This is a genomic window from Vreelandella venusta (genome assembly GCF_044809155.1).
GTDB classification, from domain to species: Bacteria; Pseudomonadota; Gammaproteobacteria; order Pseudomonadales; family Halomonadaceae; genus Vreelandella; species Vreelandella venusta_B.
This window is the reverse complement of the sequence record NZ_CP085241.1, coordinates 461,374-575,904: the sequence shown is the minus strand read 5'-3', so window position 1 is coordinate 575,904 and position 114,531 is coordinate 461,374. Positions and strand designations below refer to the sequence as shown.

Below are 114,531 nucleotides of genomic sequence, written 5' to 3'. Positions count from 1 at the left end.
GTTCCAGGCCGATGAAATCAGCGTTTTTCACGCCTTAAAAGCCGCATTTGATCCCCAGCGCTTGCTAAACCCAGGGAAGAATATTCCGACTCTGGCACGCTGCGCCGAGTTTGGCGCAATGCATGTGCATAACAATGAGTTACCGCACCCGGAGCTACCGCGCTTCTAAGGCGACGCCTAGTTATCACCATCACTAGGAAAATAATCATTAGGAATCACCATGACCGAACTAGCGATTAACGCTGCCGACCAGGACATTTCTGCCCAGCTGTGTGAACAAGTCCGCAGCGCCTATGCAGAGCGAGCGCCGCTGCGCATAGTGGCGGGCAACACCCGCGCCTTTTATGGCCGTCCGGTAGAGGGGCAAACGCTAAACATCGCCGAGCACAGCGGGATAGTGTCGTACGATCCCGTCGAACTAGTCGTGACTGCTCGCGCGGGCACACGCTTAAGCGCGCTTAACGCCGCGCTGGCTGAACACAATCAAATGCTGGCCTTTGAACCCCCTATCTACGGCGATGCCAGCACCATCGGCGGCGCCGTGGCCACCGGACTCTCTGGCCCACGCCGCCCCTGGGCAGGCGCAGCACGTGATTTTGTACTGGGCACTCGAGTCATCACCCAAGAAGGCAAGCTGCTGCGCTTTGGTGGCGAGGTAATGAAAAACGTGGCGGGCTACGACCTTTCGCGCTTAATGGTCGGCGCTCAAGGCACGCTTGGGGTACTCGCTGATATCTCCTTTAAGGTACTGCCCATTCCCACTGCAAGCCACAGCCTTCGCCTGACGATGGGGCTAGATGACGCACTGAAAAAGCTCTCAGAGCTTGGTCGCCAACCGCTACCCATCACCGCCGCCGCATGGCGCGCAGGCGAGCTGTTTATTCGCCTGGAAGGAGGAGCAAGCTCCGTTAACGCCACCCAGGAACGGTTGGGCGGGGAAGCGCTTTCCGCTGAGTTTTGGCAGCAACTGCGCGATCAGCAGCATGAATTTTTCACGCTTAGCGAAGGCCAGTCGCTGTGGCGGTTATCGCTACCGCCTCATACGCCTCGCTTGGCGCTGGATATTGCTGAAGACGATATCTTCTACGACTGGGGCGGTAGCCAGCGCTGGGTAAAAACTCACCTCGACGCCGATACCCTGCGCGCGGCTTGCCAAGCGGCAGGTGGACACGCCACCTGCTATACCCCTCACGCAGAAGGCGGCGCAGCGTCACCGTTTACGCCGCTCAACCCAGTGGTTGAAAAATATCATCGCAACCTGAAGGCGGAGCTAGATGCCCACGGCATTTTCAACCCCGGTCGTCTTTATGCGGCGTTTTAATTAGGAGAGCTGACATGCAGACGAACTTTACCGACGCTGACCTTCAAAAGCCGCACATTCAAGAAGCTGAGCGCATTTTACGCACCTGCGTACACTGCGGCTTTTGCAATGCCACTTGCCCCACTTACCAGCTGCTGGGCGATGAGCGCGACGGTCCCCGTGGCCGCATTTACTTGATGAAAGAGCTGCTTGAGAGTCGCGATGACGATGATCAAGTCACTGAAGAGACACGCCTACACTTAGACCGCTGCCTCACGTGCCGTAATTGTGAAACCACCTGCCCTTCAGGGGTGGAGTACCACAAACTGCTCGATATTGGCCGCGCTGAAATTGAGCGCCGCGTGCCACGCTCGGCCCCAGAGCGCGCCCAGCGTTATGCCCTGCGCAAAATGCTGGTGGAACCCAAGCGTTTCAAAGCGCTGCTCAAATTAGGGCAGACCTTTAAACCACTGGTCCCTGGCAAACTGCGCAGCAAAATGCCACCTGCCCCCGTGGATGCAGGCCAACGCCCCGATAGCCAGCGCCATGAGCGAAAAGTGCTGATATTAGAGGGCTGCGTTCAGCCCGGCCTTTCGCCCAACACCAACGCTGCTACGGCCCGCTTACTGGACCGTTTAGGCATCAGCGTTACTCCCGTCAATGAAGCGGGTTGCTGCGGCGCCATTGATTTTCACCTAAACGCTCAAGATGACGGCCGCGCCCGCATGCGTGCCAATATTGATGCCTGGTGGCCACAGATTGAGCAAGGCGCGGAAGCCATCGTGCAAACCGCGAGCGGCTGCGGCGCTTTCGTTAAAGAGTATGGCGACATGCTCAAAGATGACCCAGCGTATGCCGATAAAGCCCAAAAGGTCAGCGCGCTAGCGAAAGACTTAGTTGAAGTACTGCGCGATGAACCTCTAGAGAAACTACAGCTGAAAGCGCAACAGCGGTTGGCGTTTCACTGCCCCTGCACGCTGCAGCATGCACAAAAGCTTAATGGCGCGGTTGAAGGGGTGCTTAGCAAGCTCGGGTTTGCGCTTACGCCCGTTCAAGATAGCCACCTTTGCTGCGGCTCGGCAGGCACTTACTCGGTTACCCAACCGGTGCTTGCCACTCAATTGCGGGATAATAAGCTAAATGCATTAGAAGCAGGCAACCCAGAAGTCATCGTAACTGCTAATATTGGCTGCCAAACACATTTAGCAAGCGCCAACCGAACGCCGGTTCGTCATTGGGTAGAAGTGGTTGATGCCGCACTGGTATAACCACTAACGTATTCTGCCGTTGCAGCCCCGCTTGGCGGGCTGCACGGCATTTTTTTCTAAATAAAAGGAGCTTTTCATGCAAACCAAATCAATTCTCGGCCAAGCCGACGTCATTACCGTATTAGACGCCGCCCAAAAAGAAGCTGACAGCAATGGATGGCCTGTCACTATTGCGGTGACCGACGATGGCGGCCACCTGCTGGCCCTGCGCCGCCTAGATGGCGCTGCCCCTTTCAGCGCGGATGTAGCCACTCAAAAAGCACGCAGCGCGGCACTGGGCCGCAAAGAAACGCAAGTTTTCGAAGAGATGATTAACGGCGGACGTACTGCGTTTATTTCTGCTCCGCTACAGGGTTTGTTATCTGGCGGCGTGCCGATCACCGTAGATGGTCATGTGGTGGGCGCTGTTGGCATTTCTGGCGTTAAGCCTGATCAAGATGTTCAAATTGCCAAAGCAGGCGTGAGTGCTATCAGTTAATCTATCAGTTAATACAAGCGTGCAGCCTTGATGCTGCACGCCATAAAATAAAGAGCGCACAATAAAAAAGCCCAGATCGATGATCCGGGCTTTTTAGAATTCGTTCAGCTAATGCTGATAACTTACACATGTGCAACTTGAATGGCGGACCGGACGAGACTCGAACTCGCGACCTCCGGCGTGACAGGCCGGCATTCTAACCAACTGAACTACCGGTCCACATCAAGGCACTAAAACCATTTAATTACACAAGTGCTTTTAAATGGTGGGCGGTACTGGGTTCGAACCAGTGACCCCCAGCTTGTAAGGCTGGTGCTCTCCCAACTGAGCTAACCGCCCTAAATATTTAGGTAACAAGTACCCAATATTTTGATTTCTTACGTTATCGTGGCGGACCGGACGAGACTCGAACTCGCGACCTCCGGCGTGACAGGCCGGCATTCTAACCAACTGAACTACCGGTCCACATACGACAACTAAGCACAATAAAAACTGATGATGGCGGACCGGACGAGACTCGAACTCGCGACCTCCGGCGTGACAGGCCGGCATTCTAACCAACTGAACTACCGGTCCACTACTGCATCAATTCGTACTGTTTTACGCTTCCAGTCACCATTAAAATGGTGGGTGGTACTGGGTTCGAACCAGTGACCCCCAGCTTGTAAGGCTGGTGCTCTCCCAACTGAGCTAACCACCCGCTGGTCACGTGGCGCTGCATTCTACAGAAGCCTGACCGGATGTCAATACATCGTGTTTAAATCTTTTGATTTAAACCAATATCTTGCTCACCCTGCCGCTACCGTGTGGTGAGCGCGGACGAAGGATGCCGCATAAATAGCTGCGTCGTCAATCAAAACCGTATGTTTTAGCCCAGAAGACCGGCGCGGTTTAAAATCATGGTCGCCATCTTGCAGCCACTTTAATTGTGTAGTGGGCGGAAGCGCATAACCAGAAACCTCCTCGATATTCCCGAACGGGTCGCGTTCGCCCTGGAGAATCAACGCTGGACAACTCACAGACGCAAAATGCGCCACGCGAAGCTTATGGGGCTGCCTGGGTGGATGAAAAGGGTAGCCAGCAACAACAAGGCCGGGGCAACCTTTTTCATGACTAGTGGCCTCACTTGTTAACGCATTACTCGCAAACATAGAGGCGATACGCCCTCCCATTGACTTCCCTCCTACCCACAGGGGAGAGGCCCCGAATGGGCAAAGCAACTGATACCATCGGCCAAAGTGTGCCAAGGTATGACCAGCAGGTGGTGGAGGGCGCCGTTTTCCTAATTCATAGGCGTGCTGCATATAAGGAAAATCAATCGCCAATACTTGCAAACCACCACCTGCTAACGTCGCGACAAATTGACGCATAAAATCTGATAAGTGCCCGGCTCCGGCACCGTGCGCAAACAGTATCCGACCAAATCGTGGCTCACCGGATATAGTTAAAGGCCCGTAGCCATCGACTATAAACCGCCGTTTCGTGGCACTCTCCATCGCATTAGGCAGTTCATCTGGCGCAATGTTAACGAAACCCAACTCACTATAACGAGACACGATATACTCCTAGTCATTCCGTGTTATTCCAATTGGCTTGTTCAGCTTGAGGCCCCGCTGCGCTAGAATCGCGACTGGATCTTGACCTGCATCATCAAGCGGGTGGCCGCATCCGTGCAAAATGCCACGGGTTACCCCCTAACCGCGTTCGATGGGAACATGAAATGAGCACAGCACTGGAACACCCGACCTACAACTACAAGGTGGTTCGGCAGTTCGCGATTATGACCGTTGTGTGGGGCATTGTAGGTATGACCATTGGTGTCATCCTTGCCGCACAGTTGGTTTGGCCGGAACTGAACCTCGGATTACCTTGGACGAGCTTCGGACGCCTGCGTCCGTTACACACTAACGCCGTAATTTTCGCCTTTGGTGGCTCGGCGCTGTTTGCGACATCGTACTACGTCGTTCAGCGCACCTGTCAGACACGCCTTTTCTCTGACAAGCTCGCAGCCTTCACCTTTTGGGGTTGGCAGGCAGTCATTCTCTCTGCAGTGGTGTCATTGCCGCTAGGCTATACCACGACCAAAGAGTATGCAGAGCTTGAATGGCCAATCAATATCTTGATTGCCATCGTTTGGATTAGCTACGCGATTGTCTTCTTAATGACGATTAAGAAGCGAACCACGTCGCATATCTACGTGGCCAACTGGTTCTTTGCTGCGTTTATTATCACGGTTGCCGTACTGCACATCGTGAACAACGCAGCCATCCCAGTGACCCCCATGTATTCCACCTCGATCTACGCGGGTGCGGTGGATGCGATGGTGCAGTGGTGGTACGGACACAACGCAGTAGGCTTCTTCCTGACCGCAGGCTTCCTGGGCATGATGTACTACTTCGTGCCAAAACAGGCCGAGCGTCCGATTTACTCCTACCGCCTGTCTATTGTCCATTTCTGGGCATTGATCATGATCTACATGTGGGCTGGCCCTCACCACCTGCACTACACAGCGCTGCCCAACTGGGCACAGTCGCTGGGCATGATTATGTCGATCATCCTGTTGGCTCCTTCCTGGGGCGGCATGATCAACGGCATGATGACGCTGTCAGGTGCTTGGCATAAGCTGCGTACAGATCCGACACTCCGCTTCTTGGTAGTGGCGCTCTCGTTCTACGGCATGTCGACGTTTGAAGGACCGATGATGGCCATTAAGACCGTCAACGCGCTCTCTCACTATACCGACTGGACCATTGGCCACGTACACTCTGGTGCGCTTGGCTGGGTAGCCATGATCACCATTGGCTCTATGTATCACCTGATCCCTCGTCTATTTGGCCGCACTGAAATGCACTCCGTCAGCCTGATCGCCGTGCACTTCTGGCTAGCCACTATCGGTACCGTACTCTACATCGCGGCTATGTGGGTGAACGGCATCTTGCAAGGCCTGATGTGGCGCGCAATTAACGCTGATGGCACCTTGATGTACACCTTCGTTGAATCGGTTGAAGCCAGTGGACCCGGCTACTTTGTCCGCTTGATTGGCGGCCTCTTCTGGATCACAGGCATGCTGATTATGGCGTTTAATGTCTACATGACGGTAAAACGCCGCGAAGCTATCAGCCAACCAGCGCCGCAAGCCGCTTAAATCGGGGAAGTTGAGACCAATGAAACATGAGATTGTCGAAAAGAACGTTGGCCTGCTCGCCGTCTTGATTCTGGTTGCGATCAGCTTTGGCGGCTTGGCCGAGGTGGTTCCACTGTTCTTTCAAAAAGACACCACCGAACCCGTTGAGGGGCTGCGCCCCTTGACTGCACTGGAGCTAGAAGGGCGCGACATTTACCGCCGCGAAGGCTGCGTCGGCTGCCACTCGCAAATGGTGCGCCCCTTCCGTGCTGAGACCGAGCGTTATGGCCACTACAACGTTGCTGGTGAGCAAGTGTACGAACACAACTTCCTGTGGGGTTCGAAACGTACTGGGCCAGACTTGGCTCGTGTAGGCGGCCGCTACAGCGACGACTGGCACCGTGCGCACATGTATAACCCCCGCGATGTGGTGCCTGAATCTATTATGCCGGCTTACCCCTGGCTGTTTGAGCGTACCCTCGATGGTGATTCTACTCCGGCTAAAATGCGCACACTGCGTCAGTTAGGCGTGCCTTACACCGACGAAGATATCGCCACAGCCACTGCAGATGTTCAAGGCCAGCAGGAAATCACTGCGCTTGTTGCCTACCTGCAGCAACTAGGAACTGTGCTCGAGGGCACTCGTTAAGCTATGGATACGGGAACTTTCCGCGGTCTTATCACGCTGTTTTTGATTGTTGCTTTTATAGGCATTTTTGCCTGGTCCTATTCAAAGCGACGCAAACCAGACTTTGACGAGGCAGCTAACCTGCCCTTCGCCGACGACAGTGATGAGCAACCAGCCCGTGATAAGCATGTTTCGCCTGAGCGCGAAGCAGATTCCCGCCACGATAGGGGAGATAAAAACAGATGAATAATTTATGGGGTGACTCCCTATCCAGCTTCTGGAGCGCCTGGATCATTGTCATCACGCTGGGCACTATCGCTCTAAGCGTTTGGATACTACTTGCCAACCGCCGTACCGATAAAATCCCGGATGCTGATGGTAATGTTGAAACCACTGGTCACGCCGCCGACGGCATTGAAGAGTATGACAATCCACTGCCCAAGTGGTGGTTCCAGCTCTTCGTTCTCACGGTAGTGTTTGCCTTAGGCTATTTGGTGCTTTACCCAGGGTTAGGCAACTACGCAGGTGTTTTGGGCTGGTCTCAAGAGAGCCAGTGGGAAGAGGAGGTCGCCGATGCAGAGGAGCGCTTTACGCCAATCTTTGCTCAGTACCAGGAAGTCCCTATTCCTGAGCTCGCAAGAGATGCAGAAGCCATGCAGGTAGCTGAACGCGTCTACCTAAATAACTGCGCTGTATGTCACGGCTCCAATGCGCAGGGTGGCTATGGCTTCCCGAACTTGACCGATGACGACTGGTTGTATGGTGGCGAACCAGAAAACATTATGATGACGTTGAATAACGGCCGTAATGGACTGATGCCTGCCTGGCAACAGCTGGGTGAGAACAACATCGAAAATCTCACGCAGTACGTGCTCTCGCTCTCTAATCTTGAACATGATGAAGAGCGCGCGGCTAGCGGTGAAAGCACGTTCCTTGCCGCCTGCGCAGCGTGTCACACACCCAGCGGAACGGGCAACACGGCTCTCGGCGCGCCTAATCTGACCAACGACATTTGGCTCTACCAAGCACCAGGGCAAAGCGTTGCAGACTCCGTTCGTCAAACGCTGCGCAATGGCCGTAACGGGCACATGCCAGCACAAGCAGCTTACATTGGTGAAGAGCGTGTTCACCTAGTTGCCGCATATGTATATAGCTTGCGGTTTAATGATTAAACAGCGCTAAACTGTTTTAAAACGCTGCTTTAAAGGGGTGCGGTTACATACCGCACCCTTTCTTCATCCACAACCCGATACACTATTCATTATTAGATTTATCTGGTTGACAGCTATTCCCAGTGCTGCCGTCTATTCCTGCTATGTGAGCTGCGATCATTGCCATGGAAAAAATACCTAGCCACGATATTACGCCGCCGACTGTTGGGCATCACACCCCTGGTGAAAGCCACACCCAGGAAATGTACGCCAAGCGTCGACATATCTACGTGCGCGAAATTAAAGGGCTGTTCCAAAAGATTCGACGCAGCGCTAACTGGGCGCTCATGTTGGTATTTTTCTTACTCCCGTGGATCAACTTGGGAGACCGTCCAGCTATTTGGTTTGATTTACCCGGCCGTGAATTCCATATTTTTGCGGCTACGTTCTACCCACAAGAATTTGTACTGCTCTCGTGGCTGCTCATAATCTGCGCCTTTGGGCTATTTTTCATTACCGTCTTTGCAGGGCGTGTTTGGTGTGGCTATACCTGCCCGCAAAGCGTCTGGACGTTTCTGTTTATTTGGCTAGAGCACCGTATTGAAGGCTCCCGAAACCAGCGTATCAAGCTAGATAAACAGCCACTCACCGCCAATAAAGCCTGGCGTAAAGGCGCTAAGCATACCGCCTGGCTACTCATCGCGCTCGCGACAGGTATTACCTTTGTTGGCTACTTCACCCCTATTCGCACGCTGGTGACCGAGCTGCCTACGCTTGAAGCCCACGGCTGGTCTTACTTCTGGGTAGGCTTCTTTTTAGTATTTACCTACCTAAACGCCGGCTGGCTGCGCGAACAGGTATGCATTTATATGTGCCCCTATGCTCGCTTCCAGTCGGTGATGTTTGACCGCGATACGCTCATCGTTTCCTATGACAAAGAGCGTGGCGAACCTCGCGGCAGCCGCAAAAAATCGCTTACCCATACCCAAGCGAGAGAAGCTGGCCTAGGCGACTGTATCGATTGCGACCTGTGTGTTCAGGTATGTCCAACCGGCATCGATATTCGTGACGGCCTGCAGTATGAGTGCATTACCTGCGCGGCGTGCATTGACGCCTGCGACAGCGTAATGGATAAGATGGGTTATCCAAGGGGGCTTGTTCGCTACACCACTGAAAATGCACTAGAAGGTAAAAAGAGTCACATCTTACGCCCTCGCCTGCTTGGCTATTTCGCGGCACTCATGGTGATGGTAGCGGCATTCGCCTGGGCGGTGAATGACCGTATGCCCCTGGGGTTCGACGTTGAACGCGAGCGCACCCAGCTCTATCAAACGACTCGAGATGGACGCATTAGCAATGTGTATAGCTTGAACATTCGCAACTTAGATAACCAAGACCACACCTATCGCTTGAGCGTATCCGGATTGCCGAGTGTGACGTTAGATGATGTTGCTGTCAGCGTCCCAGCAGGTGAGGCTCGCCTACAGATCGTGACGGTACTTGTGGATGCTAGTGACCTCACTGAACCAAGCCACCCCATTATATTTACCTTGCAAGCCCAACAAGACGAGAGCCTCCGTATTGAGCGTGAGTCGCGTTTTCTGGGCGACATTAGGAGATAAAAAGGCGCCATGTCCTCCCCCAACGTTACCCCCTGGTACAAGCAATTTTGGCCATGGTTTTTAATTGGCTTGCTGTTTACATCCATTGTGTTCAGTACCACCTTTGCGGTCGTCTCGATCAAAACCGCAGACGGCATGGTGGTACAGGAAGATTACTACGAGCATGGCAAAGCCATTAACATGGTGTTTGCCAAGCAGGAGCGCGCCAATGAGCTAAACCTCTCAGCAGAGCTGCGCATCGACCCACTGACCAGTGATATCGTGCTTGACTTAGCAGGCGATGACCGTCCAGATAAACTTTATCTAATGCTGATATTCCCAACACAGGATGATCGGGACCAAGAGTTTGTCTTGGAACACGTACGAGACGGCCGCTATATCACCCAAGGGCCGGATAATCTTCGCTACCGCTGGTATATCCAGCTTCAACCAGAGCAGACCAACGCTGACTGGCGGTTGATCGGCGAGGCGCGCTTCCCTGATGAAAATAGCATTGCTCTACTGCCAGGAGGGCGTCCTGCAAGCGAATGAGCACCACCGTCACTTCTCCTAGCTGCTATCACTGCGGCAATCCGGTGCCTTCCGGGGCACCGTGGCAGATTAAACTAGACGAAACCTCCCATCCACTTTGCTGCCCAGGCTGCGAAGCAGTGGCTCATGCCATTGTGGATGGAGGGCTGGAAAGCTATTACCGCTACCGCACCGAGCTACCGGAACGCCCTGATGAGCGCCAGGCCGCTAAAGCGGAAACCTGGTCCGTTTTTGATGACCCAGGCCTGCAGGCGCAGTTTGTGCATGCCGATGGCGATGAGGGCTTTGTGAGAGCGACATTAGCCGTCGAGGGCATTACCTGCGCCGCGTGTGCCTGGTTAATTGAACACCGTTTAAACGCCCTTGAGGGCATACAATCGAGTGCGGTGAACTTAACCCATCACCGCCTGCGAGTGAGCTGGGACCCTAACGTCGTCAAACTATCGCAGCTATTCGCCGAGCTGGCAGCGATTGGTTACGACGCCCAACCCTACGAGCCTGACCAAGCCCAAGCGCGTTTGCAGCACGAAGAGCGTATGAACGTTCGCCGCCTGATTGTCGCCGCCGTTGGCATGATGCAGGTCATGATGTTCTCTATCCCAATCTACGTCGCGGGGCCAGGTGAAATCAGCGCGGATTTTTATGCACTTTTCCACTGGCTATCGTTCGCCCTAGCAACGCCGGTGGTGCTTTTCTCAGCCCAACCCTTTTTCCGTAATGCGCTGCGCGACCTTAAAACCGGCGTGCTGGGTATGGATGTACCGGTCTCGCTAGCCATCGGTGGCGCCTACTTAGCCAGCAGCTATGCGGTGCTGTTTGGAGTGGGCGAAGTGTATTACGACTCAGTGGCCATGTTTACGTTCTTTCTGTTGTTTGGCCGCTATGTAGAAGGCCGCGCCAGGCGACGCAGTGGCCACAGTGGCAACGCGTTAAGCGGGGTCTTGCCGGTTTCCGCCACCCGCCTTGAAGCCGATGGCAGCGAGCGCATTCTACCGGCTAGCGAGCTTGCAACAGGCGACCGCATACTGATCAAGCCGGGCCACGGCGTGCCCGCCGATGGCATTATTGAAGAGGGCGAATCCAGCCTCGATGAGTCCATGCTGACCGGGGAGTACCTGCCGGTTACACGGCGCGTTGGCGATAGCGTCACCGGCGGCAGCCAGAATATGGAGAATCCGCTAATCGTCTCCGTTACCCATGCAGGGGGCGAAGCACGCGTGGCGAGCATTGTGGATTTAACCGACCGCGCCTTTGCCAGCCGCCCAAGGCTTGCTCAAATGGCTGCGCGTATGGCGCATCTGTTTGTTTTGCGCCTGCTGGTGGTGACGGCTTGCGTTACCGTCGCCTGGTGGTTCATCGATCCATCGCGAGTGCTGTGGATTATGCTGTCGGTGCTGGTTGTCACTTGCCCCTGTGCGCTGGCCCTGGCTACCCCGACGGCACTAACCGCAGGGCATGGGCAGCTTCGCAAGCGCGGTGTACTGATTACCCGCGCCGATGCGATGGAGTCGCTCTCTAACGTGACGCGGGTTATTTTCGACAAAACAGGGACGCTAACCCGGGGCGAGATGCACCTCACACAAACGATTCCGCTCGCCAGCCCTTCCGCTGAGTCACCCGAATTAAGCACTGAACGAGCAAGGGCAATTGCGGCAGCGTTAGAAGCGCACTCAGAGCATCCCATTGCTCGGGCATTCCGCCCTTTCCGCGACGCCACGCTACAGGCTCGCCATGTACAGAGCTATACCGGCGCAGGGTTAGAGGGCACGCTCAACGGCGCCACTTGGCGTTTAGGCAAGCCCGACTTCGCCAGCAAAACAGCTATCGCACTGCCCAGTGTTGGTCAGTGGCTACTGCTAAGCGAAAATAGCGAGCCACGCGCATGGTTTAAGCTACATGACGGCATTCGTGAAGATGCCGCCCAAACGGTGGCCGCTCTGCAGGCCAGAGGCTTAGCGGTTGAGCTTCTCTCAGGGGATACCCAGGAAGCGGTTGAGAGCCTGGCTCAGCAGCTCAACATCACGACATGGCATGCAGGAAAGTCGCCTGAAGGTAAGCTTGAGCGATTACGCGAACTGCAGGCGCAGGGCGAGTGCGTGGTCATGATTGGCGACGGCATTAACGACGTACCGATCTTAGCCGGTGCGGACGTGGCAATTGCCATGAACGGCGCCACTGACTTAGCCCGCACGCGTGCCGATGCAGTGCTCCTCAGCCCACGCTTGATGCGGATATATGACGCTATCGAGATTTCCGGAGCCACCCGCAAGATCATGCGACAAAACATGCTATGGTCAGTTTGCTACAACTTTTCGGCACTGCCACTGGCAGCCATGGGGTTAGTGCCGCCTTGGCTTGCCGCTATCGGCATGTCGCTTAGCTCGCTAGTCGTGGTGGGTAATGCGCTGCGCTTGTCTCGCTGGCGCACCTCTCCTGCCCCGCTGACAGCCTCTACTCATCCGGTGAGCGCATGACCATTCTCTATCTGCTGATTCCCTTGTCACTCATCTTGTTGGGCCTTGCGGTCTGGGCATTTTTTTGGGCGGTGAAACATGATCAGTTTGACGATCTTGAAGGCCCCGCTCATCGCGTTTTATTCGATGACGACGAGAACGACCTAACCAAGGAGCAGCGCGCCGAGCGTAAAAAAGCGCCTCCCGCGCAAACCAAATCCGATAGCTCAGAGCCGCCGCCATGAACCCGACAGGGTTAGATTTACCGCCGGTGATGGCGGCATTTGTATTTGGTTTAATGGGGGGTGCCCACTGCATTGGCATGTGCGGCGGAATCATGAGCGCTCTCACCTTCGCCGTACCACCAAGCATGCGCCATCCCGCCCGTATGGGAGGGCTTCTGCTCAGCTATAATGCTGGCCGGATACTCAGCTACATGGTGGCAGGCGCTATCGTGGCCGCTTTAGGTACGTTTATTTCCCTTTCACCGACCGCTCGCATTGTGCTGCAGGGATTCGCCGCGCTAATGCTAATCTTAATGGCGCTGTACATCGCCAACTGGTGGAAAGGCCTGCTTAAAGTCGAAGCCATCGGACGACACCTGTGGCGCTACATAGAGCCGCTGGGGCGCCGTCTAATGCCTGTCGTCCATCTACCCCAAGCGTTTACCCTGGGCGCGCTATGGGGTTGGCTTCCCTGTGGCCTGGTCTATTCCATGCTTGCCTGGAGTCTCGCGATTGCCGACCCGCTTCAAGGTGCGCTGCTAATGGGCGCTTTTGGAGTAGGCACCCTGCCCGCCTTACTCGCAACGGGTTTAGCCGCCCAGCAGCTTAGCCAGCTAATACGCCATCCGGCCACACGTAGCATTGCTGCACTCACGATTATTGGTTTTGCAGTATGGCAATTATGGGCGCTGGCGGGGCATAGCGCCCATTAACACACCGGCACGCATTACTTGATGTAGCTCAACGCTTTCATGGTTTGCTTGTTCTAGCATTTAACAGCGTTTATGCCTGTTGGCCAGGCGTTTACACCTGTTATCCCCTATTGCTTTTGTAATCTTGCTATTCAAGCTTGGTGACACCTTGCTTTTAAACCCTGGAGCGCCTTCCATGCGTGCACAAGCCACTGCTGCCGTTTCACACCCTACACTTGCAGCGCCTTCGGCCACTGCCTGGGACGAGGCGCTGCTACGCCGTTATGACAAAAGCGGCCCACGTTACACCTCTTACCCTACGGCACTCGCTTTTCATGAGCAGTTCACCGCAGATGACTTTACCCAAGCACTAGAACGCAGCAATCAGAACCAGCGGCCACTCTCGCTTTATGTACACGTGCCTTTCTGTCGCAAAATTTGCTTCTACTGCGCCTGCAATAAGATTGCGACCAAAAACACGCAGCTGGCAGAGCCTTACTTATCTAGGCTCGACCGTGAAATGGTCTTAACTGCTCGCCATTTAGATACTCATCGGCCAGTGCAACAACTGCATTGGGGCGGCGGTACACCGACGTTTCTTTCGCTTTCCCAAATGAGCGATCTGATCGATCGCCTTGATGCGCGCTTTGGTTTATCCATGTCGCCTGATCGTGACTACGCCATTGAAATTGACCCACGGGAAGCCGATGTCTTTACCCTTCGCCACTTACAGTCGCTGGGCTTTAATCGGCTGAGCCTTGGCGTACAGGATTTAAACCCACAGGTACAAAAAGCGATCAATCGCGTGCAGCCACGGGTACTCACCGAGACCCTAATGGATGAAGCTCATCGTCTAGGCTTTCGTTCCCTCAATCTGGATTTGATCTATGGCCTCCCCTTCCAGACTGAACAGAGCTTTGCCGAAACGCTTCGCCAAGTCATAGAACTCAACCCTGCACGACTGTCGGTATTTAACTACGCCCACATGCCCACCCGCTTTGCGCCCCAGCGGCGTATTAACGAAGAAGACCTACCAAGCGCTGATGAAAAACTCGCTATTTTGCATACCGCTATTGAGATGCTGACCAATGCAGGCTATGTACATATTGGGATGGATCATTTTGCTCGGCCAGATGATAGCTTGGCGGTTGCACAGCGTAACGGCTCGCTGCAGCGCAATTTTCAAGGTTACTCCAGCCACGCCCAGTGCGACTTGATAGGACTCGGTGTTTCAGCCATTTCTCGCGTGGATGACGTCTATGCACAAAACCCAACTTCTCTTGCGCACTTTGAGACAGCGATAGATCAAGGTAGGCTAGCGACAGAAAAAGGTTTACGATTAAATCATGATGACCTAATACGTCGAGATGTCATTGAACGCTTAATGTGCGATATGCGAATTGATTTAGCTGCGATAGGCCAACGCTGGGGAGTTGATGCTGCTAACTATTTCTCTCCGGTTCTTGAGCAGCTTCACATAGCAGAACAGGACGGCTTGCTAATACGTGACGGTCTCTCTTTGAACGCCACACCCGCTGGCCGACTGCTTATTCGTCATATTGCTATGGCCTTCGATGCTTATTTACCGGGTCAATCATCTACACGTTACTCAAAGATTATGTGACCCTATTGAGGCGCTTTTGTCTGGCGCCTATCATGGCAAATGATAAATGGAGAATTACATGCCTCACCAAGCCAGCCCCCGACGTTCACTGCTGCAAGAAGCGCGCTGTCAAACCTGCAGTCTTAGTTCGTTGTGCCTGCCGCTGGCCCTGGAGCTTGAGGATATGGGGCAGTTCGATGCGATTATCCGCCGTCGCGCGCCGCTTAAAAAAGGCGAACCACTGTTTCGCCAGGAAGACCCGTTTACCAGTGTCTATGCCGTGCGCTCGGGTAGCCTTAAACAGGTTACCAGTGAAGGTAATGGCAATGATCAGCTCACCAATTTTTATCTGCCCAGCGAATTGGTAGGGTTAGACGGTATCGATGAAAACTATTACCCCGGCAGCGTTATTGCTCTGGAAACTACCACGGTTTGCGAAATTCCTTTCGACCGCTTAGACACACTCTCTGAAGAGCTGCCAGAACTACGGGGACAGCTCTACCGGAGCATGAGCAAAGAACTAAAGGATGATCGGCGCATGATGCGTTTGTTATCACGCAAAACCGCTGATCAGCGGCTCGCCAGCTTTTTAATTACCCTTTCAGACCGCTTTCGCCGCCGTGGGTACTCGCCCTTCAGCTTCCGGCTCTCTATGTCTCGGGCGGACCTGGGCAATTACCTAGGTTTAGCTGTGGAGACTGTTAGCCGGATTCTTAGCCGTTTCCAGCAACAGGCCGTGGTAGCCGTGTCAGGACGTGAAATTAACATCCTCGACATGCAACGGTTAATTATCTTGGCTGAAGAAGACGAACAGACGGCTATACCACGTTAAAGGCTTGGATACGCCCGGCCATCATTGCGGCTTGTTTGTCTTCCAGGCTTTCAAAATCAAACAGTTGGCGGTCGGCGAGCTGGGAAGGCGCCACATTTGTTACTGCTTTAAACATACTTTCCAGCCGCCCAGGATGCTTCTTATCCCACTCGGCCAGCATATCTTTAACCACCTGACGCTGAAGATTAGGCTGCGAACCACACAAATTACAGGGAATGATGGGAAACTCCATTAGCCGGGAGAACTCGGCAATATCCGCCTCTTTGCAGTACGCAAGCGGGCGAATGACAATGTTTTTACCATCATCAGATAGCAGCTTAGGCGGCATGGCTTTTAAAGTCCCGCCAAAGAACATATTCAAAAACAGCGTTTCTAAAATATCTTCACGGTGATGGCCCAACGCGATTTTGGTAGCCCCAATTTCTTCGGCAAAGCCATACAACGACCCTCTGCGCAAACGTGAGCAGAGCGCGCAGGTGGTTTTACCTTCGGGGGTTTTCTCCTTCACCACCGAGTAGGTGTCTCGCTCTAAAATGTGGTACTCCACCCCCTGCTTTTCTAAATACTGGGGAAGGATATGCTCTGGGAACCCCGGCTGCTTTTGATCCATATTCACCGCCACCAGCGAGAAGTTAACCGGTGCGTTACGCTGCAGGTTGCGCAATATCTCAAGCATGGTGTAGCTATCTTTACCACCTGACAGGCACACCATTACCCTGTCGCCTTCATTAATCATCTGATAATCAATGATGGCATTCCCCACCTCGCGGCGCAGGCGTTTTTGCAACTTATTGAATTCGCGCTTTTGTTTAGCGTCTTGGCTGTCGGCTAGCGTGGACTGGCTGGCCGAATCGGCAGCAACGGTGGTTGCCGGATCAAAATAATCAAGAGATTGCATGGTATAGGCACTGCCGCTAGTAGAAAAAGCAGCGGCCATTCTAACAATACTCGTATGCTCCACCCAACATAAACCCGACGGCTTTAAGCCACCTGGACAGTCTCACGCTGTAAGCGAATATACAGCAACGCACTCGCTGCAGCTTCGCTTAACACGCCGTGGCTATTCATAGCGGGCAGCTGCCATCGCTCAAGCGCTTCGCTTAAATCATTACCCTCATCTACGTAAGGGTGTAAACGTCGCAATTGCCGATGGTGAAGTTTAGCCACGTCCACCTGAGCGTTAGGCAGGCCAAAGCCAAGCCCTTTTTTGAACAACGCATTAAGCCGGTCAAGGGAGCGATCTATTTGCCATCCTATTAAAGGCCGGTTGCCAATAAATTCAGCAAGCGCCCCAAGGTTTTCCGCATTAGGAGACAGGGCAACTGCCGTCCCATAAACCCGATGTTGGCGCCTAAGCGTGGCGGCATCCGCACTGCGGGTGTTTGCTATTGTGGCGACCCATGCACGGCTGGTTTGAACGTGGCGCTGGTTAAGAACCACGGCTGCCACACTCACCGCTGGGTACTCACCCTTAGACGCATAGCATGTCAACGCCACCTGCTCCTCCCCCATATAGGGTTGGAACAGCCAGGCATAGGGAGAATCCACGCACCGGCGGCGGTCGCTTTCCCGCTGAAGAAGAGTACGCAATGAGCCGCTAAAAAGCGTCACATGCCGATCTAACCATCGCATGCCGCTCACGAATACTCCAAATGATAACGGTGTGAAAGGCGCTGTTTGAAATCTTTGACAATATGCATTGCTTCGCGCAGCAAATCGCGCTCAAGAGAAGAGAGTTCCTGTACGACCACGCGGTTAGTGCGCTTATCGGACACGCCCTCCAGTTCTTGCAGCTGCTGTTTGAGCCGCAGCTCTGTAAACAGCGCCAGCGCTTCACCCAAATCATCGGCGAAGCGACGATCCAAACGGCCATCTGTCGCTAACGCATCTAACCGATCTAGCGTTGAGGTTGCCTTGATCCGTCGCTCAAGCGCCATGGTACGTACGCCGTGCACAATCGGAAAAATCCCCCCTTTCTTTATATCAATGCCGTGCTGAGGTTTTTTCAGCGAGCCAAACAGTGTCAGCGGCGTCGAAAAACGCAGTGCCGTTCTGGCAAAGTAGGAGAGCAGCAGTTCATCACGGGAGCAGCGCTCAAAGAGTTCTTCCCGCACGCTCTCCAATAAAGCGGGGTTACCCCCGACCGCATGGGCATCAAGCAGAATCGCCAGCTTCATCAAGCTATCGCCATCCCGTGCGCTCGCCCATTTAACAATATTTTTTTTCCATTGCGACACTGTCCCGACCCATTCGGGGTTAGACACCATAATATTGCCGGGACAGGGCGGATAACCTAACTGAATCAGCGTATTGGTCAGCGTTTGCATTTGTTCAGCCACGTCAGGCCACTGGCTGTCATCCGCTAAAATAAGGCCATTATCCTGGTCTGTTTTAAGAATTTGCTCGCCTCGCCCCTCGCTCCCCATCACCATCATGCAGCTGTCGTTATGGTGAGCCTCATCAACGGTAAATGCCCAGGCTTTACTCATAATGCGCCCATTAAGCGCGGCCAACAGATCCATCGCAAAGCGTAACTTCACCCCCTGGGCCATCAAGGCGTTGACCAGTTCCGGGGTGCGACGACTTGCCGTGGCTAATGCATCTAAGTCATTGGCTTGTTCAATTTGCAGGCTAACCACATAGCTACGGCTGGAAAAGTAGCTCAACACGTCGGTTAGCTCTACAACCCCCTTAAGCATCTCTTTCTCCATCACCACCACACGGGCCACTTTATGGCGTGTCATCAGTACCAGAGCTTCAAACAGGTATTGATTTGGCGTTACGGTTACCAGAGAGAAGTGGGCTACCTCCTCAACAAAGGATGCTTTTGTGCACTTGCCAAGTACTAAACCATTCAGCAGGTCCGTTTTAGTGACCATCCCATGCTTGCCCTGGGTCTTAACCAGCAAGCTGTCGGCATGGCTCTCGTTTAACTGGGTAACAGCACTGGTAATATCGGCAGACGCCTCGATGAGTAGCGGTTCACGCATGCATTCGCTGACCTTAGCAAGCATAAAACCGGCCATGGTGACGCCACTTTCCGCCCGTTTTTCAGTCAGCAGGCGCGTTTTATGGGAGAGCGTCTGCTTAAAGAAGTTTTCAAAGTCGGGATAATGGCGGCAAAGCTGCATAAATAGCGCTTTGGGCATGATATAGCACAGGCTTTCTTGTTCCGCTTGAAAACGGTAGCGGCTTTTGCCATTTAAAATACTGATCGCGCCAAACAGATCGCCCGCAGTGTAGTGACCAATGCGCGCACTCGATGCAGGCAACGTAGGGTCAATCTCGGCAACTTCGCCCTTATGAATGAGAAACACCGACTCACCCGACTGTCCGGTTTCTAAAATAATCTCATCTCGGTCAAAGTAAGCTAAGTCTACTCCACGGCGAACATAATCACGCCCTTCTTCATCCAACAGCGTAAATGGCAGCTGGGACAGTTCAACGTCGACCATGCGTGACCTCACTCTACTAAAGGCAAAAGTACCTGATGACCCAGCAGCCTAATGCTCTAGCAACTGCTTCCTCTGGCAAGTGCTCCCTTTTTTACCAGCGCTTTTCTGCCAGCCCGCCTTCACTCTCACACCGTTATAAACAAGCCGCTTTTTCAGCGTCGCTATATTTCCTTGACTCACACAACTACTTATACCTTTAGCTATGCCGCTAACGTCGAATCGACGTTTTTCTAGCGACTAAAGTAGTGCCTTTTAAGAAGATCTTAAGCACTAGAAAAGGACTTCATTTAAGGTAGCAAACATTGCTTTTAAGCGAGCCATAGACCATCGTCCCATTACCTCTGAACGAATATCAAAAGATCATAAAAAAACTAGAAAAAATAAGCATTTCCGCGTATAAAAACCCATGAATGGTTGCTTATATAGCGGCCTGATACCAAAGTCTGGGATTTATTTTTTGCATTTATTGACCAGTATTACCTGTGAAACAGTCAGGGTAATCAAATTCACTAGCCGAATGTTTTACCAGATACCAATAAGCCTTCTTCGTTTTGCACAATTTGGTCACTCTTGGTTAGCATTTAAACAGGTGAACGCTGTAAAAAAATAATAGGGTAAGCAGCGCTCAAAAATGACGCACTGCCTTACACACAAAGCAGTTTCCATCGTGCGATTGCCTTGATGAATCACACGCTACTTTGAGTTCACTTTCCAACCCTAAAAATCACAAGTGGAGAGCAACACAATGGCAGACGACAAAACTAATGCTGCTGAGTACTGGAAAGCCAACGTCCGTTTAATATTTGGGTGCCTAGCGGTTTGGGCATTCGTTTCTTATGGATGCGCTATCCTCTTTCGCCCCCTACTAGCGGGGATACCGGTTGGCGGAACTGACCTGGGTTTCTGGTTTGCACAACAGGGCTCAATCTTGACTTTCATTGTTTTGATCTTCTTCTACGCCTGGAAGATGAACAAACTTGATGAAAAATTTGGCCTTGGGGAGTAAGCCAGCATGAGCCAGTTTGCAATTAACTTACTATTTGTTGGCGCCTCGTTTGCGCTCTATATCGGGATTGCGATATGGGCACGTGCCGGCTCCACTAAAGATTTCTATGTCGCCGGCGGCGGCGTTCACCCAATTACTAACGGCATGGCAACCGCCGCCGACTGGATGTCAGCAGCATCGTTTATCTCCATGGCGGGCTTGCTCGCCTCCGGGGGTTATGCCAACTCTACGTTCTTGATGGGCTGGACCGGTGGCTACGTTATTCTCGCGATGCTACTCGCCCCGTACCTGCGTAAGTTCGGCAAGTTTACCGTGCCCGACTTCATTGGTGACCGCTTCTACAGCAACACCGCCCGGTTTGTGGCGATTGTCTGCTTAATCGTGGCATCGGTAACGTACGTTATCGGTCAAATGACAGGTGCCGGCGTTGCGTTCTCTCGCTTCTTGGAAGTCAGCAACACGTGGGGTATTTGGATCGCCGCTCTCATTGTCTTCCTGTATGCCGTATTTGGCGGCATGAAAGGCATCACGTATACCCAAGTAGCGCAGTACGTTGTACTGATTATTGCCTATACCATCCCTGCTGTCTTTATCGCCATGCAGCTTACCGGCAACCCGATTCCCATGTTTGGTATGTTTAGTACGCACACGGAATCTGGCTTACCGCTATTAACTAAGTTAGACGAGGTGGTCAACGCGCTAGGCTTCCGCGACTACACTGCCGATGTGGATAACAAACTGAACATGGTGCTGTTTACCCTCTCGCTAATGGTGGGTACTGCAGGCTTACCCCACGTTATTATCCGCTTCTTCACAGTGCCGAAAGTCGCTGATGCACGCTGGTCTGCGGGCTGGGCACTGGTGTTTATCGCACTGCTGTACCTCACCGCTCCTGCGGTTGGGTCTATGGCGCGCCTAAACCTTGCCACCACCGTCTTTCCCGACATGGCGGGTCAAGTCGAAAACTACGACGAAGCAATTGATAACCCGATTCTTTACGAAGATCGCCCTGAGTGGTTCCGCACCTGGGAAGAAACAGGCCTCATCGTTCATAACGACCTAAACAACGATGGCCGTATCCAGATGTACAACAACGCTGCTGACTTCTCTGACCGTGGCTGGGCAGGTAACGAGCTTGAAGTTAACAACGACATCTTGGTACTTGCCAACCCTGAAATTGCTAACCTGCCAGGCTGGGTTATTGGTCTGATAGCCGCGGGGGGTATTGCAGCAGCACTCTCAACGGCTGCGGGTCTACTGCTTGCCATCTCGTCAGCGATTAGCCATGACTTGATCAAAACCATGATCAATCCGAAGATCTCCGAAAAAGGGGAAATGCTCGCGGCGCGTATTTCCATGGGTGGCGCGATTCTGCTAGCAACCTATCTGGGTCTGAACCCACCAGGGTTTGCGGCACAAACCGTGGCACTGGCCTTTGGTATCGCGGGTGCCTCGCTGTTCCCAGCGCTGATGATGGGTATCTTCTCTAAGCGTATGAACAGCAAAGGGGCGATTGCAGGCATGCTGGCAGGCCTGATCTGCACGCTGCTCTACATCTTCACCTACCTCGGCTGGCTGTTCATTCCAGGCACCAATATGCTGGCTAACACGCCGGACAATTGGATCCTGGGTGTCTCCCCGCTCTCCTTCGGTGCGATAGGTGCGATGATCAACTTTGCAGTTGCGTTTGCAGTCTCCAGCGCAACGGAAGAGCCTCCCCAGGAGATTCAAGACCTGGTGGAAAGCGTTCGCTATCCGAAAGGTGCTGGTGTAGCGGTTGATCACTAAGTCATAATCATTCCTTCTATCAGGCATACGGCCAATAGAGACGTGGAATGACAGCTTACCATCGGGCTTCCTCAGGGAAGCCCGATGGCTTTTAGAAAGGATATTGTATGATTTGGCACTTAGTAGCCGCCGTATTTGCGGGGCTTGCCGCCGCGGGTATTGGCTTGATCCTTAGAAACCTTAGCGGCAAGCGGCTTCCCAAGTGGATTGTGCCTGTGTGCGGCGGCTTAGGTATGCTGGGCTACCAAATTCAGGTGGAGTACTCCTGGTTTGAACATAAGCAGGCACAGCTGCCAGAAACGGCCGTAGTGATTTCCAGCGATACCTCAAGTGCGGTTTGGCGCCCATGGACCTTCGCCTTTCCAATGACTACCAAGTTTAGCGTGGTCGATAGCAGTAACGTGATTGGAACCAACACTGACGACGGGCTGGTGGCTGAATTTATTCTCTACCAGTTCGAACGACAGCACACCGACATCTTGACCACTCAACCCTACGTGCTGAACTGCGCAAACCGTGAGTTGGCGCCTATCCACCCCGATACCCAAGACGTGGAACTTAGCCAGTTGCGCAGGCTGCGTGAATCCTCACCGCTGCTGAAGAGTGTTTGCCAACTCGCTTCGGAACAGCAGACGTAACCTCTTCCTTCGCCTAGAATAGGGCACTTTGCACAGGTCAAACGCTAGGCGAAGCACTCAACATGGGGAGAGATTATGTTTCATGGCGGGCTGCTGATCGCGGTATCACTGCTCTATATTGCGATTTTATTTGGGATTGCCTGGCACGGTGATAGACGCGCCCGCACCCACGGCGCCAGCCGCCGTCGGCCAATCATCTACAGCTTAGCGCTAGCGATTTACTGCACTTCCTGGACGTTTTATGGCGCGGTAGGCCAAGCAGCTACCGCTGGCTGGTCATTTGCCAGCATTTTTGTCGGGCCTATCCTGACCTTTCTGCTGTTCTGGCCGGTTTTGGCCAAGATGATTCGCGTGGCAAAACACCAGAATGTCACCTCGATCGCTGACTTTATTGCCTCCCGCTACGGTAAAACCCAATCCCTTGCCGCCTTTGCCAGCCTCGTCGCGCTAATTGGTACCCTCCCCTATATTGCGCTTCAGCTTAAAGCCGTCTCCACTACCTTTGGCGTACTGACGGACGCCGCGGATATGACCCATACGCCGCTGTTTGGGGATACGGCTTTCTACGTTGCCATTGTGATGGCGATTTTTGCCATCCTCTTTGGCACTCGGCACACCGATGCTACCGAGCACCATGAAGGGCTTATTCACGCCGTTGCCTTTGAGTCGCTGATAAAACTCCTGGCCTTCATCATACTGGGGGTCTTTGTCACCTGGGGAATGTTCGACGGCCTAGGTGAACTGATGGGCCATGCGGAAAGCCAGCTTGAGCTTCAGCGCCAGCTCGCCAACCAGGATTTCGGCCAAAGCTTTTGGGCACAAACCCTGCTCGCCATGCTGGCGATTCTCTGCCTACCGCGCCAATTTCACGTCGCAGTCGTCGAAAACATTCACCCAGACGATGCCAATAAGGCCCGCTGGCTGTTCCCACTCTATTTGCTGGCTATTGCGTTTTTCGTAGTACCGCTAGCCGCCGCAGGTCTCCTGCTATTTTCTGAAAGCGGCGTAGAACCCGATACCTATGTTTTAGCGCTTTCTATGGCATCAGGGCACGAGTGGTTGATGCTGCTAACGTTTATCGGCGGCTTCTCCGCTGCCACCGGCATGGTTATTGTCGCGGCAGTGGCCGTTTCTATTATGATCTCAAACGAGATCGTGATCCCGGCGCTCTTCAGGTTGCGCTGGTTTGATACCAAAGCCCGTGATTATGGCCGCCTCGTACTGCGCGCACGCCGCTTAACCATTGTGGCAGTGCTGGCAATGGCATACGGCTTTTATCAGCTGATTGCTGAATTCACGTCGCTGGCGTCTATCGGCATGCTCTCCTTTGCCGCCGCCGCTCAATTTGCCCCCGCGCTGATTGGCGGGCTTTACTGGAAGCGCGGCAACCGCTTAGGCGTTATTGTCGGGATGAACGCAGGCTTTGGCATTTGGACCTATAGCCTTCTGATGCCCGCCATGATTAATGCGGGTGTACTGCCCTCGGAGTGGCTAGCAGGTGGCCCCTTAGGGCTTGCCTGGCTATCGCCCACGGCGCTGTTTGGCCTCAACCTAGGTGACACCTTCACTCATGGCGTCATGCTCTCACTAGGCCTTAATCTGTTCTGCTACATCTTTGTTTCACAGATTACCTCCCAGCGCGTGGTCGAGCGCATCCAGGCATCACTGTTTGTCGATAGCGTCGAAACCCGTCAAACCTCCGTTAACCGCCCTTGGACGGGCGCCACCACGGTGGGCGACTTAAAAGTACTCTGCGAACGCTTTCTAGGAGCGGGCCAAGTAGACCGCGCCTTTGAAGACTATGCACGTCGGGCAGGTAAACCACTGGACGACGGCACCCGAGCCTCCATTGACGTTATCCAGTTTACCGAGCGCTTTTTGGCCTCCGTCCTAGGCGCCTCCTCCGCGCGGATCGTCGTCAATTCAGCTCTTCAAGGGCGCGGCATTGGCATTTCAGATGTGATCTCCATCGTCGATGAAGCCTCCCAGGTACTGGAGTTTAACCGCGCCCTGCTCCAAGCCACGATTGAAAATATTAACCAAGGCATTAGCGTTGTTGACCAAAATCTCAGGCTCGTGGTTTGGAACCAGCGCTATTTGGAGCTATTTCGCTTCCCAGACCATTTAATTCGGGTGGGTGCGCCCATGGATCGCATCTTCCGCTATAACGCCCACAACGGCGAATACGGCCCCGGTGACCCCGAAGAGCACGTCCAACTCCTGCTGGATAACATTCGCGATGGTCAGCCCCATCGCTACGTGCGCTATCGTCAGGATGGCAGCGTACTGGAAGTTCAAGGCAACCCGATGCCCGGCGGCGGGTTTGTCTATACCTACCAAGACATCACCCAGCAAAAGCGCATCGAAGAGGCATTGATTCGCTCTGAAAACAATATCCGCATTTACACCGACAATGTGCCCGCGTTAATCGCTTACTTCGATAAAGAGTGTCGCTACCTATTTACCAACCGCGCTTATGAGCAAGCGTTTAACATCGATCGAAATGCTGTCATTGGGCGGCGCTACGAAGAAGTCCTGCCCGTCAAGCAGGCTGAAGAGCGCCTGCCCTGGGCCAAGCGTGCGCTAACAGGGGAGCGCGTCAGTTTTGAAGTCTCGATGCGCGTGAACGAAGCGATGCGCTATATGCTGGTAACCTATACGCCACACTTTGGCGATAGCCAGTCAATATTAGGCTTTTTTGCTCTTTATCAGGATATTACCGAGCGTCGCCAAGCTGAAATTGCGCTTAAAGAGACCAACGAAACCCTTGAAGAGCGTGTCCGTGAGCGCACTCAGGCGCTTTCTGAAGCCAATGCGGCGCTGCGTCAGGAAAACCGCGTGCGTGCTGAGGCCGAACAGGCGCTGCGCCAAGCCAAACAGCTCGCCGAAGATGCCAATGCCTCCAAAACGCGCTTTTTGGCTGCCGCCAGCCACGACCTGCTGCAACCGCTCAATGCTGCACGCTTGTTTACCTCTGCGTTAATGCAGAACGTCACGACGAGCGACACCCAGCGTATTGTCGGGCACATCGATAACTCCCTTCAGGCCGCTGAAGAGCTGCTCGGCACTCTGCTAGATATTTCCAAACTGGATGCCGGCGCACTCACTCCCCGGCGCAGCCACTTTGCCCTGGCGGATATTATCCGCCCGCTACGCGCTGAGTTTGAAGTCATGGCTGATGATCGCGGCCTGGATCTCAATGTCGTACCGACAAAGCAGTGGGTCGACTCTGACCCACAAATGTTGCGGCGTATTGTGCAAAACTTCCTTTCCAACGCAATCCGCTATACCCAGGAGGGGCGTGTACTGCTGGGCTGCCGTCGCTACGGAGACCGCCTCTCCATTGAAGTTTGGGACAGCGGCCCCGGCATTCCTGAATCGAAACTATCGGAAATCTTCCAAGAGTTTCGCCGTTTAGATCAGGTATCGCGCCATAAAGAGAGCGAAAAGGGATTAGGGCTAGGGCTCTCCATTGCCGACCGCATGAGTCGGGTGCTAGACCATCCCATTAAGGTACGCTCCTGGGAGGGCGTTGGCACCGTGTTTGCGGTCAGCGTACCTATCGTGGCAGCACGTGAAATGTTGCCCACCGACCAAGAGCCTCAAGGGCGCCGTGGTGGGAATAAGCTGTCGGGCACGCGAATAGTGTGTATCGACAACGAAACGCTGATTCTTGAAGGCATGACCGCCATGCTCAGCGGCTGGGGATGCGAGGTGTTTACGGCTACCAGTATTGGCGGGGCTAAATCGATCCTGCGCAATATGGATGGCGACCCGGACGCTATACTGGCCGATTACCACTTGGATAACGAAGTAACGGGCTTGATGGCCCTGGAAGCCCTCAGCGATCGGCTCACCAGCGCCGTACCCGGCATTGTGATTACGGCTGACCGTACCGAAGCCGTAGCCGAAGAGATTAAACGAGCGGGCTATCAACTGCTCTTGAAGCCGGTTAAGCCTGCAGCACTGCGTGCCTTGTTAACACGCACCCTTCAAGCCAGCCGCGCCGCTACTTAAATGCATAGCAAGCATTAAACAAGCAGCCAGCGATAGCTCTCTTTATAAACGACAGCGCCGCGCTTATGGCAACATAAGCGCGGCGCCAACCAACTATCTAAAGCGCGTTACGACTCGACTTTCGGCGGCTCTACTTCCAGTTTTTGCGCGGCAATAACTGCCTGTGTACGCGAGTGTACGCCCAGCTTGCGCAAAATCGCGGTCACGTGGGCTTTAATCGTTGCCTCAGAGACGCTCAGCTCATAAGCAATCTGCTTGTTTAACAGACCTTCGGTCAACATATTGAGCACGCGAAATTGCTGTGGCGTTAGCGAAGCAATAGCCTCTGCAAAACGCGACTCCTCTTCACTGGTCTCTTCCAATACGTTGGCTAACGCTTCAGGTAGCCATACCTCACCCTGCAGAATCTCTCCAACTGCTTCAGCGATTAACTGCAGGGAGGACGACTTAGGAATAAAACCAGATGCCCCATAGTCGATGGCGCGACGCACCACGTAGGGCTCATCGCTACCAGATACAACAGCGACCGGGATATCCGGCATCTGGCCGCGCAGCTGAATCAGGCCCGAGAAGCCGTGAGCACCGGGCATATGTAAATCCAGCAAAATCAAATCGGCATCGGGATGACGATTCACAACGTCATTAGTGGCGGCCATCGTGTCAGCTTCGACAATCTCAGCCTGAGGGGCCAACTGGCGTAACGCCTGGGTAAGCGCTGCACGAAACAGTGGATGGTCGTCAGCGACGATAAACTTATGGGCTACTGCCATGGATATTCCTCCGGTTCCTCGAGCAGCGGGGTTGCCTGCCGCCGCGACGCTAGGCTCTTACGGTTGAAGCATGGTACCCCATGGGCTTCGTCATGCCCAAGCATCACATGCACAATTTGTTATCTATAGGTTATCCGATCAAAAACAGCAGTGCCGGCTCAACGGCCGGCACTGCTACGAATTAGCGTAATGTGACAGATACAACATAGCAAACGCTTAACTCATTCGTTGAAAAGATGTGTGTTGAAAAGTAGCCCCTGCGGCCAGCCAACAGGGGCACTTAGCGCTACTGATTAGCGCGATGCTCAATCAGCTCATCCACCACCGATGGGTCTGCCAAGGTGCTGGTGTCTCCTAAGCCATCGCACTCATTCGCGGCAATCTTGCGCAGAATACGACGCATGATTTTACCAGAGCGCGTTTTGGGTAACCCAGGCGCCCACTGGATCACGTCCGGCGAGGCAATCGGCCCGATATCTTTACGCACCCACTGGGTCAGCTCTTTTTTCAGCTCGTCGCTGGGGTCGATGCCATCATTGAGAGTGACATAGATGTAGATGCCCTGACCTTTAATATCATGAGGGAAGCCAACGACCGCCGCTTCAGCTACTGCGGAGTGCGCCACTAGCGAAGACTCGATTTCTGCGGTGCCCATACGGTGGCCAGAAACGTTGAGAACGTCATCCACACGGCCGGTGATCCAGTAATAGCCATCCTCATCACGACGGCAGCCATCCCCCGTAAAGTACATGCCATCATAGGTAGAGAAATAGGTTTGTACGAAGCGCTCGTGATCACCCCAGATAGAGCGCGCTTGGCCAGGCCAGGAGTCTAGGATCACCAGGTTACCCTCAGCAGCCCCTTCCAACTGGTGGCCTTCGTTATCGACCAGCGCAGGTTTGACGCCGAAGAAAGGCACCGTGGCAGAGCCTGGCTTGAGGTCAATAGCGCCGGGCAGCGGCGCTATCATGAAACCACCGGTTTCTGTCTGCCACCAGGTGTCCACAATGGGACACTTCTCGTTACCAATGACGCGGTAGAACCACTCCCAAGCCTCAGGGTTAATTGGCTCGCCCACAGAACCCAACAGGCGCAGAGAGTCACGTTTACTGGAATCCATGACGTTATCGCCATGAGCCATTAGAGCGCGCACGGCGGTCGGGGCGGTGTAGAGAATATTGACGTTGTGCTTATCGACGATTTCACCCATGCGGCCGTGGGTTGGGTAGCTCGGCACCCCTTCAAACATCAACGTCGTCGCACCGTTAGCCAGCGGCCCGTAGACAATGTAGCTGTGGCCTGTCACCCAGCCCACATCAGCGGTACACCAGTAGATCTCACCGTCCTTGTAGTCGAAGACATATTGGTGGGTCATTGCCGCATACGTGAGGTAGCCACCGGTAGTATGCTTTAAGCCCTTCGGCGCGCCGGTAGAGCCTGAGGTATATAGAATAAAGAGAGGGTCTTCAGCCCCCATCGCTTCTGCAGGGCACTCGGTGGACTGTTTATCGACCAGCTCATCAAACCAGAGATCGCGACCATCCTGCCACTCAATATCGCCGCCGGTGCGCTTAACCACCAGGACGTTTTTACATACGTCCGTTCCTTCACGCTTAAGCGCTGAGTCAACGTTCTCTTTCAGCGGCACATGCTTGCCACCACGTACCGACTCATCAGCGGTAATCACCAACTTAGAGTCGGCGCCAATGACCCGTTGGGCAACCGCATCTGGCGAGAAACCGCCAAAGATGACCGAGTGAACGGCACCAATACGGGCGCAGGCAAGCATTGCCACCGCCGCTTCCGGTATCATGGGCATATACAGCGTAACGGTATCGCCTTTTTTGATACCCAGCGACTTCAGCCCATTGGCTAATTGGTTGGTGCGCTCATAAAGCTCGCGGTAGCTGATATGCTTTGAATCATTGGGGTTATCGCCTTCCCAGATGATGGCGGTTTGATCGCCACGCTTTTCTAAATGGCGATCTAGGCAGTTAGCACTAACATTCAGTTGACCATCTTCGAACCAGCGAATATCAACGTTATCACGTGCAAACGATGTATTTTTAATTTTGGTAGGCGCTTTGATCCAGTCGAGACGTTTAGCCTGCTCGGCCCAGAAACCATCCGGGTCATCCATCGACTGTTGATACATGGCTGCATATTTATCTTTATCTGCCCACGCACTGGCGGCGATGCTATCGCGTACCGGGTAGACGTTTTTATGTTCGCTCATGAAATTGCCTCTGTCCGTGAAAATGCACTCTCTGGAAAATGGTGTCGGCATTATTATTGGTCGCGCCGACCCGTTTAATATTTACCTAGCATAAACCTACCTGAGCCGGCTTCCTCTTAGACATTGGTATTAACATTTTTAATATAAAAAACAAAAGGTTAAAACTGTTTTAAGGTTTACCAATAGTGCAGTAGACCAAGGTCTGATCACATTCACGGCAGCGGTAACGACGCCCCTTTACCACTAAAGAGTGACGCCGCTTGGTAAAATAGTGTATTTGGCAGTCACACCGATATGCGTAAGGCCGTGACTGCGCCTGCTGAATATCAAATTGGTGAGTTACTTTGGGCGCTAAACCAAACAGGTCGCGCATCACCGACTGCCACTCGCGCCCATGAGGTTTTAAACGCGGCCCGTTTGCCAAGTGAAATACCAGCCAGTGGGCCATTTCATGGGGGATGACTTCATCAAAAAATGCGCTGCGATTACCCGCTAACAGCACTGGATTAAAGCGCAGCCCTCCTTTACCCAGGTGTGCTTGGCCTGCAGAGGCTCCTTTCAGGTCAAACCATACCCTGGGAGCGGGCAGTTCTGGATACACTTCTTGGCAGCGCGCTAACGCTTCATGTACCCGTAACCGGGCCGCTTTATGCAAAGCGTGAGTCGGTAACGCTGCTAATTGCTCAGGTGACCAAGGGGGCAGTGGTGAGGTCTTCATTAGTGATAAACTAGCCGTTAATAACGTTGCGAACGATTGTTACCGATCAGCATCCGTTTCACAAAGACGACTTTATAAAACGAGGCTCCCCATGGCAGAGCGCAATAACGTGCCAGCAGAAAATTCGTCCGAAAACGTCCCACCTCAACCGCTACTTGAAGATGAGCAGCTGGATAGGCTGGATGACTTTTTAGATTCCGAGCAGGTGGGGGAAGATGCACTCGACCTCATTTCTGCGCACGGCTTTTTAGTCGCGCTGGCAGTCGCGCCTAGCGAGCAGCCTACCGCACAGTGGCTCGAAGAGCTGTTTCAGGGCGAACCTAATTATCGCGACGAGGCCGAACGTAACGATATCGTCCACTTACTAACACTGCTGCGCAATAACGCCATGGCAGTGCTGGAACAAGGCGGTTTACCCGAGCTGCCCTTTGAGCTCACCTTGGATGGCCTACCCGCTGAAGAAACGCCGATTGGCGATTGGTGCGCGGGCTTTATGGAAGGCGTTTTCAGCGATGAGAGCACTTGGTTCCAAGATGACGAAGAGGCGGCGGCCACCCTGCTGCTACCCTTCATGCTGCTATCCGGGCTATTCGAAGACGAGCCGGACATGGCGGAAATGGCCCAGGATCAAGCTAACCAGGAGAGCTTGGTTGCTCAGCTGCCTGAGCTAGTGCTTGACCTCTACTTGCACTACCGCGTGCCACCGGAAACGGCCAAGCCTAAACCGCGCAAGAAGACGCCGGCGAAAGGCAAAAAACGCAGGTAAGCGTCTGAAAGTCAGCTATTTAAGACGGGTAACCATCGCGTTCATTAAACCATAAATCCATTCTCTAGCGCGCTGCCCCCAAGGGCGCGCGGCCCAGGCAGCGGCATCCACCTCCTGGCTGACGGCAAAGTTACGCTCGAACAGTGCGCAGACATCGTCGGCCACGGCTACGGCTTCCAACTCTTGGTTCGCCTCAAGATTCCAGTGCAAATTCCAGTGGTCAAAATTGCATGATCCGATGCTGACCCAGTTATCAATCAGCACGAATTTGGCATGGATAAACGTAGGTTGAAATTCAAAAATCCGCACCCCCGCCTTAAGAAGCGCCTGATAGTAACGCTGACCGGCGTAGCGCACACCTGGGTGGTCGTGCTCGCTGCCGGGTAACAGCAGCCGAACATCGATTCCCCGACGGGCGGCCTTGGCTAGCCTGCGGCGCAGCGAAAAGGTAGGCACAAAATAGGGGGTGCAGAGCCACAGGCGTTCATTAGCCTGACTGACACGCCCATACAGTGAGTGACGAATAGCCTGGTAACGATACCCTTTAGCGGATACCACCCGACCCAGCACACCATCGGGATAGCGTTCAGGCGGCCGCTGCGTAGCAAGCCCTGTTTGCGTTAAATTGCCTTTCTCCGCACGGGTTAACCTTGAGCGCCACAGCCGACGGAATAACGTTTCCCAATCCGCCACGACCGGGCCTTCCGTTCGTACCGCAATTTCGTACCACGCATCCAAGAACTCATCTACCGCTCCAAAGCCACCGGTAAAGGCAACCTTGCCATCGATGACAACAATTTTGCGATGATCACGGCTTAAATTACGGGCCAGCGAATGAAAGCCAATCGGATTGAAAAGGCGTAACTGGATGCCTGCCTGCTGCAGCCGGGTTCGCTCAGCGCGGCCCAGGCCCATCGCGCCATAGCCATCCAGCAATAGATAAACGTTTACCCCGCGCTGAGCAGCACCAATCAGTACATCGCACACCTGGTCTGCAAGTTTGCCCGACTCCATGAGATACAGCTCGACCAGCACGTAGTACCTGGCTTGGCTGACCGCCTCAAACATGGCTGGCAGAAAGCGCGACGCCTCTGGCAGCAGAGTAACGCGATTCCCTTCTCGCCACGCATGCTGCATACAGGCTCCTTTTTAGGTTGAGAAACGTTAACGGGTTAGCGAACGATGCACGTAAAGATCGTAGCGGCTCGTTTTTCCCTCAAGGGTATGCTGTGGGGCAGGCCCGGTAATGGGCGGCGCCTTACGAGGCCGCTTAACCACAACCCGATGCGTTGCCACATCCAGCGCTGCCTCCAGCAGCCTAGGAGCGTCATTATCGTCGCCGGCCAGCTCTCGAAACAGGCGCATCTCTTTTTTCACTAGCGCAGACTTTTCGCGATGGGGAAACATCGGGTCAAGATGAATAACCTGAGGGTCAAACTGCGCATCGGCTACCAGCTCAGCCAGGGCATTGGCGGCATCACCATGGCGCAGCTGCATACGTGCCGCAATCGCGGCGGTCTCTTCCGCTTGCGCCGCTCTAGCAAGGCCATCGTTTAGCAGCGCCGCAATCGCCGCTACGCGCTCTATTAACAGCACCTTTGCACCTAAGCTTGCCAGCACAAACGCATCGCGTCCTAGCCCTGCGGTAGCATCCACAATGCTTGGCGTTGCTCCTTTGGCTAAGCCACAGGCTTTCGCTACCAGCTGCCCCCGGCCGCCCCCAAACTGGCGTCGGTGAGCCGCCTTTCCCGCGACAAAATCAACGCTTAGCGGTTTGCCATACTGCTGCTCGTTCCCGGCAAGGGCTAGCTGGCCTTCATACTGGGCCAAGGTAAGCCCTGAAGGTAGCACTAAGGTTTCAGGCCGTACGCGCCACGAGCTGTCACTCATGCGGGCTTTTTCCACGCCACATCATTACGCAGGTACACCGGCTGGGCTTCATGGGCCACCTGTCCCAAACCAGCCTCTAAATCACGCAAGCCAAGCCACGCCATCTCTTCGGCCCTCGGTTCAAGATCACTAAGGTACTGAGTCATGTTGGCTTGCACGTCGGCAGTAAACTGCTCCCATAAGCTAAACCCTGAACCAACGCCCACCCAGTCGGTTTCATCTGAGGGCAGGTGCAACCTTTCCGGTGCCAACACGGCCTCATCGCTTTGGCGGCTAACGCTATCGTTTAAACAGTGCCAAATCGCCACGTAGATTTCCCCCATACGCGCATCCAGCGCGGTGACGACATGGCGAAAATGGTAGCGGCGATGAGCCTGAAGCGCGAGTGCTTCCAACGTGGAAATGCCCAGCAAGGGACGATCCAACCCAAATGCTAAGCCCTGGGCCGTACCTGCTGCGATGCGCAGGCCCGTAAACGAGCCGGGGCCACGCCCAAACGCCACCGCGTCTAGCTGCTGGGGAGAGACTTGCGCCTCTGCCAACACGTCATCCACCATGGGCATCAGTCGACGCGTGTGGGCGCGCGGGGTTAACTCAAAACGCGCAATACATTCACGCTCTGCTCCCTCTTGGCGTATTAGCGCGGCTGAACAGGCGCTGGAAGAGGCATCCAGCGCGAGTAGGAGTGATGGCATAGCAGTTTCATACTCAGTAGAAATAGAGAGGCATTATACCGCTGCAGAGCCTTAACGACGATGGCCCGCACAGAGCGGGCCATCGTCGTTAATACAGGGCACATATCGCTTAATTGAGTGCTTCTTTTACCTGACGAGTGATATCAGCCACGCTGCCGATTCCCTCAACGCGATGGTACTGGGGAGCGGTTTGCGGATCTTCTTTGGCCCACTGCTGATAGTAATCAACTAACGGGGCGGTCTGGTCGTGATACACCGACAAACGATTACGCACGGTAGACTCTTGATCGTCTTCACGCTGAATCAGCGCTTCACCGGTCACGTCATCTTTACCCGGCTCTTTAGGCGGATTGTGTTCAACGTGATACACGCGTCCTGACGCCGGGTGCACGCGGCGTCCCGCTAAACGGTTAACGATTTCTTCGTCAGGAACGGCTATTTCCAGCACATGGTCGAGCTTCACGCCGCCCTCTTTCATGGCATCCGCTTGAGGGATCGTGCGGGGGAAACCATCGAATAGAAAACCATTGGCGCAATCTGGCTGGCTGATGCGCTCTTTCACCAAGTCAATAATGATGTCATCGGAAACAAGGCCACCGCTATTCATAATCTCTTTTACTTTTAGGCCCAGCTCAGTCCCATCTTTGATTGCCGTGCGCAGCATATCCCCGGTGGAAATTTGGGGAATCTTATACTGCTCACAAATAAACTGAGCTTGAGTTCCCTTGCCCGCCCCTGGGGCACCCAACAGGATTAAACGCATGGCACTGCTCCTTGAATGATCGCAATAGAATAAAATAATGAGTCGACAATAACCGTGCCGTAAAGACGACACAACTCTCCAAAAGCCTGAAAGGCGCTTTTTTTATTACTTTTTTAAGTTAAAACAGTAAAGTGGCCGTTTCTTGTACTTTGGTCACCCCTGTTTTTAGGCGCTAATAGGCTACAAACACACACGGCGCCCCAATGGGCGCCGTGTGTCGTTCTACTTTATAACGGTTTACAGCAAGAGCCGCCGAATGTCGGTCAACACATCCGCCAGGAAGGCGGTAAAGCGTGCTGCATCGGCGCCGTTAATCGCGCGGTGATCATAGGAGAGCGACAGCGGCATCATCAAACGCGGTTGGAAGGCACTGCCATCCCACACCGGCTTCATCTGCGCTTTCGACACGCCCAAGATCGCCACTTCCGGTGCATTAACGATCGGCGTAAATGCGGTACCACCAATCGAGCCAAGGCTCGAAATGGTGAAGCAGCCACCGGTCATTTCGTCACGCTTAAGTTTCTTAGTTTGCGCTTTCTTGCCTAACTCCGCCATCTCCTTGGCAATCTCAATCAAGGATTTCTGATCGGCGTTGCGCACTACCGGCACCATCAGGCCATCCGGCGTATCCACCGCGATACCGATGTGCACGTAGTTTTTCCATACCAGCGTATCGCCATCGCCTTTCAGGCTGACGTTGAACTGGGGGAATTTACGCAGCGCAAAGGCACACGCTTTGACCATAAACGGCAGCGGCGTAAGTTTCGCGCCCTGAGCTTCGGCCTCGGCCTTCATGGCTTTGCGGAAGTTCTCAAGCTCGGTGATATCGGCTTCGTCGAACTGGGTCACGTGGGGTACGTTGAGCCAGCTACGATGCAGATTGGTCGCGCCCATTTTGAGCAGACGACCCATCGGCTTCTCTTCCACCTCACCAAACTGGCTGAAGTCGACCTCTGGAATCGGCGGAATACCCGCACCGCCCGTCGCCGCTGGAGCTGCCGCTGATGCTTTGCCTTGGTTAGCAATTGCCTGCTTCACGTAGGCCTGCACGTCCTCTTTCAGCACGCGGTCTTTCGGGCCGCTGGGCTTCACGAGGCCAATATCCACACCCAACTCACGGGCCAGCATGCGTACCGCTGGGCCTGCGTGCACCAGCTTACCATCGCGCGGCTTATGGGATGCCATTTGCGCTTCGGGGCTTGGCGTGCCTGCTGGCGATTGAGCCGGCTTGGCACTCGATGGGCTAGCGCTACTTTGCGGTGCCTTTTCAGGCGCTGCTTTTTTCGGCGCCGCCTTTTTGGTACCGGCGACTTCGATATAACCGATCACGTCGCCTTCAGAAACGGTGTCGCCCTCTTTCACGGTCAGCTCTAGGAGCTTTCCTTTATAAGGGCTTGGCACGTCCATGGAGGCTTTGTCGGATTCTAAGGTGATCAGCGGGTCTTCTTCGTTAATCTCATCACCGGCAGCCACACCGATTTCAATGATCGGCACGTCAGAAGAGCCGGATAGGTCCGGCACGCGAATCTCTTTACGCTCCGGCTCGCCGCTACCGCTCTCCTCTTCGGCACTCTCTTCCTCAACCGCTTCTTCCGGCGCACTGCTGGCGGCGGATTCGGCTGCTTGAGCGGGCGCCTCGTCTTCGTCACCACCGTCGCCCGCGATCTCCATCTGGCCGATCACGTCGCCTTCTGAGACCGTGTCGCCCTCTTTGGCGGTGAAGCTGACGATCTTGCCGCTGTACGGACTCGGCACGTCCATGGAGGCTTTGTCGGACTCCAGGGTGATCAGGGTGTCTTCGGCGTTAACCTCATCGCCTTCGCCCACGGCGACTTCGATGATTTCCACGCTGTCGGAACCGCCCAGGTCCGGCACTTTAATATCGACCGTCTGCTTGCCGCCGCTGGCTTTTTTGGCCTCGGGTGCAGGCGCTGGTGCTTGCGGTGTCTCGTTAGAGGCTTCTTTCGGCGTATCTTCTTTGGCTGGCGCGTCGTCGTTACCGGCATCGCTGCCGCTTTCAACGTCCAGCTCGACGATGTCGTCGCCTTCGGAGACGGTGTCGCCTTCTTTGACCAGCACTTTGAGCACCTTGCCGCCTTTCGGGGCGGGCACGTCCATGCTGGCTTTGTCGGATTCTAGGGTGATTAGGGTGTCTTCCGCTTCAATGACGTCGCCTTCTGACACCGCAATCTCGATGATTTCGACATCGGTATCGCCACCGATGTCGGGAACTTTGATAATTTCGCTACTCAAGGTCGCGCTCCTTCCAAATCGGATCGAGCCGGCGGGCACCTGCCCGCCGGGCAGCGGTTTAGCTGGTCAGCGGGTTGGGCTTGTTGGCGTCGATGCCGTACTTCTTCAGCGCCTCGCCGACGTGCTTACGATCAATCTCGCCCCGGTCGGCCAGCGCACGCAGCGCGGCGACGGTGACGAAGTAGCGGTCGACTTCGAAGAAGTAGCGCAGCTTCTCACGGGTGTCGGAGCGCCCAAAGCCGTCCGTGCCCAGTACGGTGTACTCAGAGGGCACCCAGGCGCGGACTTGATCCGCATACAGCTTCATGTAGTCGGTGGAGGCAATCACCGGGCCGTCGCGGCCTTCCAGGCACTTCGTGACGTGGGGCTTGGTGGCCTCGGCGTCAGGGTTCAGGAAGCCTTCACGCTCCAGCAGCAGCGCTTCGCGGCGCAGCTCGTTAAAGCTGGTGACGCTCCAGATGTCGGCGCCAATGCCCCAGTCTTTCTCAAGCAGCTCGGCGGCGGCTTCGACTTCGCGCAGGATGGTGCCGGAGCCCATCAGCTGCACGCGGCCTTTGTCGCCCTTGGTTTCACGCAGCAGGTACATGCCTTTGATGATGTCGTCGGCGGGCACCGTCTCGAGGGCGGGCTGCTCGTAGTTTTCGTTCATCACCGTCAGGTAGTAGAAGCAGTTCTCTTTATCCGTGAACATGCGCTTCAGACCGTCCTGCAGGATGACCGCGACTTCGTGGGCGTAGGTCGGGTCGTAGCTGCGGCAGTTGGGGATGGTGGAGGCTTGAATCAAGCTGTGGCCATCCTGGTGCTGCAGGCCTTCGCCGTTGAGCGTGGTGCGCCCGGCGGTGCCGCCGACCATAAAGCCACGGGCTTGCAGGTCGCCGGCGGCCCAGGCCAAGTCACCAATGCGCTGGAAGCCGAACATCGAGTAGTAGATGTAGAACGGCAGCAGGGTGACGTTGTTGTTGCTATAAGAAGTGGCCGCGGCAATCCACGCGGACATGGCGCCGGCTTCACTGATCCCTTCTTCGAGAATCTGGCCTTTCTGATCCTCGCGGTAGAACATGATCTGGCCTTTATCCACCGGCTCGTACTTCTGCCCTTCGGAGGTGTAGATGCCGAGCTGGCGGAACATGCCTTCCATGCCGAAGGTGCGCGCTTCGTCGGGGATAATCGGCACGACGTGCTTACCGAGTTTCTTATCCTTCACCAGGCCGTTGAGCACGCGCACGAACGCCATGGTGGTGGAGACTTCACGGCCTTTGGAGCCGCCCATCTGGGACGCAAAGGTTTTGTCTTCGAGGCCGGGGATCTCCAGCGCCTCAAAGTCGCTGCGCCGGCTGGGCAGGTAGCCGTTTAAGCGCTCGCGCTGCAGGTGCATGTACTTAAGCTCGGGAGAGTCCTCTTCCGGCTTGTAGTAGGGCACCTCTTTGAGCTGTTCGTCGGTGAGCGGAATACCGAAGCGGTCGCGGAATTTACGCAGCGCTTCGTACTCCATGCTCTTGACCTGGTGGGACTCGTTGGCGGCTTCGCCGTCGCCGCTGCCCATGCCGTAGCCTTTGACGGTGTGCGCCAGGATGACCGTGGGCTTGCCGTTGGTTTGGTTCACGGCTTCGTGGTAGGCCGCGTAGACCTTGAACGGGTCGTGGCCACCGCGGTTGAGCTTCCAGATATCCTCGTCGGAGAGGTCTTTGACCATTGCTTCGGTTTCGGGGTACTTGCCGAAGAAGTGCTCACGGGTGTAGGAGCCGCCGTTGGCCTTGTAGTTCTGGTACTCGCCGTCGACCGCTTCGTCCATGCGCTTTTGCAGGACGCCCTTCTTGTCCTTCTCGAACAGCGGATCCCAGTGACGCCCCCAGACGACTTTGATGACGTTCCAACCGGCGCCGCGGAACACGCCTTCGAACTCGTCCATGACGCGGGAGTTGCCGCGTACCGGGCCGTCCAGGCGCTGCAGGTTGCAGTTGATGACAAAGATCAGGTTGTCGAGGTTCTCACGGCCGGCCAGCGAGATGGCGCCCAGGGATTCCGGCTCGTCACACTCGCCGTCGCCCATAAAGCACCAGATCTTGCGGTCGTGCATGTCTTTTAGCTCACGGTGATGCAGGTACTTCATCACGTGGGCTTGGTAGATCGCCTGGATGGGGCCAAGGCCCATGGAGACGGTGGGGAACTGCCAGTAGTCCGGCATCAGCCACGGGTGCGGGTAGGACGAGAGACCATCGCCATCGACTTCGCGGCGGAAGCGGTCCATCTGCTCTTCCGACAGGCGGCCTTCCAGGTAGGAACGGGCGTAAATGCCCGGCGCCACGTGGCCCTGAATGTAAATCAGATCGCCTTCAAAATCGCCTTTGGGGGCGCGGAAGAAGTGGTTAAAGCCCACGTCGTACAGCGTGGCCGACGACATAAAGCTGGCAATGTGCCCGCCCAAGCCTGGGTTAGCGCGGTTGTTGCGAATCACCTGGGCAATGGCGTTGTAGCGGATCAAGGAGCGAATGCGACGCTCCATGAACAGATCGCCGGGCATCGGCGCTTCGCGGTGAACCGGAATCGTATTACGGTGCGGGGTTGTCACCGAGAAGGGTACCTTCATCCCGTCCCGGCGCAGGCGATCCGCCAGGCGGGTCATCAGGTAACGGGCACGATCTTCGCCCTCACGATCCAGTACCGATTCCAGGGAGTCCAGCCACTCCGTGGTTTCGACCGTATCGAGATCTTCTCTTGTCTCCAGACTCATAGAGGTCTCTCCGAATGACGATAAATGACAATGAGCCCCGCTAACCCATGGGGCCTGGGGCGGCTGCGGTGTTTAGCCACCACAAGCCAATAAACAGCCGGCGCATGTGCGCCGTGCAGGGGTTTTCGTTCTACATTCAATGAGCTACACGCTTTTAAATGTAGTAAAGCTACAAAAATGTCGTAAAAGTTAGCCTTTTGTATATGCGAAGATACCGCAAAGTCGTCACTCTGCCAATTCCAACACGCGGGAAAAGTCTATCGAAAACAAACTACTGCACCGCAACATAAGAAAAATTCTATGCTTTAGTCGCAGCTGACTGGCGCGCAAAAATGTAGCCAAACTACCGTTTGTTTTACTTGCAGGTGAAGTACTTAATTAATTTTCCAACCTTCCTAAGCCCATTTATAAATCAACATTACAGCACGCTCTTTGGCCCTAGCTGCTGGTAAAAATAAGCCCAATCAAACGTTGGCCCGGGGTCCGTTTTTCGAAGCGGCGCTACATGCGCATGACTGGTAATGCGCGACCTATCTAGTAATGGGTAGCGCGACATCAGCCAATGTGACGCGGCCACCAGCGATTGATACTGCGCTTGTGTGAAAGGCGTTATGTCATCACCTTCCAGCTCTATGCCCACTGAAAAATCATTTAATGCCGTTCGCCATGCGTGTTGGCGCCTATCCCACCAGCGTGAACGCCCAGCATGCCAAGCGCGATGATCCGTATCAACAAACTGTACACAATGCCCATCGCGACGAATTAAGACGTGCGCGGAAACGCGCAGGTGAGCAACCTCCGAAAAAAAAGGGTGCTCGCCCGGAACTAATTGATTGGTGAACAGGGCTTCAATCGCACCACCGTTAAACTGGCCTGGCGGAAGGCTAATCGCATGAATCAACAGCAGCGACACCTCGTTGGTTGGTCGACGATCATAGTTTGGCGATGCCACCTGTCTCGCCGTTTCCCAGCTGCCGGTGGTTTCATTATTCATCACGAGCACACGCTCCTCTACGTTGACGCTGACTTTCACTATAATGCGGTTCACACTTGATGACGCCCAGAGACCCCCATGCATTATCAAAACGCACTTGCCGAAGAGATCCGTTCCAGCGCCGCGCAGCTGTTAGCCGAAGACGTTGGCCCAGGCGATATTACCGCGCAGTTGATTCCTGAGAATCAGTGGGCCACCGCTAAAGTGATATCCCGAGAGAAGGCGGTGCTGTGCGGCGTTGCCTGGGTGGATGAGATATTTCGTCGCCTGGATAGCCGCGTCACCCTGCGCTGGCAAGCGGCAGATGGGGACACGCTCGTTGCAGAACAGTGTTTCTTAGAGCTGGAAGGCCCTGCCCGCAGTCTGCTCACCGGCGAACGCGCTGCGCTTAACGTGCTGCAAACGCTCTCCGCCACGGCAACGGCAACACGCCGTTACGTCGACTTAATTGAAGGCACCGGCGTTCGTTTACTCGACACCCGTAAAACGCTACCCGGCATGCGACTTGCCCAGAAGTACGCGGTGACCTGTGGCGGCGGCCATAACCACCGTCTTGGCTTATGGGATGCGTTTTTAATCAAAGAGAATCACATAGCGGCTTGCGGGGGTATCCAAGCTGCCGTTGCACAGGCCCGCAAGCTGGCAAGCGATATTCCCGTTGAGGTAGAAGTGGAAACCTTTGAAGAGCTTGATCAAGCATTGGCCGCTGGTGCCGACATTATTATGCTCGACAACTTTGCCTTGGAAGATTTGCATGTTGCAGTGGAAATTAACGGCGGTCGTGCAACGCTGGAAGCGTCTGGCAATGTGGATGCGACGACGTTAAAAGCCATTGCTGACACAGGCGTAAACTGCATTTCCAGCGGCGCCCTGACCAAAGACGTGCAGTCCATCGACCTCTCTATGCGAATTACCCAAACCTTTAACGTCTAACCCGCTCAGGTTTCCACCGCGTTTAACGGCTTTGTCATGCGGTAACGTTTTAGACGCTCACCGCTACGCTCTACCCACTGCTCGCCGTGGTCGACAAACCCTCGGCGAAGCAACCGCTCATAGAGCACCAGGCTGGCTTCAATTTCCACATAGGATTGGCCCTGTTCCAACAGGAGGCGCTCGGCGTGAATCAGCAGCGTGGTGCCAATCCCCCGCCCGCTTAGCGAAGGCCAAACGTACAGCGTCTCGATACGCCCGGTGGTTAAATCCAGCTCTAAAAAGCCCACACAGCGTCCGTCGCAGGTTGCCACCAAGGTGGTATAAAGCGCCTGGCGAGCAGCCCACGCACTCGCTTCCCGTGGCAGCGCATTCGCCCAGGCACGGCGCTCGCTCAAGTCATAATGCGTGGCGGCCCCCTGCATCACTGCGTGATAAAACACCTCGGCTTGATCGGCAGCGTCTCGCGCTAGACCCGCGCGATATACGACACGCGTCTTCGAGGCAGGCGCTTTAGACTCTTCAATTTTCGTCATGCGTCACCTCTGAGCTGTTGGGCTATCGTTCGATGCATCATTCAAGCAGGCTTAGGCCATGGAGCTGCTTTATACTACGCCCACTACTTCTCAATCTACTCTTACAAGAGGCAATCATGATGGATGACGGCCCGCACGGCGAACACTTTTCGATCACGCCCATTGGCTATATCGAAAGTGACTACCCCGATAAATTCGGTGTGCCCCGCCAGCCAGGGCTAGCGCCCGACGCTCATGCTAGTCTCGTATTGATGCCACCTTACAACGACCCCCTCACCGTGCGCGGCTTAGAAGACTTTAGCCACCTATGGGTATCGTTTATTTTCCACCAAAGCCCGACACGTTGGACGCCATTAGTGCGCCCACCCCGCTTGGGCGGCAATCGTAAAGTCGGCGTGTTTGCCAGCCGCAGCACCCATCGGCCGAATCGGTTAGGTCTGTCGCTGATCGAACTAGGTAAAATCGACACATCTGACGGGGTGCGCTTGCAGCTTGTAGGCTGCGATTTAGTCAGCGGCACTCCTGTGGTCGATATTAAACCCTACTTGCCTTGGGCTGAGGCAAAACCCGATGCAAGGGCAGGCTTTGCGCCGCATGCCCCCGACCGGCTTTCCATCCGCTTCAGCCAAGACGCTCAGATAAGCCTCGCCGCTCGGGCCGACGGCACATCACTCCGCGCACTCATCGAGCAGGTGCTGGGGCAAGACCCACGCCCTGCCTACCAGCGCAATGGCGCCAGCGAGCGTACTTACGGCGTGCGGCTGCGGGATGTCGATGTAAAGTTCCGCGCTATTATAAAACCAGGTGCTAAAAACAATGCCACCACCTTAGAGGTGGTGGCAATCGACCCACTTTAGGTTAGCTATCGCTATGCGGGAAAGGTAATCCCCAAGCGACGACCCACTTCTTCGTAGGCTTCAATAACTCCCCCCAACCCCTGGCGGAAGCGGTCTTTATCCAGCTTCTCGCGGGTATTGGCATCCCACAAACGGCAGCCATCCGGGGAGAACTCGTCACCCAACACCACTTCACCCTTGAACACACCAAACTCAAGCTTGTAATCCACCAGCAGCATATCGCCCTCAGCAAACAGCTGTTTGAGGATGTGGTTCACTTTAAAGGTCAGCGATTTCATTTTTGCCAGCTGCTCGGGGGTCGCCCAGCCAAAGGTTTCCGCCAGCGACTCATTGATCATCGGGTCGCCCTTCTCATCGTTTTTCAAAAACAGTTCAAAGGTCGGCGGGGTCAGGGCAGCGCCCTCTTCGACGCCTAAACGCTTAACTAGGCTGCCAGCAGCGATATTACGTACAACACATTCAACCGGGATCATCTGCATTTTTTTAACTAAGCTTTCGTTGTTAGAAAGCTGCTTTTCAAAATGCGTAGGGATTCCTCCCTCTTCCAAGCGCTGCATAATGAACGCATTGAAGATGTTGTTCACCATCCCCTTTCGGGCTAACGCCTCTTTCTTTTTGCCGTCAAAAGCGCTGGTATCATCACGAAAGTGAAGTACCAGTACGTCAGGGTCGTCAGTGGTATAAACAGATTTTGCCTTACCGGCATAGAGTTCTTGGCGCTTTTCCATGGGGACTCCGAAAAAGGTGCAACATTAAAAATTAACGTAAATAGCCGGAGACACGCTCAAGCAACTCGCGCTGATCATCGGCACTCAAGCGACGCTCGCTGGCGTTGATCGCTCGTAGTATGGTTTGGTCACCATTCGGCTGCAGAGCTAGGCGAATTTCCTGAGACATACGGCGCACATCTGGGCTAAAGACGATTTGCAGCGGGTTGCGACCACGCTCACTTTCCGTCATATATTCAACTAAGAACTCGTAGTTTTCCGCAGAGGTGTCGAGCAAATCACGCTGACCTTCAACGCTAAAATCGAGCGCCAAATAGTGATTTAGCTCGGCCCAAACACGGTCAACAGGCTGGGGGATCACTACTTGCCACTCGTCGCCCTGCTGACGTATCTGCAGCGATTGCTGACTGGCCAAGCGCTGGGCGGTCCACGAGGAGGATGCACTAGCGCTTGCACTGCGCGCGCCTAGATACTGCTCTAACGCGTCAAGACAGTTGGCCTGCGTTTGTCCGCCTTGCTCGCAGCGGACTTCACTGCTGCCAGCACGTAACGCGCTTTGCAAACGTAGCGTCGCCTGGGAGGTTTCAATAATGCCCTGGTTGGCATTGCTCTGCTGCACACCTAGCTGGCGGCTAAGGGCGAAAGCCTCTAACTGCGGCCACACGGCGCCGGTTTCAGCGGCGACAACTAGCCACGACTGGTTACCTACCTGGCGGCGCTCCACGTAGTCGGGTTCTAAACCGCTACCCACCGTCAACGACTGCGGCGGCGCGATGTCTGCTGCGCTCTCAACCCGTGTACCCTGAGTCGCTACTTGTGGCACCGGCATGACATCACGGTAACGCTGGGTATTGCGAGTTTCAGGCAGCACTAAAGGCGGTGCAGGGGCAGCTTCGGTGTAATCCAGATTACGATCGTGGTAATAACCATCGCGCGCGCAGCCAGCAAGCGCAACCGCCGTTGCCAGTGCCAGCGGTATCCACTTAAGCACACGTTTCTCAAGCACAGGTTTTTTCAGCACAGGGCTCATCAAGCCACCTTAACAGTCAACAAATTAGATACTCGGCGGGCCAAGGCCTAACGCCGAGTAGCAAGGGGTATCGCGCCGTGTTACTCCTCTACAACGCCTGCAAGCTGCAGCGCCTCGCTGACGGTGCCATGGTACTTCTCCGACAGCCATGTCAGCGGCAGGCGAATACCTGCGTCCATATAGCCCATACGATGCAGCGCCCATTTTACCGGAATCGGGTTGGACTCGATCCCTAGATTCGTATGCAGCGGCATCAGGCGCGTGTTGAGTTGGTGCGCTTTATCGGCATCACCCGCAATGGCTGCCGCACATAAATCGTGCATCGCTTGCGGGGCAACGTTGGCGGTCACGGAGATATCACCATGCCCCCCCATCAACATAAAGTCACACGCCGTCGCGTCATCGCCTGAGTAGAGCATAAAGCCACTGCCCTTCAAGCGATTGATTAGATCTTCGGCACGCTCAAGGTTCCCGGTGGCATCTTTTAGACCGATGATATTATCTACCTCGGCCAAGCGCAAAACGGTCTCATTGTAGAGATCAGAGCAGGTGCGGCTGGGCACGTTGTAAAGAATTACCGGCAGCTTACTGCCCTCAGCCACTGCCTTAAAGTGCTGGTAGAGCCCTTCCTGGGTGGGCTTATTGTAGTAGGGGCACACCGACAAGCAGTAGTCAGCACCTACTTCACCGGCGTAGCGCGCCAGTTCCACCGCTTCAGATGTAGCGTTGGCGCCGGTGCCTGCAATGACGGGGATTCGGCCCTTCACCTCTTCAACCACGCTACGAATCACGTCAAAATGTTCAGCAAATGACATGGTAGTTGGTTCACCCGTGGTGCCCGCTGCGACAATGGCATCGGTACCGTTGTCGAGGTGGAAATTCACCAGACGACGAAGCGCCTCCCAGTCGATGTCACCATTGACCTTCATCGGCGTCGCCAGGGCGACAATGCTACCTGTGATCATCCGTTTTTCCTCACCTGCAAAATGTTGAAATCAACCAACCACATGCGACGCGATAACGTACATAGCGCTAAAACGTAGCACTGACACGTTTAGGAGCATGAACAGCCCCGCCCACAAACACCAAATGGTACTCAGGCGACCCAAGCCTGTACAGCGTAAAGCGCAGTGAGTTTACCTATCTTGGGCGATCAGCTTTGACAGGCGGGCTGCACTTGCGTGTAATTCTGATTGAACGTTACCCCACATTAGGAGCTTGTATGTCAATTGAACTTGGCCAACCAGTCGCTGACTTTTCTGCCACAGCCACGGGCGACAACACCATTACGCTTTCAGCGCTTAAAGGCAAGCAAGTCGTCATCTACTTCTACCCAAAAGCCAGCACGCCGGGTTGCACGACGGAAGGAGGTGATTTTCGCGACCGTAAACATCAGTTTGATGCGGCTAATACAGTCATTATCGGCGTTTCTCGGGACGGCCTTCGTGCCCAGAAGAACTTCAAAGCAAAGCAAGACTTTAACTTCGAGCTCATTTCCGACAAAGATGAAAAGGTTTGCCAGCTATTTGATGTCATCAAGCTAAAGAAAATGTACGGCAAGGAGCATTTGGGCATTGAGCGCAGCACGTTCTTAATCGATAGCGAAGGTAAACTCGCCAAAGCGTGGCGCGGTGTCAAAGTGCCGGGCCATGTTGATGAAGTGTTAGCCGCTGCTGAAGCTTTGCACGCCGAACACTGAGAAGACGTTTCCTAGCGAGCATGTGCGCCCCACCCTCTTAGCGGGCAGGGGCGCCAGTCGTCCGTCAAGGCAGCTCTTGTTCCGAGTGATTCACTTGCCCCGAATGTTTCAACAAGCGGTTCTCCTCCTGCTCCTTGATGCCTCTCGGCCAAGCATACACCAACGCCTTGAGCAGCGTGGCTAGCGGTATCGCAAAAAAGATCCCCCAAAAACCCCATATACCACCGAAAAACAGCACGGCAACAATAATCGAAACCGGGTGGATATTGTTGGTTTCTGAAAACAGTACAGGCGCCAACACGTTACCGTCCAACGCTTGAATCACACCGTATGCCACCAGTACGTAAGCAAACTGCTCGCTGATCCCAAAATGAAAGCCTGCAACGGCTGCCACCGGAAGCGTAGCGACCGCCGCCCCAATGTAAGGAACCAATACCGAAAGCCCCACTAACACTGCCAGCAGCGCCGTATACGGCAAGCCAAAGAAAGCGAAGGTAAAAAACGCCACGCTGCCTACAATGATAATTTCGATAAATTTACCGCGGATATAGTTGGCAATCTGAGTATCCATCTCATGCCAAATGCGTGTTAGCAGCGTGCGCTTTTGTGGCAATAATGAAAGCGTAAAACCCACTAACGCTTCGCGATCCTTAAGCATGAAGAAAACCAAGATAGGCACCAATACCAAATAGATAATCAGTGCCATCACGTTGCCAAGCGAAGCTAACGAGAGCGTTAATGCACGCTGCCCAAGCTGGCTGATTTCACGTCCGGCAACGCCAATCCAGCTCTGCATTTGGTCAGGGGTAATTAAATTTGGATAGCGAGCCTGCAGTTCATCCAGCCACCCTTGGCCACTGGCAAACATACGCGGCATTTCCTGAACAAGCCCAACCAGCTGGTTCCAAATCAGCGGCATTAAAATAAATGCCAGCGTTAGCAGCACACTGATAAAGCCCAAAAACACAATAATCACGGATAACAGATGCGGCACACTTCGTCGCGTTAATCCGTTCACCACGCCTTGTAGCAGAAATGCCAGCACGAGCGCCGTAAAAAACGGTGCCAGCATGCGGCCAAACCAGATGATGGCCGCAAAACCCGCCACTAGAACCAACAGAAGAATTAACGCCTCTTCGTCTGAAAAGTAACGCTCAACCCAACTTTTCAGAATCGTGCGCATGGTCATGAGTGTATATTCCCTGCTTTACGTATCCAAAAAAAGTACACATCGTCTCGCTGTTCACGCTGCTCAAGCACGTGGGCGCTTTGCTCGGTAAACGATGCCATATCCCGCCAGGCGCCTGCGTCGGTTGCACGCACCTCCAACAGCTGGCCCGGCGCAAGCCCTGAAAGCGCCTGTTTTGCCTTCAATAACGGTAGCGGACAGTGCAGCCCACTTGCATCCAGTATTAAATCAGGGGTTTGCCCAGCCATAACCTCTCCCTCAAAATGCTGCCGAAATATGGCATTGTTACATAAACTATTTTTTCGTGATGCTCGCCGTTGAGTTGATTTAACGGCACTTCCCTGTCTGAATCAATGTCACAGGTTGTTAGCTGCGCCTAATACATGACGCCAGTTTCACTAATGAGGATGCCATGCCGCACCTTCGCACGATTTACCCACGCTGGGCCTTAGCACTTTTTTTGGCGCTCAGCACGGCGGCTGTTAGCCCACCGGGGCACGCCATTGATGACTACCAACTACCTAGCTTGGGTGGTGCGGCCACCTCAGTCAGTAACGAAGAGTATCGTTTAGGCCGGGCGTGGTTACGCCAGTTTCGCGCCCAGGCCCCCCAGTGGCAGGACCCTATCGTTAATGACTACGTGCAGGGCCTCATTGCCCGCCTCGCCCCCCACAGCCAACTCGGCAACTTGCAAACGACAATCGTCATGGTCGACAACCGCTCACTGAACGCGTTTGCGGTTCCCGGCGGCGTGGTTGGCATTAACTCTGGGCTGTTTGCTTTTGCCGAAGATGAAGGCGCCTTCGTGTCAGTGCTCGCCCACGAGCTTGGTCACTTATCTCAGCGCCATTATGCCCGCGGTAGCGCCCGCGCCGAGCAGACTCAGCTGCCCGCTATGGCTGCTATGCTTGCCGGTATGTTAATAGCCGCAAGCGGCGGTGGCGATGCAGGCCTTGCCGCCGCTATGGGTTCTCAAGCAGCATTGATTCAAGACCAGCTTAGCTACTCCCGCCGCTTTGAGCAGGAAGCCGACCGGATTGGCCTTCAAGCCATGGCCAATGCAGGCTACGACCCCGAGGCGATGGTGCGTATGTTTGGCGCCATGCAGCGCATGGCGCGCTTGCAAGGAGGCACGCCTCCCGAGTTTCTGTTGAGCCACCCGGTCTCCGATAGCCGTTTAAGCGACGCCCAGGTCCGCGCATCACAGCTCCGCGTTGCCGACACTTACACCAGCAACACGCTGTACGACATGATGCGCGCCCGGGCACTGCTAAGCATTTACCACAACACGCCCCAACAGGCCGCCTCCCGCCTTGCCCAGGAGGACGCCGAAGAACCGGCACAGCGCTATCTAGGGGCACTCATCGCGGCGCATAATGGACAGACGGATAGCGCCCTCAATACTCTCGATCAGTTAGCCCGCGAGCTGCCTGATTACAGCATGCTGCCCGCATCAGCCGCCAGCATAGCGCTTGACGCTCAGCGCTACGACGCTGCCATTACCCGCAGCCAACGGCTGCTACGGCTATCGCCCAACTACTTACCTGCCCAATTAGTGCTGGCCGAAGCTCAACTCCAGCGAGATCCAGACGCCGCTTACAACCTGCTCAGAGAGATAACTGCACGCCACCCGGAAAACCCCCAAGGGTTTAGCCTACTGGCAGAAGCGGCAGGCCGTAGTGGCGATAACGGCTGGGGGCACTTAGCGCGAGCAGAGCACTTACAGCTAACAGGAAGAATTGATAGCGGCATTCGTCAGTTAAGTATCGCCAAAGATGCCGCACGGCAGGAGAACGACCAGCAGGCACTGGCACGTATCGAGCAGCGTCGTGAAGCGTTTCTTGAGTACCGAGCGGCGCTGGAGAAGTTTTGAGGCCGCTAACAACACAGCCCGAACGCTAAACGCATTCGGGCTGTAACATGTAAGCTGTCGTTATGCGCTAAACATTAGGCGTTAAAGTTCAGCATACGCTCCAGCGGCTTTAACGCCTGCTGACGCAGCGCTTCATCTACGAAGATTTCGCCACTGCCATGACGCAGCGCACCGGCCAAGTTATCCAGGGCGTTCATGGCCATCCACGGGCAGTGGGCACAGCTACGACAAGTCGCGCCATTGCCCGCAGTGGGTGCCTCAAACAGCGTTTTTTCCGGCACCGCTTGCTGCATTTTGAAGAAAATACCCCGGTCGGTAGCGACAATGAGCTGCTCATTGGGCAGCGTTTGGGCGGCTTTGATCAGCTGAGAGGTTGACCCGGCTACATCCGCCAGTTTGACGACCGAAGCCGGCGATTCGGGATGGACTAGCACGGCCGCATCGGGGTAGAGGCGCTTAAGATCCTCAATACCTTTGGCTTTGAACTCTTCATGGACGATACAGGCGCCGTCCCACATCAGCATATCGGCGCCGGTTTTCTTCTGAATGTAGCCACCCAGGTGCTTATCGGGCGCCCAAAGGATTTTCTCGCCCTTGGCCTGCAGGTGTTCAATCACCTCCACCGCAATGGACGACGTAACCACCCAGTCGGCCCGCGCTTTTACAGCGGCAGACGTATTCGCGTACACCACCACCGTACGATCCGGGTGTGCATCGCAGAAAGCGCTGAATTCATCAATGGGGCAGCCAATATCCAGCGAGCAGGTGGCCTCTAGCGTTGGCATTAGTACGCGCTTTTCTGGCGAGAGAATTTTTGCCGTCTCTCCCATAAAGCGAACGCCTGCAACCACCAATGTCGTCGCATCGTGACGAGCGCCAAAGCGGGCCATTTCCAGGGAGTCAGCAACACAGCCGCCGGTCTCTTCCGCCAGCTGCTGGATAGCATCATCGGTATAGTAATGCGCAACTAACACCGCGTTGTGGGCATGAAGCAGCTGCTTAATTTCATCAACCCGCGCCTCATCCTCTGCAGGAATACGGGTGGGGCAGTAAGGGCTGGGGAGCGGAGCGTCGAGCTCAGCTTGGGAAGTCATAATAGTCATCGCGTCTACCACTGTGACGAACAGGGAATCCCCCTGTTAAACATCAGTCACGGCGTATGCACTCCGCACGCGCCGCTCTCGATGCGACGGGCCGCTGCGTCTCTCGCGGTGGCGCGCCGCTCTGGCCTCACTTATACGACCAGCGCTACCGTGGTGTCGCCGGCAGCTAAAACTTGGACTATTGTGGTGGACAATTGTTGCTCACTGCAAGCAGAAAGTTCGTGCGGGCGCCGGTCATCACATGCAAAACGCCCCTGGCAGCAAGCTGCCAGGGGCGTTAAATTTGGTGGGTCGTGTAGGATTCGAACCTACGACCAATTGATTAAAAGTCAACTGCTCTACCAACTGAGCTAACGACCCAAATTTTTGCTGCGCGCTGATGGAAAACGTAGCGCTAGAACTCAGTTCGAATGGTGGGTCGTGTAGGATTCGAACCTACGACCAATTGATTAAAAGTCAACTGCTCTACCAACTGAGCTAACGACCCCCTCGAACGGATGCATATAGTACGGATACAGCTTGTCGATAGCAAGCATTTTTTATCTTTGGTCTATAAACATCCGCTGCTTAAGCGCTATTCTGAAGTGCTATTCTTAAGCGCTGTTAACGACGCTTTGGCTTACGCATGGCCTGAACAGGACGACGCTTGTGTTTATCACGGCTCCAGCGGTTCTTCTCATCCGGCGTTAATTCAGGCACTTTGCGAGTTTCTAAGTTCGCCAGTGTTGCCAAATCATCCACTTCATCCTGAGACAGCTCGACCCATTCACCGGCTTTGGCGCGCTTATCGAGGAAAATATTGCCATAACGCACCCGCTTCAGACGGCTAACCGTCAGCTCCTGGGACTCCCACAGGCGACGAACTTCGCGGTTACGGCCCTCTAGAATCACCACGTGGAACCAGGTATTGATACCTTCACCGCCGAACTCCTGCACGTCGGTGAAACGCGCCGGGCCATCTTCGAGCATCACACCGTCGACCATGGCGACGATGTGCTCGCGCTTAACGTCTCCCATGACGCGTACCGCGTACTCACGCTCTACTTGTGTAGAGGGGTGCATCAGGCGGTTGGCCAGCTCACCGTCGGTGGTGAACAGCAGCAAACCGCTGGTGTTGATGTCCAAGCGGCCAATGGCAATCCAACGCTCGCCTTTCAGGCGCGGTAGGCGCTCAAAGACCGTGCGGCGGCCTTCAGGGTCTTTACGGGTGCACAGCTCGCCTTCCGGCTTGTTGTACATAATCACCCGGCGCGGCACTTCCTCTTCCGGGCGCAGTGTCACCGGGCGGTCATCAAAGCTGACCTTGTCCCGTGCTTCTACCCGATCACCCAACTTAGCCACTTTGCTATTGACCTTCACACGGCCATCAGAAATAGCGGTTTCCATTTCACGGCGGGAGCCTAGGCCTGCGCGGGCGAGGACTTTCTGGAGCTTTTCGCTGGTGGGGGGCGTGGTGTTGTTACTCTGACTCATGGTCGTCTGACCTCACATCGTTGGTCTGCGTGCGCGCGTCGTCATGTTGGCGCTGCGCACGTGCCGCGAGCCGTGCCTCTAAATCGGCAAAACTCAGCGGCTGGGTTAACGCCGTCTCGGCGTGGGGGTCGGCTGCTTCAGCCGAGGTAGTGTCTTTACTCTGGGGTGGCGCATCCTGCACGCTTTGCGCCGTTTCGTCCAGTGCGGATGGCAGATTTTGTTCGGCTGACGCCTCCTCCGAGGACAGCGCTTCGTCATCTTCGCCATTCACCAAGGTATGCATAGGCGGCAGCGCATCCAACGTTTTCAGGCCAAAGTCATCCAGGAAGCTGCGCGTGGTGGCATACACGGCGGGGCGGCCCGGTACGTCCCGGTGCCCCACTACACGTATCCAGCCGCGCTCCATGAGCGTGCGCACAATCGAGCTGCTAACGCTCACGCCGCGCACCTCTTCAATATCACCCCGCGTGACCGGTTGGCGGTAGGCAATTAGCGCCAGCGTTTCCAACAGCGCCCGAGAGTAGCGCTGGGGGCGCTCGTCCCACAGCCGCGATACCCAGTGGGCCAAACGCGGGCGAATGCGTAGCTGGAAGCCAGAAGCGGTCTCGACCAGCTCCAGCGCACCGTTATCGTGGCGCAGCGCCAATCGCGACAGCGCTTCTCGCAGCGCCTTTCGGGAAGGGCACTCATCGGCCAGGAATAGCGTTTCCAGGCGCTCCACGGGCAGCGGCTCCCCCGCAGCCAGCAGCGCCGCTTCAATAATATCGTCTAACGTGGTGTCTCTCACCGCGACTCCTCGTCAGGTTCAAACGCGGACTCTTCAAATGCCGAGACGGCATCGCCCTGCGCCTCTTTCGAGCGCTCGAAAGCATCCTCTTCCTCATCGGCCAGCGCCGCTTGGCGGGCGCGCACGTGAATGGGCGACAGCGGCGCGTTTTGAACAATCTCAATCATGGCTTCTTTCGCCAGCTCTAAAATGGCCATAAAGGTCACCACCACACCGGCCCGACCCTCCTCCAGGGTGAACAGCGCCTCAAAGGGGGTGTAGCGCCCGCTCGCGCCATCCTGGCTAAGCTGCTCCATGATATGCAGCATCCGTTCGCGGGTGGAGAGCACTTCCCGACTAATCTGATGAGCCTGGGCCAGCTCTGCGCGCTTGAGGATATCGGACAGCGCCCCCAGCAGCTCATCAAGCTCCACATCGGGATGAATCATTCGGGTTTCCAGCGGCGGCAGGCCCGCCTGCACGCTGAACCAGTCCCGGCCGACCCTGGGCAGCGTATCCAACGCTTCGGCTGCCTCTTTTAGGCGCTCGTACTCCTGCAGGCGTCGAATCAGCTCGGCGCGGGGGTCCTCCTCCTCCTCGCCTTCCGCTTTCGGCGGGCGCGGCAGCAGCGTCCGGGATTTAATCTCCGCCAGCATGGCAGCCATCAGCAGGTACTCCCCGGCCAGTTCGATCTCCATGGCTTTCATTAACTCCACGTACTCGATGTACTGATGGGTAATGGTGGCCACGTTAATGGTCAGAATATCCAGATTTTGGCGTCGAATTAAATACAGCAGCAGATCCAGCGGCCCTTCGAAGGCTTCCAAAAAGACCCGCAGCGCTTCGGGCGGAATGTAGAGGTCTTCAGGCAACTGGGTGATGGGCTCATCGAACAGACGCCCAAGCGCCTCCACGACCGGCTCGGCCGTCGATTGAGTCACGTCTTGGTCTGGCGCTGCGCTGGGCGTCTCGCTCACGCGGGTCAAATCCTTCATTGATAGGTTCAAAAACGGCAGTGTAACAGCGCGGCATCTAGCCAGCATCGGCGGCTTTACGATAGCGCCCCTGATAGTCGAACAGCTTATCGCGGATTTGAAAGTGGCGGCCTACCTTTCGCCCCACCACAAAATCCGGGTGGCGCAGGCGGCGCTGTTCGCCCACCACCTCATCAGGCGTTGTGGGCAGCCATTGGCCGCCTGGCGCCCGCAGGTGGGCACGCAAAAATACGGCATAAAACGCGCGGCGCTGGGCCGAGGTTTCCAGCGCAAACCACTCGCTAAGGCTGGCACCGTCTTCGTCGTAATAGGTTGCTTTCAGGCGCGGCAGGCCCCGCCCATTGGTGGTCGCCTCTAGCTGCATGCCGCTGACGCGCAGCACTTTGGCATCTTTTAGTTTGAGCGCATCTTTGAGCTTGTCGTCGGCATCCACCAGCAGCGTCTCGCAGCCGTGGCAGCGGCGGGCGGCAATATCGTTCTCAGCGCCGCACTCGTCGCACACCTTGAAGCGAAAGCGAAACTCGCACTGGCGGCGGCGCCCTGCGTCATCCTCCATCAGCCCCTGGCAGCGGCGGCCAAAGTGCTCAATCACCAGCTCGCCGTCGCGCTTGCCCCAGAACAGGTTCGCGTGACCGCAGTCCGGACAGGCCACCTGCACCGGTTCGCTGTCGCTATCCGGTTTGGGCTCGCCCACTTCTGGGGCATAGAGGTCCCACGGGTTGCCCGCGTAGTCGAGAATCAAGCACTCTTCTTTGCCGGGCGAGAGGCGCAGCCCGCGCCCCACGATCTGCTGATACAGGCTGACCGACTCGGTGGGCCGCAAAATCGCAATCAAATCAACGTGGGGGGCATCGAAGCCGGTGGTCAGCACCGCGACGTTGACCAGATACTTCACTTGGCGAGCTTTGAAGGCGTCAATGAGTGCTGCGCGCTCGGCAGATGGTGTTGCGCCGGTGATCAACGCAGCCTGCTGGGCGGGCAAATAGCCCATAATCTCTTCGGCGTGGGCCACCGTGGCAGCGAAAATCATCACCCCTTGGCGGCTGTTAGCGTACTCGATCACCTGAGCAATAATGCCCGGCGTCGCACGGCTCCCGGCCACCACGCGATTCAGCTCCTCTTCCCGAAACAGCCCACCGGGAGCGGGCGCAAGCGCCGAGAAATCATACCCCTCAATAGCCATATCCAGCCGCTTGGGCGCGGCCAAAAAGCCCTGTTTGACCATCAGGCGCAGCGGCTGTTCAAACACGCAGTCGGCAAAAAAACTCTCTTCTGAACCGCGCACCATGCCGTGGTGGTGACGATGATAGATAAAGCCCTGCCCCAAACGAAACGGCGTGGCGGTTAGGCCGAGGATTTTAAGCGACGGGTTTTGGCGCTGCAGGTGCTCGATCACCTGCCGGTAGCTAGAGTCTTTCTCTAACGACACCCGATGACACTCGTCGATCACCAACAGCGTAAAGCTGGCGTCGTTGAACCGATCCAGGTTGCGCACCACCGACTGCACCGAGCCAAACACCACTTGTCGGCTAGCCTCTTTACGCTTTAACCCGGCGCTGAAGATATCCGCCTCTAAACCGTAAGCTTGGTACTTGGCGTGATTCTGCTCCACCAGCTCGCGCACATGAGCCAGCACCAGCACGCGACCACGGGCAAGCCGGGCCAGCTCAGCAATCACCAGCGACTTGCCGCTACCGGTGGGCAGCACGACTACCCCTGGGGCACTGGAAGCGCGAAAGTGACCTACCACCCGCTTTACCGCCTCCTTTTGATAGGGGCGCAAGCGGGGTGGTGAGCCAGAAGCAGCAGCGGCGGAAGGGCTTATGTGCGGCATGTTAGTCGAAACGCGGGACGCGACGCTCCATTCGGGCACTCACCGCCTCACGCTGTTCAGGGCTGGCCAATAGCTGCCGCTGTAAATGGGCTTCAAGCGCCAGCCGATCGCGGTGAGACAAGCCTGGGCCTTGCGCGAACAGCTCACGCGCGGCAGCCACCGCCCGCGGCGAGCGTGTGGCGATAAGCGCTGCGGTTTCCCGAGCCGTGTCTAAAGGCGTGTCGCTTAGGCGGCTGCCCAGCCCCAGCTGGTACGCCTCTTCACCCGACACCTTACGGCCGGTGATCGCCAGCTCATACAGCACATCCTGACGAAGCCACTCTCCAGTCACGCTAATGGCCATATCGGGGATAATGCCCCAGTCGATCTCCAATAGCGCTAGTCGTGCCTGCGGGTGAAGAATGCGCACATCCGCGCCCAGCGCAATCTGCAGGCCGCCGCCGTAAACGTGCCCATGCAGGGCGGCTACCACGGGAACCCCCGCCTCACGCCAGCCCAGGGCCAGCCGCTGCACCGGATTAAACCCCGCTGCGTCGGGCGCTAACAAGGTGGGCAGCCGCTCTGCCTCGCCCATAATCGACGCCATATCGAGTCCGGCGCAAAAGCTATCGCCAGCGCCGCGTAAGACCACGGCACGTAGCCCATCAAGCTCAGTCAGGTGCTGCTGTGCCGCCAGCAGGCCGTCAATCATGGCCCAATCCAGGCCGTTGAGGTGAGCGGGTCTCGACAACGCCACCTCCGCCACATGATCGGCAAACGACAGCGTCACGCGCTCATTGAACGTTTGTTGCATTTAAGCCCTCCTACTACGCGTTTTGGCTAGCCACCGTAAGCGATGGCAGCGCTTGTTATAGGAGTGTCCCGTGCAGCGACGATTTTTTCAAACAAACGTTTCACTTCAACTTATCCATCACTCGAACGACTTCTCCCCCATAGGCAAAAAGCGGCCCGCAGGCCGCTTTTCATAAGCAATGGCAAGCCTTATTAGCCTAGCCACACGCGAGCGTTGCGGAACAGTCGCAACCAAGCGCCGTCCTCAGTCCACTCAGCGGGACGCCAGGAGTTAGTGACCGCACGGGTCACCCGCTCGGGGTGAGGCATCATGATGGTGACACGGCCATCCGGCGTCGTTAGGCCAGTAATGCCTGACGGCGAGCCGTTGGGATTAGCCGGGTAACGCGTGGTAACTTGGCCGTAGTTGTCGATGTAGCGCAGGGCAATTTGGCTGCTGGACTGCATGGTGCGTAGATGCGCGGTATCGCGGAATTCAGCACGACCTTCGCCGTGGGCCACCGCAATCGGCAGCTTCGAGCCTTCCATACCTGCCAACAGAATCGACGGGCTCTTCTCGACTCGCACCATCGCGACGCGGGCTTCAAACTGCTCGGACTCGTTGCGTACAAACGCAGGCCAGTTTTCAGCGCCGGGAATCAGCGTTTTCAGCTGCGAGAGCATCTGGCAGCCGTTACACACGCCAAGCGAGAAGCTGTCCTCACGGGTGAAGAACGCGGCAAACTGCTCCCGGGCGCGCTCGTTAAATAGCACTGACTTCGCCCAGCCGCCGCCGGCACCCAGCACGTCGCCGTAGGAGAAACCGCCACAGGCCACTAAGCCTTTGAACTCATCAAGAGAGACGCGGCCTTCCAGGATGTCACTCATGTGCACATCCACCGCGTCGAAGCCCGCTTTGTGGAATGCCCACGCCATCTCGACCTGACCATTAACGCCCTGCTCGCGCAGTACGGCCACCGCTGGCTTCGTCGTACTGATATACGGCGCGCTGATATCATCGTTGATATCGAAAGTCGGCGCGGCACTGAGACCAGGGTCGCGCACGTCGAGCAGGTTATCGAATTCGTTCTTGGCGCACTCGGGGTTATCCCGCAGCGCCTGCATGCGGTAGCTGGTCTCGGACCAGGTACGCTGGGTTAGCTGACGGGTGGTTTCCAGCAGCGGTTCTTCAAATAGCGTCACGCGTACCTGGTCGTCGTAACGCGGGCGAGCAATCACGCCGCAGGTTTCGATACCCGCCATGGCGAACTGGGTCAGCACTTCTTCAGTGTCTGCCCGGTTCACCTGAATGACCGCGCCCAGCTCTTCTGAAAACAGTGCGTTAAAGGCTTCCACTGGCTCATCGATCAGCCAGTCGAGCTTGATTTCAAGCCCGGCGTGGGCGGCAAAGGCCATTTCCAGCAGTGTCACCAGCAGGCCACCATCGCTGCGGTCGTGATAGGCCAACAGCTTGCCGTCACGGTTCAGGCCTTGGATAACTTCAAAAAACGCTTTTAGGTCTTCAGGGTCGTCTACATCCGGGCAGTCGTTACCTACTTGCCCATACACCTGCGCCAGCGCCGAGCCGCCCAAGCGGTTCTGGCCGTTGCCCAGATCAATCAGAATCAGGTCAGACTCTTCTTGCTCCAAGTTGATCTGCGGCGTCAGCGTCGCTAGCGCATCGGTCACCGGCGCAAAGCCGGTCACAACCAGGGAGAGCGGCGAGGTGATGCTCTTCTCGTCAGCGTCGTCGCCTTCTTGCCATGCAGTGCGCATGGACATGGAGTCCTTACCCACCGGTATAGCAATGCCGAGCGCCGGGCAGAGTTCCATACCCACCGCGTGCACAGCCTCATAAAGCGCCTGATTTTCACCGGGATGATCCGCGGCGCTCATCCAGTTGGCGGAGAGCTTAATATCCGACAGTTTGGCAATCGGCGCGGCGGCTAAGTTGGTGATTGCTTCGGCTACGGCTAACCGCGCGCTGGCGGCGGGGTTAATCAGCGCCACCGGCGGGCGCTCGCCCATGGCCATCGCCTCACCGGCATGAGTGTCGAAGCTTGCGGTGGTGACAGCAACATCAGCCACCGGGACCTGCCAGGGGCCGACCATCTGGTCGCGGGCCACTTGACCGGTAATTGAGCGGTCGCCAATGGTGATCAAGAAGCTTTTCGAAGCCACGGCGGGTAAGCGCAGCACCCGATCCAGCGCTTCACGCAGGTCTAAGTTATCGAGCATGACGCCAGAGAGCTCCAGCGTTTGACGCTCGAACGTGCGGGTCATTTTGGGGGCTTTGCCGAACAGCACGCTCATCGGCAAATCGACAGGCTTGGTGTCAAAATGACCGTCGCGCACTTCTAGGTGATGATGCTCAAGGGCTTCACCTACCACCGCGTAGGGGCAGCGCTCGCGCTTGCACAGCGCATCGAAGGTAGCTAAATCTTCCGGCGCCACCGCCAGCACATAGCGCTCCTGGGCTTCGTTACACCAAATTTCCAGCGGGCTCATGCCGGGTTCTGCGTTGGGCACCGCGCGCAGGTTGAACAGGCCGCCGCGGTTGCCATCTTTAACCAGCTCCGGCAGCGCGTTGGACAACCCGCCAGCGCCTACGTCATGGATAAAGCGGATGGGGTTTTGCAGACCTAGCGCCCAGCAGCGGTCGATAACCTCTTGCGCACGCCGCTCGATCTCCGGGTTTTCCCGCTGCACCGAGGCAAAATCCAAGTCAGCACTTGAAACACCCGAGGCCATGCTAGACGCTGCACCACCGCCCAAACCAATCAACATGGCCGGGCCGCCCATGACAATCAGCTTACCGCCAACGGGAATTTCGCCCTTTTGCACGTGCTGCGCGCGAATATTACCGTAGCCACCGGCCAGCATGATCGGCTTGTGGAAGCCACGGCGTTCGATACCGCCCTCACTCAGCGTGTCCTGCTCGTAGGTGCGGAAGTAGCCGGTCAGGTTGGGGCGGCCAAACTCGTTATTAAACGCCGCGCCGCCAATCGGGCCATCCAGCATAATGTTGAGCGCGGACTGCATGCGCTCGGGCTTGCCGTAATCAAAGGCTTCCCAAGGCTGCACGAATTCGGGAATACGCAGGTTTGAAACGGTAAAGCCCGAAAGGCCCGCTTTGGGCTTACCGCCGATGCCGGTGGCGCCTTCATCACGAATCTCACCGCCGGAGCCTGTAGCGGCACCGGGGAACGGCGCAATCGCCGTGGGGTGGTTGTGGGTCTCCACCTTCATCAGAATATGGATCGGCTCTTGGTGCGCGTCGTAGCTAGCGCGCTCGCCCTCGGCCCCCGTTAGCGGCGTGGGGAAGAAGCGTCCACCGTGGCTGCCCTTAATCACCGCCGCGTTGTCACTGTAGGCGGAAAGCACGTTATCCGGCGAAGTCGCAAAGGTATTTTTGATCATTTTGAACAGCGAATAGGGTTGCGCTTCGCCATCAACCACCCAGTCCGCGTTAAAGATTTTATGGCGGCAGTGCTCCGAGTTTGCCTGGGCAAACATCATCAGCTCGACATCGCTGGGGTTACGGCCAAGCTCAATAAACGCGGCCACCAGGTAATCAATCTCATCGTCCGCCAGCGCCAGACCTAGTTCACGGTTCGCCGTTGCTAGGGCATCGCGGCCACCTTCTAAAACATTCACACTGCCAAGCGGTGCAGGGGTGTGGTGGGCAAACAGCTTGGCGGCGTCAGCGGCATCGTCCAGCACGGTTTCAATCATGCGGTCATGCAGCAGTGCGGCGACTGCCTGCAGGGTGTCAACGCTTACGTCTCCACGTAACCCTACACGATAATCAATTCCGCGCTCGATGCGACTAATTTGACCAAGCCCACAGTTATGGGCGATATCAGTAGCTTTAGAGGACCAGGGCGACTGAGTGCCTAAGCGCGGCACTACCAAAAAACGCTGAGCGTTTTCCGGGGCATCTTGGCTTTCGTGGCTACCATAGTCGAGCAGCTGAGCCAAACGCTCTTGGGCGGCGTTATCAAGCTCTTCGTGGTGATCAATGAAGTGGACGTAATGGGCGGATAGCGCCTCCACCTCCGGAACACGTTCACGCAACACCGTTAGCAGCCGTTCATGACGGAAGGCAGAAAGGGCGGGTGCGCCTCGCAGTTCGAGCATATCTGGGAGCCTCTAAAGCAGGAAGAGTTCGAGCAGGAAATCACCAGGCCGCTATGCGGCCCCTCTTTTATGATACCAATAAGTGCCTATGATACTGGAAAGCGTCGGCCACACGAAATCAACAAGGTGACAGCTTCTTCAAGCCTGGGTATCGTAACAACATGTTTCACGCTGAACAGACGCTATGCTAACGCCGATCTACCGACACATTGCTACCTCTTTAAGCACCTACAGGGCGTTAGCTATCACTGTTTTACTGGTCATGCTGACCCCGCCTTCCTGGGTGCCACCCAGCGAGCATTTAACCCATATCCAGGCAAAAGACTTTATTACTATTCATACCCGTAATACGCCAACGACCTATTACGAGGGTCGCCAAGGCCCAACCGGGTTTGAGTACGAGCTCATGCAGCGGTTTGCTGACTACCTGGGCGTCAGCTTAAACCTAAACGCCAGCCATCACCCTGAAAGCGTACTCCCAGCGGTGCGTGAACAGGGCGATTTAGGCGCGGCAGCTTTGCCGTTACTGCCCGATTCACCGGGCATTCACTACACTCGATCCATTATTCAAATGCAGCCGCTGGTCGTCTATCGACGCGGTTTGCACGGGATTGCTTCACCGGAGGATCTCGTCGGCCTGGAACTTGGCACGCTGAGCGGCGCAGGCACCAGCCAAGCACTGCTTGCTCTTCAGCGCGACTATCCTCAGTTGAGCTGGAAAGAGTCCCATGAGCTAGAAGTGGCTGAACTGCTGGCGCGAGTCGAAAACGACACGCTGGATGCAGCGATCATTTTTGACCATCAGTTCCGGCTTAACCGGCTGTTTTTTCCTAATGTAGAGCGGGGTTTTTTCCTAGGAGAGCCTCTTTCCATGGCATGGGCAGTGCCCAGCCAACGTGGCTTAGGGTTACTGGAAGCCGCCAATCAATTTCTCCAAACGCTGCAAGAAGACGGCACATTAGAGCAACTGGTTAACCGCTATTTTGGCCACGATGATTACCTGGAGTATGTGGGAACGCGCACCTTCTTAGCCCATTTAGACGAGCGCCTGCCCACCTACACTGAGTTATTTAAACAGGCAGCGCTTGAAACAGGCTTTGATTGGAAACTGCTGGCGGCCGTGGGCTACCAAGAGTCCCACTGGGACCCCGATGCAGTTTCACCGACCGGCGTACGCGGTTTAATGATGCTCACTAACCCAACGGCCAGTGAGATGGGCGTCGCTGACCGCACCGACCCGGCGCAGAGCATCGACGGTGGCGCCCGCTACCTGCGCAGCATCAAAGACCGCCTGCCAGAAAGCATTACCGGTGATGACCGGCTCTATATGGCCATGGCCGCCTACAATGTCGGCCTTGGGCACCTTTACGATGCCCGCAAAATCGCAGAAACACGCGGTGGAGATCCTGATAGCTGGCAAGATGTGCGCACCGCCCTACCGCTTCTCCAACAGCGCGAATGGCACAGCCAAACCCGACACGGCTATGCGCGAGGCGGCGAACCGGTTATTTATGTGCGCAACATTCGCCGCTACTACGAGATGATTGAGTATGTAGAGCGCAGCCGTCAGCAGTTTTTTCAACTTTCTCAAACGCCTATGAACGATGAGTCCTTGCTACTGTTCGAGCTAATACCACCGATTAATTGAAGGAATTGGTCTCTATGCCCATTGCACGAGCTAAGCACTGGTTATCCATCGCTGCTGCCTGCTTGGCTATCGCGCTTGTGGTCATGCACCCCAGCGTTACCTCTGTGGGGCTCGTACTGTTAGCGCTCGGCTTGCTATGCGCTCAAAAGGAGCACCGGCTACTTGCCTGCCTGTTAAGTGCTGGAACGATTGGCCTCTTGCTACCGGGCCTTATCAGCTATTTACTACCAGAAAGCTGGGTAACAACAGCCCGCTGGGAAACCCTGGCGGCTTGGATATACCCTGGTAGCGTAGAGCGCTTCCGGGCACCGCTACTGATGACCCTGGCTCTGCAACTAAGTGCATTAGCTCTCCTGCTGGGCCACCGAGTTCGCCTAGGCGCGCCGCTGCTTCTGGTCATGGCCCTCTTACTGACTGGTTTACAACTCCTCCATCACCACTCGACGTTTCCACCACTTCTGCGCTACTCGGCCTCCTGGCCTAGCCTGCTGCTCCTTAGCCTCTTGCTAATTGGGCAATATCTTTCCTCAGCACCGTACTGGCGAGGCCGGCGCTATCGGTCCCGCGCGCTTTGGCCAGCCTGTGGGCTCTTTATGTTGGCATTACTGCTCTGGGAGCAGGTACACCATGAAACGGAGCAAAATTTGCACCGCCAAGTTGAAGCGCGCGCCTGGCAAGCAACAACACGGCTCTCCCATGAAATCGATAACCATTTAAATACCATGCGTCGCTTTGCGAGCATATGGCAGTTACAAACAGCACCGCCCAACCATCAGCAGTGGACCGACCAAGCCGCAAGTTATCATCAAGATTTTCGGTATTTGATTAATATCGCGTTTATTTCGCCGGATAGCGGCATACGTCACGTCTACCCGTTCACAGAAACGAATTTAATCAACATTGGGCTACGGCTTTTCGATGCCCAGCCAGAAGGACGCTCTGCCCTTGAGCCAGCGTTAACGGGGCAGCAGGAAGGCAACACAGATATCATTGAGCTACTGCAAGGCGGCCCAGGTATCGTGCACTACTTCCCTGTATTCAATGCGGACGGCGTTCCGTTAGGCGCCTCGGCAATGGTGGTCAGCCTCCCCCTGTTTGCTGCCGAGTTATTTGACCAGCAGCCTGCTAGCCAAGGGGTACTGCAGTGGCACGACGGAACTAATACATTAGCTAAGCATGGCGATACCACCGACCCAGGACCATGGGCTTTCCAACACCCTATCCATTTACTCGACAAAACACTGACGCTTTCTTATCAACCCCGGCGTCAGTACCTCATTAGCCAATTACCACGCTTGCCCTCTATCAGCTTAGTCACGGGCCTAACCCTTGCTTACCTGCTCTACCTCGTGCTGTATACGTTTCAGCGCATCGGACAACAGCATAGCGCGATGCAAAAAAGTAACATCGCGCTTCAGCAAGAGATCAACAAGCGCAGCAAACTACAGCAAGAAGTTGAGTGGCTAGCGCGCCACGATGAGCTTACCGGCATTGCCAACCGTCGCTACTTCCTGGAACAAACAGAGATTTCCCAGGCGGTTCGTCCTACCAGCTTAATCCTGTTCGACATCGACTATTTCAAGCGCATTAATGATCAAATGGGGCACCTAGTCGGTGATGAGTACTTATTTACTTTCGCCAAGCTGGGCGAGGCTACCATCGAGCAGCACGGCGGCATCTTCGCGCGTTACGGCGGCGAGGAGTTTGTCGCATGGCTGCCTGGCCATACCCTCTCGTCCGCTTATAACGTAGCGGATGAGGTGCGTAGAGAGCTGGCAACCACCAACCTCACTCATGCCGATGACACGCCCCTCACGCTCAGCGCCGGAGTAGTCACGCTGCACCAGCCCGGACCCGCAGATTTAGCACGCATGATGCAAGCCGCTGACGAAGCGCTTTATAACGCTAAAAACAACGGGCGCAACCGTATTGAGCAGGGCACGCTCACTGCCCATGAAGATGTTTAGCGCCTACTTATGACTGGGTCTTACCACTAAGTCATGCCCGCCGTTCGCTGAAAAAGCGTTTGAGCAGCTTTTTAGCAGGCGTCGCCAGCACGCCGGATGTCACCGCTACTTGGTGATTAAACCAGGGCTGGGCCAGCAGGTTAGCTTTTGATTCGACCATGCCGGTGCGCGGCTCAGCGGCGCCATACACCAAGCGTCTTAAGCGTGCATGCACCATGGCGCCCGCACACATCATGCAAGGCTCTAACGTCACAAACAGCGTACAGCCTTCTAAACGATAGTTACCCAACTGCTTTCCTGCCTCACGCAGCGCGCACATTTCGGCATGGCGACTGGGATCACAGCTCGCCACTGGCGCATTACGGCCCACCCCAATAATATTACCCTGAGCGTCAACCACCACGGCACCCACCGGCACTTCACCCGCTGCATAGGCCAGGTGCGCTTGGTCAAGCGCCCGGTGCATGTAAAATTCATCGCTGCGTATCAAGGCAAACTCCGCTAAGGTAGCAAAACGATCGTTTTAATCTTTTGATAGCCGCACCCAGTACGCTTTCGGTCATCGGCGGCATAACAGACAGCACCAAGGACACTGAGCATGAATGATGCGCTGAACACGCTGGTAAGTTTACTAGAGCTGGAGCCCCTCGAAGAAACGCTATTCCGAGGCCAAAGCCAAGACTTGGGATTTCCTCAGCTTTACGGCGGCCAAGTACTCGGCCAAGCGCTAGCAGCGGCGGCTCGAACGGTTCCCGATGAACGCCGCCCCCACTCCCAGCACGGCTATTTTTTACGCCCTGGCGACCCCCATCGCCCGGTTGTCTATCAAGTAGATACCATCCGCGATGGCGGCAGTTTTACCACGCGCCGGGTGACGGCCATTCAAAAAGGCCGGCCAATTTTTTTCTGCAGTGCCTCGTTTCAAAGCGAGGAAGCCGGCATTAGCCACCAGCCGACTATGCCAACAGTACCAACGCCCGAGGCGCTGATTGAAAGCGGCGATGTTAAGCATGCCCGCTTTCCTGGTCACCCTATTGAATTTTTACACTTACCGGGAAACCCGGACAATGGCGCGCCAGCAGGCCAGTGCCTGTGGTTTCGTTTAGCAGGTGGCACGCTGCCAAATGACCCGGCGCTGCACCGCCACCTGCTCTCCTACGCATCAGACTTTAACCTGCTCACTACGGGATTAATCCCCCACGGCATTAAATACACCGACCCCAAGCTACGCATCGCCAGCCTTGACCATGCGCTATGGCTTCACGAAGACACCCGCCTGGATGACTGGTTACTTTACGTGATTGACTCTCCCTGGGCAGGCGGCGCCCGCGGCTTGGCACGCGGCCATATTTACCAGCGCGACGGCCGCTTAGTGGCGTCTACCGCTCAAGAAGGGCTGACCCGCTATCCACAACCCTAAACACTCTTCTCCCAACACCCTCTTATCACGCTTTCATCTGCTCTTAAAACGACAACGCCCGCTATAAGCGGGCGTTGTTTTAACGCGTATCGTGCAGCAATTTACGATGACTTAGTTACGATAACTTAGTTACGATAACTTAGTTGCCGTAAACATCGTTAATGGTTTTCAGCGGGTAGTGAGCCGGGTAAGGCTTACGCGCCACGCCGGAATCAACGGCCGCCTGGGCGACAGCAGAGGAAATGCGCGCTAGCAGGCGAATATCCACCGGTGTTGGAATAATGTACTCGCGACCAAAGCTCATTTCAGTACGCTCGTAGGCATCCAGCACTTCCTGGGGTACCGGCTCGCGGGCTAAATCTTTTAAAGCGTGCACGGCGGCCAGCTTCATCGCCTCGTTAATGCGCGTAGCGCGGACATCCAGGGCGCCGCGGAAGATAAACGGGAAGCCCAACACGTTATTCACTTGGTTGGGATAATCCGAACGGCCAGTGGCCATAATCACATCCGGACGGGCTGCGCGGGCAACATCCGGGTGAATCTCAGGGTCGGGGTTGGTGCACGCAAAAATCACCGGGTCAGCAGCCATCTTCTTCACCTGCTCGGCGGAGAGCAGACCAGGACCAGAAAGACCGATAAACACATCGGCACCGTCAATGGCATCGTCTAGCGTGCGCATATCGGTATCGAGGGCAAACTGCGCCTTATACTCATTGATACCGTCGCGATGAGTGTGGATAACCCCACGACGATCCAGCATTACGAGATTTTCTTTTTTAGCGCCACAAGACACCAGCAACCGCATGCAGGCAATGGCGGCAGCCCCTGCGCCCATGCAGACGATTCTCACGTTATCAATCGACTTGCCCGCGATATCCAGGGCATTCAGCATGCCCGCCGCGGTCACAATCGCAGTACCGTGCTGATCATCATGGAAAACAGGAATGTTACAGCGCTCAATCAAGGCCTTTTCGATTTCAAAGCACTCAGGGGCTTTGATATCTTCCAGGTTGATGCCACCCCAGGTATCGGCAATGCGCGCAACGGTATCAATAAACGCCTGCGGGCTTTCGGCATCCACTTCGATATCCACCGAGTTAATGCCGGCAAAGCACTTGAACAACACGCCCTTGCCTTCCATTACCGGCTTACTCGCCAGCGGCCCCAAATTACCCAGACCTAAAATCGCAGTACCGTCGGAAATAACGGCGACAAGGTTACCTTTACCGGTATAGCGGTACGCATTTTCTGCCTCGCGGGCAATTTCGCGCACCGGCTCAGCAACACCGGGGCTGTACGCCAGCGCCAGATCCCGCGCCGTCGCGGTCGGTTTCGTTAGCTCCACTGAAAGCTTACCGGGGATCGGTTTAGCGTGATAATCCAGAGCCGCTTGCTTGTTTGCATCCGTCATGGTCAGGGTCCAATTAGCCTAAAGTAGTTAAGTCACTTCAGAATATAGAAAAAACCCAAGGGTCTCAAGCGCATAGTCAACTTGACGTAAAAACGGCCGTTTTAGCGAATTTTAACTCACGTTCGAAACTTTTATCAGCCATTTGCTGCAACTTATACATCATGCAACCAGCCATAAAGGTTTGCTTATTGATGCAACGCAGCATACCGCAGGGCTTTTGAGTGCCGCCTCACGGCTATCTTTTTAACAGCCAACAAAAAAGCCCACGCCGAGGCGTGGGCTTTTGCGCAAAGCATATAACGTGCCCGCGAAGCGCAAATCCGTTAGGATTAGCCGCGCTTAACAGCGGCGCCAAAGCGCTTGTTGAAGCGCTCTACACGGCCACCGGTGGTCGCTTGCTTCTGCTTGCCGGTATAGAACGGGTGGCAGTTGGAGCACACGTCCAGAGAGAAGTCCTGACCAGAGGTAGAACCAACCTGGAAGTTTGCACCGCAAGAACAAGTAGCGGTGACCGTGTTGTAATTCGGGTGGATACCTTGTTTCATCTTGAGCCTCATGAGCTGTATGCCGCCACCTGATCCGTTGCCAGGCACCGCATACGGGTGTGAAAAACTACTAACCGGTTAGTCGCTCGATCCGATGGATTCAAAGCGGCCGCGCATTTTAGCAAACTTAACGCCGGAGGCCAATTGCCCGATTCCGTTTCTTCTCAGGGAGGCTCACAAACGCCACCTCAAGCCTCCTGCCAGGTGCTTAAAGTTGCCCTGCCATCCCCCTTGCGACGCTTATTTGATTATCTACCCAGCCGCCAAGTACCAGCATCAGGCTGGCAGCCGGGGCTGAGAGTACGCGTACCGTTTGGCCACCGGGAGGTAGTCGGCGTCGTTGTAACGTTGGCGGACAGCAGCGAACTGCCGCACTCGCAGCTGCGTGCTATTAGCGACGTACTTGATGACGCCCCACTGCCAAGCGATTGGCAGTGGCTGTGCCACTTTACCGCCCGTTACTATCAGCACAGCCTGGGTGATACCATGCAACTTGCGATGCCCGCCAGGCTGCGCCAAGGCCACTCAATGGCCGGGCGAATGCAAACGCTGTGGCTCCCCATCGAAACGCCTGATACATCCCCACTGCAGCGCGCGCCTAAACAAGCCGAGCTTTATGCCCTACTTCGCCAGCATCCGCACGGCCTGGCGGCACGCGCAATCAGCGCCCACGGCTTCACCCGCGACCAGTTATTAGCGCTGCAAAAAAAAGGCTTTATCCACGCTGAAGAGCGGATTTTAACGGCCCCCAAACCGACGGGCGGTAGCCTGCTGGCCTCGCCCTCACTGCCGCTGAACCGCGAGCAGGCCGCCTGCCTTGCGGCGCTGCATGAAAAACTCGACAGCTATCACCCATGCTTGTTAGAAGGTGTCACCGGTAGCGGCAAAACCGAAATTTATCTACAGCTCATCGAAGCGCTGGCCGCCAAAGGGAAGCAGTCTTTAGTACTCGTACCGGAAATCGGCCTAACGCCGCAAACCCTAGCGCGCTTTAGAAGCCGCTTTCGCGTGCCGGTGGTGGCACTGCACTCCGGATTAACGGACCCCGAGCGCCTGGATGTCTGGGAAGCCGCCGCCAGCGGCCGGGCATTGGTCATCATTGGCACCCGCTCAGCGATTTTCACCCCGCTCGCCAATCCGGGCGCGATTATCGTCGATGAAGAGCACGACGGCTCGTATAAACAGCACGATGGCCTGCGCTACCACGCCCGCGACTTAGCCGTTGCAAGAGCCCACTACCACAACATTCCATTGTTGCTGGGCAGCGCCACGCCCTCCTTTGAAAGCTTGCAGCAGGCGCTTTGCGGCACGTATCGTCATTTGCGGCTGACCCAACGCCCCAGCCGCCACCCGCCTGCCAAGTTAGAGCTTATTGATCTGCGCCACCAGCGTCGCCAGGGCGGGCTACTGCCAGGCGCCATCAAAGCAATCAAAAGCACCCTGAGCGCAGGCAAGCAGGTATTGGTCTTCATTAATCGTCGCGGCTTTGCCCCTACGCTTGCTTGCCATAGCTGCGGCTGGATGGCTGACTGCGGCCAGTGCGACGCCCGCATGACGCTGCATCGCCAGCCACCGCTGCTGGCCTGCCACCACTGCGATAGCCGCCGCGCCCTACCGGACGCCTGCCCAGAGTGCGGCAGTGGCGACCTGCGCGCACTAGGCAGCGGCACCGAACGTACCGAGGAAACCCTGCAAGGGCTTTTCCCGAACGTTACCGTTCACCGCATTGACCGCGATAGCACGCGTAAAAAAGAGAGCTTTGAGCAGATTCTCAAAGAGGTTCAGCGTGGTGAGCCCTGCCTGCTGGTCGGCACTCAAATGCTGGCTAAAGGTCACCACTTACCCCACGTAACGCTGGTGGTGGTCGTTAATGCTGACGGCGGCCTCTACGCGGCGGATTTCCGCGCCCTGGAGCACAGCGCCCAGCTCTTGGAGCAAGTGGCAGGGCGCGCGGGGCGCGCCGCTCACCCGGGCCGGGTGCTAGTGCAAACCCTGCACCCGGATGACCCGCACCTGGGCCAACTTGCCGAACACGGCTACAGCGCATTGGCACGCAGCCTGCTAGAAGAGCGCCGCATCGCTAAGCTGCCACCGTTCTGTTTTATGGCGCTACTGCGCTTTGAGAGCCCTAAAGAGGAAGCCGCGCTTACGCTGGCTCAGCACGCCGCCCAGGCGCTGCGCCAGTGGTTAAAAGAGGCTGACATCCCGGTGCGCTGCCTGGGGCCTGTCCCCGCTCCCATGGAGCGTCGCCAAAACCGGTACCATCTTCACGTGATGCTGGCGGCCGACAAACGCAGTCAGCGGCACGCCGCTGCCAACTGGCTGGTACAGTGGCTTGAAGCTAACCGCGAGGCGCGTAAAGTACGCTGGTCGATCGATATCGATCCGCAAACCCTCGCTTAACAGCGCCGCAGCCGTTACCGTCTGCGCAACCCTACTCAGCAATACGGCTTTGAAACTGCGCGCCAATTGCCGATAATGGCCGCCTTGACGCCGCATAACTGCGCGCATGCACACGCCGCGATCGACGACACCCGGATATTTACATGAAAGATACGATTATTTCTCTGCTCGAAGGCGCGGTAGACGCGCTTAAGCACCAAGGCGTGCTGCCCAATGAGTTAACGCCCGCGATCAAAGTGGACCCCACCAAAGATAAAGCCCACGGCGACTACGCCACTAATTTGGCGCTCATGCTGGCCAAACCCGCAGGCATGAAGCCCCGCGATCTGGCTGACACCCTGGTGGCAGCCCTGCCCGCCAGCGACGCGATTCAGAAAACCGAGATTGCAGGCCCTGGGTTTATCAACTTTTTCGCCGCTGCCGACGCCGCTGCTCAAATCGTCGCCCAGGCGCTGGATAGCGGCGACGCCTTTGGCCGCAGCCTGATTGGCAAAGGCGAAAAAGTGCAGGTGGAGTTTGTGTCTGCCAACCCTACCGGCCCGCTGCATGTGGGCCACGGCCGGGGGGCGGCCATTGGCGACTGTCTGTGCCGCCTATTAGAAGCCACTGGCTACGACGTGACCCGCGAGTTTTACTACAACGACGCGGGCGCCCAAATCAAAAACCTAGCGCTTTCCGTACAGGCGCGCGCGAAAGGACTGGGGCCTGATGATGCCAGCTGGCCGGAAGATGGCTATCGTGGCGAGTACATTACCGATGTGGCCAACGACTACATGGCCGGTAAAACCGTCACCGCTGACGACCGTGAAGTTACCGCTAAAGGCGATGCCAACGACCTGGACGCCATCCAAGCCTTCGCCGTTGCCTGGCTGCGTCGGGAGCAAGATCTAGACCTCAAAGCCTTTGGCGTTGAGTTTGACATCTACTTCTTAGAATCATCGCTTTATGAAGATGGCAAAGTGGATGCCACCGTCGAGAAACTGGTCGCCAACGGCCACACCTATGAAGAAGATGGCGCCCTATGGCTGCGCACCACCGACTTCGGCGATGACAAAGACCGCGTCATGCGCAAACGCGAAGGGGGGTATACCTACTTCCTGCCCGATGTGGCTTATCACCTAAACAAATGGCAGCGCGGCTTTAAAACCGTGATTAACGAGCAAGGCGCGGACCACCACTCCACCGTGACCCGTGTACGCGCTGGCCTACAGGCCCTGGAAGTCGGCATTCCCAAAGGCTGGCCCGACTACGTGCTGCACCAAATGGTGATGGTGACCCGCTCAGGCGTTGAGGTAAAACTCTCCAAACGCGCCGGTAGCTACGTCACTGTACGCGACCTAATTGATGAAGTAGGCCGCGATGCGACGCGGTTCTTTTTGGCAGCGCGCCGGGCAGATTCACAGCTGACCTTTGATATTGATCTGGCCCGCTCCCAGTCAAACGACAACCCGGTGTACTACATCCAGTACGCCCATGCCCGTGTATGCAGCATGCTGCGCAAAGCCGAGGATGCAGGCCAGCCTTTTGATCACGGTCTCGCCATGGCCAACTTGGCGCTACTGGATAGCGACCAAGAGAAAGCGGTGCTTAACCGTCTTGCCCGTTACCCGGAAGTTGTCGAGATAGCGGCCAAGAATCGCGAACCTCAGCAGGTTGCCCAATACCTGCTGGATTTAGCCGGTGACTTCCACACTTGCTATAACGCCGTCAAAGTAATGGTGGATGACGACACCCTGCGCAACACGCGCTTAGCGCTTGGCCTCGCCACGCGGCAAGTGCTTCGGAACGGGCTTGATCTCATGGGGGTTAGCGCCCCAGAGGAGATGTAAACAATGGCCAGCCCACGCAAAAAGCCTACTCGCCGTGGCGCTACTACGCAACGCAAGCCTGCCCGTCGTGGCGGCGGGTGGCGCGTTCCCGGCTGGCTATGGGGGCTAGCGGGGGTGGCCGTCGGTTTTTTCCTCGCGCAGCATCAACACGGCACCGCCCCCTGGCAAGAGCCGAGCACCACCACGCCCCAAGCGACCGTGCTGCCCAAGCCGCCGGGAAGCGAAGAGCGCAGTGCCGCCCGCCAAACAGAGAGCGCGGCGGAACCCTCAATGCCTACCTTTGAGTTTTATACACTGCTGCCTGAAACCGAGGTCATTGCACCCGGCGTCACGCTGCCCTCTACGGTGACGCGACCAGACGTTAGCGAGCAGCCTGCTGACAGCGCCACGGACAGCGGCGCCAGTGACGACCCCATCGCACAGGTCATCGCGGCAAATACGCGCCCCAGCGACCAAGCGGCGGCTGTTCAGCAGGCGCCCGCCAGCGCGACCAACCGCTACATGCTCCAGGCGGCATCGTTCCGTGAACTTAGCGATGCTGAGCAGCTGCGCGGCCGCCTGCGTAACTTGAGCCTGCTGGCGCAAATCAGCGAAGTGCAGGCCGGGGGCGACACCTGGCACCGCGTCCAAGTCGGCCCCTATGAAGATACCCGGGAACTAAACCGCGCTCAGGATTTGATGAGCACTCAAGGTATTGAGCCGCTGCTGATTCAACTGCAAAACTAGCGGTCGCGGCGCCTCAAAACGACCCAAACACGCTTTATCTAACGGCTTTATCAAGCGGGCGGTTGATTTTTTATCTGCCGCCCGCATTTTGTTGGGAATCGCTTTTTGTGCGGCCGCTGTAGTCGGCCCATCAGTCATCGGGAGCACGCCTCCCCCCAAGGAGTTATCTCCATGACCACGATTGTTTCCGTACGCCGCGGTAACCACGTTGCTCTCGCTGGCGACGGCCAGGTTTCGCTGGGCAATACCGTTATGAAAGGCAATGCCAGCAAAGTACGCCGCCTTTACCGTGGCAAAGTACTGGCAGGTTTTGCCGGTGGCACCGCTGATGCGTTTACGCTGTTTGAGCGTTTTGAAGCACAGTTAGAAAAGTACCAAGGCCACCTCACCAAAGCCGCCGTTGAGCTTGCCAAAGATTGGCGCACCGACCGCGCCCTTCGCCGCTTAGAAGCGCTGTTAGCCGTCGCCGACCACAGCGCCTCGCTGATCATTACCGGCAACGGCGATGTCGTCGAACCTGAGCGCGGCATTATCGCCATTGGCTCTGGCGGCAACTACGCTCAGGCCAGCGCCCGCGCGCTGCTCGAAAACACCGAGCTTTCCGCCCGCGAAATTACCGAGAAATCTCTGCAAATCGCCGGTGACATCTGCGTATTTACCAATCATCACGTGACGCTTGAAGAGCTGAACATCAACGACCGTTGAGGCCAACTTTATGACCCAGATGACACCCCGCGAAATTGTTCACGCCCTGGATCAATACATTATTGGTCAGCAAGACGCTAAACGCGCCGTCGCCATCGCGCTGCGCAATCGCTGGCGTCGCATGCAGCTCGATGACGATCTGCGCCCTGAAGTGACGCCCAAAAACATATTGATGATTGGCCCCACCGGCGTGGGTAAAACCGAGATTGCCCGCCGCTTGGCCAAGCTGGCGCGCGCGCCGTTCATCAAAGTAGAAGCCACCAAGTTCACCGAGGTGGGCTACGTGGGCCGCGACGTTGAGTCGATTATTCGCGACCTAATGGAAGCCGCCATTAAAATGGTGCGCGAGTACGCTAAAGAAGAAGTCGGCCATCGCGCCGAAGACGCCGCCGAAGATCGCGTGCTCGATGCGCTGCTGCCGCCGCCCCGCGGTCAGGAAGATAAACCTCGCGAAGATAGCGGCACTCGTCAAACCTTCCGCAAAAAGCTGCGTGAAGGCCAGCTTGACGATAAAGAGATCGACATTGAGGTCTCCTCCCAGGGCCAGGGCATCGACATCATGACCCCGCCGGGCATGGAAGAGATGACCAACCAGCTGCAGAGCCTGTTCTCCAATATGGGCCAGCAAAAACGCGAGCAGCGCCGTGTGACGGTGAAAGAAGCGCTGGTACTGCTGCGCGACGAAGAAGCCAGCAAGCTGGTCAACGAAGAAGAGATTAAAGCCCGCGCCGTTGAAGCCGTTGAACAGCACGGCATTGTGTTCCTGGATGAGATCGACAAAGTCGCCAAGGGCAGCGGCCAGTCCAGCGGCGGCGAAGTCTCCCGGGAAGGCGTTCAGCGCGACCTGCTGCCGCTAATCGAAGGCTCTACCGTCTCTACCAAGTACGGCATGGTGAAAACCGATCACATTCTGTTTATCGCCTCCGGTGCTTTCCACCTGTCGCGCCCATCAGATTTGATCCCTGAGCTGCAGGGCCGCCTACCGATTCGCGTTGAGCTAGACGCGCTAACGCCGGGCGACTTCCAGCGGATTCTCACCGAGCCATCCGCCTCGCTGACCAAGCAGTATCAAGCGCTACTGGCGACGGAAGGACTGGATATCGAGTTCACGCCAGACGGCATTGAACGCATTGCCGAGATCTCTTGGCAGGTCAACGAAGGCACCGAAAACATTGGCGCCCGCCGCCTGCACACCGTACTGGAACGCTTACTGGAAGAAGCCTCGTTTAAAGGCGGCGATATGGATAGCCCCTTGGTCATCGATGCTGATTACGTCAATGCCCAGCTAGGCGAACTGGCGGTCGACGAAGACCTGTCGCGCTATATTCTGTAAGCGCTACTATCGGTAAAGCCACCGGCAGCTTGCTCGCGTTTCCGCGGGCAGGCTGTTTTTGCTACTTATCGTCACGAGGTCTTCGTATTCATGAACGCTCCAACGCCCACACGAGTGCACTACCATAAGCAGGCCCGCGAGCTGGAGCTTGGTTATGCTAACGGTGAAAGCTACCGCCTCCCGGTCGAATTTTTACGGGTCTACTCACCCTCGGCAGAAGTACGCGGCCACGGCGGCGACACGGCGGTGCTTCAAGTTGGCAAAAAAGATGTCGGCCTACAAAACATTACCCAAGCGGGTAATTATGCGCTGAAGCTACACTTTGACGACGGTCATGATAGCGGCCTTTACAGCTGGAATTACCTGTTTGATCTTGCCCAGCATCAGGATGCCTATTGGCAAAACTACCTCCAGCGATTAGAGGAAGCAGGCGCCTCCCGCGAGCCAGCCAGTATCCAATTTAAACAGCTGTGACGCTGCGCCCCAGGTGAAGCGCAGACAAATTGGGGCAGAGAAGGCTACAATATCGCCAATCTTTTTAATGCGACGACCACTCGGTCGATTATTACCGCCTCGAAATCGGGAGCTACCGCCCCATGAGCCCCACGGATAAACGCACGACCCACTTTGGCTACCAAGAAGTCCCCGTTGACGAGAAAGCCTCTCGCGTGGCCGACGTGTTCCACTCGGTTGCCGCTCGTTACGATGTGATGAATGACCTGATGTCCATGGGCATTCACCGCGTTTGGAAGCGGCTGACCATTGAGCGCGCAGGCGTTCGCCCTGGCCACCAGGTCTTGGATATTGCTGGCGGCACCGGCGATTTAACGCTTAAGTTTTCACGCTTAGTTGGCCCTAGCGGCAAAGTCGTGCTCGCGGATATCAACGCATCCATGCTAAAAGTAGGCCGCGACAAGCTGATGGATAACGGCGTTGGCGGTAACGTTGAGTACGTTCAGGCAAACGCCGAGTGCCTGCCGTTTCCTGACAACAGCTTCGACTGCATTACCATTGCCTTTGGCCTGCGTAACGTCACCGATAAAGACGCTGCGCTGCGCTCCATGGCGCGGGTACTGAAACCCGGCGGCAGGCTGTTGGTGCTTGAGTTTTCCAAGCCCAGCAACCCACTGCTTTCCAAAGCCTACGACGAGTACTCCTTCCGTCTGCTGCCCAAAATGGGCGAGCTAGTGGCGGGTGACGGCGAAAGCTACCGCTATCTAGCGGAGTCAATCCGCATGCATCCAGACCAGGAAACCCTGAAAGGGATGATGGAAGCCGCAGGCCTTGAACGGGTTGAATATACCAACCTCACCGGTGGTATTGTCGCCCTTCACCGTGGCATCAAACTATGAAGTCACTGTAAACCATGACGTTACTGAACAAGAGGTCAGCATGCTGGTAACCCCGACCCTACTGCTGGCCGGATGTGAACGCACGTTGAACGCCCTGCTCGCCCGCGACCCGGCGGCACCTCATCGGCTTGCCCAGCTAGCGGGTAGCCGCTTGCTGGTACGGCTAGAGAAGCCTCATTTAGCGCTGCTGCTGTGCTACCACTCCGCAGGCATTGACCTGCAGTATGGCGATGAGGTGGAAGAGACTGGCGTCGATGCCGTGGTGGAGCTTACCCCTGAAACCCTCTCCGAGTGGCTTAGCGGTGCTTCAATTGAGCGGCTGATGTTTGACGGCAAACTAGCCGTACGAGGCCGCATCTACCTGTTAGAAGCCACCCGCGACCTGCTCTTTGACCTGGATATCGACTGGGAAGGCGAGCTGGCCGGTTGGCTGGGCGACCTACCGGCACACTCGCTGGCAGAGGGCATACGCCGTGCTGCCCGCTGGGGGCTTCGGGCCAAAGACGAGCTGCTTCAAGACGTTTCAGAGTACGTGTTTGAAGAAGCTCGCCTGCTCCCAGGCCGTCAGCAGCGCAACGTATTGCGTGACCACTTAACGGAACTTGAGGTGGCCACCGACCGCCTTGAAGCGCGCCTAAACCGTTTGCAACGCCGCCTGCATCAGCTAGCGCCGCCAACAGACGCGCCTGTGAATACCGAGGAGCAGCGCCCATGAGCCTGCGGCTGTTCAAAATTGCTTGGGTGGTGACCCGCCACCGTCTGGACACCTTGATCCCCGTTGAACGACTGCCGCTATGGCTACGCACGCTAATGTGGTTTTCCCCGCTGCGCTTAGTTCCGATAGGGAGTCGCTCTCGCGGCGAGCGATTACGGCTGGCGCTGGAAGCGCTTGGGCCTATTTTTATCAAGTTTGGCCAAATGCTCTCCACACGGCGCGACCTGCTGCCTGAGGACATTGCCGATGAATTGAAGCGGCTTCAAGACCAAGTGCCCCCCTTCCCCGGCGAAAAAGCGGCGGCAAGGGTGGAAAAAGCGCTAGACATGTCGCTAACCGAAGCGTTTGCGGCATTTGATCGAGCGCCGCTGGCCTCCGCATCGATTGCTCAAGTGCACGCTGCAACGCTACATACCGGCGAAGACGTCGTGGTGAAAATCATCCGCCCCGGCATTGATCGAATTATGCGCCAGGATATGGCGCTGATGTATCAAGTCGCTAGGCTGTTCGCTAAAGTGCCCGAAGCCAAGCGCCTGCGCCCGGTGGAAGTCATCCGCGACTATGAAGCCACGCTGTTTGATGAGCTTGATCTTTATAAAGAAGCGGCCAACACCTCACAGCTAAAGCGCAATTTTAAAGACTCACCGCTGCTGTTTGTGCCGACCATTTATTGGCCCTTTACCCGTCGTCATGTCATGGTGCAAGAGCGAATCCGCGGCGTGCCGGTCGCGGACCTCGACACCCTGATAGCCCGGGGCACTAACCTGAAAAAGCTTGCCGAACGCGGGGTAGAGCTATTTTTCACCCAGGTATTCCGCGATAATTTTTTCCATGCCGATATGCACCCCGGCAATATTTTTGTTAACTGCGATAACCCTGAAGACCCGCAGTATATTGCCATCGACTGCGGCATTGTGGGTAGCTTAACCCGGGAAGACCAAGACTACTTGGCACGCAACCTTCTGGCGTTTTTCCACCAGGATTACTACGAAGTGGCGGCACTGCACATTGAGTCCGGGTGGGTAGGCGAAAATACCCGCGCCAATGAGTTTGCCGCCGCCATTCGTACCGTTTGCGAGCCAATTCTTGAGAAACCGCTCAAAGACATCTCGTTTGGGCAGGTGCTGTTGGGGCTGTTTCAAACCGCACGGCGTTTTAATATGGAAGTACAACCCCAGCTGGTGCTACTGCAGAAAACGCTGCTTAACATCGAGGGCCTGGGCCGCCAGCTCTATCCAGACCTGGATTTATGGAGCACCGCAAAGCCCTACCTTGAGCAGTGGATGAAAGAGCGCGCTGGAATAAGTGGTCTTTGGGAATCACTGAAGCGACAAGCGCCCGAGCTTTCCCATCAGTTGCCAGAGCTACCGGTATTGGCCCACCAAGCGCTCAGCCGCATGGAGCATGAGCACCGCCAGCGCCATCAACAGGTCAGCGCGCTAAGCAACATGCGCAGCCAGCTGACGCGCCAAGGGAAACGCCAATACCGGCTACGGCTAGGTTTAATTTTGGTGGCCATAGCGCTGGCGTGGCAGCCGCTCAGCAGCTGGGCGGCCACCCAAGAGTGGCCCGTATTAGCGGCGGCTGGCCTTGGGCTACTGCTGCTGTTATGGCAGTAACCCCCGAAAGCCTGCGCAACACTTAAACGCTCTGCCTATCAACAAAGGAACACCATGAGTACAACCGCTAACCCAACGCCTGTCCTGGATGCATTAGCCGAGGTATTGAAGCAGCGCCGCCACGCGTCAGCAGAAGATTCTTATGTTGCCTCCTTGCATCATAAGGGTTTGAACAAGATACTCGAGAAAGTCGGCGAAGAAGCGACCGAAACGCTGCTCGCAGCAAAGGACGCCGAACACGGCGACGCTCAAGCGCGTCAAGCGTTGATCGCTGAAACCGCCGACCTGTGGTTTCATAGCCTGGTGATGCTGTCGCACCTCGACCTGGATCACCAGTGCGTACTCGATGAGCTGGCACAGCGGTTGGGTATTTCTGGTCACGATGAAAAAGCGTCTCGCACACAACGTTAACCTGCACCGATGAGGAAATGCATATGTTAGGTGGTATCAGTATTTGGCAGCTGCTGATTGTTCTGGGCATTATCATCCTGATTTTCGGCACCAAAAAGCTGCGTAATGTGGGCACCGACCTAGGCGGTGCAGTCAAAGGCTTCAAAAAAGCGATGCACGAAGAAGAGAAAGACGGCGATAAAAAAGACGCAGACCAGCCCCAGGCAAAAGTAAGCCATGAAGAGGCTGGCAATACCTACGATGTGCAGGCCGAAGAGAAGCGTTCGGCACACGAGGAAGAGAGCCGCCCTGCCGACAGCCACCAAGAGCGCAAATAACCCATGCTGGATATCGGCTTCCTTGAACTCATGCTTATTGGCATCGTCGCGCTGCTGGTTCTTGGCCCTGAGCGCTTGCCCAAAGCAGCGCGAACTGCGGGCATGTGGATTGGCAAGATCAAGCGCACGGTATCCGGTATGCAGCGTGAAATTAGCGCTCAGCTGGAAGCAGAGGAGCTGCGCCAAAAGTTAAACGAACAGCAGAAAAAGCTTGATGACAGCTTAAAGAAAGCTAAGCAGGACGTTGAGAGTATTGCTGACGCACCGTCGGCAAGTACCTCAACGTCCGCCGCGCAGCATGAAACCCAACAGCGAGCAGCCAGCGCCAGTGCCCGGTTAGACGACGCCCTGCAAACGGTACGCGAAGATGCTAATACCGCTGATTCAAACGCTGGCACGGTCGCTGAAAACGCCGACGTCAAACAGACTAATGGTACAAAGGCCGATCTTAAAAAGGATAGCAATCCCCAATGAGCATGTCTGGCGATTCACAGGAGCCGCGAAACGAGCAAAGCCAAGCCCCGCTTATTGAGCACCTGATAGAGCTACGAACGCGTCTCATGAAAGCCGTGGTCGTTATTCTGGTGATCTTCCTCGGCCTTTATGCTTTTGCTAACGACATTTATAGCTTTGTCGCTGATCCATTAATGGCCCTGTTACCTGAAGGGTCACAAATGATTGCCACCGAGGTAGCGTCTCCTTTCCTCGCCCCCTTTAAGCTGACCTTAGTGGTGGCGGTGTTTATCGCGATCCCCTTTGTGCTCCACCAAGCATGGGCGTTTGTGGCACCGGGACTGTACGACAATGAGAAAGCGCTGGCGATTCCTATCTTGGTGTCTAGCGTTGCGCTTTTTTATGCGGGTGCGGCGTTTGCCTACTACGTGGTGTTTCCGCTGCTGTTTGAGTTCTTCACCCAAACAGGCCCGGAAAACGTCGCGGTAATGACCGATATTAATCAGTACCTTAACTTTGTGCTGAAGCTGTTTTTTGCATTCGGTGTCGCGTTTGAAATTCCCATCGCCACCTTCTTGCTGATTCTTTCAGGGGCTACCACCGTTGAAAAACTCTCACAAAAACGTCCCTATATTGTGTTGGGCTGTTTTGTTGTGGGCATGCTCTTAACTCCCCCTGACATTATCTCCCAGAGCCTTCTCGCCATTCCTATGTACCTGCTCTATGAAGTGGGGCTGCTGTTTGGCCGCTTAGTGCGCAAGCGCAGCAACGAAGCAGCCGATGAAGAGAACGAATAGCGATTACGTCCTAATAAGCGCTCACTAAAAAGCCCCTGCCACCTTAGATAGCAGGGGCTTTTTGCTCTACTTACCCAACCGAAGAGAGCGTTCGTTTAGCCCATCATTTCATCAATACGATCCACCAATTTAAAGATACCCGTGGCGGCCTCGCTAATCCGTGTGGCAAGCATATAAGCAGGTGTTGTCACAACGCGATGCTCTAAGTCCACGACAATGTCCTCAACACTACAGCTACGATGTAACCCGCCCATCGCGCTGATCGCACCCGACACGCTAGGCTCATTGCCAATGGTGACTGCAATGCCATCACCTAACAGGCGGGGCACCATCACCGGTGCAATACACATCAGGCCAATGGGTTTTGCTTCCTGCTTGAAGCCCGCCAATGCGTCTTTGAGGCTCTCTAGCACCTGCATGTTATCGCCTTGTGTAGCGAAGTCAGACAGGTTCTTGGCAACGCCAAAGCCACCGGGCACAATGACCGCGTCAAACTCGTCGGCGTTTAGTTCGGTGATCGGACTGATCTCGCCACGGGCTAAACGAGCCGATTCTTGCAGTACGTTGCGCTGCTCTCCTTCAGCAGGTGACTGGGTGATATGGTTAATCACATGATGCTGCTCTACATCCGGTGCAAAACAGCGGTAACCAATGCCTAACTGATCCAGGCGCAGCAGGGTTAGCGTGGTTTCATAAATTTCTGAACCATCAAAAACGCCGCAGCCTGCTAATACGATTGCTACCTGTTTGGTCATACCTATCTCCTTATGGTCGCCGTTATTTTCACCACTTGCGTAGCGACTTAGCAAACATTTCACTTTAGTCAGTCCGCCTAACAGCCACAAGGCGGCTTTCGCCGCAGGTGATGGCTGATATACTCACGGTAAGCCTACGGGCACCCCGATTAAGCGTTTTGCGGAGAACTCCTTTGAGCACACCAAGTCCCCGTCACTTCCCCGCCACCCGTATGCGCCGCATGCGTCGTGACGACTTCTCTCGCCGACTCATGCAGGAGACAACGTTAACGCCTGCCGATCTTATTCTGCCGGTGTTCGTGCTGGAGGGTGACAACCAGCGTGAAGCGGTGGCCTCGATGCCTGGCGTTGAGCGTTTATCCATCGACCTGCTCATTGAGCAGGCCCGCGAAGCTCACGCACTCGGCATCCCAGCGCTTGCTCTCTTCCCCGTCGTGGGCAAAGAGCAGAAGAGCGAACTGGCGGAAGAAGCCTACAACGCAAACGGTCTCGTACAGCGCTGCGTGCGCGCCCTCAAAGAGGCGCTACCAGAACTAGGTATTATTACCGATGTTGCGCTCGACCCTTACACTATCCACGGCCAGGACGGCATCATTGATGAACAGGGCTACGTGCAGAATGACCGCACGGTAGACACACTGCTCAAGCAGGCACTCTCCCATGCTGAAGCCGGTGCCGACGTTGTAGCGCCTTCCGATATGATGGATGGCCGTATTGGCGCCATCCGCCAAGTGCTAGAGCAGGAACACCTGCATAATGTGCGCATTATGGCCTACAGCGCCAAGTATGCCTCGCACTATTACGGCCCCTTCCGTGATGCCGTTGGCTCTGCTGCTAACCTGGGCAAAGCGGATAAGCGTACGTACCAGATGGACCCCGCTAACAGCGATGAGGCGCTCCACGAGGTTGCCATGGATATTGCCGAGGGCGCTGACATGGTAATGGTCAAACCCGGCATGCCTTACCTAGATGTGGTACGTCGTGTCAAAAGTGAACTGCAAGTCCCCACGTTTGCTTATCAGGTAAGCGGCGAGTACGCGATGCATCGCGCCGCCTTCGATAACGGCTGGCTAGAGGCCGACCCCGTGATACTTGAATCGCTGATGTGCTTTAAGCGTGCTGGCGCCGACGGCATTTTAACTTACTTCGCCCTTGAAGCAGCCCGACTGCTTCAGCGTTAGCCCCTACCGCGTCGTTTTTACGCTGCCAAGATGACAAACAGGTGACACTTGTTTGTCATCTTCTTTCTGCATACTGCCGCTTATCAGCATTATCACGCTATGCTTAAAACAGGTCATTGATGCGGGGCAGCCATGGACAATCAATCTTCAGACGCAACGCCATTAACGCTAAGCGATTCGTACAGTGGCGAAGGGGAGAATTTGCCACTACGCATCAACCGAACGCTTACCGGCGTGCAGGCACGCGAGGCCTTTTCAGAAGCGAACCTGGACGATCCACAACTCTACTTCAACCGCGAACTCTCCCACCTACAGTTTAATATTCGGGTGTTAGAGCAAGCGTTAGATGATGCGCACCCCATTCTTAACCGCCTGATGTTTTTGCTGATTTTCTCATCCAATATGGATGAGTTTTTTGAAATTCGCGTGGCCGGTCTAAAGCATCAGCTAGCACTGGGTGACGACACCACCGCTGCTGACGGCCGCTTGCCCAAGGCCGTGCTCGCTGAAATCTCCGAGACGGCCCATCAGCAAATCGAGCGCCAGTACCACATCTTAAACAATACGCTGCTGCCAGCGTTGGAAGCTCAGGGGCTACGTTTTCGCCGCCGAGATCAGTGGACCGCTGCTCAAAAGGAGTGGGTTCGCGAATTTTTCGAGCGTGAAATTATGCCGGTAATTAGCCCTATCGGCTTAGACCCCTCTCACCCCTTTCCCCGCTTAGTAAATAAAAGCCTTAACTTTATCGTAGAGCTAGAGGGCAAAGACGCCTTTGGTCGCGCGGGGGGCATGGCCATCCTGCCCGCCCCACGCTCACTGCCTCGACTCATGGCGCTACCTAAAGAGCTCAGTGAAGAGGGCTTTTCAGAGTATGTGTTTTTATCCTCCATGATACACGCCCACGCTGAGGAGCTCTTCCCCGGCATGCGTGTGCGCGGCTGCTACCAGTTCCGGCTGACGCGCAATGCGGATATGACCGTTGACCCGGAAGAGGTCTCTGACCTTGCCTCGGCGCTGCGCGGTGAGCTGCTGGCCAGACGTTACGGTAACGGTGTTCGTTTAGAAGTAGCCGATAACTGCCCCGATGATCTAACCAGTTTTTTGCTGCGTCAGTTTGAGCTAGAACCCAGCGACCTTTACCGGGTGCAAGGGCCTGTCAATTTAACCCGCATGATGGCGGTGCTAGGCGATGTAGATCGTCCGGAACTGCTGTATCGGCCCTTTACCCCCAGCGTGCCAAAGGCGCTCAAAGGCGGCAGCCTGTTTAACGCGATCGCTAAAAGCGATATTTTGCTGCACCACCCATTTCAAGCTTTTTCACCGATTGAAGACTTGCTACGCGAGGCTGCCCGCGACCCAGATGTACTGGCCATCAAGCAGACGCTTTACCGCACCGGTGCTGACTCCTCTATCGTCAATGCCTTGGTAGACGCCGCGAGCCACGGCAAGGAAGTAACGGTCGTTATAGAGCTAAGGGCGCGCTTTGATGAGGCTGACAATCTACAGCTAGCGGCAAGGCTACAGGAAGCAGGGGCCATTGTGATTTACGGCATCATGGCCTATAAAACCCACGCCAAAATGCTGCATATCGTACGCAGGGAAAAAAACGAGCTACGCTACTACGCCCACTTGGGAACAGGTAACTACCACGCTAAAACCGCCAAACTGTATACCGACTACAGCCTGCTCACTTCGAACACAGCGCTATGCGCCGACGTGCACAAAGTCTTTCAGCAGCTTTCCGGCATGGGCCGCGCGCGCAAAATCGATACCCTGCTGCACGCGCCGTTTACGCTACACGAACGCTTGGTCGAGATGATTGACCGTGAAGCCCAGTTAGCCCGCAAGGGCAAACGCGGGCATATCATCATCAAATGCAATTCACTGACAGAACCTAAGCTGATTAAAGCGCTGTACCGCGCCTCCCAGGCAGGCGTTGAGTGCGATCTGATTATTCGTGGGATGTGCTGCCTTAAACCCGGCATTGAAGGTGTCTCAGAGAATATCCGCGTGCGTTCTATTATCGGGCGTTTTTTGGAACATACCCGCGTGTTCCACTTCCACAACGACGGAAAATCGGAAATCTGGTGCTCAAGCGCTGACTTTATGTCGCGTAATATGTTCCACCGGGTGGAAACCTGCTTCCCGCTGTTGGATAAGAAACTCGCTAACCGGGTGCGTAAAGATCTAGAGACTTACCTAGTGGATAACTGCCAAAGCTGGCTGCTGCAAAGCGATGGCAGCTATCAACTTCAGGACCCTGGTAACAGCGATGCGATTAGCGCCCAGGAAACGCTGTTATACGCCTACGCCTCAAAAAGCTAGCGCTGCATAAGCCCTGCTGCTGGATGCAGCAGGGCAACCCTTTACAGAGGGCCGCTTTACGCGTAGCGCTCGCGAAGTATCTTAGCCGCTTCCACCATATTCGCTAGCGCAGGCTCCACTTCTGCCCAGCCGCGGGTTTTTAAACCGCAGTCGGGGTTCACCCACAGCCGTTCGGCGGGAATCTTTTCCAACGCTTTCTCCATTAAATCAACCATCCAGCTCACATCTGGAATGTTCGGGGTGTGGATATCATAAACCCCCGGCCCAATTTCGTTTGGATACGCGAAGTCCTGAAACGCATTCAATAACTGCATATCTGAGCGAGAGGTTTCAATGGTGATCACATCGGCGTCGAGGGCCGCAATCGCGCCGATAATGTCGTTAAACTCCGAATAGCACATGTGGGTGTGAATCTGTGTGCTATCGGCGACGCCCGCAGCGCTGAGCTGAAAACTTTCGACCGCCCAATCCAGGTACCCCTGCCATTCGTGCTGGCGCAGCGGTAACCCTTCACGCAGCGCGGGTTCGTCAATCTGAATCACCTGAATACCTGCTTTTTCCAAATCCACGACCTCATCGCGCAGCGCCAAGGCAATCTGGCGACAGGTGGTGGCTCGGGGCTGGTCATCACGCACAAATGACCACTGTAGAATTGTCACAGGCCCGGTGAGCATGCCTTTCATCAGCTTTTGAGTCAGGGTCTGAGCGAACTCGCTCCAGCGGACAGTCATCGGCGCTGGCCGCGTGACGTCACCAAAGATAATCGGTGGTTTAACACAGCGGGTGCCGTAGCTTTGTACCCAGCCAAAGCGAGTAAAGGCAAAACCGTCTAACTGCTCGCCAAAATACTCCACCATATCGTTACGCTCGGCTTCGCCATGCACCGGCACATCCAGCCCTAACGCTTCCTGCCGCTCAACGGCGTAGGCGATCTCTTCACGCATACGCGCTTCGTAGTCGGCTTGGCTAAGCTCACCTGCTTTAAACGCCCGTCGCGCGGCACGGATCTCATCGGTTTGTGGAAAAGAGCCTATCGTGGTGGTGGGAAATAGCGGCAGTGCAAGCGACCGGCGCTGAGCCACAGCGCGCTGTGCGTACGGCGAACGGCGCTGACTATCTTGATCGGTAGTGGCCGCTAAACGCTGGCTGACCGCCGGTTGGTGAATACGCGAGGACTCCCGACGAGCATCTAAGGCCCGTGTTGCTTCGCTCACCCGCTGCTCGTCTACGGCGGTGGCACGATTGTCGACGAGGCGTGCCAGCGTGACGACCTCATCCAATTTTTGACGGGCAAAGGCCAGCCAGCTCACCAAATCGCTATCCAGGTCAGCTTCCTGGTTAAGATCTACCGGCACATGGAGCAGTGAGCAGCTGGGCGCTAGCCATAAACGCTGCCCAAGACGTACTTTCAGGGGCAGTAAGCGCTCACGCAGCGCAGCTAAATCCGCGCGCCAGATATTGCGTCCATCCACAAAGCCAATGGAAAGCACCTGGTGGGGGCTTAACCGGTCAATCACGCTTTCCACCTGTTGGGGCGCGCGCACCGCATCAATATGCAGCCCTGCCACAGGCAAGCGGGTGGCTAACGAGAGGTTGTCGCCCAGCGCGCCGAAGTAGGTGGCGACCAGTACCTTCACCTGTGCCGACTGCAGGCGGTGATAAGCACGCTCAAAGGCTTGCTGCCAGGCAAGGGGCAAATCTTGTACCAGCGCGGGCTCATCCAGCTGCACCCACTCAATACCTTGGGTTGCCAAACGGGAAAGAATGGCACCATACACATCCAGAACGCTATCCAGCAGGGTCAAACGGTCAAAATCGCTGCCCTTGGTTTTACCCAGCCACAGCCAGGTTAGCGGGCCTGTGAGCGTTACCTTGGGCGTAAAGCCTGCCTGGAGCGCTTCGTCGACTTCGTTAAAGAGACGCTGAGAGGCCAGCGTAAACGACTGTCCTTCGTGTAGCTCCGGCACCAGGTAGTGGTAATTGGTATCAAAATATTTAGTCATTTCGCAGGCGGCAGCCGGCTCGCCGCTAGGCGCACGGCCCCGGGCCATGCGAAACGCGGTGTCTAGCGCTATATCACCCGCAGAAATTTCTTGCTGAGCACCAAAGCGTCCTGGCACGGCGCCCAGCATGACTGAAACATTAAGCACTTGGTCATAAAAAGCGAAATCACCCACGCTCACAAAATCCAGGCCAGCATCTTGCTGCGTTTGCCAGTGCTGTAAACGCAGCGCCTGTCCGGCTGCCTCTAACTCTTCACGGGTTACCTCACCCTTCCAATAGGCTTCGGTGACTTTTTTAAGTTCGCGCTGAGCGCCAATGCGGGGATAGCCGAGAATATGAGAAACTGTCATGATGAATCCTTCCAACGTGAATGATTTCACACAGTCTGACCACCCTCAAAAGGTGAATCAAACTAAAGTTTCTAATACCCAACATGAAATAAAATCACAATGATCGAATTACGCCACTTGCGCACGCTGCTTGCCCTGCGGGAAACAGGCTCCCTGGTGGAGGCTGCCGAACGCGTACACCTTACTCAGTCCGCTTTGTCTCACCAGCTGAAAGATTTGGAAAGTCGCGTTGATAGCCCGTTATTCGCACGCAAAACTCGTCCCGTTGAATTTACCCGGGCAGGGCTGCGCCTACTGACGCTAGCGGATGAGATTTTGCCCGCGGTGCGTAAGGCCGAGCGAGACCTGGCCCGCTTAGCGGGCACCGAGCAGGGAAGGCTACACATGGCCATTGAGTGCCACAGCTGTTTTCAGTGGCTGATGCCCACGGTGGATTATTTTCGCGATCACTGGCCAGAAGTGGAGATTGATATTCCCAGCGGCCACCACTTCGACCCGCTACCCGCCCTCGCCCGCGAGCAGTTGGACTTAGTAATTACCGCCGACCCCCAGCCGCTAGAGGGCATTCACTATGCGCCACTCTTTCGCTACGAGGGGCTGCTAGCCGTTGCCCGGCAGCATGCGTTTGCGGGGCAGGCGTTTATCGAACCCCAAGCGCTCGCCGAGGAGACGCTGATCACCTACCCGGTGGAACATGCGCGGCTCGATGTGTTTAGCCAGTTTTTGTCACCCGCCAATGTATGGCCAAAAGAGATTCGCACAGCGGAGCTAACCATCATGATGATGCAGTTGGTAGCCAGCGGACGGGGAGTCTGTGCGCTACCAAACTGGGCGCTGACCGAGTACCTAGAGCGTGATTACGTATGCGCCGTGAAGTTAGGCGAAAACGGTATTTGGAGCACGCTCTACGCCGCGATCCGTGAAGATACCCTTGAGGCCCCCTGGATGCAGGACTTTTTACGTACCGCGCGAGAAACCTCCTTTGCCGTGCTAACCGGTATTAAGCCGGCAAGTCGCGACGAGGAATCAGCAGCGTAAACCGTGCGCCTCCGAGCGTCGGGCTGGTATCGACAGTGACGCTCCCCCCGTGCCCGGCCATTATTTTTTGAACAATGGAGAGCCCTAGCCCATAGCCTCCGGAGCTTCGGGCACGGCTATCATCTAGGCGTGAGAAAGGTTTGAAAATATCGCTACGCGCTTCTACGGGAATACCTGGACCGTCATCTTCGACGTCAATACGCACAAGATTCGGTTCATCGCACAGGCGAATCACCACCTGGGATTTACCGTAGCGGCACGCGTTGCCCACCAGGTTTTGTAACGCTCTTTGCAGGTAACGGGGTTCAGCATACAGCTCAATATCAGCACCAGGCGCTAGCGTGAAGCTTAGCCCTTTATGCAGCGGCGAGAGCGTATCAATGACGCGCTCAGCCATGGCGCGACACTCAACCAGCGCCATCTCCAACTCAGCGCCATTAATGGTTTCTCCGCCCAAGCGCGCATAGGTGAGAATCTCATCGACAAGTTCATCAAGCTCTGAGATGTCGGCATCAATTCCCTGAAGCTGGCGCCGAATCGCAGGCTGGTCGGTCATATCTTCGACCATTTGCACCGCAAAACGAATACGCGCGACGGGGGTACGCAGCTCATGGGAAACGGCGCGAATCATCTCCTGCTGCCCACGCAATAAGGTTTGCACTTGATTCGCCATACCGTTAAACGCCATACCGACACGGCCTAAAAAGTCACCGCTCTCTACCTTCACGCGGGTTTCTAAACGCCCGCTGGCAATCCGCGTGGCCGCTAGCTCCAGTCGCGCCATGCGAGCTTCAATACTGCGCATAATCAAGTAAATAATTAGGCTAAGAATCACCATCAAGCCCACGAGCAGGGGCAAATGCAGGTTCACGGGCAGCGTATCACCGCGTGAAATAGGCCCCGCCTGCACCCACTGGCTTTCACCGGGAAGCTGATAGAGTAAAGTAATCGCCAGTTGGTCGGTCGCAAGCCGCGTAAGCACGCCGCCAAGCGTCAGCTGAAACTGCTGATCAACGGTGAGGTCATCAGGCAACGTAGACAGTAACGTGAGTGGCCAACTGCCCGCGCGCAGCGATGCCAGAGCAGATGCCCGCTCATTGGCGGGTGTATCGGCAAGCCACTCACCCAACAGTACAAGACTCCCCTGCCACTGCCGCTCGCTCCACGCCTCCAGGGAGGCTTCTAGTATCCAGTGCTCCGCGCCATTGCCGGCGGGTAGCCGCTGACGCAGCCGCCAAGGCGATTCAGTCACCACCACGCTGCCTCGCTCCAGGCGGCTTCGCTCAAAATAACCCAGCGGCGCCTCTTGCAGTGGGCGTAACGATAACTGCATCCCTAACGCTTCGGAAAAGCGGTTAAGGCGCTCTTCACGCTGGTCTGCGGGTACATCGACCAGTTGCTGGGTCATTAATGACATGGGCAAGGCGGCGAGCTGCTCCCGATAATCCTCTCGGCGAAGTTGCTCAATAAACGAGCGTCCGCCTAACGCGATCAGGAATACTACGCATAATGCTAGCCCCAGCAGTACATAGAACCTTAAAAAAGAGCCGTGGCTGAGCACTCGCCGCATAAGGCGAACCTCTCTCGTTAACTGTCTTTCACAAATAGATAGCCCTTACTGCGCACCGTTTTAATACGGTGAGGCTGATTAGGATCATCGCCAATTTTGGGCCGGATACGCGACACACGTACATCAATGGAACGGTCTTGGCCATCGTATTTAATGCCACGCAGGTCGCTAAAGATCTCTTCTCGGGTTAGTACCCGGCCAGCGTTACGGGCCAGTAACCAGAGAAGATCAAATTCAGCGCTGGTGAGGTCGATACGCTCGCCGGATAACCACGCCTCACGGGTCGCATTATCGATTTCCAAATGCTCAAACTTCAGGCGCATTTCGCCATCAGCGGTAGGTCCATCAGCGCGCCGTAACAGCGCCCGCATACGCGCTAGCAGCACACGCGGCTGAACCGGCTTGGGCACATAATCATCTGCTCCCATCTCCAACCCTAGCACCTGATCTAAATCATCGGTACGGGCGGTTAACATCATGATAGGGCCAGCAAAATTAGGCCTTACACGCCGACAAATAGCGAGCCCATCTTCTCCTGGCAACATTAAATCGAGAATGACGAGATCAGGCTGTAGGGTCAAAATACGATCAACACCTTTAGCGCCGTCGGATTCTAGCGTGACTTGAAAGCCGTTAGCTTCCAGGTAATCGCGCGTCAGTTCTGCCAAACGCTGGTCATCTTCAATAATGAGCACGTGGTCTTGATCGGGATAGTCCGGCACCGCTGGCTCTTGTGACCCAAGTGCTTGAAATTGCTGCTCCAAGTGATCTGCCATCCTTTTTCTTCACTCCGCTTAGGTCGTTTGTATTAGCACCCGCTTCCCTTTGCTAAAAGCAGGTTGTGATAGCCACAAGGATACCTCAAAACCACGCCAACGCCTGCTTCTTCCTACTTATCTTGTTGAACCTTTGAGAGCATCTTGATTAATCCATCGTCAAGCGCTAATGTGAATTCAGACTAACTGTCGACAACTTGACAGAAGGAGAGAGCGATGGACAGTGGCAAAGCCAAAAGTGTCATCAAGCGCGTTTATGTACCTACTCAAGTGCGCGACTTGCCCAACGGAGAGCGATTAAAAATCCCCGGTCATTACCGGGCACCCTCCAGCGGCAACCATACATAACCCAATTAGCTTTCTGAATAGCCCCTTTATAACCTATTGTTTTATATAGAAAATACAAAGAAAGGCAGGCTTTAATGAGCCTGCCTCTTTTATGCTTATATGCTCAAACACTCAATCTCGCTACCCTTTGGGGCCAAGCAAAAACCAGGCAATTAACCCAACCAGTGGAAAGAACAGTAAAACTAAAATCCACAGCAGTTTTGCCAGGCCGCCCGCCGAACTTTTAGCGACCTTAACAATGGCCCAAATCACAATAATGAGCCAAATAAGACCTAATAAACCACCGACTTCAATACCCATAGCAACTCCTTAGCATGTTGGCATCCATGATTTTCCAGCTAATCATACCCGATCGTCGCTGACAAGTTTGATCCACCGTCACGGTAGCCTCAGCACCATTTCACCACCCCGTATTTCAATGTCTAGCAGGTTTAGAAAACTCATTCCCAGCAACACCGTGTCACGCTCCATCCCCGGGCTAATCGACCCCTGTACGTTGCTTGCACGTATGCCGCCTAGGGTTACTTCCTCTAGCATCGTTAAGCTACCTTCGACCCGTCCATTCGCGGTATTAAACCAAGCGCTGCGGCCTGGCTCTAAGCTTAGGCTGGCGGCTAAATCTCGGGGTACTGCAACATAGGTAGCGCCGGTATCCAGCAGAAACGTCACCGGTTCACCGTTAATCTGGCCCGGTGCTTCAAAGTGCCCCGAGCGGCTTCGCTTTAGGACGACGGGGCCATCATCAAGGGCAGTGTTCATAATATGCGCATTGGGCGTCATGATGTTGTCAAAACCGCCGTCAACAAGCCACGTACCCGCACCAATAAGCAACACCCAGAAAAGCAGCATCATGACGATACCGCCACGCTGCGCTGTGTATGGAGCCATGCGCCTCCTTAGGCTTTACGCATTTCTATGTGCTTTTCCATGCGAGCGCGGCTTCGCGTCCACGCCGCTCATTCACGCCCGCGCAAATCAGCATGGCGATCATAAATAACCCTACACACAATAGAATAGACGCTTGCAGGCCAATGAGCGTTTGTAAAACACCCAGCATGACGATCCCCAATACGCCGGCCAGTTTGTTGGCTAACCCCCAGAAGCCAAAAAACTCGGCTGACTTCTCAAGCGGCGAAAACAACCCGACAAGCGCGCGGCTCGCAGACTGGCTGGACCCCAAACTTAGGCCCGCCAAACAGCCCACTACTAAAAACACATGCTGCGCCTGCCACTGCCAGCCAAAGCGGCTATTGGCCCACTCGGTTAACTCGGGCGTTCCCCAAATAGCGACAATCGCCGTTACCCAGAGCGCCAAGGTCATTTGATACGTGCGCTTTGCACCTAGCTTATCTTGAAGAAATCCAAACCCAAGCGCCCCCGCTGCCGCAGTAATTTGCACGATAATAAACATAATATTGCGGACGCTCTCATCCCAACCGATGACCTGGGCGCCATAGATAAAGGCAAAAGCGATAATGATGTAGACACCCGCCATGGAAAACAGCAGCGACACCAGAAAAATGCTCAAATCCTTGAAATAGCGAAGCTCATGAAACGTCGCCAACACGCGCTGCTGGGCAATGCGCCGGTAGGCAACACCACGGGGCTGCGGCGTTCCCCGCTCCTTCAGCCATAAAAACGTAGGAATCGCCGCCAATAAGAAAAAACCGGCGGCAAAAGGCCCCACCCAACGAATACGCTCAAAATTATCCGCCGTTGCCTCACCGAGCACAACCAGCGTAAACCCCGCCGCGAAAAGCCCTCCGATGTAGCCGAGCGCCCAGCCAAAACCAGAAATTTTACCCAGTGCATTTGGCGGCCCCAGTTCCGGCAAAAAAGCGGCAATAAAGGACTCCCCCATTGAGTACGCATAGTTAGAGAGCACTATTAACAGTAATCCCACCACGACAAAACCTGGCTCCACAAAGTAGAGCATCGCGGTCGTGGCCACCGTGGCCAGATAACTGATCAATAAAAAGCGCTTTTTTTCAGCACGATAATCCATTACCGCACCACACAATGGGGCTGTTACGACCACCATCAAATAGCTAATAGCCAGCGCCAAGCTCCATAGAAAGTTGGCAAGTCGGAAACCGTCTCCTCGATCTCCCACAATAACGGTCGTAAATAGCTCACCGAACACAACGGTGATGATCAGTAAGGTATAGGCCTGATTGGCAAAATCGAACATCGCCCAGCCAAAAATCTCACGGCGAGATGCGTAGGTAGCAACCGGTGTGGCAGAAGCAGGCAGCATTAATGAATCTCTCTAAAAGGTGGCAGTCAACGGGCAGCCGGTTGGCCCTTAATCAACGACGAACGCCCGGCAAAGCCGGGCGTTCGCATAGCGACGTGGTGTAGTTACAGCAGCCAGTGCGCAACAACGGCAGACACCCCCACCACGATGGCGGTCACAACGGCGACGGTGACAACACGATCTAGCCAGCGGTCAAACGCCACATGTTTAGACGACCGTCGCGTCGCACCGTGACGTCCCTGCCGGGCCATTAGCACGCTCGTTCCATGTGTGCGCTCTCCCAAAAATGAGGCTAGTTAGCGTAAGGCTAGCTATTGATACGCCGGTTAATAACGCTCGGTGAACGCCGCAAACGCTCTTCTTCACCCAGCTGTTCGGCTTCAAACGCGTCTGCGCCAACGGGCGTTTCGCCATGACGGCGATAGAGCTGTGTCAGCATTGCCTTTCGATCAGCACGCAGCTCGCGTATCAGTACAACGATCATCATATACAGAATAAACGTGAACGGAAGTGCCGAAAGGACGGCAGCTGACTGTAAGCCCGACAAGCCGCCTGCCACAATGAGTGTTAAGCAGATAGCCGCAATTAACACTCCCCAGATCACCCGTTTGTAGAGGGGCGGATTGATCGAACCGTTATCGGTCATTTGTGCCACGATGTAGGACGCAGAGTCCGCCGAGGTGACCAGGAAAACAAAAATTAGCAGCATCGCGACGACTGATAGCACATTTGAGAAAGGCATAAGCTCAAACATCTCAAACAGGGCAACGGTGATATTGGCTTGCGTCGCCGCAGCAAGGCCTACGTTATCGCCATTTAGCTCCATGTGCAGTGCCGCACCGCCAAAGACCCCTATCCATAGGCAGGCTAGCAGCGGCGGCACTAACAAAACGCCAAACACATACTCTTTGATGGTACGGCCGCGGGATACACGCGCAACGAAGGTACCGACAAACGGTGACCACGCGATGACCCACGCCCAGTAAAAAATTGTCCAGCTACTGGCCCACTCGTTATCACTATACGGTGAAATACGCAGGCTCATACCGATGAAATTTTGTAAATAGTCACCAATGCCCAGCGTAATAGTTTCGAGAATGGCAATGGTCGGCCCCGTCACCAGTACATACAGCATTAAGCCAATGCACAAAATCATATTTAAGTTAGACAGGCGCTTAATCCCTTTATCAAGCCCCGACCACGTGGATAGCATGTAGGCACAAAACATCACAAACAGAATAATGAATTGCCAAAAGCCATTCTCTGGCAGGCCAAAAACCGCGTTAAGGCCACCGTTCATCTGCAAAACACCTAGCCCCAGAGAGGTCGCCACTCCCATGACGGTGGCAACAACGGCAAATACATCTAACCAGGATGCGTAAGGGCGAATCCGGGGATTTTTGGCAGTAACCGATGACAGCACCGAAGAGACAAGCCCCGCTTGGCCTTTGCGAAACTGAAAGTAGGCAATGATCAACCCCACCACAGAAAAAGCAGCCCACTGATGGATGCCCCAGTTAAAGTAGCTGTACTGGATGGCATACCGCGCGGCGGCCTCGGTTTCTGCGGGCATATCCCCATAGGGCGGATCGATATAGTGGGTCATGGGTTCGGCCATGCCGTAAAACACTAAGCCCACACCAAACCCCGCTGCCAGCAGCATGCTTATCCAGGAGAAAAACGTATAGTTTGGCGTACTGTCCTGTGGGCCTAGGCGCACTTTGCCGTATTTACTTAGCGCTAAGCCAAATAAGAAAACGACAAAACCAAAGACTGAAAAGAGATAAAACCAGCCAAATAGCTTCGTGACCGAGGCCAATGCCGCCTCCGCTGCGTTACCAAAGCCAATAGGAAACGTAGCCCCTACTATTACCAGAGCGAAAATAATAATCGTTGACGCAATAAAGACTGACTTTCCTCCATGGCTTGCCATAGAACCTCCGTGTTAGATAAGCATTATGCGCAGCAAGAACGCCTGTACAGAGAAACCTTAACATTTGCTAGTACTCATCGCATATGTGCCCGCATGGATAGGTCTTCAAATGAACTTGATAGCACCACTATGTTCCAATAGGGCAAATGAACGATGGAGATCTGTATGCCGCAAATGAATCGTGACCAACGCAATGCCGCTTGGCAGGCTGCCAACCAGTGGCGTGCGAGGGCAACTCAAGCACAACCTACCGGACTGCTCGGCAGTTTTAAGCTGCTGTTTACGTGGCTGGCATTTGGCGCCTTGATGATTGTCGGCGTCGTGCTTGGCCTATTTTTCTTACTGATTGGTTGGGCCATGATGCCGTTCGTGCGCCATAAGATGAAAAAGCGTATGGAACAAATGCGCGCCGACCAAGCGCAGGACATTGGCGGTGGTTACGCGGGTTCGCCGCACCAGCGCAACCAACACGATGCGTTAGAAGGGAGTTACGAAGTTAAAGAGGATAATCACCGCCATTAAGCCGCTTATTTCCCACACCACTTATTTTCTACTGCTACGTCGGCGCATAAATCCAGGCAAACGCGGCAGCCAGCGTTAGTGGCATGACGACTAAGCTTCCCAAATTACCGATAAGCACCAGCGATGCCACCTTCTGAGGTTCCAGGTGGTACTGCTCGGCGACAAGATAGTTGAGTACCGCTGGTGGCAGCGCTGCAAACACCAGCAGAACCGCCGTTTGCAGTGGGTTAATGGGTAAAAACCACATAAGGGGTAAGGCAATGACGAGGCCAGAGAACGGGCAAAGCAGCGCCCCTAGCAACCCCGTTCGCCAATCGCTAAAGTCAATTTCCAGTAACCGCACACCCAACGCAAACAGCATCAGCGGGATACACACCCCTCCCAGCGTATGCATCGCTTCCAGCAGCCAACTGGGAAGCGGCAATCCGCCGACATTAACCACTAAACCCGCGATACTTGCCGCGACGATGGGCATGCGCAGCAGGCGCCACAGCGACGTGCGCGGGTCAAGCATGTAAAGCCCCACCGAGAAATGGAGCAGCATTTCGACGATAAATACCACGACCGCCGCCGGCAGCGCTTCTGGCCCAAAAGCCAACACCAGCAGCGGCACCCCCATATTGCCCGAGTTGTTAAACATCATCGGTGGCAAGAAGACTTTTACGTCCAGCGACAGCCATTTAGCCACGGGCCACAGCAGCAAACCAGAGCCTAAAACAACGGCCACTGCAGCGGTCGCAAGCCATGCATAGTCGGCTAACGGGGCTTGGCGGTCGGCGAGTACCGCGAAGACTAAAAGCGGTACAAAAAGCTCCATATTGAGGGTATTGAGGCTTCTGATATCCGGCGTGCGGAAGTGCCCATACGCCGCGCCACACCCCGCAATAAGAAACACCGGCAGCAGCGTTGCCAGGATATGTCCGGTCATCGCCGCGTCACTTCCACGCGCACGGCAGCATCACGCAATACCAGCAACATCTTGCACGTCCTTATCGTTATTCTGAATAATTTGTTATCAGGCTATCTTCCCTGTCGATGCTACTGAAAAAGTGCCAAGCCGCCAATCACGACTCGAGAAAACGCTGCCAAAGTGCAATAACAACGTCACGCTGCTCTTTGAACTCGTCTACTTTCACCGTGTTTTTTTCACCGGTGAGCGCGACGCGATGGGTGCGGCTTCGATACGCTAGATAGGCATCTCGCAGCTGATCAGCTTCTGACGGGGACAGGTGCCCGCTCTCAGCAAGCGTTTCTAAAATACGGATATTATCGCTGTAGGTAATCAACGACGGGGTTTGATGCGCAAGCGCCAGCACAGCGTATTGGCAGATAAATTCAATATCGACCATGCCGCCCGCATCATGCTTTAGATTAAACTGGGCGCCTTGAAGATCGCTCGTTGCACCGGCATCCACCTGCCCTCTTGCGCCGGGCCCTTTGGTGCCTAAATGATCGCGCATTTTCTGACGCATTGTGACCACATCGTGACGCAGGCTTTCACGGTCACGCTCACGACACAAAATATCACCACGCAGGGCATCGAACTTGTCGGCCAGCCCCTGGCTACCTGCCACCACTCGGGCACGCACTAAGGCTTGATGCTCCCAGGTCCAGGCATTTTGCTGCTGATACTCGGCAAAGGCTGCCAAAGAGGTGACCAGCAGACCGGCATTGCCCGAAGGACGCAAGCGCATGTCCACTTCATAAAGGCTGCCGGCGGGTGTAACGGCGGTTAATAAGTGAATAATGCGCTGGCCTAAGCGGGTAAAGAATACCGGCGTATCCACTGGCCTAGCGCCGTCGGTACTGCCTTTTCCATCACTGTCGTGAAGAAACACCAGGTCTAAGTCAGAGCCGTAGCCAAGCTCAATGCCTCCCAGCTTGCCGTAACCCACAATCACAAACGCTGGCGTTTGAGCATCCAGGCCTTCAGGCACGCCGTGCTTACGGGTTACGTGTTTCCAGGCCATCGCCAGTACCGCATCTAAAATAACTTCGGCGATGTAGGTTAAGTAATCGCTTACTTTCATAAGATGCCGTGTGCCCGCCACATCCGACGCCGCAACGTGCAACATCTGCGCGTGTTTGAATACCCGCAGGGCCTCCAATTGCGCTTCATCGTCATCTTCTGGTAGCCGGTTGAGCGTTTGGCGCAACTCATCGGCAAGGCGTGCTTTGTCCGCAGGGGTATAGAGCGTTTCTGGCGTAAGCAGCTCATCCAACAGAATAGGGTAGCGGGCCAGCTGCTCGGCAATCCACGGGCTTGCCGAACACAACCGCATTAAATGCTCAAGCGCGTGGGGGTTTTCACGCAGCAGTGCCAGGTACGCCGTGCGGCGCAATACTGACTCAATCAACGGCTGCACCCTGGCAAGCGCAGTATCCGGCGTTTCACTCTCCGCCACCGCGTCTAGCAGCAGCGGCATTAGGGCGTCTAACCGCTCAAAGCCGATGCGCTGCATGCTTTGTACTTGGCGAGAGTGATAGAGGCTATGCAGCCGCTTGAGGGCTTTTTCAGGCGCGGTAAAGCCAGCCTCAGTCAGATGCGCTAACGCCTCTTCCTGCTCTAGCTCACCCCGCCACATTAAGCGCCACTCTTCTAGGCTAAGACTCGCGTCATCATTGCCCTCTTCAACATCGTCCTCTGGGTCAGCAATCACCGCGTCAAAGTGTTGGCGCACCCGCTGTCGCACTTCATCTAACTGCGCCACTAACCCTGACCAGTCTTCATGCCCCATAGCAAACGCAACGCGCTCACGGTCGATGTCATCGGTGGGCAGCGTTTGGGTTTGGCGGTCTTCCAGCGCCTGGAGGACGTGCTCCACATCGCGCAAGAAGGTGTAATCCGGCAGGAGTTCGTCCACCACGGTTTGGGGTAGCAAGCCCAGTGCTGGAAGGCGGTTAAGTGCTGTTATTAGCGAGCTCACCTGGAGTTCGGTATCTCGGCCGCCCCGAATTAGCTGAAACGCCTGAACCACGAACTCCACCTCACGAATACCGCCCGGGCCCAGCTTGATATTGCTCTGCATCCCTTTGCGCTTAACTTCGCGATTAATCATCGCTTTTAGCTCGCGCAGCGACTCAATCGCGCCAAAATCGAGGTAGCGGCGATAAACAAACGGGCGCAGACTGGCTAGCAGCTCATCGCCAGCCTCGACGTCGCCGGCAACGGGCCGCGCTTTCAGCATGGCGTAGCGTTCCCACTCCCGCCCCTGATCTTGATAGTAACTGGAAAGCATCGCGAAACTGCCTACCAAGGGCCCACCATCGCCTAGGGGCCGCAGGCGCATATCTACCCGGAAAGCAAAACCATCGGCGGTCATGGCATCTAGCGCGGCAATTAAGCGCTGCCCAAGCTTGGTGAAATACTCCTGATGTTCTAAGGGCTTACGCCCCCCTTCGGTGTCGCCTTTTTCGGGAAATGCGAAAATCAGGTCGATATCCGAGGATAAATTCAGCTCGCCAGCCCCCAGTTTCCCCATCCCTAACACCACCAGCCGCTGAGGGTCGCCGTCATGACGTGGGGCCGGAAGCCCCCACCGTGGGGCATAGAAGTGTTCAAGCCACGTTAGTGCAGCCTCAATACAGACTTCGGCTAACCACGAGACGGATTGGGCGGTATCCCACATGCTGTAGCCAGCAGGACGGTTGAGATCACGCCAAACGATGCCCAGCATACGGGCACGACGAAAGCGGCGAATAACACGCTGCATAGCCTCTTCATCGTCAGCGCTTTCCAGCGCTTCTTCCAGCCAGCGCGACTGGTCATCTTTACTGGGCGGCGCGTCTAACTCACCGGCAACATCCAGCTCCACTAGCCAGTGAGGGAAGCGCGTTAAGGTGTCTAACGCAAAGGTCGATACGCTCAGTACCTTGGTAAGCGCTTCCCGGCGCGATTCGGAGAGCGCCTCCCAACTGCTCGAGGGCAGCGGCTGCTTGGTCATCTCAGCCACATTATCGGCTTGGCTAAGCGCTTCACTCAGCCGTTGCCACGCCTTTTGCGCCACTGGCTTCAGCGACAACGGCAGCATTTCCCGCGGTAAAAACGCATCGTTCAATTGCATAACCACCTCGCTAACCAAAGAACTTCTGCCAACCCAGTAGGCCCCATGTCAGCCCCGCCATAATCAGCGAAAGCATCACCGCCGCCGAGCCAATATCCTTGGCCCGCCCGGAAAGCTCATGGTGCTCTGTGCCAATGCGGTCGACCACATTCTCAACGGCACTGTTAAGCAGCTCCACAATCAGCACCAGAAACAGGCTGCCTACCAGTAGCAGCCAGCTGATTGACGTATCGGCAATCCACCAGGCTAAAGGTAGCAAAATAGCGGTAATCACTACCTCTTGGCGAAAGGCGGTTTCATTTCTAAACGCGGCTTTCAGGCCTTTCCACGAATAGCGTGTGGAGTGCACTAAATGGGTTAGACCGGTATGTCTTGGCTTCATGCACGTTTCCCACTCTGCAAATTGTTCATCATTAGTTAGCCAGTATCATTGCGTCTAGATCCAGGGACAGCGGGTCAAGCACTTCCGACCAGCTCAGATAAGGCGTACTGCCACTGCCGTTGACTAACACGGTAAACACACCCCACCGCCCTTGGGCGGTACGGAAATACCCCGCGATAGCGCGCACTGCAAAAGGTTGATTAAGTGTGCCAGTTTTCACCATGACATTATTCTGAAAGGTAGGCGAGCCACGGCGAATAAATCGCATGACGCCGTTGGCCGGGGACTGGAAAGACGCCACGAAGCTTGGGAACAGAGCGCTTTGGCGAAACATCTCTTCCAGCATTACGTTCACGCCTTGGGCAGAAGTGCGGTTGTCGGTGGTTAAACCGCTGCCGCTGGACAGCGTCAGCGGGCCGTGCCCTGGCAAGCTCTGGGCGTAGGCTTCAATCGCCTGGCCCGCTTGGCGCAGCTGTGCCTGGGGGGTTTCCACCAGGTTCAGTGCCAGCACGTCGGCCATGTAATTATTCGAGTAATTCATGGTGCGCAGCAGCAGCTCTTGCAGCGGCATGCTATCCACCGCGGCTAACCGCTTGGCGCCTGCCGGGCGGGTGCTGCTGACTCGCCAAGGGTCGCGTACGGTAATGCCCGCCTGGTTGAGCATACTTAGCAGTACTTGAGCGGTTTTTTCGGCAGCATCCCCTGCGCCGCGATAAACATCTCGGGCAGCCGCATTGGTCGAAATTTGCCCCGTCAAGCGCATCATATCGCCACGCTCATCGGTAATACGCTCGGCGCTAATTTCCGTACCGCTATTGGCTGGCTGGGTGACCACTTGGTTATCGATCGCAATCAACGGCTGTGGGCTGTCGCATAGCCCCACACGGGCGGGTTCTCCCGCGCTGCTAGCGGGCGCTACGTTGACACACCAGGTACCAAAGTTGACCCCCGCCGAGGTCAGCGGCGCGCTGTAGGCATTCGCCACCCGAGCGCGCGCGTTACAGCGGTCGGTGGTCAGGCACTCCACTGGGCCAAAGCGCCACTGACTAATCACTAAAGCGCCATCGACTTCGCGCACCCCGGAAAGCTGAAGGCGCTGCACAAGCCGCCATAAATCTTCGGTGGTCAAGCCTGGGTCACCGCCGCCTTCAAACACCAAGTCACCGCGCAGCACACCGCTATCTATTGCACTGGTGCTCACCAGTTGACTGGTAAAACGATGCTGAGGGCCGTAGCGGTTAAGCGCCGCCGCTGCTAAATACGCCTTGGTGACCGACGCCGGAGAGAGCTGACGCTCGGGGTTAAGGCTGCCCAATAAAGCATTACTGCCCGTGTCTGCATCCAGCAAGCGTGCTTCAGCGCTAATCAAAAACCCTTTATTTTGCAGCTGGCCTAAGCGGCTAAAGTCGGCAAAAAGCGCGGTGCTGACGCTCAACGTAGCCGTGGCGACACCCGCCACAATCATCCCCCGCAGCCAGCCTGCGGGAGACATTATCGAGCGTTTAGCTCGGCCGTTAACACGATAGTTACCCATCCAGTCCGTCACGTTCAGCTACCTCAATGCACATTCATTTTGGAGAACACTTGCAGCGTGACGACGCCAGCGACAATCAGGCTAATGCCAATAACGGCAGGCAAGTCAGGCTTTTCACCGAAGGCCACTATGCCCACAAGCGTCACCAATACAATACCCAGCCCCGCCCAAATGGCGTAAGCAATGCCCACTGGCAGTGTGCGTAGCACTAAGCTCAGCAGATAAAACGCCACGCCATAGCCTACCACTACGAGTAAGCTCGGCAGGGGGCGTGTGAACCCCATTGAGGCTTTTAGCGCGCTGGTTGCCATCACCTCAGCCACAATGGCCAAGGTTAGAAAAATAAAGGTCATTTCCGCTCCAGTTCAATGCATAAACGCCATAGCGTTTGGCCACTTTGATGGTACTTCGCTTCAAAGGGGGTCAAATAATCGCCGTTGGGTGAAAAAACACTCACCGCCGCTTGCCGCCCTGTTACTTGCGCCACTGCCAGGGCAAATTCTTCCACATAGAGCCGCCAGTTAGAGCGCACTTCCAATACGCCTCCTAATGCCAGCACGGTAGGTAACACGGGGTGCCCGTGCCAACGCATTTTTAAGTGCCCGGCCTTGGGGTAAGGGTTGGGGTACAGCACATAGTGGCGCTCAGGCGCCCAGCCCGCCTGCTCGGCCAGGCGCCAAAAATCGACGAGATCCGCCCGCACCAGCCGTGCGTTTGCCGGCAGGTCACCATGATCACGCCCTAAACGATCCTCGCTACGGTCAACGCCAATGACGGCATGCTGAGGATAGCGTTCTGCCAAACGACGAGTAGATAACCCAACACCACAACCGGCATCTAATATCAGCGGCGATTGGCGCTGCTGATACCAGGTATGAACCTCTTCAAACGCCTGCTGAGTATGCGCTGCAATCGGCTTGCGCAGCGGATTCTCCAGCGCACGGGCCACCCGACGCGCCAAATCGTGATGCGGGCCTGGCTGATTGGAAATCACCGGTCGCGAATTGTGCTGCATGCCATCCCCTGCTGGAAAAAGGCGTGATTCTAACAGTCTGCGGCGCATGCGGCATGACGTCGTTGCACGCCCGGTGCTATGATCACGCTCGAGCGACTTATTAAGTGCGGATGAACAGCCTGTTTCGGTGTGCATCTGCCAATAACTGTTACTAAAAACCACCGCACCACGAGGAACCCGGCTTGTCACACTTACCGGTGATTGTCGGCATGGGCGGCATCAATCCCGCCGGCAGAACCTCGGGCCACCAGGCCTTCCGCCGCACCGTGCTTGATGCTCTTCCAGCTGACCAGCAGCGCAACACGTTGGAAGGCTTGGCCGCGCTTATGCGCCTTGCTGAACATTCTGAAAACGGCTGGCAAGACCGTACAGGCCAGCCCCTAGACGATCCAGCGCTCACATTGCGCGAACAGGTGCTTAACCACACCCTGATCCGACGCAATGAAGACCCGCGCTTTCTCGCACCCGGCCTGCCTGCCAACCGTCAGGCAAGCATGATGTTAGCAGAGCCGCTGCGCTTCACATTACGCCGTCGCCAGCTACCCGAACATCTGCCGCCCCATTGGCAAGTCACGGAGCTGGATGCCCGGAGAGTCGACGTGACCGTGCCCGCGGGCACGCTTGACGTACTGCTGCCCGATGCCCATGAGCCCAAAGTGCGCGCCGCCGCGCAGCTGCCCAGTGGCTTTGAACCGGCCAATCTCTACCGTAGCGTACACCACCCGCGTGGGCTATCAATGGCGGTATTTGGCGCCAGCGACTGCCTGGGAGCCAGCGGCCTCTCTTGGGAAGACCTTCGCCAACAGCTAAACCCGGACCATATTGCGGTTTATGCAGGCAACTCCATTGGCCAGCTGGATGAACCGGGCTGGGGAGGCCTGCTAAAGAGTTTGGTCAGCGGCCAGCGCGCCACCTCCAAGCAGATGCCGCTCGGCTATGGCCAGATGCCCGCCGACTTCCTCAATGCCTATGTGCTGGGCAGCGTCGGCAGCACCGGCGCGGCGCTCGGTGCCTGCGCCAGCTTTCTTTACAATCTGCGCTTGGGTGTTGACGACATTCGCTCAGGACGCCGTCGAGTAGTGATGGTGGGCACTGCCGATGCGCCGATTACGCCCGAAATCATTGAAGGGTTCCGCGCCATGGGAGCGCTGGCGGATGACGCCAGCCTCAAAGCCCTGGATGCGCTGGAGCTACTCACCGACGCCGACTATCAGCGTGCTTGCCGTCCTTTTGCTCGCAACTGCGGTTTTACCATGGCGGAAGCCAGCCAGTTCGTGCTGCTGATGGACGACGCACTTGCCCTAGAGCTAGGGGCTGACATTTTAGGCGCGGTGCCGGATGTCTTCGTTAATGCAGACGGCTTTAAGCGCTCTATCTCTGCGCCCGGCATTGGCAACTACATCACCCTGGGCAAAGCCGCCGCGCTAGTCAGTGACATGCTAGGCGATAAAGCGCTCAAAGAGCGCACTTTTCTGCATGCCCACGGCACCAGCACGCCGAAAAACCGCGTAACCGAATCCCACGTATTTGATGAAATTGCGCGGGCTAATGGCATTCGCGACTGGCCAGTGGTCGCGATTAAAGCGTTTATTGGCCACTCCCAAGGTTCTGCTGCAGGTGACCAGTTGGTAAGTGCACTCGGCAGCTTTGCCCACGACTTGCTACCGGGCATTCCAACGCTGGATGCAGTGGCCGACGATGTTTACGCCGAGCGGCTGCGGCTCTCTGCTTCCCCTCAAGCCTTTAAGGCGGATGCCGCCTTCATTAACGCTAAAGGGTTTGGTGGCAACAATGCAACCGGCGTTGTGCTATCGCCAAAGGTGACCGAGCGGCTACTCACCCAGCACCATGGCCAGGCGGCCATTGACGCCTGGAAAACCCGTCGCGAAGCGGTAAGAGCCAACGCCGCAGCCTATTTAGCTGAGGCAGATAAGGGGCACTATGCTCCCCGCTACCAATTTGGCGAGGCCGTACTGGAAGGCCCGGAGCTGGAGATTCACGCCGACCGTATTCACATCCCCGGCTATGCCCAGGCGGTCTCGCTTACCGCTGACAACCCTTTTGGCCAGCTTGACGAGGAGGCACCGGAATGATCGCCCAACGCGTTAATATCGCGGTCTACCCAGGCACCTTTGACCCCATTACCAATGGCCACTTTGACTTAATTGAACGCGGCGCGCGGATGTTCGATAAAGTGGTGATCGCCGTGGCTGAAAGCCCCGGCAAACGCCCTAGTCTCGACCTTGAGACCCGCATTGCGCTGGCCCGAACCGTTTGTGCGTCGCTCCCCAACGTGGAGGTCATCGGCTTTTCATCGCTTCTGACCACTATGATGCACGAGCAGGGCGCCACGATTATTCTACGCGGCCTACGCGCGGTCTCGGATTTCGAGTACGAGCTGCAGCTAGCGAACATGAACCGCGCCCAAAACCCTGAGCTTGAAAGCGTATTCCTCACCCCGGCGGTAGAGAACTCCTATATCTCGTCGACCATTGTGCGGGAAATCGCCAAGCTGGGCGGCGATATTTCTCCATTGGTTCATCCGCAGGTCGCAGAGGCGCTTCGCAAGCACTACACTACCTAACTACTGACATTGTTGAGTAAAACACTCGGGTATTGGCCTACCCGGGTGAACCGCCATTCGTGAGGTATGCCCATGGCCCTGATGATCACCGACGAATGCATTAACTGCGACGTCTGCGAACCCGAATGCCCCAATGACGCGATTTCTCAAGGCGAGGAGATTTACGTCATCGACCCAAACTTATGCACCGAGTGTGTGGGCCACTTTGATGAGCCCCAGTGCCAACAGGTTTGCCCGGTAGACTGTATTCCTCTTGACCCAGAGCGCCCAGAGACCCAAGAGCAGCTCATGGAGAAGTACCGCATTATTACCGCTGCCTAACGCCACCTCGTGCGTATTTGGACCCTCGCTTGGCCCATCATTCTCTCCAATATTACCGTTCCCTTACTGGGGCTGGTGGATACCGCCGTGGTGGGGCACCTGCCCGATTCCCGCTATCTCGCCGGGGTTACCCTCGGCGCCACGCTGTTTAGCTTTCTCTATTGGGGCTTTGGGTTTCTGCGCATGGGCACCACCGGCCTTGTGGCCCAAGCGATTGGCCGCGAGAACGACAGCGATGTGCGCAACCTACTAGGCCAATCGCTGATCATGGCAGGTGTTATTGGCACACTGCTTATCGTGCTGGGTTCACCGCTGATTTCCCTGGGGCTTTGGCTACTCGATGGGAGTGACGCAGCAACGCCCCTGGCCCGTGAGTATGCTGAGATCCGCCTCTGGTCGGCGCCGGCAGTACTGGCTAACTACGCGATTCTGGGCTGGTTTTTGGGCCAGCAGAACTCGCGGGTCACGCTGATGATCTTGCTGCTGACCAATAGCATCAATATCGTGCTCGATCTTTGGTTTGTGATCGGGCTGGGCATGACCAGCAACGGTGTTGCGCTGGCCAGCGTGATTGCTGATTACAGCGCCCTCGCCTTTGGCGGCTTTTTAGTGCTGCACCAGCTGGGGCGTTTAGAAGGCGCTTTTCAGCGCCAGCGGCTGCTTGTGCTATCGGCTTACTCGGCGCTGTTCAACGTCAACGCCAACCTCTTTGTACGCACCCTGGGCCTTCTGTTTGCCATGGCGTTTTTTACCGCCCAGGGCGCCCGCCAGGGCGACACGGTGCTCGCCGCCAACGCCGTACTGCTGCAGTTTATTATGCTCACTAGCTATGCGCTGGATGGTTTTGCCCACGCGGCAGAGTCGCTAGTGGGCCGCGCCTATGGACGGCGTAATTGGCAAGAGTTTGCCAACACGGTGCGCGCAACCGCCCAGTTCTCGTTCTGGACGGCTGCGGCGGCCGCGCTGGTCTTCGCCTTCGGGGGTAATACCCTCATTGCGCTGCTCACCGGGCTAGAGGACGTGCGTTCCACAGCGGCTAACTACCTGCCATGGATGGCCGCGATGCCGCTGCTGGCAGTCTGGAGCTATCTACTTGACGGGGTGTTCATTGGCACTTCTGCCGTGCGTGAAATGCGCAATAGCATTTTCATTGGCTTAGCGATTTATCTGCCTACTTGGTGGCTTACGCTAGACTTAGGCAATCACGGGCTATGGCTCGCTTTCACCCTTTTTACCCTAACCCGTTCTGCTGTACTCATTGGCTACTATCGCCACTACCGCCATACCCGCTGGCGCTCTGAATCCCCTTAATTAACCGACCGTTGAAGCTTGCAACGCTCGCTCGGCTTCGGCTGCGCTAACGTAACGTTAGGCGTCTGTATATGCTACCTGACGATAGATGAAAAATACGGCACGCACCCGTATATTAGCGTCGCACTTCCTAATAACGATTATAGCGAGCACTCCATGTTAAAATTTATCTCCAAGCCAGCGGTGAAACTGGTCGAGCGCTATTTGCCCGACCCCTATATCTTTGTTCTTCTACTAACGCTGATCGCAGCGATTGCCGCCATCGCCGTGGAACGCCAAACGCCTTTAGCCGTTCTGCGCATGTGGGGTGACGGTTTCTGGAACCTGCTCACCTTCTCCATGCAGATGCTGCTAGTGTTAGTCACTGGCTTTATGTTAGCCAGCTCCCCCCCTATCAAACGCTTCCTGCAAAAAATTGCCAGCACCGCCAAAAGTCCTGGCGGCGCGATTATCTTAGTGACGCTGGTATCGCTTGCGGCTAGCTGGATCAACTGGGGCTTCGGGCTTGTGGTTGGCGCCCTGTTTGCGAAAGAGCTGGCCCGCGTGATTCGCGTCGACTACCGCTTGCTGGTTGCCAGTGCGTACTCAGGCTTTGTGGTATGGCACGGGGGTTTAGCCGGTTCGGTGCCCCTCACTATCGCCACCGAGGGTCATTTTTCGGCTGACCAAATTGGTATCATCGGCACCGGTTCGACTATTTTTGCCTTTTTTAACTTAGCCATCGTGCTTTGCCTGTTTATCACGGTTCCGCTGGTTAACCGATTGATGCTACCCGACGAAAAAGACAGCGTTTATATCGATACCAAGCTGCTTGACGATGCACCAGAGACGCAGGGCCGCATTACCCGCCCTGCCGAGAAACTTGAAAACAGCATGCCGCTTGCTCTCATGGTAGGCGTTCCTGGTTTGCTATTTCTGCTGGATCACTTTTTATTACGTGACGGCGGCTTAAACTTAAACGTCGTCAACTTCCTGTTTCTCTTCTTAGCCATTGTGCTGCACCGCACGCCGCGCAACTTGCTCAACAGCTTGAATGAAGCGATTAAAGGCGGGGCAGGCATTGTGATTCAGTTCCCGTTCTACGCGGGCATTATGGCGATCATGGTGCAGTCCGGTTTAGCACAAAGCATGTCTGAGTGGCTGGTCTCCTTTGCTACCGCCACCTCGCTGCCCTTCTGGTCGTTCCTAAGCGCTGGCATTGTGAACCTGTTCGTCCCTTCCGGCGGTGGCCAGTGGGCCGTGCAAGCCCCGGTGATGCTGCCTGCAGCAGAAGCGCTAGGTGCTGATATTCCACGTATTGCCATGGCAGTGGCCTGGGGCGATGCTTGGACCAACCTGCTGCAACCTTTCTGGGCGCTACCGGTACTGGCGATTGCAGGCTTGAAGGCCAAAGACATCATGGGCTTCTGCCTGGTTCAGCTATTGATTACCGGCATTATCATCTCGGTTGGCCTAGTCTGGTTCTAAGCTCTATACCTTTAAAGGCCCCTTTCACTATCATGCCCGCCCACTCATGGGCGGGCATTTTCAACTTATAAGGCTCTCCCATGTCGACAACGCCGAACTCTGAACACAGCGCCCTACCTGGCCAGCATGAGCTCTCTATGACGGTTCTTATGACCCCCGATATGGCAAACTTCAGCGGGAAAGTGCATGGCGGTGCTATTCTTAAAAAGCTGGATGAAGTGGCCTACGCTTGTGCCAGCCGCTACTCTGGTCATTATGTTGTTACGCTCTCGGTGGATCAGGTGCTGTTTAAACAGCCTATTCACGTAGGCGAGTTAGTGACCTTTCTGGCTAGCGTTAACCATGTGGGACGCTCCTCAATGGAAATAGGCATTAAAGTCGTAGCTGAAGATATACGCCAAAAGCTGATTCGCCACACCAATAGTTGCTACCTCACCATGGTGGCGGTCAATGCCGACGGAAAACCCGCTAAAGTACCGCCTTTAGCGCTGGAAACCTCACTGCAGAAACTACGCTTTGACAAGGCAGCTCTGCGTAAAAAACTGCGCAAACAGGCAGAAAAGGAAGAGCTACTCACACAACAGCACCATCAGCTAAATTCCTAGCCCCTTGTTCACACCCTTAATGTTATGACAAGGAGTCTTTATGTCTGCCAGGGAGCGCTACCCAAACCTGCCTAAAGCCGTTGAATATGCGCATATCGGCTGGGATTTTTTAATTCTCGCTGCGGTTATTATTAACCTAAGCTTGTTGCTGTTTGATTCACTGTTCCTGATTGGCCCGATCAACCAAACCATCGCTTCGATTGCACCAGGTTTCCACACTTTTTACGATACGGCGATTCACAGTCGCTTTATTACGATTGACCTCTATTTTGTGGCTTTTTTCGTCGCCGACGTGCTGCTGAGCTGGGCAGTTGCCATTGCTGAGCGACGCTATCATCGCTGGTTCTTTTACCCCTTCGTTCATTGGTATGACGTACTTGGCTGCATCCCGTTAAGTGGCTTCCGCTGGCTGCGTGTCCTGCGCGTGGTATCGCTACTGAATAGGTTGCATCGCCTGCGGATAATCGATGTTACGCGCTGGACGATCTACCAGTTTGTCGCTAAGTATTACGATATCTTGTTAGAAGAGCTCTCCGATCGCATTGCACTGCGTCTACTGGGTAACGTTCAGCATCAGATTGTCGCCAGCGACTCGCTGACCGAGCAAGTCATCGACCGGGTTGTGATGCCTCGTAAAGACCAGCTGATTCGCGAAATTTCCCAACGGCTGGAAGGCACTGTCGGCCAAGCTTACCAACAGAACCGCACTGCCATTATGAAGGCCATCGATGAACTGGTGAGCCGCACACTGCGGGAGAGCCCCGAAATCCAGAAGCTGCACCGCCTGCCCATGGGGCAAACGGCCTCCAACGCCATGCAGGCATCACTTAGCGGGGTTGCCCAGCGCCTCGTGGATGAACTGGCATTGGGCATTCACTCGCCGGAATTTCGCCAGCTTATCGAACAAACCGCAGAGAGCGGCTTTGAGAGCTGGCTAACCGTCGATGAAGGCAGCGCCCACGTCACCGAGCAAGTGCTTTACGATATTATTGAAATGCTCAAAGAGCAGGTACATCGTCAGCGCTGGAAAGATCGTTATGAATAGTCCCTCGCTATACCGTCGCAGTTGCGAGGGGAGGCTGCTCAAGGCTGGCTCGTAGTATGCTCAGTGCACGCTTGAGCGATGCTTGGTCAGCTGCAGCCCCTACGCAAATTCGCACCGCTTGGGGAGCGCACAATACGCCGATACGCAGACCGTCCGCCAGTACTTTGGCCGTGCTGAACACAAACAGCGTGCGTTCCGGGGCTAACTCATAAAGCGGCGAACTGCGCTGCTCGGCAGGTAAGTACTGCACGCCAAAAAAAGCCGTTAAACAACTCAAAACCCTATAATTGTATGGATACAAAAAATGAATAGCGAATGGCTGATTCTTGGCCCTGCAGCACTTTATATGATGTCGATGACCCTAACGCCCGGGCCCAACAACATCATGCTTACCGCCTCGGGCGCTAACTTTGGCTTTCGACGTACAATGCCGCATATGTGGGGAATTTTGGGGGGCTGCTTTTTACTGTTTGCCAGCATTGCGCTGGGGCTTGGCGTACTATTTGAACGCTTCCCGGTGGTACAAATTACGCTTCGCTGGGTGGGTAGCGCCTATTTGCTCTACTTAGCGTGGAAAATTGCCACGGCCCGACCGCCCAACTTGCAGAGCAGCCAGCACGCCGTGCCGCTGACGTTTTGGCAGGCGGCCATGTTCCAGTTTGCTAACCCAAAAGCGTGGGTGATGGGGTTAGCGTTGATGGCGGGGTTTCTGCCCCAGAGCGGCCAACCTGTGGTGAACGCCCTGGTACTGGCTGGTTTCGCGGAACTGGTGGCCCTGCCCTGTATTGCCCTATGGGCCGCTTTTGGCAGCGCCATTGGGCAATGGATCAGAAGCGACAGAGCATGGCGCGGGTTTAATATCACGATGGGCGTACTCACCGCCGCCTGCGTGTGGCTGATACTGCGTTAGCCACAGCGTAGTGCTTCGATGGTATCGTCGCTGCCTAAATGGATATTTAGGCGATCTTCCCGGTAGTCCAAGGTGGCCGCGCTGTCAGGACGAAGCACTCGCACTTGGCGAGCACCGCTCTCGCTTTGCAGCAGAGAGGTATTGGCTTCATTAAACGGCTCGCCCAGGGCGTGCTGAACAGCACTGGCATCGCATGTCTGGGACGCGGATGGCTCTACTGAGGGCGGTGGTGGTGCAGCAACGTCATGGGGCGCGCTGCTACACCCAGCCAGCAGCAGTGCGCCAAGCGCCCCACCTAGGCTTTTCATATGGCGTTGCATCACTGCCGTTAAGGCGTGTCCTGACTTCATGCGTGATTTACCTCATGTGTATCTTGTCTAATAACAGTGTGGGCTAGGCATTGCTGCCTAGCCCACATGTTTTATAGCAAACCGCGAGACCGAGTCCTAGCTTGCAGCGTCCTGTACCGCCTTGCCACCCTCTTGAACATCCTGTCCTGCTCCTGCAATGGTATTGCAGCCTGCTAGAGCACCCGCAGTCATGAGCAGAATAAAGCTAGTCGCCAGAAATTTTTTCATCGTGTTCTCCTTAACAGGTTATTCAACATCGGGAAGCTCCGACGGCAGCCTTAATGCCTAGGAGTGTTTTCAGCGTAACAGATTTTAATAGTTTCGCTTGTTTTCCCTGAGTTATCCGCTGCCTGCTATGATGATTACCCTACCGGTTGGCTTAGGAGCACTAAACTTGGCAAGCTTTGAACTCGACGCACGCTTAGCAGCAGACACCCTGCCCATCGCAGACCTACCGCTCTGCCGCGCGCTGCTGATGAACGATTCCCGCTATCCCTGGGTCGTGCTCGTACCGAGAATAGCCTCGGTCAGCGAAGTGTTTGAACTCAGCCCAGAAGAGCAAACACAGCTCTGGCAGGAAGCTACCCAGCTGGGGGCCGCCATGAAAAAAGTCTTCCACGGCGACAAACTCAATATTGCCACGCTGGGGAACGTGGTAAGTCAGCTACATATCCATTTAGTTGTGCGCTATGCCGATGATGCGAGCTGGCCCGCACCGGTGTGGGGCAACGGCACGCCAGAGCCTTATGAGCTAACCCAGCAAGGGGAGCGCCGGGAGCAGCTACTTGCCCAAATTGAGGGGCTGGCGCTACCTACTTAACCGCCCAGCAGCGAGCCTCGCGCGGGCGGTTCATTGAGCAGCGGCCCGCTAGCCGGCTGAGCAGCCCCCGCAAGGGAAAGCGACACACCTAGCGCAATAATCAGCGCGCCCCCCGTTAGCGCTGCCCAGCCAGCCGCTTTCTCGACAAGCTGCTGGCTACGCTGCTTCTGTAGACGCCTCGCCGCCCAGCCTCTGGCCACAATGCTGGCAATCGCTAGAAAAGAAACCGTTATTCCCGTTCCCAGGGACATCGCCATCACTGACGCTACCCCCACATAAAATTGCCCTAGCAAGCTTGCTGCCCCCAGCATCAGCACCGCTCCCGTACAGGGGCGCATACCAATCGCGCCTACGGTCATCAGCGCAGTGCGCCAGTCAAGTGCCTGCTGTGGCTCGATATGGTGGGCACCGCCGCAGCAGTGGGCATGGTCGTGCTGGTGGTCGTGGCTGCGATTAGAAGAGTCAGGGTGCATGACATCTGGCAGGTGGGGGTCTGCATAAGCATGGCGCAGCTGTTTTACCGCCCGCCAGCAGAGCCAAGCGCCTAACAGCGCCACCAGCAGGAAGCTGGCCTGCTCGACCCACACCACGCTACCCATGGCTTGCCGGGTGACCCAGCCCAACCCGTGTACCAGCACGGCCACCATGGCAATGGCCGTCACGCCCTGTAGTAACGACGCGGCGAAGGAGAGCCCTAGTGCCCGCCGAGTGGCCCCGCCATGCGAGGCTAAATACGTCGCAAGCACCGCTTTGCCATGTCCCGGCCCCGCCGCGTGGAAAACACCGTACGCAAAGCTCACGCCTAACAGTGTTAGCCAAGTACCTGCGGTAGGCGTGCGAGAAAGTTCGGTAATCGCCAGCGTCAGGCTACGGTGTAAATCCCGCTGCCAAGCCAACAGTTGAAAGCTTGCGCTCTGTAAGTTGGCCTGAACGACAAACACAACCAGCGCCGCGCCGAATACGGCAATCACGCCCCAGACCATTTGGTGTCGCGTTAATGGCATCACCCTCTCCGCCAAAAGTTATACAGTAACACTTTATACACGACTCCTCCCGGCTCCTGCTAGAGGCACGTGACGCGTCCTGTTTCAGCGAAGTGCCTTCCTAAACCTGGCTCGCCCTGCTCATCAACGTCCAATAGCGCCGCCTGCATAACCAACTCTGGATCAGGGTCTGCAGGCAAAATAGTGAGTTCGCAGCTCGGCTCACCGTGAAGAATAAGCGCCTGCTCAGAAGGCGAACCGTTCTCTTCCTCGTGCACGACTTCAAGGTAGTAGGTAGGATCAAACACTTGGTACTCAAGCGTGCGGCCTGCTAGCGGCTCGGGTGTCGATAAGGGCAAAATGAACATAAAGGTTAAGCGGCCATCGCGCTCCATTGCGGTATATTCGGTCACCTCGCCTAGTGCTTGCCGCTGCCCATCGAGACGCACTTCAGTGAAGTAATGCTGTTGCGACAAGTTCTGGCGAATCTCACTACCCAACTGGTCAAGCCCCTGGGCAAGGTCCGCTCCGGGCACTTGCTGCAGTTCTTCAAAGACCACCAGGCTATAAAAAGGGTCCATTTGCCAAGTTTGGTGCAAACCGCTCACCACGCCCTCATCATCGGTGATCACCCGTACATTTAGATCTATCCAGCCGTGCGGATGGGCTAACACGTTGGGGCTTATCAATAGGCCCGTAAGCCCAATGACAAAGGTGCCACCGCAGACACGCGCCTTATTTTTCAAACGGGCTAAAAAGGGGGTTACTGCTGTCACGGTGCTTCTCCCAGCGTATGTTGCAGCTCGACTAACCATGGATCCAACACATAGGGCGGCAGCGGTTGATTGCCCCGCAAGGCTGAAACCCTTACACGACTGCCGCCCCCCTCTTCGCTCACCTGAAGCCGCAAACGGTACTCCGGCCAGCGTGCTAAGGATGCTTCTGCGCGCCCTAAGGCTAAATCCGCATGCTTGACCACGTACCCTTGGGCGATCATCAGTTCAACAGCGTGACGAAACGTTTGCTCTGCTGGCGCGGCGTAGCGGAGCTCACGGGGTTCAAGTGGCTCTCGGGTAGCGCAGCCCGCCAGCACCACCAGGGCACTGACGACCAACATATAGCGAAGTACCTTCATAGCTCACTCTCACTGGAAATAGGTAACAGCGCGGCCTGAAAGCGCTGGCAAAAGTCCTCATTGCTGGCACTGTAGGACTCGCGTAGATCCCTCAGGTGATCAAAACGGCGAATATCCCGCGAGATGCGTACATAGCCGTCGTTGACGAATAGCGACACTCGCTCAACTTCCACCGGCTGCTGACCAACGCCGCCACCGAAACCTCCCCCAATCCCTAAACCGACGCTAGAGCCGCCGCGCCCCAAACCGATACCTCCAAATACTCGCATCCCCCGCCCATACCCATAAGCATTATCGTAAGGATCATAGTAGCCAATCAGATCCCGCTGGCGGCTAGCGCTAACAAGCCCCAAACGCGTATCCGTCGACACCAGCTCAAACCCCCACGCTTCCAATACCGCAACACTTTGGATCAGCGCGTCTTGCGCTAGCGCGCCTGAGGTGGTCACTGCTGCGGTTGTCGGCGCGCCTACGGGGAAGTAGCAGGAGGCAGCCGGAGCGGGTTCAGCTTGGGGCAGCCTGTCGGGGACAGCCTGGCAGCCCATCAAGAGCAGTAGACAACTCATGCCTAGCGGTACTGTTTTCATGTTCGATCCTCTACCCGTCATCATGGCCGACCTGGCACTTGGCAGCGCGTTAAGCCCTCGCAAAGATCACTATATAGCAGCTGGCAAGGACGATATTCTAAGTCACGTATGCAATAGACCGTCATTAACGGAGGTTGTGCGATGAACGTACTGCTTTG

General features: G+C 55.7%; 107 protein-coding genes and 7 tRNA genes (2 of these 114 cut by a window edge). 55 read left to right on the top strand and 59 right to left on the bottom strand.

Annotated features, from left to right (window positions below; all coding sequences use genetic code 11):
• The 4 genes from glcD to LG301_RS02820 form a co-directional block, all read left to right on the top strand.
• Positions 1-169, top strand: partial view of a glycolate oxidase subunit GlcD gene (gene glcD, locus LG301_RS02835; RefSeq protein ID WP_404473232.1) — the 3' end only. 1,331 nt of this gene lie to the left of the window's left edge; 169 of the gene's 1,500 nt are visible here — the last part of the coding sequence; its start codon lies off the left edge, out of view; its stop codon occupies positions 167-169.
• 51 nt (positions 170-220) lie between these two features.
• Complete coding sequence (gene glcE / locus LG301_RS02830; protein ID WP_404473231.1) at positions 221-1,321, top strand: glycolate oxidase subunit GlcE; 1,101 nt, start codon at positions 221-223, stop codon at positions 1,319-1,321.
• Between the two features lie 14 nt (positions 1,322-1,335).
• Positions 1,336-2,568 (top strand): glycolate oxidase subunit GlcF, encoded by a 1,233-nt coding sequence (gene glcF, locus LG301_RS02825; protein WP_404473229.1) that lies wholly within the window; start codon positions 1,336-1,338, stop codon positions 2,566-2,568.
• Positions 2,569-2,644: 76 nt separating this feature from the next.
• Entirely contained in the window at positions 2,645-3,046 is a 402-nt protein-coding gene (locus LG301_RS02820) for a heme-binding protein (RefSeq protein WP_404473227.1), read from the top strand.
• A gap of 142 nt (positions 3,047-3,188) precedes the next feature.
• Here LG301_RS02820 and LG301_RS02815 read toward each other — a convergent pair.
• From LG301_RS02815 to LG301_RS02790, 6 genes are all read right to left on the bottom strand, one after another.
• A tRNA-Asp gene (locus LG301_RS02815) sits at positions 3,189-3,265 on the bottom strand.
• A gap of 44 nt (positions 3,266-3,309) precedes the next feature.
• Positions 3,310-3,385 (bottom strand) — tRNA-Val (locus LG301_RS02810).
• Positions 3,386-3,434: 49 nt separating this feature from the next.
• Positions 3,435-3,511, bottom strand: a tRNA-Asp gene (locus tag LG301_RS02805).
• 34 nt (positions 3,512-3,545) lie between these two features.
• A tRNA-Asp gene (locus LG301_RS02800) sits at positions 3,546-3,622 on the bottom strand.
• Positions 3,623-3,670: 48 nt separating this feature from the next.
• Positions 3,671-3,746: transfer RNA gene (locus tag LG301_RS02795), tRNA-Val, on the bottom strand.
• 88 nt (positions 3,747-3,834) lie between these two features.
• Positions 3,835-4,602, bottom strand: coding sequence for an alpha/beta family hydrolase (locus LG301_RS02790; RefSeq protein WP_404473225.1), 768 nt, complete (start codon positions 4,600-4,602; stop codon positions 3,835-3,837).
• 164 nt (positions 4,603-4,766) lie between these two features.
• Here LG301_RS02790 and ccoN point away from each other — a divergent pair, with 164 nt between their 5' ends.
• The 11 genes from ccoN (at position 4,767) to fnr (ending at position 15,906) form a co-directional block, all read left to right on the top strand.
• Positions 4,767-6,191 (top strand): cytochrome-c oxidase, cbb3-type subunit I, encoded by a 1,425-nt coding sequence (gene ccoN / locus LG301_RS02785; protein ID WP_404473223.1) that lies wholly within the window; start codon positions 4,767-4,769, stop codon positions 6,189-6,191.
• A gap of 19 nt (positions 6,192-6,210) precedes the next feature.
• Positions 6,211-6,819 (top strand): cytochrome-c oxidase, cbb3-type subunit II, encoded by a 609-nt coding sequence (gene ccoO / locus LG301_RS02780; protein ID WP_404473221.1) that lies wholly within the window; start codon positions 6,211-6,213, stop codon positions 6,817-6,819.
• A gap of 3 nt (positions 6,820-6,822) precedes the next feature.
• On the top strand, positions 6,823-7,044 hold the full coding sequence (locus LG301_RS02775) for a cbb3-type cytochrome oxidase subunit 3 (RefSeq protein WP_404473219.1): 222 nt from the start codon (positions 6,823-6,825) through the stop codon (positions 7,042-7,044).
• Positions 7,041-7,970, top strand: a complete 930-nt coding sequence (ccoP, locus tag LG301_RS02770; protein WP_404473217.1) for a cytochrome-c oxidase, cbb3-type subunit III — start codon at positions 7,041-7,043, stop codon at positions 7,968-7,970. The genes LG301_RS02775 and ccoP overlap by 4 nt, the downstream gene beginning before the upstream one ends.
• A gap of 164 nt (positions 7,971-8,134) precedes the next feature.
• Positions 8,135-9,571, top strand: a complete 1,437-nt coding sequence (gene ccoG / locus LG301_RS02765) for a cytochrome c oxidase accessory protein CcoG (protein WP_404473215.1) — start codon at positions 8,135-8,137, stop codon at positions 9,569-9,571.
• A gap of 9 nt (positions 9,572-9,580) precedes the next feature.
• The gene (locus LG301_RS02760; RefSeq protein ID WP_404473213.1) at positions 9,581-10,102 is read left to right on the top strand and encodes a FixH family protein; all 522 of its coding nucleotides are present in this window, start codon (positions 9,581-9,583) and stop codon (positions 10,100-10,102) included.
• Positions 10,099-12,576: a heavy metal translocating P-type ATPase gene (locus LG301_RS02755; protein ID WP_404473211.1), complete on the top strand. Its 2,478-nt coding sequence runs from the start codon at positions 10,099-10,101 to the stop codon at positions 12,574-12,576. The genes LG301_RS02760 and LG301_RS02755 overlap by 4 nt, the downstream gene beginning before the upstream one ends.
• Positions 12,573-12,800, top strand: a complete 228-nt coding sequence (gene ccoS / locus LG301_RS02750; RefSeq protein ID WP_404473209.1) for a cbb3-type cytochrome oxidase assembly protein CcoS — start codon at positions 12,573-12,575, stop codon at positions 12,798-12,800. Before LG301_RS02755 ends, ccoS begins: the two co-directional genes overlap by 4 nt.
• On the top strand, positions 12,797-13,492 hold the full coding sequence (locus tag LG301_RS02745; RefSeq protein ID WP_404473207.1) for a sulfite exporter TauE/SafE family protein: 696 nt from the start codon (positions 12,797-12,799) through the stop codon (positions 13,490-13,492). The genes ccoS and LG301_RS02745 overlap by 4 nt, the downstream gene beginning before the upstream one ends.
• 175 nt (positions 13,493-13,667) lie before the next feature.
• Positions 13,668-15,095: an oxygen-independent coproporphyrinogen III oxidase gene (gene hemN, locus LG301_RS02740; protein WP_404473205.1), complete on the top strand. Its 1,428-nt coding sequence runs from the start codon at positions 13,668-13,670 to the stop codon at positions 15,093-15,095.
• A gap of 58 nt (positions 15,096-15,153) precedes the next feature.
• Positions 15,154-15,906 (top strand): fumarate/nitrate reduction transcriptional regulator Fnr, encoded by a 753-nt coding sequence (gene fnr, locus LG301_RS02735; protein WP_404473203.1) that lies wholly within the window; start codon positions 15,154-15,156, stop codon positions 15,904-15,906.
• On the opposite strand, the gene ttcA is transcribed toward fnr, so the two are convergent.
• From ttcA to LG301_RS02720, 3 genes are all read right to left on the bottom strand, one after another.
• Positions 15,893-16,804, bottom strand: coding sequence for a tRNA 2-thiocytidine(32) synthetase TtcA (ttcA, locus tag LG301_RS02730; RefSeq protein ID WP_404475153.1), 912 nt, complete (start codon positions 16,802-16,804; stop codon positions 15,893-15,895). The two genes, fnr and ttcA, sit on opposite strands and share 14 nt — an antisense overlap.
• Before the next feature lie 83 nt (positions 16,805-16,887).
• Positions 16,888-17,538: a DNA polymerase III subunit epsilon gene (locus LG301_RS02725; protein ID WP_404475151.1), complete on the bottom strand. Its 651-nt coding sequence runs from the start codon at positions 17,536-17,538 to the stop codon at positions 16,888-16,890.
• Between the two features lie 5 nt (positions 17,539-17,543).
• Positions 17,544-19,361, bottom strand: coding sequence for a putative nucleotidyltransferase substrate binding domain-containing protein (locus tag LG301_RS02720; RefSeq protein WP_404473201.1), 1,818 nt, complete (start codon positions 19,359-19,361; stop codon positions 17,544-17,546).
• A 745-nt stretch (positions 19,362-20,106) separates the two neighbouring features.
• Here LG301_RS02720 and LG301_RS02715 point away from each other — a divergent pair.
• From LG301_RS02715 to LG301_RS02700, 4 genes are all read left to right on the top strand, one after another.
• The gene (locus LG301_RS02715) at positions 20,107-20,367 is read left to right on the top strand and encodes a DUF4212 domain-containing protein (protein WP_176302347.1); all 261 of its coding nucleotides are present in this window, start codon (positions 20,107-20,109) and stop codon (positions 20,365-20,367) included.
• A gap of 6 nt (positions 20,368-20,373) precedes the next feature.
• The gene (locus tag LG301_RS02710; protein ID WP_404473199.1) at positions 20,374-22,155 is read left to right on the top strand and encodes a sodium:solute symporter family protein; all 1,782 of its coding nucleotides are present in this window, start codon (positions 20,374-20,376) and stop codon (positions 22,153-22,155) included.
• Positions 22,156-22,262: 107 nt separating this feature from the next.
• Positions 22,263-22,793, top strand: coding sequence for a hypothetical protein (locus tag LG301_RS02705; protein WP_404473197.1), 531 nt, complete (start codon positions 22,263-22,265; stop codon positions 22,791-22,793).
• A 75-nt stretch (positions 22,794-22,868) separates the two neighbouring features.
• Positions 22,869-26,810, top strand: a complete 3,942-nt coding sequence (locus LG301_RS02700) for a NahK/ErcS family hybrid sensor histidine kinase/response regulator (RefSeq protein WP_404473195.1) — start codon at positions 22,869-22,871, stop codon at positions 26,808-26,810.
• A gap of 107 nt (positions 26,811-26,917) precedes the next feature.
• Here LG301_RS02700 and LG301_RS02695 read toward each other — a convergent pair whose 3' ends face one another.
• From LG301_RS02695 to LG301_RS02685, 3 genes are all read right to left on the bottom strand, one after another.
• Positions 26,918-27,580: a response regulator transcription factor gene (locus LG301_RS02695; protein WP_263066103.1), complete on the bottom strand. Its 663-nt coding sequence runs from the start codon at positions 27,578-27,580 to the stop codon at positions 26,918-26,920.
• Between the two features lie 286 nt (positions 27,581-27,866).
• On the bottom strand, positions 27,867-29,816 hold the full coding sequence (gene acs / locus LG301_RS02690) for an acetate--CoA ligase (RefSeq protein ID WP_404473193.1): 1,950 nt from the start codon (positions 29,814-29,816) through the stop codon (positions 27,867-27,869).
• A 169-nt stretch (positions 29,817-29,985) separates the two neighbouring features.
• Entirely contained in the window at positions 29,986-30,534 is a 549-nt protein-coding gene (locus LG301_RS02685; RefSeq protein WP_404473191.1) for a SprT-like domain-containing protein, read from the bottom strand.
• Positions 30,535-30,625: 91 nt separating this feature from the next.
• Here LG301_RS02685 and LG301_RS02680 point away from each other — a divergent pair, with 91 nt between their 5' ends.
• Positions 30,626-31,300: a YecA family protein gene (locus tag LG301_RS02680; RefSeq protein ID WP_404473189.1), complete on the top strand. Its 675-nt coding sequence runs from the start codon at positions 30,626-30,628 to the stop codon at positions 31,298-31,300.
• A 15-nt stretch (positions 31,301-31,315) separates the two neighbouring features.
• Here LG301_RS02680 and LG301_RS02675 read toward each other — a convergent pair whose 3' ends face one another.
• The 7 genes from LG301_RS02675 to ampD form a co-directional block, all read right to left on the bottom strand.
• The gene (locus LG301_RS02675) at positions 31,316-32,437 is read right to left on the bottom strand and encodes a phosphatidylserine/phosphatidylglycerophosphate/cardiolipin synthase family protein (RefSeq protein ID WP_404473187.1); all 1,122 of its coding nucleotides are present in this window, start codon (positions 32,435-32,437) and stop codon (positions 31,316-31,318) included.
• 27 nt (positions 32,438-32,464) lie between these two features.
• Complete coding sequence (locus tag LG301_RS02670; RefSeq protein ID WP_404473185.1) at positions 32,465-33,190, bottom strand: class I SAM-dependent methyltransferase; 726 nt, start codon at positions 33,188-33,190, stop codon at positions 32,465-32,467.
• A complete protein-coding gene (tsaB, locus tag LG301_RS02665; protein WP_404473183.1) occupies positions 33,187-33,885 on the bottom strand; it encodes a tRNA (adenosine(37)-N6)-threonylcarbamoyltransferase complex dimerization subunit type 1 TsaB in 699 nt (232 codons plus the stop codon). The genes LG301_RS02670 and tsaB overlap by 4 nt, the downstream gene beginning before the upstream one ends.
• A gap of 109 nt (positions 33,886-33,994) precedes the next feature.
• Complete coding sequence (gene adk / locus LG301_RS02660) at positions 33,995-34,648, bottom strand: adenylate kinase (protein ID WP_263066112.1); 654 nt, start codon at positions 34,646-34,648, stop codon at positions 33,995-33,997.
• A 237-nt stretch (positions 34,649-34,885) separates the two neighbouring features.
• Positions 34,886-36,901, bottom strand: coding sequence for a pyruvate dehydrogenase complex dihydrolipoyllysine-residue acetyltransferase (aceF, locus tag LG301_RS02655; protein WP_404473181.1), 2,016 nt, complete (start codon positions 36,899-36,901; stop codon positions 34,886-34,888).
• Between the two features lie 58 nt (positions 36,902-36,959).
• Entirely contained in the window at positions 36,960-39,632 is a 2,673-nt protein-coding gene (gene aceE / locus LG301_RS02650; RefSeq protein WP_404472006.1) for a pyruvate dehydrogenase (acetyl-transferring), homodimeric type, read from the bottom strand.
• A 418-nt stretch (positions 39,633-40,050) separates the two neighbouring features.
• Positions 40,051-40,626, bottom strand: a complete 576-nt coding sequence (gene ampD, locus LG301_RS02645; protein ID WP_404475149.1) for a 1,6-anhydro-N-acetylmuramyl-L-alanine amidase AmpD — start codon at positions 40,624-40,626, stop codon at positions 40,051-40,053.
• A 78-nt stretch (positions 40,627-40,704) separates the two neighbouring features.
• Between ampD and nadC the strand changes: the two genes are divergently transcribed.
• Positions 40,705-41,559, top strand: a complete 855-nt coding sequence (gene nadC / locus LG301_RS02640; protein WP_404473179.1) for a carboxylating nicotinate-nucleotide diphosphorylase — start codon at positions 40,705-40,707, stop codon at positions 41,557-41,559.
• 5 nt (positions 41,560-41,564) lie between these two features.
• Here nadC and LG301_RS02635 read toward each other — a convergent pair whose 3' ends face one another.
• Positions 41,565-42,092, bottom strand: a complete 528-nt coding sequence (locus LG301_RS02635) for a GNAT family N-acetyltransferase (RefSeq protein WP_404473177.1) — start codon at positions 42,090-42,092, stop codon at positions 41,565-41,567.
• Between the two features lie 119 nt (positions 42,093-42,211).
• Here LG301_RS02635 and tsaA point away from each other — a divergent pair, with 119 nt between their 5' ends.
• Positions 42,212-42,949 carry a tRNA (N6-threonylcarbamoyladenosine(37)-N6)-methyltransferase TrmO gene (tsaA, locus tag LG301_RS02630; protein WP_404475147.1) on the top strand — a complete coding sequence of 246 codons (738 nt, stop codon included), beginning with the start codon at positions 42,212-42,214 and terminating at the stop codon, positions 42,947-42,949.
• Positions 42,950-42,960: 11 nt separating this feature from the next.
• Here tsaA and purC read toward each other — a convergent pair whose 3' ends face one another.
• The 3 genes from purC to dapA form a co-directional block, all read right to left on the bottom strand.
• Positions 42,961-43,677 (bottom strand): phosphoribosylaminoimidazolesuccinocarboxamide synthase, encoded by a 717-nt coding sequence (gene purC, locus LG301_RS02625; RefSeq protein ID WP_404473175.1) that lies wholly within the window; start codon positions 43,675-43,677, stop codon positions 42,961-42,963.
• A 31-nt stretch (positions 43,678-43,708) separates the two neighbouring features.
• Positions 43,709-44,707: an outer membrane protein assembly factor BamC gene (bamC, locus tag LG301_RS02620; protein WP_404473173.1), complete on the bottom strand. Its 999-nt coding sequence runs from the start codon at positions 44,705-44,707 to the stop codon at positions 43,709-43,711.
• Positions 44,708-44,787: 80 nt separating this feature from the next.
• Positions 44,788-45,672, bottom strand: coding sequence for a 4-hydroxy-tetrahydrodipicolinate synthase (dapA, locus tag LG301_RS02615; RefSeq protein WP_404473171.1), 885 nt, complete (start codon positions 45,670-45,672; stop codon positions 44,788-44,790).
• A gap of 257 nt (positions 45,673-45,929) precedes the next feature.
• Between dapA and LG301_RS02610 the strand changes: the two genes are divergently transcribed.
• The gene (locus tag LG301_RS02610) at positions 45,930-46,406 is read left to right on the top strand and encodes a peroxiredoxin (protein ID WP_404473169.1); all 477 of its coding nucleotides are present in this window, start codon (positions 45,930-45,932) and stop codon (positions 46,404-46,406) included.
• 64 nt (positions 46,407-46,470) lie between these two features.
• On the opposite strand, the gene LG301_RS02605 is transcribed toward LG301_RS02610, so the two are convergent.
• Together LG301_RS02605 and LG301_RS02600 are read right to left on the bottom strand one after the other, a co-directional pair.
• Positions 46,471-47,595 carry an AI-2E family transporter gene (locus tag LG301_RS02605; protein ID WP_404473167.1) on the bottom strand — a complete coding sequence of 375 codons (1,125 nt, stop codon included), beginning with the start codon at positions 47,593-47,595 and terminating at the stop codon, positions 46,471-46,473.
• On the bottom strand, positions 47,592-47,843 hold the full coding sequence (locus tag LG301_RS02600) for a sulfurtransferase TusA family protein (protein WP_404473165.1): 252 nt from the start codon (positions 47,841-47,843) through the stop codon (positions 47,592-47,594). Before LG301_RS02600 ends, LG301_RS02605 begins: the two co-directional genes overlap by 4 nt.
• A gap of 164 nt (positions 47,844-48,007) precedes the next feature.
• On the opposite strand from LG301_RS02600, the gene LG301_RS02595 reads away from it, so the two are divergent.
• Positions 48,008-49,468, top strand: a complete 1,461-nt coding sequence (locus LG301_RS02595) for a M48 family metalloprotease (RefSeq protein ID WP_404473163.1) — start codon at positions 48,008-48,010, stop codon at positions 49,466-49,468.
• Between the two features lie 74 nt (positions 49,469-49,542).
• Here the strand turns inward: LG301_RS02595 and nadA are convergent, their stop codons facing one another.
• The 9 genes from nadA to purL all read right to left on the bottom strand — a co-directional run bounded on the left by nadA (position 49,543) and on the right by purL (position 60,550).
• The gene (gene nadA / locus LG301_RS02590) at positions 49,543-50,571 is read right to left on the bottom strand and encodes a quinolinate synthase NadA (RefSeq protein ID WP_404473161.1); all 1,029 of its coding nucleotides are present in this window, start codon (positions 50,569-50,571) and stop codon (positions 49,543-49,545) included.
• A gap of 284 nt (positions 50,572-50,855) precedes the next feature.
• Positions 50,856-50,931, bottom strand: a tRNA-Lys gene (locus tag LG301_RS02585).
• 51 nt (positions 50,932-50,982) lie between these two features.
• Positions 50,983-51,058 (bottom strand) — tRNA-Lys (locus LG301_RS02580).
• Positions 51,059-51,174: 116 nt separating this feature from the next.
• The gene (rluB, locus tag LG301_RS02575) at positions 51,175-52,044 is read right to left on the bottom strand and encodes a 23S rRNA pseudouridine(2605) synthase RluB (RefSeq protein ID WP_263066132.1); all 870 of its coding nucleotides are present in this window, start codon (positions 52,042-52,044) and stop codon (positions 51,175-51,177) included.
• Positions 52,031-52,831, bottom strand: coding sequence for an SMC-Scp complex subunit ScpB (gene scpB / locus LG301_RS02570; RefSeq protein WP_404473159.1), 801 nt, complete (start codon positions 52,829-52,831; stop codon positions 52,031-52,033). The genes rluB and scpB overlap by 14 nt, the downstream gene beginning before the upstream one ends.
• Positions 52,828-53,787 (bottom strand): segregation and condensation protein A, encoded by a 960-nt coding sequence (locus tag LG301_RS02565; RefSeq protein ID WP_404473156.1) that lies wholly within the window; start codon positions 53,785-53,787, stop codon positions 52,828-52,830. Before LG301_RS02565 ends, scpB begins: the two co-directional genes overlap by 4 nt.
• 55 nt (positions 53,788-53,842) lie before the next feature.
• Complete coding sequence (locus tag LG301_RS02560) at positions 53,843-55,639, bottom strand: DEAD/DEAH box helicase (RefSeq protein WP_404473153.1); 1,797 nt, start codon at positions 55,637-55,639, stop codon at positions 53,843-53,845.
• Between the two features lies 1 nt (position 55,640).
• On the bottom strand, positions 55,641-56,432 hold the full coding sequence (locus LG301_RS02555; protein WP_404473150.1) for a crotonase/enoyl-CoA hydratase family protein: 792 nt from the start codon (positions 56,430-56,432) through the stop codon (positions 55,641-55,643).
• 191 nt (positions 56,433-56,623) lie between these two features.
• Complete coding sequence (purL, locus tag LG301_RS02550) at positions 56,624-60,550, bottom strand: phosphoribosylformylglycinamidine synthase (RefSeq protein ID WP_404473148.1); 3,927 nt, start codon at positions 60,548-60,550, stop codon at positions 56,624-56,626.
• 184 nt (positions 60,551-60,734) lie between these two features.
• Here purL and mltF point away from each other — a divergent pair, with 184 nt between their 5' ends.
• The gene (gene mltF / locus LG301_RS02545) at positions 60,735-62,198 is read left to right on the top strand and encodes a membrane-bound lytic murein transglycosylase MltF (RefSeq protein ID WP_404473146.1); all 1,464 of its coding nucleotides are present in this window, start codon (positions 60,735-60,737) and stop codon (positions 62,196-62,198) included.
• A 14-nt stretch (positions 62,199-62,212) separates the two neighbouring features.
• Entirely contained in the window at positions 62,213-64,165 is a 1,953-nt protein-coding gene (locus LG301_RS02540) for a diguanylate cyclase domain-containing protein (protein WP_404473144.1), read from the top strand.
• A gap of 31 nt (positions 64,166-64,196) precedes the next feature.
• Here the strand turns inward: LG301_RS02540 and tadA are convergent, their stop codons facing one another.
• Positions 64,197-64,652 carry a tRNA adenosine(34) deaminase TadA gene (gene tadA, locus LG301_RS02535; RefSeq protein ID WP_404475145.1) on the bottom strand — a complete coding sequence of 152 codons (456 nt, stop codon included), beginning with the start codon at positions 64,650-64,652 and terminating at the stop codon, positions 64,197-64,199.
• 111 nt (positions 64,653-64,763) lie between these two features.
• On the opposite strand from tadA, the gene LG301_RS02530 reads away from it, so the two are divergent.
• On the top strand, positions 64,764-65,585 hold the full coding sequence (locus LG301_RS02530) for an acyl-CoA thioesterase (RefSeq protein WP_404473142.1): 822 nt from the start codon (positions 64,764-64,766) through the stop codon (positions 65,583-65,585).
• 139 nt (positions 65,586-65,724) lie between these two features.
• On the opposite strand, the gene LG301_RS02525 is transcribed toward LG301_RS02530, so the two are convergent.
• Together LG301_RS02525 and rpmE are read right to left on the bottom strand one after the other, a co-directional pair.
• A complete protein-coding gene (locus LG301_RS02525; protein WP_404473140.1) occupies positions 65,725-66,996 on the bottom strand; it encodes a malic enzyme-like NAD(P)-binding protein in 1,272 nt (423 codons plus the stop codon).
• Between the two features lie 329 nt (positions 66,997-67,325).
• On the bottom strand, positions 67,326-67,541 hold the full coding sequence (gene rpmE, locus LG301_RS02520) for a 50S ribosomal protein L31 (protein WP_009099080.1): 216 nt from the start codon (positions 67,539-67,541) through the stop codon (positions 67,326-67,328).
• 144 nt (positions 67,542-67,685) lie between these two features.
• Here rpmE and LG301_RS02515 point away from each other — a divergent pair, with 144 nt between their 5' ends.
• The 13 genes from LG301_RS02515 (at position 67,686) to tatC (ending at position 80,201) form a co-directional block, all read left to right on the top strand.
• Complete coding sequence (locus LG301_RS02515; RefSeq protein ID WP_404473138.1) at positions 67,686-69,944, top strand: primosomal protein N'; 2,259 nt, start codon at positions 67,686-67,688, stop codon at positions 69,942-69,944.
• Positions 69,945-70,087: 143 nt separating this feature from the next.
• Positions 70,088-71,773, top strand: coding sequence for an arginine--tRNA ligase (gene argS / locus LG301_RS02510; protein WP_404473136.1), 1,686 nt, complete (start codon positions 70,088-70,090; stop codon positions 71,771-71,773).
• A gap of 3 nt (positions 71,774-71,776) precedes the next feature.
• Positions 71,777-72,499, top strand: a complete 723-nt coding sequence (locus tag LG301_RS02505; protein WP_404473134.1) for an SPOR domain-containing protein — start codon at positions 71,777-71,779, stop codon at positions 72,497-72,499.
• 171 nt (positions 72,500-72,670) lie between these two features.
• Positions 72,671-73,204, top strand: a complete 534-nt coding sequence (gene hslV / locus LG301_RS02500) for an ATP-dependent protease subunit HslV (protein WP_263066149.1) — start codon at positions 72,671-72,673, stop codon at positions 73,202-73,204.
• Between the two features lie 10 nt (positions 73,205-73,214).
• Positions 73,215-74,537, top strand: coding sequence for an ATP-dependent protease ATPase subunit HslU (gene hslU / locus LG301_RS02495; RefSeq protein WP_404473132.1), 1,323 nt, complete (start codon positions 73,215-73,217; stop codon positions 74,535-74,537).
• A gap of 90 nt (positions 74,538-74,627) precedes the next feature.
• A complete protein-coding gene (locus LG301_RS02490; protein ID WP_281443945.1) occupies positions 74,628-75,011 on the top strand; it encodes a DUF971 domain-containing protein in 384 nt (127 codons plus the stop codon).
• A gap of 122 nt (positions 75,012-75,133) precedes the next feature.
• Entirely contained in the window at positions 75,134-75,889 is a 756-nt protein-coding gene (gene ubiE / locus LG301_RS02485) for a bifunctional demethylmenaquinone methyltransferase/2-methoxy-6-polyprenyl-1,4-benzoquinol methylase UbiE (protein ID WP_263066153.1), read from the top strand.
• Between the two features lie 40 nt (positions 75,890-75,929).
• Positions 75,930-76,604 carry an SCP2 domain-containing protein gene (locus LG301_RS02480; protein ID WP_404473129.1) on the top strand — a complete coding sequence of 225 codons (675 nt, stop codon included), beginning with the start codon at positions 75,930-75,932 and terminating at the stop codon, positions 76,602-76,604.
• On the top strand, positions 76,601-78,223 hold the full coding sequence (gene ubiB / locus LG301_RS02475; protein WP_404473127.1) for a ubiquinone biosynthesis regulatory protein kinase UbiB: 1,623 nt from the start codon (positions 76,601-76,603) through the stop codon (positions 78,221-78,223). Before LG301_RS02480 ends, ubiB begins: the two co-directional genes overlap by 4 nt.
• Before the next feature lie 54 nt (positions 78,224-78,277).
• Positions 78,278-78,634, top strand: coding sequence for a phosphoribosyl-ATP diphosphatase (locus LG301_RS02470; protein WP_404473125.1), 357 nt, complete (start codon positions 78,278-78,280; stop codon positions 78,632-78,634).
• Positions 78,635-78,657: 23 nt separating this feature from the next.
• Positions 78,658-78,951 carry a Sec-independent protein translocase subunit TatA gene (tatA, locus tag LG301_RS02465; protein WP_263066158.1) on the top strand — a complete coding sequence of 98 codons (294 nt, stop codon included), beginning with the start codon at positions 78,658-78,660 and terminating at the stop codon, positions 78,949-78,951.
• Positions 78,952-78,954: 3 nt separating this feature from the next.
• Complete coding sequence (gene tatB / locus LG301_RS02460; protein ID WP_404473122.1) at positions 78,955-79,425, top strand: Sec-independent protein translocase protein TatB; 471 nt, start codon at positions 78,955-78,957, stop codon at positions 79,423-79,425.
• The gene (gene tatC, locus LG301_RS02455; RefSeq protein WP_404473120.1) at positions 79,422-80,201 is read left to right on the top strand and encodes a twin-arginine translocase subunit TatC; all 780 of its coding nucleotides are present in this window, start codon (positions 79,422-79,424) and stop codon (positions 80,199-80,201) included. Before tatB ends, tatC begins: the two co-directional genes overlap by 4 nt.
• A 95-nt stretch (positions 80,202-80,296) precedes the next feature.
• Here tatC and elbB read toward each other — a convergent pair whose 3' ends face one another.
• On the bottom strand, positions 80,297-80,956 hold the full coding sequence (elbB, locus tag LG301_RS02450) for an isoprenoid biosynthesis glyoxalase ElbB (protein ID WP_404473118.1): 660 nt from the start codon (positions 80,954-80,956) through the stop codon (positions 80,297-80,299).
• Positions 80,957-81,129: 173 nt separating this feature from the next.
• Here elbB and hemB point away from each other — a divergent pair, with 173 nt between their 5' ends.
• Complete coding sequence (hemB, locus tag LG301_RS02445; protein WP_404473116.1) at positions 81,130-82,137, top strand: porphobilinogen synthase; 1,008 nt, start codon at positions 81,130-81,132, stop codon at positions 82,135-82,137.
• 132 nt (positions 82,138-82,269) lie between these two features.
• On the top strand, positions 82,270-84,462 hold the full coding sequence (gene ppk1, locus LG301_RS02440) for a polyphosphate kinase 1 (RefSeq protein ID WP_404473114.1): 2,193 nt from the start codon (positions 82,270-82,272) through the stop codon (positions 84,460-84,462).
• Between the two features lie 56 nt (positions 84,463-84,518).
• Here the strand turns inward: ppk1 and metE are convergent, their stop codons facing one another.
• A complete protein-coding gene (metE, locus tag LG301_RS02435; RefSeq protein ID WP_404473112.1) occupies positions 84,519-86,816 on the bottom strand; it encodes a 5-methyltetrahydropteroyltriglutamate--homocysteine S-methyltransferase in 2,298 nt (765 codons plus the stop codon).
• A gap of 99 nt (positions 86,817-86,915) precedes the next feature.
• On the opposite strand from metE, the gene LG301_RS02430 reads away from it, so the two are divergent.
• The gene (locus tag LG301_RS02430) at positions 86,916-87,854 is read left to right on the top strand and encodes a LysR family transcriptional regulator (protein ID WP_404473110.1); all 939 of its coding nucleotides are present in this window, start codon (positions 86,916-86,918) and stop codon (positions 87,852-87,854) included.
• Here LG301_RS02430 and LG301_RS02425 read toward each other — a convergent pair.
• Positions 87,817-89,424: an ATP-binding protein gene (locus LG301_RS02425; protein WP_404473108.1), complete on the bottom strand. Its 1,608-nt coding sequence runs from the start codon at positions 89,422-89,424 to the stop codon at positions 87,817-87,819. The two genes, LG301_RS02430 and LG301_RS02425, sit on opposite strands and share 38 nt — an antisense overlap.
• A 17-nt stretch (positions 89,425-89,441) precedes the next feature.
• On the bottom strand, positions 89,442-90,200 hold the full coding sequence (locus tag LG301_RS02420; RefSeq protein ID WP_263066173.1) for a winged helix-turn-helix domain-containing protein: 759 nt from the start codon (positions 90,198-90,200) through the stop codon (positions 89,442-89,444).
• 216 nt (positions 90,201-90,416) lie between these two features.
• On the opposite strand from LG301_RS02420, the gene LG301_RS02415 reads away from it, so the two are divergent.
• Positions 90,417-90,548, top strand: a complete 132-nt coding sequence (locus tag LG301_RS02415; protein ID WP_404473106.1) for a hypothetical protein — start codon at positions 90,417-90,419, stop codon at positions 90,546-90,548.
• A gap of 120 nt (positions 90,549-90,668) precedes the next feature.
• On the opposite strand, the gene LG301_RS02410 is transcribed toward LG301_RS02415, so the two are convergent.
• From LG301_RS02410 to LG301_RS02390, 5 genes are all read right to left on the bottom strand, one after another.
• Positions 90,669-90,848: a PLDc N-terminal domain-containing protein gene (locus LG301_RS02410; RefSeq protein ID WP_263066176.1), complete on the bottom strand. Its 180-nt coding sequence runs from the start codon at positions 90,846-90,848 to the stop codon at positions 90,669-90,671.
• Between the two features lie 78 nt (positions 90,849-90,926).
• A complete protein-coding gene (locus tag LG301_RS02405; RefSeq protein ID WP_404473104.1) occupies positions 90,927-91,436 on the bottom strand; it encodes a TIGR02281 family clan AA aspartic protease in 510 nt (169 codons plus the stop codon).
• A gap of 25 nt (positions 91,437-91,461) precedes the next feature.
• On the bottom strand, positions 91,462-92,805 hold the full coding sequence (locus LG301_RS02400) for an MFS transporter (RefSeq protein WP_404473102.1): 1,344 nt from the start codon (positions 92,803-92,805) through the stop codon (positions 91,462-91,464).
• 104 nt (positions 92,806-92,909) lie between these two features.
• Entirely contained in the window at positions 92,910-93,056 is a 147-nt protein-coding gene (locus LG301_RS02395; protein ID WP_404473100.1) for a hypothetical protein, read from the bottom strand.
• A 56-nt stretch (positions 93,057-93,112) separates the two neighbouring features.
• The gene (locus tag LG301_RS02390; RefSeq protein WP_404473098.1) at positions 93,113-94,738 is read right to left on the bottom strand and encodes a BCCT family transporter; all 1,626 of its coding nucleotides are present in this window, start codon (positions 94,736-94,738) and stop codon (positions 93,113-93,115) included.
• Positions 94,739-94,903: 165 nt separating this feature from the next.
• Between LG301_RS02390 and LG301_RS02385 the strand changes: the two genes are divergently transcribed.
• Positions 94,904-95,260, top strand: a complete 357-nt coding sequence (locus LG301_RS02385; RefSeq protein ID WP_404473096.1) for a hypothetical protein — start codon at positions 94,904-94,906, stop codon at positions 95,258-95,260.
• A 34-nt stretch (positions 95,261-95,294) separates the two neighbouring features.
• On the opposite strand, the gene LG301_RS02380 is transcribed toward LG301_RS02385, so the two are convergent.
• From LG301_RS02380 to LG301_RS02355, 6 genes are all read right to left on the bottom strand, one after another.
• Positions 95,295-96,188, bottom strand: a complete 894-nt coding sequence (locus LG301_RS02380; RefSeq protein WP_404473094.1) for an AEC family transporter — start codon at positions 96,186-96,188, stop codon at positions 95,295-95,297.
• Positions 96,189-96,324: 136 nt separating this feature from the next.
• A complete protein-coding gene (glnE, locus tag LG301_RS02375; RefSeq protein WP_404473092.1) occupies positions 96,325-99,324 on the bottom strand; it encodes a bifunctional [glutamate--ammonia ligase]-adenylyl-L-tyrosine phosphorylase/[glutamate--ammonia-ligase] adenylyltransferase in 3,000 nt (999 codons plus the stop codon).
• 10 nt (positions 99,325-99,334) lie between these two features.
• Positions 99,335-99,706 carry a diacylglycerol kinase gene (locus LG301_RS02370; RefSeq protein WP_404473090.1) on the bottom strand — a complete coding sequence of 124 codons (372 nt, stop codon included), beginning with the start codon at positions 99,704-99,706 and terminating at the stop codon, positions 99,335-99,337.
• 31 nt (positions 99,707-99,737) lie between these two features.
• On the bottom strand, positions 99,738-101,198 hold the full coding sequence (gene dacB, locus LG301_RS02365; RefSeq protein WP_404475143.1) for a D-alanyl-D-alanine carboxypeptidase/D-alanyl-D-alanine-endopeptidase: 1,461 nt from the start codon (positions 101,196-101,198) through the stop codon (positions 99,738-99,740).
• A gap of 65 nt (positions 101,199-101,263) precedes the next feature.
• Positions 101,264-101,593 carry a DMT family transporter gene (locus LG301_RS02360; protein WP_404473087.1) on the bottom strand — a complete coding sequence of 110 codons (330 nt, stop codon included), beginning with the start codon at positions 101,591-101,593 and terminating at the stop codon, positions 101,264-101,266.
• Positions 101,590-102,255 carry a tRNA (guanine(46)-N(7))-methyltransferase TrmB gene (locus LG301_RS02355; RefSeq protein WP_404473085.1) on the bottom strand — a complete coding sequence of 222 codons (666 nt, stop codon included), beginning with the start codon at positions 102,253-102,255 and terminating at the stop codon, positions 101,590-101,592. Before LG301_RS02355 ends, LG301_RS02360 begins: the two co-directional genes overlap by 4 nt.
• Positions 102,256-102,464: 209 nt before the next feature.
• Here LG301_RS02355 and LG301_RS02350 point away from each other — a divergent pair, with 209 nt between their 5' ends.
• The 7 genes from LG301_RS02350 (at position 102,465) to LG301_RS02320 (ending at position 109,588) form a co-directional block, all read left to right on the top strand.
• Entirely contained in the window at positions 102,465-104,348 is a 1,884-nt protein-coding gene (locus tag LG301_RS02350) for a beta-ketoacyl synthase (protein ID WP_404475141.1), read from the top strand.
• Entirely contained in the window at positions 104,345-104,839 is a 495-nt protein-coding gene (coaD, locus tag LG301_RS02345; protein WP_263066194.1) for a pantetheine-phosphate adenylyltransferase, read from the top strand. Before LG301_RS02350 ends, coaD begins: the two co-directional genes overlap by 4 nt.
• A gap of 72 nt (positions 104,840-104,911) precedes the next feature.
• Complete coding sequence (locus LG301_RS02340; protein ID WP_263066196.1) at positions 104,912-105,160, top strand: YfhL family 4Fe-4S dicluster ferredoxin; 249 nt, start codon at positions 104,912-104,914, stop codon at positions 105,158-105,160.
• A gap of 9 nt (positions 105,161-105,169) precedes the next feature.
• Positions 105,170-106,471: an MATE family efflux transporter gene (locus LG301_RS02335; RefSeq protein ID WP_404473083.1), complete on the top strand. Its 1,302-nt coding sequence runs from the start codon at positions 105,170-105,172 to the stop codon at positions 106,469-106,471.
• A gap of 156 nt (positions 106,472-106,627) precedes the next feature.
• Complete coding sequence (locus tag LG301_RS02330) at positions 106,628-107,938, top strand: short-chain fatty acid transporter (protein ID WP_404473081.1); 1,311 nt, start codon at positions 106,628-106,630, stop codon at positions 107,936-107,938.
• Positions 107,939-108,018: 80 nt separating this feature from the next.
• Positions 108,019-108,543: an acyl-CoA thioesterase gene (locus LG301_RS02325; RefSeq protein ID WP_404473079.1), complete on the top strand. Its 525-nt coding sequence runs from the start codon at positions 108,019-108,021 to the stop codon at positions 108,541-108,543.
• A 40-nt stretch (positions 108,544-108,583) separates the two neighbouring features.
• The gene (locus LG301_RS02320; protein WP_404473077.1) at positions 108,584-109,588 is read left to right on the top strand and encodes an ion transporter; all 1,005 of its coding nucleotides are present in this window, start codon (positions 108,584-108,586) and stop codon (positions 109,586-109,588) included.
• Positions 109,589-109,595: 7 nt separating this feature from the next.
• On the opposite strand, the gene LG301_RS02315 is transcribed toward LG301_RS02320, so the two are convergent.
• Positions 109,596-109,838: a hypothetical protein gene (locus tag LG301_RS02315; RefSeq protein ID WP_404473075.1), complete on the bottom strand. Its 243-nt coding sequence runs from the start codon at positions 109,836-109,838 to the stop codon at positions 109,596-109,598.
• 54 nt (positions 109,839-109,892) lie between these two features.
• On the opposite strand from LG301_RS02315, the gene LG301_RS02310 reads away from it, so the two are divergent.
• Positions 109,893-110,498: a LysE family translocator gene (locus tag LG301_RS02310; RefSeq protein WP_404473073.1), complete on the top strand. Its 606-nt coding sequence runs from the start codon at positions 109,893-109,895 to the stop codon at positions 110,496-110,498.
• Here LG301_RS02310 and LG301_RS02305 read toward each other — a convergent pair.
• Both LG301_RS02305 and LG301_RS02300 read right to left on the bottom strand, forming a co-directional pair.
• Positions 110,495-110,848 carry an I78 family peptidase inhibitor gene (locus LG301_RS02305; protein ID WP_404473071.1) on the bottom strand — a complete coding sequence of 118 codons (354 nt, stop codon included), beginning with the start codon at positions 110,846-110,848 and terminating at the stop codon, positions 110,495-110,497. The genes LG301_RS02310 and LG301_RS02305 overlap by 4 nt on opposite strands.
• Before the next feature lie 96 nt (positions 110,849-110,944).
• Positions 110,945-111,076, bottom strand: coding sequence for an entericidin A/B family lipoprotein (locus LG301_RS02300; protein ID WP_404473069.1), 132 nt, complete (start codon positions 111,074-111,076; stop codon positions 110,945-110,947).
• A gap of 166 nt (positions 111,077-111,242) precedes the next feature.
• Between LG301_RS02300 and LG301_RS02295 the strand changes: the two genes are divergently transcribed.
• Positions 111,243-111,668, top strand: a complete 426-nt coding sequence (locus LG301_RS02295; RefSeq protein WP_404473067.1) for an HIT domain-containing protein — start codon at positions 111,243-111,245, stop codon at positions 111,666-111,668.
• On the opposite strand, the gene LG301_RS02290 is transcribed toward LG301_RS02295, so the two are convergent.
• The 4 genes from LG301_RS02290 to LG301_RS02275 form a co-directional block, all read right to left on the bottom strand.
• Positions 111,665-112,672, bottom strand: coding sequence for a nickel/cobalt transporter (locus LG301_RS02290; RefSeq protein WP_404473065.1), 1,008 nt, complete (start codon positions 112,670-112,672; stop codon positions 111,665-111,667). The two genes, LG301_RS02295 and LG301_RS02290, sit on opposite strands and share 4 nt — an antisense overlap.
• A 59-nt stretch (positions 112,673-112,731) precedes the next feature.
• Complete coding sequence (locus tag LG301_RS02285; protein ID WP_404475139.1) at positions 112,732-113,358, bottom strand: DUF1007 family protein; 627 nt, start codon at positions 113,356-113,358, stop codon at positions 112,732-112,734.
• A gap of 65 nt (positions 113,359-113,423) precedes the next feature.
• Positions 113,424-113,786 carry a hypothetical protein gene (locus tag LG301_RS02280; RefSeq protein ID WP_404473063.1) on the bottom strand — a complete coding sequence of 121 codons (363 nt, stop codon included), beginning with the start codon at positions 113,784-113,786 and terminating at the stop codon, positions 113,424-113,426.
• Positions 113,783-114,373: a hypothetical protein gene (locus tag LG301_RS02275; protein ID WP_404473061.1), complete on the bottom strand. Its 591-nt coding sequence runs from the start codon at positions 114,371-114,373 to the stop codon at positions 113,783-113,785. Before LG301_RS02275 ends, LG301_RS02280 begins: the two co-directional genes overlap by 4 nt.
• Positions 114,374-114,514: 141 nt before the next feature.
• Between LG301_RS02275 and LG301_RS02270 the strand changes: the two genes are divergently transcribed.
• Positions 114,515-114,531: the 5' portion of a glycerate kinase gene (locus LG301_RS02270; protein ID WP_404473059.1), read on the top strand. The gene runs 1,123 nt beyond the window's last position; only the first 17 of its 1,140 coding nucleotides appear in the window; it begins with the start codon at positions 114,515-114,517; its stop codon lies off the right edge, out of view.

What these genes read in the sequence shown, in the direction of transcription:
- elbB (WP_404473118.1), bottom strand. Translation starts at nt 80,956, where the DNA reads ATGACCAAACAGGTAGCAATCGTATTAGCAGGCTGCGGCGTTTTTGAT.
- LG301_RS02670 (WP_404473185.1), bottom strand. Translation starts at nt 33,190, where the DNA reads ATGAGTGACAGCTCGTGGCGCGTACGGCCTGAAACCTTAGTGCTACCT.
- acs (WP_404473193.1), bottom strand. Translation starts at nt 29,816, where the DNA reads ATGAGCGAACATAAAAACGTCTACCCGGTACGCGATAGCATCGCCGCC.
- aceE (WP_404472006.1), bottom strand. Translation starts at nt 39,632, where the DNA reads ATGAGTCTGGAGACAAGAGAAGATCTCGATACGGTCGAAACCACGGAG.
- LG301_RS02480 (WP_404473129.1), top strand. Translation starts at nt 75,930, where the DNA reads ATGCTGGTAACCCCGACCCTACTGCTGGCCGGATGTGAACGCACGTTG.
- adk (WP_263066112.1), bottom strand. Translation starts at nt 34,648, where the DNA reads ATGCGTTTAATCCTGTTGGGTGCCCCAGGGGCGGGCAAGGGAACTCAA.
- purL (WP_404473148.1), bottom strand. Translation starts at nt 60,550, where the DNA reads ATGCTCGAACTGCGAGGCGCACCCGCCCTTTCTGCCTTCCGTCATGAA.
- ccoS (WP_404473209.1), top strand. Translation starts at nt 12,573, where the DNA reads ATGACCATTCTCTATCTGCTGATTCCCTTGTCACTCATCTTGTTGGGC.
- LG301_RS02755 (WP_404473211.1), top strand. Translation starts at nt 10,099, where the DNA reads ATGAGCACCACCGTCACTTCTCCTAGCTGCTATCACTGCGGCAATCCG.
- purC (WP_404473175.1), bottom strand. Translation starts at nt 43,677, where the DNA reads ATGGAAAAGCGCCAAGAACTCTATGCCGGTAAGGCAAAATCTGTTTAT.
- ttcA (WP_404475153.1), bottom strand. Translation starts at nt 16,804, where the DNA reads ATGCAATCTCTTGATTATTTTGATCCGGCAACCACCGTTGCTGCCGAT.
- LG301_RS02525 (WP_404473140.1), bottom strand. Translation starts at nt 66,996, where the DNA reads ATGACGGATGCAAACAAGCAAGCGGCTCTGGATTATCACGCTAAACCG.
- LG301_RS02350 (WP_404475141.1), top strand. Translation starts at nt 102,465, where the DNA reads ATGGGCGGCATCAATCCCGCCGGCAGAACCTCGGGCCACCAGGCCTTC.
- LG301_RS02705 (WP_404473197.1), top strand. Translation starts at nt 22,263, where the DNA reads ATGATTTGGCACTTAGTAGCCGCCGTATTTGCGGGGCTTGCCGCCGCG.
- nadA (WP_404473161.1), bottom strand. Translation starts at nt 50,571, where the DNA reads ATGACTATTATGACTTCCCAAGCTGAGCTCGACGCTCCGCTCCCCAGC.
- LG301_RS02305 (WP_404473071.1), bottom strand. Translation starts at nt 110,848, where the DNA reads ATGAAGTCAGGACACGCCTTAACGGCAGTGATGCAACGCCATATGAAA.
- LG301_RS02280 (WP_404473063.1), bottom strand. Translation starts at nt 113,786, where the DNA reads ATGAAGGTACTTCGCTATATGTTGGTCGTCAGTGCCCTGGTGGTGCTG.
- tatB (WP_404473122.1), top strand. Translation starts at nt 78,955, where the DNA reads ATGCTGGATATCGGCTTCCTTGAACTCATGCTTATTGGCATCGTCGCG.
- dapA (WP_404473171.1), bottom strand. Translation starts at nt 45,672, where the DNA reads ATGATCACAGGTAGCATTGTCGCCCTGGCGACGCCGATGAAGGTCAAT.
- LG301_RS02400 (WP_404473102.1), bottom strand. Translation starts at nt 92,805, where the DNA reads ATGCTGCCTGCTTCTGCCACACCGGTTGCTACCTACGCATCTCGCCGT.
- LG301_RS02710 (WP_404473199.1), top strand. Translation starts at nt 20,374, where the DNA reads ATGAGCCAGTTTGCAATTAACTTACTATTTGTTGGCGCCTCGTTTGCG.
- LG301_RS02775 (WP_404473219.1), top strand. Translation starts at nt 6,823, where the DNA reads ATGGATACGGGAACTTTCCGCGGTCTTATCACGCTGTTTTTGATTGTT.
- LG301_RS02555 (WP_404473150.1), bottom strand. Translation starts at nt 56,432, where the DNA reads ATGCAACAAACGTTCAATGAGCGCGTGACGCTGTCGTTTGCCGATCAT.
- LG301_RS02700 (WP_404473195.1), top strand. Translation starts at nt 22,869, where the DNA reads ATGTTTCATGGCGGGCTGCTGATCGCGGTATCACTGCTCTATATTGCG.
- LG301_RS02560 (WP_404473153.1), bottom strand. Translation starts at nt 55,639, where the DNA reads ATGCCGCACATAAGCCCTTCCGCCGCTGCTGCTTCTGGCTCACCACCC.
- ubiB (WP_404473127.1), top strand. Translation starts at nt 76,601, where the DNA reads ATGAGCCTGCGGCTGTTCAAAATTGCTTGGGTGGTGACCCGCCACCGT.
- LG301_RS02725 (WP_404475151.1), bottom strand. Translation starts at nt 17,538, where the DNA reads ATGCGATGGTTAGATCGGCATGTGACGCTTTTTAGCGGCTCATTGCGT.
- LG301_RS02355 (WP_404473085.1), bottom strand. Translation starts at nt 102,255, where the DNA reads ATGCAGCACAATTCGCGACCGGTGATTTCCAATCAGCCAGGCCCGCAT.
- hslU (WP_404473132.1), top strand. Translation starts at nt 73,215, where the DNA reads ATGACCCAGATGACACCCCGCGAAATTGTTCACGCCCTGGATCAATAC.
- LG301_RS02425 (WP_404473108.1), bottom strand. Translation starts at nt 89,424, where the DNA reads ATGCGGCGAGTGCTCAGCCACGGCTCTTTTTTAAGGTTCTATGTACTG.
- LG301_RS02490 (WP_281443945.1), top strand. Translation starts at nt 74,628, where the DNA reads ATGAACGCTCCAACGCCCACACGAGTGCACTACCATAAGCAGGCCCGC.
- LG301_RS02275 (WP_404473061.1), bottom strand. Translation starts at nt 114,373, where the DNA reads ATGAAAACAGTACCGCTAGGCATGAGTTGTCTACTGCTCTTGATGGGC.
- argS (WP_404473136.1), top strand. Translation starts at nt 70,088, where the DNA reads ATGAAAGATACGATTATTTCTCTGCTCGAAGGCGCGGTAGACGCGCTT.
- LG301_RS02405 (WP_404473104.1), bottom strand. Translation starts at nt 91,436, where the DNA reads ATGGCTCCATACACAGCGCAGCGTGGCGGTATCGTCATGATGCTGCTT.
- LG301_RS02600 (WP_404473165.1), bottom strand. Translation starts at nt 47,843, where the DNA reads ATGGCTGGGCAAACCCCTGATTTAATACTGGATGCAAGTGGGCTGCAC.
- dacB (WP_404475143.1), bottom strand. Translation starts at nt 101,198, where the DNA reads ATGTCTCCCGCAGGCTGGCTGCGGGGGATGATTGTGGCGGGTGTCGCC.
- LG301_RS02695 (WP_263066103.1), bottom strand. Translation starts at nt 27,580, where the DNA reads ATGGCAGTAGCCCATAAGTTTATCGTCGCTGACGACCATCCACTGTTT.
- coaD (WP_263066194.1), top strand. Translation starts at nt 104,345, where the DNA reads ATGATCGCCCAACGCGTTAATATCGCGGTCTACCCAGGCACCTTTGAC.
- LG301_RS02820 (WP_404473227.1), top strand. Translation starts at nt 2,645, where the DNA reads ATGCAAACCAAATCAATTCTCGGCCAAGCCGACGTCATTACCGTATTA.
- ccoO (WP_404473221.1), top strand. Translation starts at nt 6,211, where the DNA reads ATGAAACATGAGATTGTCGAAAAGAACGTTGGCCTGCTCGCCGTCTTG.
- LG301_RS02340 (WP_263066196.1), top strand. Translation starts at nt 104,912, where the DNA reads ATGGCCCTGATGATCACCGACGAATGCATTAACTGCGACGTCTGCGAA.
- bamC (WP_404473173.1), bottom strand. Translation starts at nt 44,707, where the DNA reads ATGAGCCCTGTGCTGAAAAAACCTGTGCTTGAGAAACGTGTGCTTAAG.
- LG301_RS02320 (WP_404473077.1), top strand. Translation starts at nt 108,584, where the DNA reads ATGTCTGCCAGGGAGCGCTACCCAAACCTGCCTAAAGCCGTTGAATAT.
- LG301_RS02325 (WP_404473079.1), top strand. Translation starts at nt 108,019, where the DNA reads ATGTCGACAACGCCGAACTCTGAACACAGCGCCCTACCTGGCCAGCAT.
- tsaB (WP_404473183.1), bottom strand. Translation starts at nt 33,885, where the DNA reads ATGCCATCACTCCTACTCGCGCTGGATGCCTCTTCCAGCGCCTGTTCA.
- tatA (WP_263066158.1), top strand. Translation starts at nt 78,658, where the DNA reads ATGTTAGGTGGTATCAGTATTTGGCAGCTGCTGATTGTTCTGGGCATT.
- nadC (WP_404473179.1), top strand. Translation starts at nt 40,705, where the DNA reads ATGCATTATCAAAACGCACTTGCCGAAGAGATCCGTTCCAGCGCCGCG.
- ccoP (WP_404473217.1), top strand. Translation starts at nt 7,041, where the DNA reads ATGAATAATTTATGGGGTGACTCCCTATCCAGCTTCTGGAGCGCCTGG.
- LG301_RS02610 (WP_404473169.1), top strand. Translation starts at nt 45,930, where the DNA reads ATGTCAATTGAACTTGGCCAACCAGTCGCTGACTTTTCTGCCACAGCC.
- LG301_RS02715 (WP_176302347.1), top strand. Translation starts at nt 20,107, where the DNA reads ATGGCAGACGACAAAACTAATGCTGCTGAGTACTGGAAAGCCAACGTC.
- LG301_RS02680 (WP_404473189.1), top strand. Translation starts at nt 30,626, where the DNA reads ATGGCAGAGCGCAATAACGTGCCAGCAGAAAATTCGTCCGAAAACGTC.
- LG301_RS02290 (WP_404473065.1), bottom strand. Translation starts at nt 112,672, where the DNA reads ATGCCATTAACGCGACACCAAATGGTCTGGGGCGTGATTGCCGTATTC.
- LG301_RS02385 (WP_404473096.1), top strand. Translation starts at nt 94,904, where the DNA reads ATGCCGCAAATGAATCGTGACCAACGCAATGCCGCTTGGCAGGCTGCC.
- LG301_RS02380 (WP_404473094.1), bottom strand. Translation starts at nt 96,188, where the DNA reads ATGACCGGACATATCCTGGCAACGCTGCTGCCGGTGTTTCTTATTGCG.
- rluB (WP_263066132.1), bottom strand. Translation starts at nt 52,044, where the DNA reads ATGAGTCAGAGTAACAACACCACGCCCCCCACCAGCGAAAAGCTCCAG.
- tsaA (WP_404475147.1), top strand. Translation starts at nt 42,212, where the DNA reads ATGGATGACGGCCCGCACGGCGAACACTTTTCGATCACGCCCATTGGC.
- tatC (WP_404473120.1), top strand. Translation starts at nt 79,422, where the DNA reads ATGAGCATGTCTGGCGATTCACAGGAGCCGCGAAACGAGCAAAGCCAA.
- LG301_RS02595 (WP_404473163.1), top strand. Translation starts at nt 48,008, where the DNA reads ATGCCGCACCTTCGCACGATTTACCCACGCTGGGCCTTAGCACTTTTT.
- mltF (WP_404473146.1), top strand. Translation starts at nt 60,735, where the DNA reads ATGCTAACGCCGATCTACCGACACATTGCTACCTCTTTAAGCACCTAC.
- LG301_RS02635 (WP_404473177.1), bottom strand. Translation starts at nt 42,092, where the DNA reads ATGACGAAAATTGAAGAGTCTAAAGCGCCTGCCTCGAAGACGCGTGTC.
- metE (WP_404473112.1), bottom strand. Translation starts at nt 86,816, where the DNA reads ATGACAGTTTCTCATATTCTCGGCTATCCCCGCATTGGCGCTCAGCGC.
- glcF (WP_404473229.1), top strand. Translation starts at nt 1,336, where the DNA reads ATGCAGACGAACTTTACCGACGCTGACCTTCAAAAGCCGCACATTCAA.
- LG301_RS02530 (WP_404473142.1), top strand. Translation starts at nt 64,764, where the DNA reads ATGAATGATGCGCTGAACACGCTGGTAAGTTTACTAGAGCTGGAGCCC.
- LG301_RS02420 (WP_263066173.1), bottom strand. Translation starts at nt 90,200, where the DNA reads ATGGCAGATCACTTGGAGCAGCAATTTCAAGCACTTGGGTCACAAGAG.
- LG301_RS02505 (WP_404473134.1), top strand. Translation starts at nt 71,777, where the DNA reads ATGGCCAGCCCACGCAAAAAGCCTACTCGCCGTGGCGCTACTACGCAA.
- LG301_RS02360 (WP_404473087.1), bottom strand. Translation starts at nt 101,593, where the DNA reads ATGACCTTTATTTTTCTAACCTTGGCCATTGTGGCTGAGGTGATGGCA.
- ppk1 (WP_404473114.1), top strand. Translation starts at nt 82,270, where the DNA reads ATGGACAATCAATCTTCAGACGCAACGCCATTAACGCTAAGCGATTCG.
- glcE (WP_404473231.1), top strand. Translation starts at nt 221, where the DNA reads ATGACCGAACTAGCGATTAACGCTGCCGACCAGGACATTTCTGCCCAG.
- LG301_RS02390 (WP_404473098.1), bottom strand. Translation starts at nt 94,738, where the DNA reads ATGGCAAGCCATGGAGGAAAGTCAGTCTTTATTGCGTCAACGATTATT.
- ampD (WP_404475149.1), bottom strand. Translation starts at nt 40,626, where the DNA reads ATGAATAATGAAACCACCGGCAGCTGGGAAACGGCGAGACAGGTGGCA.
- ubiE (WP_263066153.1), top strand. Translation starts at nt 75,134, where the DNA reads ATGAGCCCCACGGATAAACGCACGACCCACTTTGGCTACCAAGAAGTC.
- fnr (WP_404473203.1), top strand. Translation starts at nt 15,154, where the DNA reads ATGCCTCACCAAGCCAGCCCCCGACGTTCACTGCTGCAAGAAGCGCGC.
- hslV (WP_263066149.1), top strand. Translation starts at nt 72,671, where the DNA reads ATGACCACGATTGTTTCCGTACGCCGCGGTAACCACGTTGCTCTCGCT.
- LG301_RS02300 (WP_404473069.1), bottom strand. Translation starts at nt 111,076, where the DNA reads ATGAAAAAATTTCTGGCGACTAGCTTTATTCTGCTCATGACTGCGGGT.
- ccoG (WP_404473215.1), top strand. Translation starts at nt 8,135, where the DNA reads ATGGAAAAAATACCTAGCCACGATATTACGCCGCCGACTGTTGGGCAT.
- LG301_RS02470 (WP_404473125.1), top strand. Translation starts at nt 78,278, where the DNA reads ATGAGTACAACCGCTAACCCAACGCCTGTCCTGGATGCATTAGCCGAG.
- LG301_RS02540 (WP_404473144.1), top strand. Translation starts at nt 62,213, where the DNA reads ATGCCCATTGCACGAGCTAAGCACTGGTTATCCATCGCTGCTGCCTGC.
- LG301_RS02675 (WP_404473187.1), bottom strand. Translation starts at nt 32,437, where the DNA reads ATGCAGCATGCGTGGCGAGAAGGGAATCGCGTTACTCTGCTGCCAGAG.
- LG301_RS02310 (WP_404473073.1), top strand. Translation starts at nt 109,893, where the DNA reads ATGAATAGCGAATGGCTGATTCTTGGCCCTGCAGCACTTTATATGATG.
- LG301_RS02330 (WP_404473081.1), top strand. Translation starts at nt 106,628, where the DNA reads ATGTTAAAATTTATCTCCAAGCCAGCGGTGAAACTGGTCGAGCGCTAT.
- LG301_RS02415 (WP_404473106.1), top strand. Translation starts at nt 90,417, where the DNA reads ATGGACAGTGGCAAAGCCAAAAGTGTCATCAAGCGCGTTTATGTACCT.
- ccoN (WP_404473223.1), top strand. Translation starts at nt 4,767, where the DNA reads ATGAGCACAGCACTGGAACACCCGACCTACAACTACAAGGTGGTTCGG.
- LG301_RS02605 (WP_404473167.1), bottom strand. Translation starts at nt 47,595, where the DNA reads ATGACCATGCGCACGATTCTGAAAAGTTGGGTTGAGCGTTACTTTTCA.
- rpmE (WP_009099080.1), bottom strand. Translation starts at nt 67,541, where the DNA reads ATGAAACAAGGTATCCACCCGAATTACAACACGGTCACCGCTACTTGT.
- LG301_RS02720 (WP_404473201.1), bottom strand. Translation starts at nt 19,361, where the DNA reads ATGGTCGACGTTGAACTGTCCCAGCTGCCATTTACGCTGTTGGATGAA.
- LG301_RS02395 (WP_404473100.1), bottom strand. Translation starts at nt 93,056, where the DNA reads ATGGCCCGGCAGGGACGTCACGGTGCGACGCGACGGTCGTCTAAACAT.
- glnE (WP_404473092.1), bottom strand. Translation starts at nt 99,324, where the DNA reads ATGCAATTGAACGATGCGTTTTTACCGCGGGAAATGCTGCCGTTGTCG.
- LG301_RS02430 (WP_404473110.1), top strand. Translation starts at nt 86,916, where the DNA reads ATGATCGAATTACGCCACTTGCGCACGCTGCTTGCCCTGCGGGAAACA.
- LG301_RS02760 (WP_404473213.1), top strand. Translation starts at nt 9,581, where the DNA reads ATGTCCTCCCCCAACGTTACCCCCTGGTACAAGCAATTTTGGCCATGG.
- hemN (WP_404473205.1), top strand. Translation starts at nt 13,668, where the DNA reads ATGCGTGCACAAGCCACTGCTGCCGTTTCACACCCTACACTTGCAGCG.
- LG301_RS02410 (WP_263066176.1), bottom strand. Translation starts at nt 90,848, where the DNA reads ATGGGTATTGAAGTCGGTGGTTTATTAGGTCTTATTTGGCTCATTATT.
- LG301_RS02685 (WP_404473191.1), bottom strand. Translation starts at nt 30,534, where the DNA reads ATGAAGACCTCACCACTGCCCCCTTGGTCACCTGAGCAATTAGCAGCG.
- LG301_RS02370 (WP_404473090.1), bottom strand. Translation starts at nt 99,706, where the DNA reads ATGAAGCCAAGACATACCGGTCTAACCCATTTAGTGCACTCCACACGC.
- LG301_RS02745 (WP_404473207.1), top strand. Translation starts at nt 12,797, where the DNA reads ATGAACCCGACAGGGTTAGATTTACCGCCGGTGATGGCGGCATTTGTA.